General features: G+C 37.5%; 95 protein-coding genes and 1 tRNA gene (1 of these 96 only partly in view). 77 read left to right on the forward strand and 19 right to left on the reverse strand.

Annotation, left to right across the window (positions count from 1 at the left end; genetic code table 11):
* Nucleotides 1-233 precede the first annotated feature (233 nt).
* The 8 genes from B3I52_RS08470 (at nt 234) to B3I52_RS08505 (ending at nt 16,299) form a co-directional block, all read left to right on the forward strand.
* On the forward strand, nt 234-3,650 hold the full coding sequence (locus B3I52_RS08470) for a SusC/RagA family TonB-linked outer membrane protein (RefSeq protein WP_293300349.1): 3,417 nt from the start codon (nt 234-236) through the stop codon (nt 3,648-3,650).
* An 18-nt stretch (nt 3,651-3,668) separates the two neighbouring features.
* Complete coding sequence (locus tag B3I52_RS08475) at nt 3,669-5,477, forward strand: RagB/SusD family nutrient uptake outer membrane protein (protein WP_293300351.1); 1,809 nt, start codon at nt 3,669-3,671, stop codon at nt 5,475-5,477.
* 51 nt (nt 5,478-5,528) lie between these two features.
* Entirely contained in the window at nt 5,529-7,013 is a 1,485-nt protein-coding gene (locus tag B3I52_RS08480; RefSeq protein WP_293300353.1) for a DUF4623 domain-containing protein, read from the forward strand.
* A gap of 172 nt (nt 7,014-7,185) precedes the next feature.
* Nucleotides 7,186-8,652 carry a glycoside hydrolase family 10 protein gene (locus B3I52_RS08485; protein ID WP_293300355.1) on the forward strand — a complete coding sequence of 489 codons (1,467 nt, stop codon included), beginning with the start codon at nt 7,186-7,188 and terminating at the stop codon, nt 8,650-8,652.
* Nucleotides 8,653-8,921: 269 nt separating this feature from the next.
* Nucleotides 8,922-12,074 (forward strand): SusC/RagA family TonB-linked outer membrane protein, encoded by a 3,153-nt coding sequence (locus B3I52_RS08490; RefSeq protein ID WP_293300357.1) that lies wholly within the window; start codon nt 8,922-8,924, stop codon nt 12,072-12,074.
* A 12-nt stretch (nt 12,075-12,086) separates the two neighbouring features.
* Complete coding sequence (locus tag B3I52_RS08495) at nt 12,087-14,087, forward strand: SusD/RagB family nutrient-binding outer membrane lipoprotein (protein WP_293300359.1); 2,001 nt, start codon at nt 12,087-12,089, stop codon at nt 14,085-14,087.
* Between the two features lie 97 nt (nt 14,088-14,184).
* Complete coding sequence (locus tag B3I52_RS08500) at nt 14,185-14,400, forward strand: hypothetical protein (RefSeq protein ID WP_293300361.1); 216 nt, start codon at nt 14,185-14,187, stop codon at nt 14,398-14,400.
* A 204-nt stretch (nt 14,401-14,604) separates the two neighbouring features.
* Nucleotides 14,605-16,299, forward strand: a complete 1,695-nt coding sequence (locus tag B3I52_RS08505; protein ID WP_293300363.1) for a S41 family peptidase — start codon at nt 14,605-14,607, stop codon at nt 16,297-16,299.
* 73 nt (nt 16,300-16,372) lie between these two features.
* Here the strand turns inward: B3I52_RS08505 and B3I52_RS08510 are convergent, their stop codons facing one another.
* A complete protein-coding gene (locus B3I52_RS08510) occupies nt 16,373-16,699 on the reverse strand; it encodes a 2Fe-2S iron-sulfur cluster-binding protein (protein WP_293300364.1) in 327 nt (108 codons plus the stop codon).
* Between the two features lie 35 nt (nt 16,700-16,734).
* Nucleotides 16,735-17,745, reverse strand: a complete 1,011-nt coding sequence (locus B3I52_RS08515) for an NAD(P)/FAD-dependent oxidoreductase (RefSeq protein WP_293300365.1) — start codon at nt 17,743-17,745, stop codon at nt 16,735-16,737.
* 229 nt (nt 17,746-17,974) lie between these two features.
* Here B3I52_RS08515 and B3I52_RS08520 point away from each other — a divergent pair, with 229 nt between their 5' ends.
* The 8 genes from B3I52_RS08520 to B3I52_RS08555 all read left to right on the forward strand — a co-directional run bounded on the left by B3I52_RS08520 (nt 17,975) and on the right by B3I52_RS08555 (nt 23,765).
* Nucleotides 17,975-18,745 carry a UDP-2,3-diacylglucosamine diphosphatase gene (locus tag B3I52_RS08520; protein WP_293300367.1) on the forward strand — a complete coding sequence of 257 codons (771 nt, stop codon included), beginning with the start codon at nt 17,975-17,977 and terminating at the stop codon, nt 18,743-18,745.
* Nucleotides 18,746-18,801: 56 nt separating this feature from the next.
* Nucleotides 18,802-19,566: a hypothetical protein gene (locus tag B3I52_RS08525; RefSeq protein ID WP_293300368.1), complete on the forward strand. Its 765-nt coding sequence runs from the start codon at nt 18,802-18,804 to the stop codon at nt 19,564-19,566.
* Nucleotides 19,567-19,736: 170 nt separating this feature from the next.
* A complete protein-coding gene (prfA, locus tag B3I52_RS08530) occupies nt 19,737-20,810 on the forward strand; it encodes a peptide chain release factor 1 (RefSeq protein WP_293300370.1) in 1,074 nt (357 codons plus the stop codon).
* A gap of 140 nt (nt 20,811-20,950) precedes the next feature.
* Nucleotides 20,951-21,024, forward strand: a tRNA-Asp gene (locus B3I52_RS08535).
* Between the two features lie 767 nt (nt 21,025-21,791).
* Complete coding sequence (locus B3I52_RS08540; RefSeq protein ID WP_293300372.1) at nt 21,792-22,106, forward strand: hypothetical protein; 315 nt, start codon at nt 21,792-21,794, stop codon at nt 22,104-22,106.
* Nucleotides 22,099-22,668, forward strand: a complete 570-nt coding sequence (locus B3I52_RS08545) for a hypothetical protein (protein WP_293300373.1) — start codon at nt 22,099-22,101, stop codon at nt 22,666-22,668. The genes B3I52_RS08540 and B3I52_RS08545 overlap by 8 nt, the downstream gene beginning before the upstream one ends.
* 32 nt (nt 22,669-22,700) lie before the next feature.
* Nucleotides 22,701-23,063 (forward strand): KTSC domain-containing protein, encoded by a 363-nt coding sequence (locus B3I52_RS08550; RefSeq protein WP_293300374.1) that lies wholly within the window; start codon nt 22,701-22,703, stop codon nt 23,061-23,063.
* A 3-nt stretch (nt 23,064-23,066) separates the two neighbouring features.
* Nucleotides 23,067-23,765: a hypothetical protein gene (locus B3I52_RS08555; RefSeq protein ID WP_293300376.1), complete on the forward strand. Its 699-nt coding sequence runs from the start codon at nt 23,067-23,069 to the stop codon at nt 23,763-23,765.
* Between the two features lie 328 nt (nt 23,766-24,093).
* On the opposite strand, the gene B3I52_RS08560 is transcribed toward B3I52_RS08555, so the two are convergent.
* Nucleotides 24,094-24,333: a hypothetical protein gene (locus tag B3I52_RS08560; protein ID WP_293300378.1), complete on the reverse strand. Its 240-nt coding sequence runs from the start codon at nt 24,331-24,333 to the stop codon at nt 24,094-24,096.
* A gap of 58 nt (nt 24,334-24,391) precedes the next feature.
* On the opposite strand from B3I52_RS08560, the gene B3I52_RS08565 reads away from it, so the two are divergent.
* From B3I52_RS08565 to cls, 12 genes are all read left to right on the forward strand, one after another.
* Nucleotides 24,392-25,402 carry a LacI family DNA-binding transcriptional regulator gene (locus B3I52_RS08565; RefSeq protein WP_293300380.1) on the forward strand — a complete coding sequence of 337 codons (1,011 nt, stop codon included), beginning with the start codon at nt 24,392-24,394 and terminating at the stop codon, nt 25,400-25,402.
* Nucleotides 25,403-25,852: 450 nt separating this feature from the next.
* On the forward strand, nt 25,853-28,837 hold the full coding sequence (locus B3I52_RS08570; RefSeq protein ID WP_293300382.1) for a SusC/RagA family TonB-linked outer membrane protein: 2,985 nt from the start codon (nt 25,853-25,855) through the stop codon (nt 28,835-28,837).
* A gap of 16 nt (nt 28,838-28,853) precedes the next feature.
* Nucleotides 28,854-30,458, forward strand: a complete 1,605-nt coding sequence (locus B3I52_RS08575) for a RagB/SusD family nutrient uptake outer membrane protein (RefSeq protein ID WP_293300384.1) — start codon at nt 28,854-28,856, stop codon at nt 30,456-30,458.
* Between the two features lie 19 nt (nt 30,459-30,477).
* Complete coding sequence (locus B3I52_RS08580) at nt 30,478-31,524, forward strand: SusE domain-containing protein (protein ID WP_293300386.1); 1,047 nt, start codon at nt 30,478-30,480, stop codon at nt 31,522-31,524.
* 85 nt (nt 31,525-31,609) lie between these two features.
* Nucleotides 31,610-34,057, forward strand: coding sequence for a TIM-barrel domain-containing protein (locus tag B3I52_RS08585; RefSeq protein ID WP_293300387.1), 2,448 nt, complete (start codon nt 31,610-31,612; stop codon nt 34,055-34,057).
* Between the two features lie 2 nt (nt 34,058-34,059).
* Complete coding sequence (locus B3I52_RS08590; RefSeq protein ID WP_293300389.1) at nt 34,060-35,907, forward strand: glycoside hydrolase family 13 protein; 1,848 nt, start codon at nt 34,060-34,062, stop codon at nt 35,905-35,907.
* A 16-nt stretch (nt 35,908-35,923) separates the two neighbouring features.
* Nucleotides 35,924-36,616 (forward strand): beta-phosphoglucomutase, encoded by a 693-nt coding sequence (gene pgmB, locus B3I52_RS08595; protein ID WP_293300391.1) that lies wholly within the window; start codon nt 35,924-35,926, stop codon nt 36,614-36,616.
* A 25-nt stretch (nt 36,617-36,641) separates the two neighbouring features.
* Nucleotides 36,642-38,960, forward strand: a complete 2,319-nt coding sequence (locus B3I52_RS08600) for a family 65 glycosyl hydrolase domain-containing protein (RefSeq protein WP_293300393.1) — start codon at nt 36,642-36,644, stop codon at nt 38,958-38,960.
* Between the two features lie 132 nt (nt 38,961-39,092).
* Nucleotides 39,093-40,769, forward strand: coding sequence for an alpha-amylase family glycosyl hydrolase (locus B3I52_RS08605; protein ID WP_293300395.1), 1,677 nt, complete (start codon nt 39,093-39,095; stop codon nt 40,767-40,769).
* Between the two features lie 15 nt (nt 40,770-40,784).
* Nucleotides 40,785-42,119, forward strand: coding sequence for an MFS transporter (locus B3I52_RS08610; RefSeq protein WP_293300397.1), 1,335 nt, complete (start codon nt 40,785-40,787; stop codon nt 42,117-42,119).
* Nucleotides 42,120-42,168: 49 nt separating this feature from the next.
* Complete coding sequence (locus tag B3I52_RS08615) at nt 42,169-44,055, forward strand: alpha-amylase family glycosyl hydrolase (RefSeq protein ID WP_293300398.1); 1,887 nt, start codon at nt 42,169-42,171, stop codon at nt 44,053-44,055.
* Nucleotides 44,056-44,776: 721 nt separating this feature from the next.
* Nucleotides 44,777-46,249 carry a cardiolipin synthase gene (cls, locus tag B3I52_RS08620; RefSeq protein WP_293300400.1) on the forward strand — a complete coding sequence of 491 codons (1,473 nt, stop codon included), beginning with the start codon at nt 44,777-44,779 and terminating at the stop codon, nt 46,247-46,249.
* Between the two features lie 43 nt (nt 46,250-46,292).
* Here cls and B3I52_RS08625 read toward each other — a convergent pair whose 3' ends face one another.
* On the reverse strand, nt 46,293-47,351 hold the full coding sequence (locus B3I52_RS08625) for an MBL fold metallo-hydrolase (protein WP_349678676.1): 1,059 nt from the start codon (nt 47,349-47,351) through the stop codon (nt 46,293-46,295).
* A gap of 273 nt (nt 47,352-47,624) precedes the next feature.
* On the opposite strand from B3I52_RS08625, the gene B3I52_RS08630 reads away from it, so the two are divergent.
* The 12 genes from B3I52_RS08630 to B3I52_RS08685 all read left to right on the forward strand — a co-directional run bounded on the left by B3I52_RS08630 (nt 47,625) and on the right by B3I52_RS08685 (nt 68,127).
* On the forward strand, nt 47,625-48,164 hold the full coding sequence (locus tag B3I52_RS08630; protein WP_293300404.1) for an RNA polymerase sigma factor: 540 nt from the start codon (nt 47,625-47,627) through the stop codon (nt 48,162-48,164).
* A gap of 60 nt (nt 48,165-48,224) precedes the next feature.
* Nucleotides 48,225-49,364 carry a FecR family protein gene (locus B3I52_RS08635; protein ID WP_293300406.1) on the forward strand — a complete coding sequence of 380 codons (1,140 nt, stop codon included), beginning with the start codon at nt 48,225-48,227 and terminating at the stop codon, nt 49,362-49,364.
* A 340-nt stretch (nt 49,365-49,704) separates the two neighbouring features.
* Nucleotides 49,705-53,247, forward strand: coding sequence for a SusC/RagA family TonB-linked outer membrane protein (locus tag B3I52_RS08640; RefSeq protein WP_293300408.1), 3,543 nt, complete (start codon nt 49,705-49,707; stop codon nt 53,245-53,247).
* An 11-nt stretch (nt 53,248-53,258) separates the two neighbouring features.
* Nucleotides 53,259-54,686, forward strand: a complete 1,428-nt coding sequence (locus B3I52_RS08645) for a RagB/SusD family nutrient uptake outer membrane protein (protein WP_293300410.1) — start codon at nt 53,259-53,261, stop codon at nt 54,684-54,686.
* 27 nt (nt 54,687-54,713) lie between these two features.
* A complete protein-coding gene (locus tag B3I52_RS08650) occupies nt 54,714-55,550 on the forward strand; it encodes a substrate import-associated zinc metallohydrolase lipoprotein (RefSeq protein WP_293300412.1) in 837 nt (278 codons plus the stop codon).
* A 1-nt stretch (nt 55,551) separates the two neighbouring features.
* A complete protein-coding gene (locus tag B3I52_RS08655; RefSeq protein WP_293300414.1) occupies nt 55,552-57,009 on the forward strand; it encodes a DUF4302 domain-containing protein in 1,458 nt (485 codons plus the stop codon).
* Between the two features lie 8 nt (nt 57,010-57,017).
* Nucleotides 57,018-58,364, forward strand: coding sequence for a DUF4302 domain-containing protein (locus B3I52_RS08660; RefSeq protein WP_293300415.1), 1,347 nt, complete (start codon nt 57,018-57,020; stop codon nt 58,362-58,364).
* 83 nt (nt 58,365-58,447) lie between these two features.
* Entirely contained in the window at nt 58,448-60,520 is a 2,073-nt protein-coding gene (locus B3I52_RS08665) for a S9 family peptidase (protein ID WP_293300417.1), read from the forward strand.
* A 1-nt stretch (nt 60,521) separates the two neighbouring features.
* Nucleotides 60,522-61,856 (forward strand): D-alanyl-D-alanine carboxypeptidase, encoded by a 1,335-nt coding sequence (locus B3I52_RS08670; protein WP_293300419.1) that lies wholly within the window; start codon nt 60,522-60,524, stop codon nt 61,854-61,856.
* A gap of 12 nt (nt 61,857-61,868) precedes the next feature.
* Nucleotides 61,869-62,942: an alpha/beta hydrolase family protein gene (locus B3I52_RS08675; RefSeq protein ID WP_293300421.1), complete on the forward strand. Its 1,074-nt coding sequence runs from the start codon at nt 61,869-61,871 to the stop codon at nt 62,940-62,942.
* Nucleotides 62,943-63,009: 67 nt separating this feature from the next.
* Nucleotides 63,010-65,274: a T9SS type A sorting domain-containing protein gene (locus tag B3I52_RS08680; protein ID WP_293300423.1), complete on the forward strand. Its 2,265-nt coding sequence runs from the start codon at nt 63,010-63,012 to the stop codon at nt 65,272-65,274.
* Nucleotides 65,275-65,427: 153 nt separating this feature from the next.
* Nucleotides 65,428-68,127: a T9SS type A sorting domain-containing protein gene (locus tag B3I52_RS08685; protein ID WP_293300424.1), complete on the forward strand. Its 2,700-nt coding sequence runs from the start codon at nt 65,428-65,430 to the stop codon at nt 68,125-68,127.
* 81 nt (nt 68,128-68,208) lie between these two features.
* On the opposite strand, the gene B3I52_RS08690 is transcribed toward B3I52_RS08685, so the two are convergent.
* Nucleotides 68,209-68,622, reverse strand: coding sequence for a hypothetical protein (locus B3I52_RS08690; protein ID WP_293300425.1), 414 nt, complete (start codon nt 68,620-68,622; stop codon nt 68,209-68,211).
* A gap of 317 nt (nt 68,623-68,939) precedes the next feature.
* On the opposite strand from B3I52_RS08690, the gene B3I52_RS08695 reads away from it, so the two are divergent.
* Nucleotides 68,940-70,286, forward strand: coding sequence for a Gfo/Idh/MocA family protein (locus B3I52_RS08695; protein ID WP_293300426.1), 1,347 nt, complete (start codon nt 68,940-68,942; stop codon nt 70,284-70,286).
* A 36-nt stretch (nt 70,287-70,322) separates the two neighbouring features.
* On the opposite strand, the gene B3I52_RS08700 is transcribed toward B3I52_RS08695, so the two are convergent.
* A complete protein-coding gene (locus tag B3I52_RS08700) occupies nt 70,323-71,348 on the reverse strand; it encodes a LacI family DNA-binding transcriptional regulator (RefSeq protein WP_293300427.1) in 1,026 nt (341 codons plus the stop codon).
* Nucleotides 71,349-71,419: 71 nt separating this feature from the next.
* On the reverse strand, nt 71,420-71,767 hold the full coding sequence (locus B3I52_RS08705) for a hypothetical protein (RefSeq protein ID WP_293300428.1): 348 nt from the start codon (nt 71,765-71,767) through the stop codon (nt 71,420-71,422).
* Nucleotides 71,768-72,014: 247 nt separating this feature from the next.
* Between B3I52_RS08705 and B3I52_RS08710 the strand changes: the two genes are divergently transcribed.
* Together B3I52_RS08710 and B3I52_RS08715 are read left to right on the forward strand one after the other, a co-directional pair.
* The gene (locus B3I52_RS08710; protein ID WP_293300429.1) at nt 72,015-72,545 is read left to right on the forward strand and encodes a superoxide dismutase family protein; all 531 of its coding nucleotides are present in this window, start codon (nt 72,015-72,017) and stop codon (nt 72,543-72,545) included.
* 85 nt (nt 72,546-72,630) lie between these two features.
* The gene (locus tag B3I52_RS08715; protein WP_293300430.1) at nt 72,631-73,167 is read left to right on the forward strand and encodes an ExbD/TolR family protein; all 537 of its coding nucleotides are present in this window, start codon (nt 72,631-72,633) and stop codon (nt 73,165-73,167) included.
* A 107-nt stretch (nt 73,168-73,274) separates the two neighbouring features.
* Here the strand turns inward: B3I52_RS08715 and metK are convergent, their stop codons facing one another.
* Nucleotides 73,275-74,525, reverse strand: coding sequence for a methionine adenosyltransferase (gene metK / locus B3I52_RS08720; RefSeq protein ID WP_293300431.1), 1,251 nt, complete (start codon nt 74,523-74,525; stop codon nt 73,275-73,277).
* A gap of 222 nt (nt 74,526-74,747) precedes the next feature.
* On the opposite strand from metK, the gene B3I52_RS08725 reads away from it, so the two are divergent.
* The 9 genes from B3I52_RS08725 to B3I52_RS08765 all read left to right on the forward strand — a co-directional run bounded on the left by B3I52_RS08725 (nt 74,748) and on the right by B3I52_RS08765 (nt 83,926).
* A complete protein-coding gene (locus tag B3I52_RS08725; protein ID WP_293300432.1) occupies nt 74,748-75,632 on the forward strand; it encodes a diacylglycerol/lipid kinase family protein in 885 nt (294 codons plus the stop codon).
* Between the two features lie 42 nt (nt 75,633-75,674).
* On the forward strand, nt 75,675-76,031 hold the full coding sequence (locus tag B3I52_RS08730) for a translation initiation factor (protein ID WP_293300433.1): 357 nt from the start codon (nt 75,675-75,677) through the stop codon (nt 76,029-76,031).
* Nucleotides 76,032-76,166: 135 nt separating this feature from the next.
* Nucleotides 76,167-77,771: a phosphoenolpyruvate carboxykinase (ATP) gene (gene pckA / locus B3I52_RS08735; RefSeq protein WP_293300434.1), complete on the forward strand. Its 1,605-nt coding sequence runs from the start codon at nt 76,167-76,169 to the stop codon at nt 77,769-77,771.
* A gap of 264 nt (nt 77,772-78,035) precedes the next feature.
* Nucleotides 78,036-78,866 carry a MotA/TolQ/ExbB proton channel family protein gene (locus tag B3I52_RS08740; RefSeq protein WP_293300435.1) on the forward strand — a complete coding sequence of 277 codons (831 nt, stop codon included), beginning with the start codon at nt 78,036-78,038 and terminating at the stop codon, nt 78,864-78,866.
* Nucleotides 78,867-78,950: 84 nt separating this feature from the next.
* On the forward strand, nt 78,951-79,568 hold the full coding sequence (locus tag B3I52_RS08745; protein ID WP_293300436.1) for an ExbD/TolR family protein: 618 nt from the start codon (nt 78,951-78,953) through the stop codon (nt 79,566-79,568).
* 8 nt (nt 79,569-79,576) lie between these two features.
* Entirely contained in the window at nt 79,577-80,122 is a 546-nt protein-coding gene (locus B3I52_RS08750) for an ExbD/TolR family protein (RefSeq protein ID WP_293300437.1), read from the forward strand.
* Between the two features lie 28 nt (nt 80,123-80,150).
* On the forward strand, nt 80,151-80,966 hold the full coding sequence (locus B3I52_RS08755) for an energy transducer TonB (protein WP_293300438.1): 816 nt from the start codon (nt 80,151-80,153) through the stop codon (nt 80,964-80,966).
* A 242-nt stretch (nt 80,967-81,208) separates the two neighbouring features.
* Entirely contained in the window at nt 81,209-82,132 is a 924-nt protein-coding gene (locus B3I52_RS08760) for a PstS family phosphate ABC transporter substrate-binding protein (protein ID WP_293300439.1), read from the forward strand.
* 72 nt (nt 82,133-82,204) lie between these two features.
* Nucleotides 82,205-83,926: a tetratricopeptide repeat protein gene (locus B3I52_RS08765; protein ID WP_293300440.1), complete on the forward strand. Its 1,722-nt coding sequence runs from the start codon at nt 82,205-82,207 to the stop codon at nt 83,924-83,926.
* Nucleotides 83,927-84,076: 150 nt separating this feature from the next.
* On the opposite strand, the gene B3I52_RS08770 is transcribed toward B3I52_RS08765, so the two are convergent.
* On the reverse strand, nt 84,077-84,520 hold the full coding sequence (locus B3I52_RS08770; protein WP_293300441.1) for a helix-turn-helix domain-containing protein: 444 nt from the start codon (nt 84,518-84,520) through the stop codon (nt 84,077-84,079).
* A gap of 209 nt (nt 84,521-84,729) precedes the next feature.
* Between B3I52_RS08770 and B3I52_RS08775 the strand changes: the two genes are divergently transcribed.
* The 22 genes from B3I52_RS08775 (at nt 84,730) to B3I52_RS08880 (ending at nt 103,218) form a co-directional block, all read left to right on the forward strand.
* Nucleotides 84,730-84,972 (forward strand): hypothetical protein, encoded by a 243-nt coding sequence (locus tag B3I52_RS08775; RefSeq protein WP_293300442.1) that lies wholly within the window; start codon nt 84,730-84,732, stop codon nt 84,970-84,972.
* A 72-nt stretch (nt 84,973-85,044) separates the two neighbouring features.
* Complete coding sequence (locus B3I52_RS08780; RefSeq protein WP_293300443.1) at nt 85,045-85,416, forward strand: NADH-quinone oxidoreductase subunit A; 372 nt, start codon at nt 85,045-85,047, stop codon at nt 85,414-85,416.
* Nucleotides 85,417-85,539: 123 nt separating this feature from the next.
* The gene (locus tag B3I52_RS08785) at nt 85,540-86,082 is read left to right on the forward strand and encodes an NADH-quinone oxidoreductase subunit B (protein WP_293300444.1); all 543 of its coding nucleotides are present in this window, start codon (nt 85,540-85,542) and stop codon (nt 86,080-86,082) included.
* Nucleotides 86,082-86,582 carry an NADH-quinone oxidoreductase subunit C gene (locus B3I52_RS08790; RefSeq protein ID WP_293300445.1) on the forward strand — a complete coding sequence of 167 codons (501 nt, stop codon included), beginning with the start codon at nt 86,082-86,084 and terminating at the stop codon, nt 86,580-86,582. Before B3I52_RS08785 ends, B3I52_RS08790 begins: the two co-directional genes overlap by 1 nt.
* Nucleotides 86,583-86,677: 95 nt before the next feature.
* Complete coding sequence (locus B3I52_RS08795) at nt 86,678-87,892, forward strand: NADH-quinone oxidoreductase subunit D (RefSeq protein WP_293300446.1); 1,215 nt, start codon at nt 86,678-86,680, stop codon at nt 87,890-87,892.
* Complete coding sequence (nuoE, locus tag B3I52_RS08800; RefSeq protein WP_293300447.1) at nt 87,885-88,409, forward strand: complex I 24 kDa subunit family protein; 525 nt, start codon at nt 87,885-87,887, stop codon at nt 88,407-88,409. The genes B3I52_RS08795 and nuoE overlap by 8 nt, the downstream gene beginning before the upstream one ends.
* A 64-nt stretch (nt 88,410-88,473) precedes the next feature.
* Nucleotides 88,474-89,847, forward strand: a complete 1,374-nt coding sequence (nuoF, locus tag B3I52_RS08805; protein ID WP_293300448.1) for an NADH-quinone oxidoreductase subunit NuoF — start codon at nt 88,474-88,476, stop codon at nt 89,845-89,847.
* 10 nt (nt 89,848-89,857) lie between these two features.
* The gene (locus B3I52_RS08810) at nt 89,858-90,223 is read left to right on the forward strand and encodes a four helix bundle protein (RefSeq protein WP_293300449.1); all 366 of its coding nucleotides are present in this window, start codon (nt 89,858-89,860) and stop codon (nt 90,221-90,223) included.
* A gap of 53 nt (nt 90,224-90,276) precedes the next feature.
* The gene (locus B3I52_RS08815) at nt 90,277-91,287 is read left to right on the forward strand and encodes a 2Fe-2S iron-sulfur cluster-binding protein (protein WP_293300450.1); all 1,011 of its coding nucleotides are present in this window, start codon (nt 90,277-90,279) and stop codon (nt 91,285-91,287) included.
* Nucleotides 91,287-92,324 carry an NADH-quinone oxidoreductase subunit NuoH gene (nuoH, locus tag B3I52_RS08820; RefSeq protein ID WP_293300451.1) on the forward strand — a complete coding sequence of 346 codons (1,038 nt, stop codon included), beginning with the start codon at nt 91,287-91,289 and terminating at the stop codon, nt 92,322-92,324. Before B3I52_RS08815 ends, nuoH begins: the two co-directional genes overlap by 1 nt.
* A gap of 5 nt (nt 92,325-92,329) precedes the next feature.
* Entirely contained in the window at nt 92,330-92,827 is a 498-nt protein-coding gene (locus tag B3I52_RS08825) for a NuoI/complex I 23 kDa subunit family protein (RefSeq protein ID WP_293300452.1), read from the forward strand.
* Between the two features lie 78 nt (nt 92,828-92,905).
* Nucleotides 92,906-93,412: an NADH-quinone oxidoreductase subunit J gene (locus tag B3I52_RS08830; protein WP_293300454.1), complete on the forward strand. Its 507-nt coding sequence runs from the start codon at nt 92,906-92,908 to the stop codon at nt 93,410-93,412.
* Nucleotides 93,405-93,734, forward strand: a complete 330-nt coding sequence (gene nuoK / locus B3I52_RS08835; RefSeq protein WP_293300456.1) for an NADH-quinone oxidoreductase subunit NuoK — start codon at nt 93,405-93,407, stop codon at nt 93,732-93,734. Before B3I52_RS08830 ends, nuoK begins: the two co-directional genes overlap by 8 nt.
* A gap of 18 nt (nt 93,735-93,752) precedes the next feature.
* The gene (nuoL, locus tag B3I52_RS08840; RefSeq protein ID WP_293300531.1) at nt 93,753-95,651 is read left to right on the forward strand and encodes an NADH-quinone oxidoreductase subunit L; all 1,899 of its coding nucleotides are present in this window, start codon (nt 93,753-93,755) and stop codon (nt 95,649-95,651) included.
* Between the two features lie 19 nt (nt 95,652-95,670).
* A complete protein-coding gene (locus tag B3I52_RS08845; protein ID WP_293300457.1) occupies nt 95,671-97,137 on the forward strand; it encodes a complex I subunit 4 family protein in 1,467 nt (488 codons plus the stop codon).
* A 2-nt stretch (nt 97,138-97,139) separates the two neighbouring features.
* Nucleotides 97,140-98,513, forward strand: coding sequence for an NADH-quinone oxidoreductase subunit N (locus tag B3I52_RS08850; RefSeq protein ID WP_293300458.1), 1,374 nt, complete (start codon nt 97,140-97,142; stop codon nt 98,511-98,513).
* A gap of 47 nt (nt 98,514-98,560) precedes the next feature.
* The gene (locus B3I52_RS08855) at nt 98,561-99,229 is read left to right on the forward strand and encodes a DedA family protein (RefSeq protein ID WP_293300460.1); all 669 of its coding nucleotides are present in this window, start codon (nt 98,561-98,563) and stop codon (nt 99,227-99,229) included.
* On the forward strand, nt 99,222-99,764 hold the full coding sequence (locus B3I52_RS08860) for an inorganic diphosphatase (RefSeq protein WP_293300462.1): 543 nt from the start codon (nt 99,222-99,224) through the stop codon (nt 99,762-99,764). Before B3I52_RS08855 ends, B3I52_RS08860 begins: the two co-directional genes overlap by 8 nt.
* A gap of 108 nt (nt 99,765-99,872) precedes the next feature.
* Nucleotides 99,873-101,186 (forward strand): hemolysin family protein, encoded by a 1,314-nt coding sequence (locus B3I52_RS08865; protein ID WP_414691874.1) that lies wholly within the window; start codon nt 99,873-99,875, stop codon nt 101,184-101,186.
* Between the two features lie 94 nt (nt 101,187-101,280).
* Complete coding sequence (locus B3I52_RS08870; RefSeq protein ID WP_293300466.1) at nt 101,281-101,988, forward strand: 16S rRNA (uracil(1498)-N(3))-methyltransferase; 708 nt, start codon at nt 101,281-101,283, stop codon at nt 101,986-101,988.
* A 140-nt stretch (nt 101,989-102,128) separates the two neighbouring features.
* A complete protein-coding gene (locus tag B3I52_RS08875; RefSeq protein WP_293300468.1) occupies nt 102,129-102,713 on the forward strand; it encodes a DUF4159 domain-containing protein in 585 nt (194 codons plus the stop codon).
* 4 nt (nt 102,714-102,717) lie between these two features.
* The gene (locus tag B3I52_RS08880) at nt 102,718-103,218 is read left to right on the forward strand and encodes an acetyl-CoA carboxylase biotin carboxyl carrier protein subunit (protein ID WP_293300469.1); all 501 of its coding nucleotides are present in this window, start codon (nt 102,718-102,720) and stop codon (nt 103,216-103,218) included.
* Nucleotides 103,219-103,291: 73 nt separating this feature from the next.
* Here B3I52_RS08880 and B3I52_RS08885 read toward each other — a convergent pair whose 3' ends face one another.
* Complete coding sequence (locus B3I52_RS08885; RefSeq protein WP_293300471.1) at nt 103,292-104,890, reverse strand: SUMF1/EgtB/PvdO family nonheme iron enzyme; 1,599 nt, start codon at nt 104,888-104,890, stop codon at nt 103,292-103,294.
* 480 nt (nt 104,891-105,370) lie between these two features.
* On the opposite strand from B3I52_RS08885, the gene porV reads away from it, so the two are divergent.
* Both porV and ispF read left to right on the forward strand, forming a co-directional pair.
* A complete protein-coding gene (porV, locus tag B3I52_RS08890; RefSeq protein WP_293300473.1) occupies nt 105,371-106,537 on the forward strand; it encodes a type IX secretion system outer membrane channel protein PorV in 1,167 nt (388 codons plus the stop codon).
* On the forward strand, nt 106,537-107,019 hold the full coding sequence (gene ispF, locus B3I52_RS08895; protein ID WP_293300475.1) for a 2-C-methyl-D-erythritol 2,4-cyclodiphosphate synthase: 483 nt from the start codon (nt 106,537-106,539) through the stop codon (nt 107,017-107,019). The genes porV and ispF overlap by 1 nt, the downstream gene beginning before the upstream one ends.
* Nucleotides 107,020-107,080: 61 nt before the next feature.
* Here the strand turns inward: ispF and B3I52_RS08900 are convergent, their stop codons facing one another.
* From B3I52_RS08900 to B3I52_RS08940, 9 genes are all read right to left on the reverse strand, one after another.
* Entirely contained in the window at nt 107,081-107,953 is an 873-nt protein-coding gene (locus B3I52_RS08900; protein WP_293300477.1) for a pirin family protein, read from the reverse strand.
* Between the two features lie 19 nt (nt 107,954-107,972).
* Nucleotides 107,973-108,503: a YceI family protein gene (locus B3I52_RS08905; RefSeq protein ID WP_293300478.1), complete on the reverse strand. Its 531-nt coding sequence runs from the start codon at nt 108,501-108,503 to the stop codon at nt 107,973-107,975.
* Nucleotides 108,504-108,644: 141 nt separating this feature from the next.
* Nucleotides 108,645-109,232 (reverse strand): Crp/Fnr family transcriptional regulator, encoded by a 588-nt coding sequence (locus B3I52_RS08910; RefSeq protein ID WP_293300479.1) that lies wholly within the window; start codon nt 109,230-109,232, stop codon nt 108,645-108,647.
* A 3-nt stretch (nt 109,233-109,235) separates the two neighbouring features.
* Nucleotides 109,236-109,376 carry a FeoB-associated Cys-rich membrane protein gene (locus tag B3I52_RS08915; RefSeq protein ID WP_293300480.1) on the reverse strand — a complete coding sequence of 47 codons (141 nt, stop codon included), beginning with the start codon at nt 109,374-109,376 and terminating at the stop codon, nt 109,236-109,238.
* 132 nt (nt 109,377-109,508) lie between these two features.
* Nucleotides 109,509-110,735, reverse strand: coding sequence for a hypothetical protein (locus B3I52_RS08920; protein ID WP_293300482.1), 1,227 nt, complete (start codon nt 110,733-110,735; stop codon nt 109,509-109,511).
* Nucleotides 110,736-110,748: 13 nt separating this feature from the next.
* Entirely contained in the window at nt 110,749-111,576 is an 828-nt protein-coding gene (locus B3I52_RS08925) for a type 1 glutamine amidotransferase (protein WP_293300483.1), read from the reverse strand.
* A gap of 3 nt (nt 111,577-111,579) precedes the next feature.
* Entirely contained in the window at nt 111,580-112,677 is a 1,098-nt protein-coding gene (locus tag B3I52_RS08930) for a carboxylate-amine ligase (RefSeq protein WP_293300485.1), read from the reverse strand.
* A gap of 8 nt (nt 112,678-112,685) precedes the next feature.
* Nucleotides 112,686-113,717, reverse strand: coding sequence for an ATP-grasp domain-containing protein (locus B3I52_RS08935; RefSeq protein WP_293300487.1), 1,032 nt, complete (start codon nt 113,715-113,717; stop codon nt 112,686-112,688).
* A gap of 28 nt (nt 113,718-113,745) precedes the next feature.
* Nucleotides 113,746-114,450, reverse strand: a complete 705-nt coding sequence (locus tag B3I52_RS08940) for an esterase family protein (protein WP_293300489.1) — start codon at nt 114,448-114,450, stop codon at nt 113,746-113,748.
* 132 nt (nt 114,451-114,582) lie between these two features.
* On the opposite strand from B3I52_RS08940, the gene B3I52_RS08945 reads away from it, so the two are divergent.
* Nucleotides 114,583-115,343: the 5' portion of an alpha/beta hydrolase gene (locus tag B3I52_RS08945; RefSeq protein WP_293300490.1), read on the forward strand. Its footprint extends 67 nt past the window's final position; 761 of the gene's 828 nt are visible here — the first part of the coding sequence; the start codon lies at nt 114,583-114,585; its stop codon lies off the right edge, out of view.

Genomic DNA, 115,343 nt, shown 5'->3' on the forward strand with positions numbered 1-115,343 from the left:
ATTTATTCTTATTGAAATTTAAACAATTTCTAAGTTAAAAAGCAAAATAACATGCGGTCTTTTGCAGGGTTTGTCGAGAAAATTATTATTTGTTTGTTAAAGTTTTGTTAAAATTTCTTTTTTTAGTGAAAAACATTTGTGATATTTACAGGAAGTTTAGGTGTTGTGCGTGTATTTGCGTTTTTGCAGTTTCGGTCACAAAACAAAATAATTACTAACCAGATAATGAATTTATGAAAAAAAAATTACTCGCACTTTTTCTTGGAGTATTTTTGACATGTATGCATGTTTTTGCACAACAGGTTACAGTCACGGGAAAAGTTACTTCTTCAGATGGCCCTATACCGGGCGTTTCTATTAAGGTAAAGGGAACAACTGTAGTGAGCCAAACCAATGGCGACGGAACCTATACCATTAAAGCTGCGGCAAAAGACATTTTAGTTTTTAGTTACATTGGCTACACCTCTGTAGAGCGGAGTATTGGCGGTAACACCACCATTAACGTAACTCTTACTGAAGATTCGGAAGGACTAAATGAAGTGGTGGTAGTGGGCTTTGGTGCGCAGAAGAAAGAAAGTTTAACCGGGGCAATTACCTCTGTAAATGTAGAGAAAGTTTTCGGCAACCGCCCAATTCCCGATTTGGGTAGAGGCTTGCAAGGTGCAGTGCCCGGGCTTTCGGTAGTGGTGCCCAGTGGCGAAGTTGGTTCAACCCCCATCATTAAAATACGTGGGCAAGTAGGCTCGCTTAATGGCTCTAGTAATCCTTTAATATTGGTTGACAACGTAGAAGTGCCAAGCATACAATACATAAACCCAAATGATATTGAAAACATTACGGTACTTAAGGATGCAGCTTCGAGTGCTATTTATGGTGCTAAAGCTGCCTTTGGGGTAATATTAATTACCACCAAAAACGGAGCTAATGTTAGTGGCAACAAATTTACCTACTCTAACAATATTATAGCACAAACCCCATTTAAGGCTATTGATATTGCCGGTATAGACGGTCTGGAATATACACTAGACGCATACGAAAACATGAAAGGAACTGGCCCTGCCGGTGGTTTTTGGCGTATAGATAGAACCAGTTTCGAGAAAATTAAAGAATGGCAGGTCAAATATGGCAGCACCGTAGGTAATAACGATCCCGTGGTTTACAAACGAGATTGGGAGATGATTGGTGGCCAAAAATTTGGTTACAGGATCTACGACCCCGTAGAAGCAATGGTGAAAGATTATGGCCTATCGCAAATGCACAATTTGGGCGTAACCGGCAACAGCGGCAATACCAACTATAATTTAAGCATAGGGTATTTGGGGCAAAACGGGATGATGAAACCCGCCAAACATGACGATTACAGAAGATTAAACCCATCGCTGACTCTATCTACCAAAGCAACAGATTACTTAACGCTACGCGGTGGTGTGCGCTATGCCGAAGGAACCAAGCGTAACCCTATGTCGATAGGTACATCAGGTTTTGGCGGCGACCCTTGGTTATATCTCTATCGTTGGAGCCGATTGTTCCCAATTGGCGTGCAAGAACTGGGCGAAGATCTTTGGGATTCGGTTACTGCTACCCAAAGATCGAACGACCAAATCCGTAACGAAAAATATTTAAACTTAAACCTGGGTGCTACACTTAACATTACCAAAGCTTGGGACATTACGGCTGATTATGCGTATAGCACCGAAAATGATTTAGCTACCGCTTCTGTTCCCTTTGTACAAATGCGTTCGTTTTGGAATACTAACACCACCGCTTATTTAGATGCCAACGGCGCACAGGTATATGTTGACGACGAAGGCAACCCGGTTACTACAGGGGGTGTGCCGGCATATCGTGCGATGTATCAGGTGAATAGTTTGGCCGCCACACCAGACAAAACTTTTTTTTCTCAAGATATTTATAGAGCAAAAAGAAACACTTTTAACTTATTAAGTAACTATAAATTAGATTTAAAAACACATCAACTTAAGTTTTTGGTGGGTAGCAATATAGTTGGTTACGATTGGGCTACTCAATACTCTAAACGAGGCAATTTGTTGAATTACGACAATCCGCAGTATAACTTTGCTGTGGGTACAGAAAACACTGGCGGCTCGGCCAATTGGGATTCGCAAGTGGGTTTTTTTGGTAGGGTAAATTATGCCTATAAAGATAAATACCTTTTAGAGGCCAGCGTTCGTAGAGATGCCACTTCTAAATTCCCTACCCATTTACGGTGGAGAACCTATCCCTCGGTTTCGGGTGGTTGGGTAATTTCTAACGAAAGTTTTATGGACAAAACAAAACGGATATTAAGTTTTGCTAAACTTCGGGCATCTTACGGTCTTATCGGTGACCAATCGGTACCTAATTCTCTATATGTTCCACAAATGGGTATCACCAAAAGTGCGTGGTTAGGTGCGGATGGTACGCCTTTCTATCAGTTAGGTACTCCGTCTGCTGTTTCGGGTAATATAGGATGGCAGGATATAGAACACCTTAATTTAGGAGCCGATTTGCGCTTTTTTAATGGTAAATTAGGGCTTACTGCCGAGGTGTATCAGCGTTATACCCGCAATATGATTATCCCTGGCGATGCCCTGCCAGCAACTTTTGGGACTTCTGCTCCACAAGGTAACTATGGCGATTTGCGTACCCGTGGTTGGGAATTGAATTTAGATTTTAGCCATCAACTAAGCAACGGACTTAAATTAAGTTTCGATGCCAACATTGCCGATGCTGTAACCTTTATTACCAAAGGGGCTGATTTTCAGACGCCTTGGGAGAACAGATCTCTTTCAAGTGCTTTTTCAACAGGCCGCCGCTATGGCGATGTATATGGTTTTGTTACCGATAGGCTATACCAAAAAGATGATTTTGTTTATGATAGCAATGGCAATTTTGTACAAACCAATGTGGTGTGGCGTGGCACCAGCAAAAAAACAAACGTGCAAGCAGGCAGCAACCCGGTTTACCAAACCTATTTTGAAGATGGTAACCAAACTATGCTAATGAGCCCCGGCGATGTAAAATTTGTAGATGTAAACGGCGATGGCTACATTGATGCCGGCGATGGCACCAATGGCAACCCTGGCGATAAGGTAGTGGTAGGTAATAGCACGCCAAGGTATCAATATGGTTTTCGTTTGGGTGCCGATTATAAAGGATTTGGTCTTTCTGTTTTCTTCCAAGGTGTAGGCAAAAGAAAAATTTGGGGCAATGGTCAATTGGCCTTAGCGGGCTATTCTTCCAAAGAGGGGGCTATGCCGCAAGCCATTGCCGAAAACTATTGGAAACCCGACCGCACCGATGCCTTTTACCCAAGAGCATGGGACGCCGGCGGTGGTAGTGACGAATTTTATGTAATGAGGACGCAAAGCAGGTATATGCTAAACATGGCCTATTTAAAAATAAAAAACATTACCCTAAGCTATAACCTCCCTGCTGCTTTGCTAAAAAGAGTAAAAATATCCAATGCAAGGGTATATGTGTCGTTAGAAAACTTTATCACCTTTGATAAGTTAAGGGGCTTACCTATCGATCCGGAAACTATTACGGGCTATTCGATGCTTACCGATGGTACTTACAACCAAGGCCGTACAGGTACTTCAAATCCTACATTCAAATCGGCCTCGGCAGGTCTTCAAATTGGGTTTTAATTTAAAGGAAGAAAGAAAATGAAAAGAATAGTTAATAAAATAGCATTTGTTTTTATAGTAATTGCTTTTGCAGGCTGTAAAAAATATTTAGACCGTCCGCCGCTAACCACCGAAACTGACGAAACCGCCTGGACAAGCGAAGAAAAATTGCGCTTATACGCCAATAAATACTACGCCGAGTTTTTTCCGGGTTATACCGGTAGTGGCGCACCGCTAATCAGCAATACCAATAACGATGACATGGTAACCCTGGGCAACCAGATTAATTTTACACGTACCGTACCCAATAGCGGTATTTGGGATTATAGCACTATCCGTTCGCTCAACATTATGCTCGATAGGATAGAAACCAAAATGTCGGATGTATTATCGGCTAGTGCAAAAGCGCATTGGTTAGGCGTTGGCCGTTTTTTTAGGGCTTTTGCGTATGCAAAACTAGTGCAAAGCTATGGCGATGTGCCTTACTATACCAACGTGGTATTAGAGACCGATTTTGATGAGCTGTATAAACCACGTACGCCACGCAACGAAGTGATGGATGCCGTTTATGACGATTTACAGTTTGCCATACAAAACGTTAGAACAAGCGATGGCGACCAATACGTAAACCGTTATGTGGTGGCAGGCATTGTTTCTAGATTAGCTTTGGTAGAGGGCACTTGGCAAAAATATTATTACCATAACAATGCACAGGCCGAAAAATTTTTAAAATTGGCTATTGATGCTGCCGACATCGTAATAACAAGCGGCAAGTACGATATTGTTACCGATTATAGATCGCTTTTTACCTCTAAAAAGTTGGCAGGTAATAAAGATTGCATTTTATACAGAAGCTATGACCTTGCTAATGGTACAACCCACGGAGTTGCAACCATGAGCAATTTAACCCAATCTGTATTAATTGGCCCCTCTACCGATTTGCTAAAAGCCTATATTCTTACCAATGGGCGGGTGTGGCAAAACCCGGATGCCTTAAGCGGTTCTTTTGCCTTAGATAACATGATTGTAAGCCGCGACTCGAGGTTCGAAGCTACTTTTTACAATAAACCCTACCAGCTTAATAAAGCCTCTTACTTTTATGTTAACAAATTTTTTCCGAGAGATGTAGAAAAAGTAACCCGGCCAGATTTAATAAAACCAGATCCAATGCCCGGAGAATATACGCTATCTAACAACGAAACCGATGCGCCCGTACTACGTTATGCCGAAGTACTGCTCAACTGGATAGAAGCTAAAGCCGAGTTCGCCGAATTGGGCGGCCCTGCGGTTACACCGGGCGATATAACCAAATCTATCAATAAAATTAGGCTTAGACCTTTAGCTAAGGAAGCCGAGGATAGAGGCGTAACACAAACCGCTCCGCTTAATATGTCCGACCTACCAAACGACCCAGATAGAGACCCTTCAGTATCGGCTTTGCTATGGGAAATAAGAAGAGAACGCCGCATGGAGTTTGCTTTCGAATCTTTCCGTCTGGCCGACTTAAAAAGATGGAGTAAATTGGAATATATGGATAACAACCTTAATGATGATACAATGTCTGGAGGTTGGGTTAATTTCCAAACCTTTACACCCGACCAACTAACGGACACCAACATTGGTAAGCTAACTGTGGTAAGTACCACAGGGGTAGAAACCGTGTACAATGGCAGTAATAAAGCAGCTATGATAGGCTTTTTTAAAGATGCCGAGAGCCAAGGTCGTCAGCCATTTTTAAACCAAGCTAATATTAACCCCTACCTAACACCAATTGGTTTGGTGCAAATGGATGCTTATAAAATCAGAGGTTATCAATTGAAGCAAACACAAGGCTGGCCACAGCACTAAGAAATTATAGTTTTATAAATAAACACTAATTAAAAACAAGATTGTAAACGTATGAAACTAATATATAAAACACAAAAAATTAGGCTGTTGGCAGCCTTTATAAGCTTGCTAGCCATTGCTGCTTGTAAAGACAATTTACCCGAACCAATGGATACAAGCGCAAATGTAACCGTTTTAAACAGCATTAAAATTATAAACACGGGTGCAAATGGTGATGTGGTATTAAACGGTATTGTTGATGAGGATGCTAAAACTGTTTCGTTTCCTCGTATAGATACCCTTACCAAAGACCCAATTACCGGGGTGTATAACCTTAAAATTGAGGCCCAAGTATCAAATGGAGCTGTTTTAGAAAAAGAATTCTACCCAATTACTTTTGAGCAAGGCGAATCTGAAAAAATCGTTGTAGCAAAAGTAATGAACTCGCCACGTTTTCGTGAGTATTTGCTAAAATTAAGGCTAAAGGTACCTGTATATGGTGCCGATTTTGATACCTATGCTACTTACGATTTTTCAAACAATCCGCTAGGCCAACCAACCTATAGCGCTTTTGGGGGCACTTTGACTAGAGGAAGTGGATTTGATGGACAGCACGTGTTAGTGATTCAGAGGCTAACGGTATCGACACAAAGCCCGCATCTTCTAAGCGTAGATGAGTTGAAAAATGGTGTGATCAACAAAATCATGTTAAACACTACCGGCATTACAGGGGGAACTTATGCTGTGAATATGGGGGCGCAAGTAAATGGCCATACCTATATTGCAAATCTTTCTAGTAATGCGCCAACTAATCCAGTTAAAATTTACCATTGGACAAACCCAAACGTTGCACCACAGTTGATTGCGAGCATAGATATTTCTGGTTTGGCCGGAGCGGGTATAAGGCATGGGGATAATTTTTCGGCCAGTTTAGATGATCAAGGTAATGGATTTTTCTTTTTTGGCGACAACGCTGGAGCTAAAATTTTAAGATTTAATGTAGCTAATTATACTACAGTGACTAACCCAACCGTATTTGGAATGCCATTAACTGGCGCTGGCGCTTGGTCTAGCTATAATCGAATTGGCAATACCAGCGAGTATTTGTTTACCGGACACCCGATACAACTTGTTTTGGCGAACGATGGAGGTGCAGCCATCTATACTACAAGCAAAATGACCACTTTAGCAAAGGGTACTAGTTTCCCACTAACAAGTTCTGATGTACGTATCGTTAACTTTAATGGAGAGCGTTATTTAATTACGGTTACAGCACCTATTGGTACTGGTTCATTTGCCAACCTTAGAGTTTACAATATTACTAAAGGTAAAACGGTAAAAGATGCATTAGCCAATTTAGAAAACCTGCCTGCCATTTCCCCAATATTCGATTATCCGTTAATGGGGCCAACAGTTAACGCTGCTGCTGCTGCTCAAACAGGTTTTTATGTGAAGAAAGACGGCCTAGGTAAAGATGAAAAGTTGATGCTTTATGCTGCCTCAACCGATGGAGGTTTCGCATTTTTTGAATTTGGTAAAAAAGTAGCAACAGATTAAGTTCTTTCCGTCATTCCGACGACCTTAGGAGGAGGAATCTGCAACATTGAGCACTGCCTAATTTAGGCAACAGCTAATAAAGATTTCTCCTCGTACCTCGTCGAAATGACGCTCCTATTTTCATCATTGCGAAGGAAGAAGCAATCTTATTAGATATAAATAAAAACAACAAATGAAAAAATATCCATTATACTTGGTGCTGGCATTAGCCCTTATACTCAACGCCTGTAAAAAATCTGGTAGTGGTGGCGGTGGCACAACGCCGCCTGTAACAAATCCACCAACAACCCCAACAGGTCTTACTTATCCTAAAAAAGAAGCAAGAGCAGTTTGGATTACCACGGTGTGGGGTTTAGATTGGCCCGGAACTGTTTATGGTGAGGCTGCCCAAAAGCAACAATATATCAACTATCTTAATAAGTTTAAGGAGTTAAATATCAATGTGATATATTTTCAGGTAAAGGGGATGAGCGATGCTTTTTATGACTCGCCTTACGAGCCTTGGAGTAAATTTATTACTGGCGTACGAGGGCAAAAGCCTAGCTACGATGTGCTTAAATTTTTAATTGACGAAGCCCATGCCCGCGATATTGAATTTCACGCCTGGATGAACCCCTATCGTGTAGCTACAGACTTTTCTCAGACGCTTCCCAACGGTGTTGATGCAAGTTGGTTGTTAGATTACCCCTCAATACCAATACGCATTTACAACCCTGCCCAGCCCAGAGTGAGAGAACGCTTGGCCAATATTGTAAAAGACCTCATTACCAAATACGATGTGGACGGCATACACTTTGACGATTATTTTTATCCCTCATCTACAACGCACCCCGATGCCGCCGACTATGCCACTTATGGAGCAGGACAAACCTCCATACAAAATTTTAGGCGTGATAATGTAAACAAAGCTATAAAAGCCGTACACGATGTAATAGTGGCCACCAAGCCCGAAATAGTGTTTTCTGTTTCGCCTGCGCCAAATAAGGATTATAACTATAACACTTTATTTGCCGATATAGTAACTTGGTGTAGAGAGGGCTGGGTAGATGTAATTATCCCCCAATTGTATCAAGAAACTACAAATACTGGTTCTAATGCATTTATATCAAATCTTAACTTTTGGTCAGCTAATAGTTACAAAGCAGCCTTAATGGTTGGCCATGCCTTATATAAATTTGGCGATCCCGAGCAATATGGGACTGGAAGTACTGCAGTAGCAGCCTTTAGCTCAACAAACGAGTTGCAACTTCAATTCGACCTAACCAAGGCAAACGCAAAGGTGGTGGGCAATGTGCAATACAGAGCCCTGTCTATTACCAGCAACAAAATAGGTATTACCGATAAGTTAAAATCAATTTACAGCAATTTGGCCGTAATGCCATTTGTTGGGCGTGCCGTAGCTCCCGCTCCAGCGGTGGCAACCAATGTTAGGTTCGAGGGTGGCGAACTGAAATGGAATACATCGGGCGATGTAAAATCGGTGGTATATTATTTTTCTGATTTAAAAAAAGAAGGAAAAGTACATGCTATTATTAAGGGAAATACCATCTCTACAAATACCAAAGGCTACTACGTTGTTTCAACATTAAATGTCGATAATCAAGAGAGTAAACCCACTGATATGGTGGAGAAAAAATAAATAATCTGTTTAACAGATTTCAGACGTTTCACTATACAAAAAAAGCAGCCAAAAGTTTGGCTGCTTTTTTTGCTTTAAATAGTCGCGTTATGAGTTGTGCCGTTTTTTTCGGAATTGTGCAACAATAATTTTGGTATAGATTGAAATATAGTTGAAAATTTTCTTCTTTTAGTGAAAAACATTTTTTTATATTTACTTAAGCAAAAGCGCTGCGCATATGTGCGGTTTGTTTGGCGAATAACAAAATAAATGAAACTAAAATAATTTTTATGAAAAAAAAATTACTCATGCTATTCTTGAGTTCTTTTCTGTTGGTTATACAAGTGATGGCTCAGCAGAAAACAATTACAGGGAAAGTAACCTCAGTAGAAGATGGTCAGCCCATACCTGGGGCAACGATTAAAATCAAAGGTTCAAACGCCGGTGTTCAAACTGCAACGAATGGAACATATTCAATATCGGCTAAGCCAGGAGATGTGCTTCAGTTTATCTTTCTTGGAATGGCGACTCAGGAGAGGGCAGTTGGTGCTGCGCAAGTAATCAATATAGCCTTAAATTCAGATACTAAGGCTTTAGGAGAAGTGGTGGTTACAGCATTAGGTATTAAAAAAGAGAAAAGAGCAGTTGGATATGCTGTATCTGATTTAAAAGCGGAAGAACTGATGAAAAACAAAAATACTAACGTGGTCAATTCATTGGTTGGGAAAATACCGGGTGTTAATGTAACGCAATTTGGCGGGTCGGCAGGAGCAGGAGCTTCCATTACTATCAGAGGAGGTAATTCTTCGTCTGAAGGAAGACAGAATCAGCCTTTATTTGTTGTAGATGGTATTATTTATGATAACAGCACCTCAAGTACAGGTAACACCGGAACTGATGGATTATCTCGCAGTAACACCACTTATTCTAATAGGGTAATGGATATTAACCCTGAAGATATAGAAAACTTGTCAGTGTTAAAAGGGGCAGCAGCAGCGGCTTTATATGGTTCAAGGGCAGCTGACGGAGTAATCATCATTACCACAAAAAGAGGTGCTGAGGGATCTACAAGTGTTAACTACGCTACTAGACTAAGTACTTCTTGGGCAAATAAATTGCCAGAAGTTCAAAAAGAATTTGGTGTAGGTTCTTATGCTGTAAATGGCACTTTTGATGATTTGGAGTCGTATAGTTCATGGGGCAAAAAATTAACTTCTGCGAATACTACTTATGACAATATTGGAACTTTCTTCCAAAATGCAGGTGTTTTTGATAATAACATCAATGTTTCGGGAGGTTCGAAAAATGGAACCTTCTTTTTATCGGCATCTAATTTTGATCAGTCTGGCATTGTGCCTAATACGGATTACAACAAAACGACTTTTCGTTTAAATGGTCAACAGAAATACGGCAAATTGACACTTGATGCGAATGTTGCTTATTCTATTGCTGATATGAACAGAACCTTAACTACTGCGGGATTGTATGATGGCGGAGGTATTGGAAGTATGGGTTCTTTATATAGTTGGCCAACCGTTTTTGATATTAGAAATTATATCAATTTAGACGGTAGTCAACGTCGTGAATATCCGACATTAGAATTAGAAAATGACAGAGATAATCCGTATTGGATCATCAATCAAAATAAATTAACTTCGAAAACCAAGCGTATTACGGGCGGTATTAATGCTAATTATAACATCGCAAAATGGTGGGATTTAACTGCTCGTTTAGGTTATGATCAACACACAACTGATGATTATACTTACATTGCGCCAGGATCGGCTGTTCGACCTGCTTATCAAAACGGTCGTTTAAGTAAAAATGATGTAGATTATTCGTTTTTGACAACTACGTTAATGAGTAATTTTCATAAAACATTTGGCGATTTTGAAACTCACGTGATGCTAGGAGCCACTAGTGAAGATATTGAAACACTAAGCCAAAACCACTGGGGATATAATTTTATTACTGCGGGAACGATTAGTTTAAATAATATTGAAGTTACAAATAAATTCTTTTCTGATAGGACAGTTAAAAGGCGTTTATTTGGTGCCTATGGAGAAGCAGGGGTTTCTTATAAAAGTATCGCTTATTTAACTATTACAGGACGTAATGATTGGTCATCGACATTGCCAATCGAAAACAGATCTTATTTTTATCCTTCTGTGAGTGGGTCGTTAGTATTTACAGAATTGATTCCGAAAAACAATATTCTTTCTTATGGTAAGCTTAGAGCAAGTTGGGCACAAGTGGGTAAAGATGCCAATGCTTACGCTACATTAACTTATGTTAATGCTCCTTATACTATAGGTTCTTATACAGCGGTTGGAAATCAGTGGGGTGCAGGGAATCCGATACTTAAGCCAGAAATTCAAAGTTCTTGGGAAGTAGGTGGAGAATTTAGGTTTCTAAAGGGGAGAATTGGCCTTGATTATACTTATTACCATAGTCAAACTAAAAATCAAATCGCACAACCACGTTTGTCAAATGCTGGAGGCTTTATTTTTAGTTCACTAAATACGGGTTCTGTAATTAACAAAGGTATGGAAGTTGCCTTAAGTGGTAGGCCCATCGAGCAAAAGGACTTTTCTTGGGATGTAATGTTGAATTTTTCTTATAATAAAGGAAGATTAGGGGAGTTTTTACAAGGGGTGTCTTACTTTTATCCAACAGATGCGCAATTTGGAACAGTAAAAGCGGCATCTATTCCTAATGGTGGTTTTTTCCTTGGAATGACTGGACAGTCTTATTATCGTGAATTGGACGGTAATGGGAAAGAAATTACTAATGGTCGTTACCAAGTTGATCCAACTACCGGATTGTATAAAGTAAATGCTAATAGTCCAATAGTGGGTAATCGAGAACCAAGCTTTATTGGAGGTATTAATAACACTTTCCGTTATAAAAAATTATCATTAGCTGTATTGTTAGATGTTAGAAAAGGCGGAGCAATATTTAATGGTACTGAGTATGCATTAGTTTCAAACGGGTTAAGTAAAAGAACGTTGCTTAATGACAGGCAGTCGGTAACGGTAAAAGGTGTAAATAGTACAACTGGAGCAGATTTTACACAGACTTACGAAGCGGATAAAACCTATCCTATCGGGGCTACTACTGTTGCTGGAACAGCAATGATTCAGCGCTATTGGGCAAATTATGCTGCTAATTCCTATAATTTTATCACCGATGTTAATTGGTTAAAATTAAGGTCTGTAACATTGTCTTATGATTTTGGCAGCTTAGTTAAGCAAGTTAAATTTATCAAAGGTTTGTCTGCTACTGCGGTGGGCACCAACTTGTTAACTTGGACAAACTATAAAGGCATGGATCCAGAGGTAAGTGCTGCAGGTGGAACTGGTGGCGCGGGCTCAACAGGTATAGATTATCTTGGGGTCCCGGCCGTAGCCACTTTTACATTTGGATTAAATGTTAGATTTTAATTAAGACAGCTCATGAAAAAGAATATAAATATTAGAAACATTATATTGGCCTTTGCGCTAATATTGGGTTTAACATCTTGTAAAAAATGGTTAGATGTTAACGTTGATAAAGATAATCCAAATAACAAAAGCGTATTATTGGAGAATAGGTTGCCTTGGATACAGCACTTTTACATGTACTCTGCTGGTGTCAGTAATTTTCGTGCTGCTGCTCAAGCAGGGGTATATTACAGTAACAGTGGCAACACAAATTCCGTAACAACTACTTGGAAGCCAGTAGCAGCTCTTACCACCACGCCTTACCAAACGTTTTTTGTAGCTACTTCGTCAAACATAACCGATATGTATGATTTGGCTAAGAGTAAAGGTGCATATCATTATATGGCTGCAGCTAATGTGTTTCATGCATTAGGTTTTATGCAAATGTTAGATCTTTATGGCGAAATGCCTTATACTGACGCCACCTATGGTAATCCAAGTCCTAAATATGACAAAGGTAGGGCTATTTATAATGGATGTATGGCCAAGTTAAATGAAGCCATCAGCTTATTTAGCAAAACACAAGAAACAGGGGCCCCAGCGCTAACTCCTGGCGATATGATGCATAAAGGAAGCGTAGATAAATGGATTAAGTTGTGTTGGGGATTGAAAGCTAGATACATGCTTAAATTGTCGAAAAAATCAGATTTATATAATGCTGATTCGGTTTTGTACTGCTTGTCAAAAGGCCCACAATCTAACGCTGATAATGCTATTTTACCAGGTTTGAACAACAGTATGGTAGTTGATTATTTAATTGGCGATCCCATAGTTACTAATGGTAATTTTAATTACGCTGCTTATGGAAGTAATCAACGTATTTCACAATTCCACTATAACTTATTGACAAATATGCGTGGTTCGGCTGTAGTAGATCCTAGAATGAGCAAAATTGTGCCGGCAATGATGACAAACGTAAAATTAGGTAGTGATGGTAAAGTTCAAAGCTATGACTGGACTCGTTCTATTGGTGTTGATTCTTATGGCCCAGCTACGAGATTATTAAAATCTACGGCAACGTCAATTGCTTTACCTGTTTATGCTACCGCAAATACTAATATTACCTATGCGATTGCCAATGCTACCGATAGGGCAACGTTTATTGCGGATCTTACTGCTAAGGGAAAAACCTTTACAACTTCTGGAAATAACGTTACAGTGACCTATCGAGCGGGATCAATGTATATCAACAGTACAAACTACGTATTGGCAGGAGACACTGCTTATGTAAATCTGCGAAGTAATGCGATTGCCACATCAGGTAATCCAGCGCAACCTCAGAATGATGTAAATTGGTATTCGAGCGTGCCAGCCTACACTGCCGGTGTAGTTGGTTCAACAGGGTCATTTCAAACGCGTCCAGTTTCTGATTTTGAAGTTTTGACATATCATGAGATGTGTTTTATTGAAGCAGAAGTACAAATGCGTAAAGGGGCTACAGGTGCTGCTTATACTGCTTACAGAAAAGGAGTTGAAGCTCATATCAATATGATGCAAACCAAATTGACGGAATGGCAAGGTGTGTACGGAACTACTAATCCTGATATGAAACCAATGAACCCAACTGATATTACGCTCTATCTTGCTAGTGCAGCGGTGGCTCAAAATTCAGGAGAACTATCTATGCGTGATATTATGTTGCAAAAATATGTTGCTATGGGATGTAGTATTGAAAATTGGAACGATATGCGTCGTTTTAATTATAGTGCTGGCAATATCGGGAGTTTTGGTGTGGTATATCCTGGATATGACAGAGGTCCTCTATTTACAGGTAACGCGGAGTTAATTGGAACTTCAAAAACAGATCCTAAGTATTGGATGCGTCGTTGGAGATTGCCAGCTACTTTAGAGTTGCAGTATAACACAACAAATGTGCTTGCTGTAAATCCACATGCAAATCAGCTTTATATATGGTCTATGCCAGTTTGGTGGGATTGCGCTACAGATCAAGAGTATGAAAGCTATCTAAAATAATTTATAAACTAAAAAAATCCGCTGAGCATCTCAGCGGATTTTTTTATTCCCAATCCTCAACAAAATTCCTAACTTTGCGGTAAACCTTTTTACACCAATGGCAAATTTTACCCTTACACCTGAAACTTGGCAAAAAGTTAAAACAAAATTTTTGAGAAAATATCGTGAGCTAGCCGCCATAGAAATCTCTTTTACGCCAGGACAGGAAGACCAGTTGGTGCAGCAATTAGCCAAATTGGTAAACAGAGATAATACTTACATAGAGTTTACCATTCGCAAGGCCTTGGCCGACCCCGACGGGAACAGGCTTTAACATTCCTTGTTCTCTGCACTTTATTTCTATTCTTTTTTCATCTGTATAATTTTGTTTTTATTTGTGATGAAGCGAGCTGATTTTTCGATTAATTGACCACCGAAAGTGATTGCGTTTGAAAAATCAACTGGTTTAGTTAAATTTACTTTCTCTTGCTGCTAGCTTTTGCTAGGTAGCCCGCTTAGGCGTTTAATTGCCACAAATATGAAGAAAGTAAAAATTGTACTTTTAGGAGCTGTCTTAGCTGCCACATCACTTACCTTAGCTTTTAAGGAAGATCTATTTCAGGTGTCAAAAAACCTCGATGTATTTGCCTCTTTGTACAAGGAAATTAACATCAACTATGTTGACGAAACCAACCCTGCTGACTTAATGAAGCAGGGCATTGATGCGATGTTAGGCAGTTTGGACCCTTACACAGAATATGTACCCGAATCGGAAATTGAAGACTACAAGCTTAAATATATTAGCACGCAATATGGGGGCATAGGTGCAGGCACCTTAACGATTAACGGCAAGTTGTTTGTCAACGAGGTAAGCGAGGGTCATCCTTCTCAAAAAAACGATATCCGCCCAGGCGACCAAATTGTAAAAATTAATGGAGTAGCGATAACAGGTAAGGACCGGTCACAAATTAGCCAATTGTTACGCGGCCCTAAAGGCACGCCAGTAAACCTACTGCTGCTAAGGGAAGGTACGTTAATTAATAAAACCATTACCAGAGAAGAAATTAAACAACCAAATGTTTCTTATTCGGGCATGTTGGATGAACAGATTGGTTACATTCGCCTAGATAAGTTTTTAGAGAATTCGGGACAGGAAGTAAAAGCGGCTTTAGAGCAAATCAATAAACAAAAGCCCAAAGGCTTAATTTTAGATTTAAGGAATAATGGAGGGGGTATTTTACAGGAAGCGGTTAAAATAGTGAACCTTTTTATAGAGAAAAATGTGTTGGTAGTAACCCAAAAGGGCCGTAATCCAGAAAAAAGCGTTGCCTACAAAACTATGGCTAATGCTGTTGCCCCTAACCTGCCAATTGTGGTCTTAATTAACGGGGCTTCGGCTTCGGCATCAGAAATTGTGGCCGGCGCACTGCAAGACTTAGATAGAGGCATTGTGCTTGGGCAACGTAGCTACGGCAAGGGTTTGGTGCAACAAACATTTAACTTGCCTTACAACAGCTTAGTAAAGGTTACTGTGGCAAAGTATTACACGCCATCTGGCCGATGTATCCAAGCCTTAGATTATGCGCATAGAAAGCAAGATGGTTCTGCAGAAAAATTTGCCGACAGTACCTTGAAAGCGTACGGTACCAAGGTGGGTAGAACGGTTTACGATGGTAATGGCGTTTTCCCCGATGTGGAAGTGGAGCCAACAAAGTACAGCCCAATTACCCTATCGTTATTAACCAAGAATTTGTTTTTTGAGTACGCCAATACCTTTAAAAAAGAACATAAAACGGTAGCATCTGCCAAAGACTTCCAAATTAGCGACGCCAATTATACAGCTTTTTTGGCTTCTTTAGCTAACAAAGACTACAACTATACATCGAGATCGGAACGTTTGTTAAACGAATTAAAAAACGAAGCAGAAAAGGAAAATAAAGCCGCTACCGTTAAAGCTGATTTAGAAGCATTGAAAGCCAAAATGATGGCAGCCAAGAAAGATGACCTTAATGCACATAAAGCGGAAATTAAACGTGCTTTAGAAACACAAATTATAAGCCGTTATTTCCACGAGAAAGGTAGGATAGAACAATCTTTCCAGTACGATAAAGAAATAGCTAAGGCCAAACAGTTGTTTAACAACCAAAATCAAATGCTAGCCATTTTAAAAGGCGATGGCACTTATAAAACTATCGGTAGCCCAATTTTAAAAGTTAACCAGGCAGAAAACTAAAAAAGTCCCGGCATTAATTGTCGGGACTTTTTTTATGTCGATATAAGACTTCCTTTTTGAGGAACTTGATTAGTTAATAATCCATGGCGTGTAGCCTAACCTTTAAGCCTTCCATAGCCGGGCTTAATTGTATTTGGCATGCCAAACGTGTATTTGGTAATAAATCTGGTAAAGTATCTAACATGGCATACTCGTCGTCGCTCATTTCATTCAGCTTTTCTTCGCCTTCAAGTACATCTACACTACAGGTTGCGCATAAGGCCATTCCGCCACAGGTGGCCAACACATCGTATTCGCTAGCTTTTAAAAACTCCATTAAGCTAAGGCCCATATCTGTTGGTGCTGCCAGTTCGGCAACATTTCCTGCTCTGTCTTCAACTGTTATATTGATATCACTCATTATAAATATTTTATTTCCCTTTAGGGGCTAGTGGTTTAAAATTCGCTTACACCGTTTACGGTAGTATATTTCATGGTGTATTTTACGCCAGGGTTCATGTACTGGTAAGCACTGTGGCTCATTAACGCAGCTTCGTGGAAACCGCATAAAATTAGCTTTAACTTATTGGTGTAAGTATTAATATCGCCAATGGCATAAACGCCAGGTACGTTGGTAGAATAATCATCTACATTTACTTCTATGGCACTTTTGTGAATGTTTAGCCCCCATTGCTCTATAGGGCCCAATTTAGGACTTAAACCAAACAAAGGAATTAGATGGTCTGCTGCTACAGACATGGTTTCCATGGTTTTGTTATGGATAATTTCAACTGCTTCTAGTTTTCCTTCGCCGCTTACGGCGTTTAGATTGCTGTTGAGCACCAAGTTAATTTTTCCTTTTTCGGCCAGTTCCATTACTTTGGCAACCGAGTCTGGCGCTCCTCTAAAGGCTTCGCTACGGTGTACTAAGGTAAGTTCGCTACAAACATCTGCTAAGAAGATAGTCCAATCTAGGGCCGAGTCGCCACCGCCTGCTATTACCATTTTTTGGTCGCGATATTTCTCTGGATCTAAAATCATGTAGTTTACGCCACGGCCGTTCTCAAACTTTTCTAGGCCAGTAACGGCTGGTTTACGCGGCTCAAAGCAACCTAAGCCTCCAGCAATTACCACTACTTTAGCTTCAATTACGGTTCCCATGTTGGTGGTTAGTACAAAATCTGCCTCACCTCTTTTTTCTAAGCCTTCAATTCTTTCGCCCAAGGTAAAACCAGGGTGGAAGGGTTTGGCCTGTTCCATCAGGTTATCAATAAGTTCTTGTGCCAATACCGAAGGGAAGCCAGGGATATCGTAAATTGGTTTTTTAGGGTATATTTCTGATAGCTGGCCGCCTACCTGTGGCAAATAATCAATTAAATGACAGCGCATTTTTAACAAACCCGCTTCAAAAATTGCAAATAAACCAACTGGCCCAGCGCCTATAATAGCTATATCAGTAGAGATCATAATGATTAAAATTTGTGCAAAAGTACAAAATTAAGTTCTAAAATAAGGAAGCTATTTAGATGAATTCTAGATAGAAGGTGTAAAATCTATTAAACCTATGGATTAAGTTAATTTAAGGCGTTTTAATTTATAAATGTGGGTATGTTTTATTTTTGTTGCGGTTATATTAGCAACGGGTTATAGCTTATAATTTAAACAACTTATTCAAATCTACGTTATCTTTGGGCAAATGACTGAGAACATATATTTCGCTTCAGATTTTCATTTGGGCTCTCCTAACTATACCGAAAGTAGGCGACGTGAAGATCGTATTGTGCAGTGGCTAAACTTTATTACGCCAACTTGTAGCGAATTGTTTCTAATGGGCGATGTGTTCGATTTTTGGTTCGAATATAAGTACGTAGTGCCGAAAGGCTTTGTGCGGTTACAAGGTAAATTGGCCGAAATGTCTGATAAAGGCATAAAAATCTATTTTTTTAAAGGTAACCACGATATGTGGGTAAAAGACTATTTTATTAAAGAACTGGGTGTGCAAATTGTAAGTGATGAGCTTACTATTGAACGAAATGGCAAGCAATTTTATTTGCATCACGGCGATGGTTTAGGCCCTGGGGATAGGAAATATAAATTTTTAAGGAAGATTTTTAGAAACCCTATTTGCCAGTGGTTGTTTGGCATAGTGCCGCCCCGAATAGGTATGGGCATTGCCAATGGCTGGTCGGCGCATAGTAGGGCGGCCAGTAAAACAGAAGAGGTGTTTTTAGGAGAAGACAAGGAGTGGTTGGCCATTTATGCAAAGGAGCAGTTGGCAAAACGCCATTTCGATTATTTTGTGTTTGGGCATAGGCATTTGCCAATAACCATGAAACTGAACGACCAAAGTACCTATATTAATATAGGCGAGTGGTTAAACTATAATTCTTACGGTGTGTTTGATGGTGAGGAGTTAAGGCTAGAGTATTTTACCCCTAACCACCCGAATATTCGGGACAAGCACTAAAGGGAATTGATATGATGAAAAGGTTAATTGTTCTATTGCTAAATTGTTTAATTGTTATGCTGCTTGATTGTGGCATAGCCCATGCGCAATTGAAACAAGTGGCCAAAATAGATACTGCCGCTAAGGCTGTTTATGTAGATAATTTGGATAACATTTATCTTTTATCGGCCAGAGAAGAACTGTTGAAATACGATGCAAAAGGGAAATTGAAGTGGCGCTATAGCAATAGTAGGTTTGGTAAGTTGCACAGTGTGGATGTTTCTGATCCGTTACGGGTAGTGCTTTTTTATGCTGATTTTCAGCAGGTGGTGGTGCTCAACAATAATTTAAACGAGATTACCAGTTATTCGTTTGCCAAGAATGGGAACTTGTTGGTTTCGGCGGTTGCATCGGGCAATAATAGCAGTTTATGGATTTTCGATAGAGCGAGTAATGCATTGATTAAGTTAAGTAGTAGCTTTACTGAAGACGTTCGCTCTGCTAATCTGTTCCAGATTTTTGATGAAGTGGTTGATGCTAATAAAATGGCCGCTTCTGACCAGTACGTTTTTCTGCAACGCAAGCACGAAGGTGTGCTACAGTTTGATAGATTTGGTGGCTATGTGCGAGAACTACCTATAGATAGCCTTTCGGATTTTAATATTACCAGTAATGTGATTGCTTATTTGAACGGTAGCGATTTGATAAAATATCATCCAACTACTTTTGAGCGTTCTAAACAGCAGCTGCCTGTGTCTCTTCCAATTAGCCAGGCGGCTGTGGGCAATAAAATAATTGCGGTGTTAACCGAAAAAGCCGTATTTTTGCTGTCCGATAATTAAAGCGTGTTGCTTTTTGCACAGTTTTAGTGCAATAAACCCGATTGAAGTGTAAATACTTTTTTGTTGCAGATCCTTTGACAGGCTCAGGATGGCAGGGCACAAAAAAGATTGAAACGCAAAGCGGGACTTGCTTTAATTGGAACAGTTATATTGATTTTCTTATAAAAAATATGTTAGATAAATTAGAAGCCATTAAGTTGCGTTGGGAGGATGTAGAGGAACAATTGAGTAATCCGGATGTGATACAGGATATGAAGCGTTTTGCTGCCCTGAACAAGGAGTATAAGGACTTGACCAAGATTGTGGAGGAGTACAAGGTGTACAAAAACGTGATGAGCAATATTGAGGCGAACAAAGATATTTTGAGCAACGAGAAAGATCCTGAAATGCGAGAGATGGCGAAAGAGGAACAAGATATGCTGTTGGTGCAGCAGGAGGAAATGGAAGAGCGCATTAGGTTGATGCTGATTCCGAAAGATCCGGAAGATGCTAAAAATGCGGTGTTTGAAATTCGTGGTGGTACAGGAGGTGATGAAGCGGCGCTTTTTGCTGGCGATTTGTATCGTATGTACACACGTTATTTCGATACTAAAGGCTGGAAAGTAGAGGTAATGGATGTAACCGAAGGTACTGCTGGCGGTTATAAAGAGGTGGTGCTTAAAGTTAGTGGCGATGATGTTTACGGTACTTTAAAATACGAAAGTGGCGTACATCGCGTACAACGTGTACCAGATACAGAAACGCAGGGAAGGGTACATACATCGGCAGCATCGGTGGCAGTTTTGCCAGAGGCCGAAGAAGTAGATGTGTACATTAATCCGGCTGATGTTGATTTGCAGACTTCTCGTTCGGGTGGTGCTGGTGGACAGAACGTAAATAAGGTGGAAACCAAGGTGCAGTTAACGCATAGGCCTTCTGGAATTGTGGTGGTTTGTCAGGTAGAACGTTCGCAATTGGCTAACCGCGAGTTGGCCATGGAAATGTTGCGTTCTAAATTGTACGATTTAGAGGTGCAGAAAAAACATGGCGATATTGCCGCAAAGCGTAAAACAATGGTTTCTACAGGCGATAGATCTGCGAAGATTAGAACTTACAATTATCCGCAAGGGCGTGTTACCGACCATCGTATTGGTTTAACCTTGTATAACTTGCCTTCTATTATGGATGGTGATATCCAGGAATTGATTGATAAGCTTCAGTTTGCAGAGAATGCGGAGAAGATGAAAGAGGGAGCAGTAAATTAGGAACAAGGAGGTTGAAAACTTAATTTTTCTTGCTGAGAAACAACTTATTATATTTATTTGAAAAAAAATATTGCAAAATAAATTAAAGAAGCTATATTTGCAGACCCAAACGGAAAGAGGTTCTCTTGAAGTTAGGAAACGGTTCGGTAGTTCAGCTGGTTAGAATGCCGCCCTGTCACGGCGGAGGTCGCGGGTTCGAGTCCCGTCCGGACCGCAGAGAAATCTGCTAAACCCTTGTAACTTAAGTAGTTGCGAGGGTTTTTTGTTTTGGTCTACTCGGTTTTGCACTCGGTTTATTTCTACGTTTGACAATGCATTTAGATTAACTCTATTCCAACGCAGTTTCTATCTAGTATGAAATCATATAAAATCATACTGTTAAAAATTGCTTAAAGCCCTGAATTAAAGTTTTTTAAGTGCTTTTACAGGTGTTTTGTTTGAAGGTGTTTAATCTATGGCATTGTAATCTGCTTTACTTCAATCATCAATTAAGTACATCAAAAAGACTGTAAGCCATCAAATTACCCTTTGCGTAAATTTGTGGGTTTCAACTGTCTGCTACGTAAGGTTACACCAAAAATTTATGGCGGGTGGGGTGAGGCGGTACGGCTTGCCCATTGCCCTAATGGCTCTTTATATCTAGGGTATTGTTCAAGACGAAATCACATACCCTATTTTTATAGTGATTAATTTTTTATAAAAAATGAAAATGAAATGTTAAGTTTGAATAATTAATAATAGCGGCTCGTATAGCTACCAAACCGACCAAAAACAATTAGTTATACACGAGTAAGAGTTTGCCTGCGCCATGGCGTGGGTGTCTTTGTTTGTGTATGCGCTCTTGGTCGGGCGTGGTAGCTGATGAAGCCCCACGCTATTCTTTTTTTAGGCAGTACGGGAAACCGTAATTTTAAATAAAGGTAATATTCTAATTTTGCATGTATGTCAATTTATAGATTCAATTGGTTAAGGATATTACTATTGAGACTTTCTTTAATTTTATTATTTGCATTGTTCGCCTATTATTATCATTCTGAAAAAAGCAGATATATCTTAATAGAAGAAAGTAAGTTACAATATGGTATGGAGCGTCAGGCTTCTGACTTCAATTTAATGAATAAGCGATTAAGCCTTGAGTATTATGAGTTAAATAAATTTGACGACCGACTTTATGCGGGTGCTGTTAATATAAAATACGATATGTATTATGACAAGAAATCTTTAACAGTTTGTTTAGTCGCTACATTTTTATTCGCATTATTCATTGCTCTTATTAAAATCGATAGATATGTGTAATAGCCCATTTAGATATGCTATAATTATTATTTCAGCAATTCAAATGTTACTTTTTGGCTGTTCTAACAATAGTAATCAGTCAGAAGAATCGCAAGCAAAAATTGATTCTGTTGAACAACAGAATAGGTTAGCTAAAAGAGATAAATTGTTAAACTCAGAAGATGCTGTAGATCTTGATGAGATAAATTATAAATTTTCTTATCAATGGAATGATTCTTTAACTGGTAAGAAAATACTTATTACTAACGCAGAAATCCTTGATATTGCTAGAAAAGATTCGGTTTATTTATTGACTGTTAGTCCGATAATTAGTATACCTGATTATTTAATTAAGTTAAGGTGTTCTATGACAAACTTTAGTTCGTTTAAAGATTTTCTAAAAGGTGAGGATTTAGATAGTGGCGTGGGGATTATTTTTTTACTACAATCCGCAAATAAGATACCATTATCTTTTGAGGCGACCAGTTCCGATGGCGAGCCAGCTGAATTGTCAAGATTAGGACAAGAATGTTTTATTTTAAATGGTTCTTTTGTTAAAATAATTAAAGATGATAGTATTTGAAAATTTTAAATAAAGTTTAAAAGTCGTATTATATGAAGTTAATGCTCCTAATCATAGTTTTTAGTTTAACACTATATTCATTAAATGCGCAAAATTGCAAAGATATTCCACAAGCCTTTAGCAATTACAGGAGTGCTTCCGCAACTATACAGACAGCAAAGTTTTTATTTTTAGATAACATCAACACACCTAAAAGTTCTTGGATAAAATCAGCATCGTTTAAAAGTTGTGATAGAAAAAAAGGCTATTTAATTATCTATCTGAAAAACAACAATACGTACATTCATCAAAACCTTCCTACTAATATTTGGAATAATTTTAAAAAAGCTAATTCTAAAGGAAGTTATTACACAAAGAATATTAAAAAAAGATATAAACTTAGAATAAATAATTAAAAAATGAGAGTAAAGTTATATAGATCAGTTATCTCAATATTTATATTTTTAAATTTAATGAGTTGTATTGATAATCGTGAAAGTAAAATAAAAGACCTCCTAAATAGTTCACTTGAAAGTTTTGACAAATCAAAATTTGACCTAGTATCAGTCGTTGTGATTGATACAATTTCTTATGCAAAATTATACTTAATTAATAGTTTCAATAAATATAACCCTAATGAAGACCAACAGCTATACTTAGAACCAGAAACTACTATTGTTGCCGATACTGTCATTAGTGACACTGTTGTTACTGATGATATCCAGACAACGCTTGATTGGAATTACGAATCTTATACTTCTGCTTTACATAAACATATACGGTATGACTACAATAATTCAAATTACACGAAAGGAGAACAAGAAACACCTAATATTTTCCTAAATCAAATTGTTAAGATGCCTATTAAACAGTTTCGTCATAAGATTTTGAACGACAAAAATTTTAGAAGTGATTTTGGAAATGAAATTAAGAACTACAAACATTTTAATGGGGTTTTTTCTGCCGATTCTCTTAACAAATTTTTGAATATTGAGATAGAGAAAGATAGGGAGTTTTTTTGTTACATTACTTCAGTTAAATTTCGAAACGATGGAAAGCTAAAATCTATATATATCCTATTTGATGAGCAAGACAATATTATTGGTTATAAAGAATAACAAATAAATTAATGATTGTGAACATTTTTGCGGTTATTACGGACTAAAGCTAAAATTATGGTAAAATTTTTAAAAAGATCTAGGAAAAGAGATTTGCTTTTTAAAGCATTATTTATGGTATTCTATTTCGGGATTATAGCTTATTACATCCCTGTAGTGTTATCGAGTTTTATAACATATTATTATATGGGGTTAGCTTTTGCTTTAGTTTATAATTTCCCTGATTGGATAATAGGTAATAAGAATATTTCAATTTAAGTCTTGAATTTAACCGCAAAATCGCAAATTCAGGTGCGCACCACTTTTTGCTCTTTTGCGTTTTTTGATATTATTTTTTTGTTTTAAACCAGTATCTTATTGTGGTTTCTCCGAAACCAAGTTCCTCTCCTATTTTCTCATACGTCAATCCCTCATTTCTTAAACGTTTTGCTTCATTAAACAAATCTTCTTTTGACCTTTGGCGTTCATAGTTTAATTGATTGTACTCACTATCATATTCTACAAATTCAAACTGTAAGAAATAGTTATGTTCGCCTTTGCTTAACCTGCAATTCCAAATCTTTATCATTCTAAAAATCTCTTTAGGTTTGTTGCTAGAAATCTATCTTTGTTTTACAGAACTACAAATGGATCGCATAAACATTAAAAAATTAGCAGAAGAGTTAAATCTTTCTAAATCTACGGTCTCTAGAGCTTTTAGGGATAATGACGATATTAAGGCAGATACCAAGGCTCGTATTTTAGCTAAAGCAAAAGAATTAAATTATCAGCCTAATCACTATGCGAGTAATTTACGTGAGCAAAAAAGCCGTACCATTGCCATTATAGTTCCAGAGCTTGCTAATAATTACTTTTCTCAGGCAATTCACGGAATTGAAAGAATAGCTCGTGAACACAACTATCATATACTTATTTATGTTACCGATGATGATTACCAAAAGGAAGTAGATTTTATAAGGCACTTACATAATGGCAGGGCCGACGGTATTATTATGTCTGCTTCTGGCGAAGCCAATAACCATAGTTATTTAAATAAATTAGGAGGAAAGCGTTTGCCTTTGGTGTTTTTTGATAGGGTGTATGAGGATATTGATGTACCTAGGGTAGTCACAAACGATTACGATAGTAGTTTTAAAGCAACAGAGCATCTTATTCTGCAAGGATGTGAAAAAATAGCATACTTAGTAGTTAACAAGAGTTTAAGTATTGGCAAAACACGTATGCAAGGATATATAGATGCATTAGAAAAGTATCGAATTAAGTTTGATGACCGTTATATCGTAGATTGTAGCAATAGCTACGAAGAAAATGATGTAATTGTTAAAGAAGTACTAAAGGATTTAAAACCCGATGGTATTTTTGCTTCTGTAGAGCGTTTGGCATTTGCAACCTATTATGCTTGCTACGATTTGAAATTGGAAATACCAAAAGACCTTAAGGTAATAAGTTTTTCAAGCTTAGAGATAGCTCCTTTACTAAATCCTTCGTTAACCACTATTACCCAACCAGCTACAGATATAGGTGGTCAGGCTGCGCAACTTTTGTTTAATCTATTAGAAGGAGAACAGGTGGTTTCGACCATTCAGGAAGTAGTATTGAAGTCTAAATTATTTATCAGAAATTCCACAAATAAATGATAGATTTTTGATGCAGTTTTGCGTCGATTTTTTGCGCCTAAATTCTGTCAGTTTTTTTCAACTTTTTTACAAGCTTAGTGTATTTTAGGAAGAATTTGTTTGATTTTTCGGGAACGTTCCCGAAAAATCATTAGAAAATACATGTGTATTTTCGGGAACGTTCCCGTTGGTTAGTGTACATGAAAGCTTAGTGTTGTTTTTACACTTTTAAACTGTTTTTTGTTTTCTTATCATTCATTAAATCAATTGTTTATGTTGTTTTTTAGTCCGCTTTTTAGACTTGTTTGTACAGGGGGTAAGTGTTTTATTTTTCAATAATATTTTTGCCGAATATTTGCTTGAAAATAAATTTTAAATAAATTTTGATTTTAATATTGAGCTTGTAAATTAGTTCTTCGTGTATTTTAACTGAAATTCTAACCAAATTTATTAATCAAATTTACTCCAAGTATGAAAGTATTTTACCTGTTAAAACAGGGCCTTTTAGTACTCTTGCTTTTTGCAGTATTAAAAGTTCAAGCGCAAACCGGCACATTGTCTGGAAAAGTGTTAGATGAAACTGGTCAACCCTTGCCAGGAGCCTCTGTAGCAATTAAAGGGACAACCAAAATAGTAGGAACATTAGCCGATGGTTCATTTCAATTTGTTGGTATAAGTGGCACTGTTGTTTTAGTAACAAATTTTATTGGTTATCAATCACAAGAACAAAGTATTACTGTAAATGGCAATACTACTTTGAATTTTAAGATGGTTCCTGATAATCAAAATCTAAACGAGGTAGTTGTTATCGGTTACGGAGCTGTACAAAAGAAAGATTTAACTGGATCTGTTAGTACCGTGAGTGCTAAAGATTTCCAAAAAGGAACAGTTACTACCCCCGATCAACTTATCCAAGGTAAGGTACCAGGTGTAAGTATTACGCCAAATGGTGGACAACCGGGGGGAAGTGCACAAATTAGAATTAGGGGAGGTGCATCATTGAATGCAAGTAACGATCCTTTAATTGTAATTGATGGTGTACCCTTTAGCGGAAATACTATTGGTAATGCACCCAGTCCATTATCATTAATCAATCCGAATGATATAGAAACATTTACTGTGCTAAAAGATGCGAACGCAACGGCAATTTATGGTTCTAGAGCGTCGAATGGGGTTATTTTAATCACTACTAAAAAAGGAACTAGTGGTCAGCCATCTATCAATTTCAGTACAAATAATTCATTAGCTACTTTGATAAAAAAGGTTGATGTGCTAACCGCTGATGAAATTCGCGAATATGTGAATGCGAATGGTACGAGCGCACAGAAATTATTGTTAGGTAATGCAAATACCGATTGGCAACATGAAATATATCGCAATGCGTATACTACCGATAATAACATTTCAATATCAGGTACTGCAAAAGGATTGAATATGCCGTATCGTATTTCTGGAGGCTACCTAAATCAAAACGGATTGTTGTTGTCAGACCAATTGAAACGTGGTACTGCAGCTATAAATCTTTCTCCTAAATTTTTTGATAACCATTTAAAAGTTGATTTGAACATTAAGGGAGCAATTACTAAATCTTACTTTGGTAATCAGGGTGCTATTGGTGCGGCTATCCAATATGATCCAACACAACCTGTTTATGATAGCAATAGTATTTTTGGAGGTTACAAAGAATGGCAAACTGGTTCAGGCTCATCTGCAGTGCCAAACACAAATGCGCCAAATAATCCGGTTGGTTTAATTAAAGAACGAACTGATGTTGGTGATGCAAAACGTAGCTTCGGTAATTTAACCTTAGATTATACTTTCCACTTCTTGCCAGAACTAAGAGCAAATTTAAATTTAGGCTACGATGTATCTAAAGGAACTGGACATACTTTTGTACCTGACTATGCAGCTCAAAGCTATGCAACTCGTGGTTTTTTCCAAGATCGTAAAAACACTTCTAATGATTATACATCAGAGTTTTACTTAAATTATGCTAAAACCTTAGAAAGTATTAAAAGTAGAGTTGATGTAACAGCAGGTTATGGTTACTACGATATAAAACAAACCAACTATAATTTTACTTCTTACAGAGCAGATAAAACTACACAAATTACTGCTCCAGCATATCCGTTTGAAGTACAGCAAAATAAGTTGCTTTCTTACTATGGTCGTTTAATATATACTTTTGCCGATAACTACATACTTTCTAGTACTATGCGTGCCGATGCTTCTTCAAAATTTGCAGAAGACAACAGATGGGGATATTTTCCATCGGTTGGTTTTACGTGGAGAGTTATTAATGAAAGTTTCTTAAAAAACAGTAATGTATTTTCTGACTTAAAATTAAGATTAAGTTATGGTAGAACAGGAAATAAAGACGGTATTGGAAACTATGAATATTTAGCCAGATATTATCCAAATTCTACCACCGGTCAATACCAAATTGGCGATACATATTACAATTATTATAGTCCTGCCGGATACGACAAAGATTTAAGATGGGAAACTACTGATACTTACAATGCTGGTATAGATTACGGATTTTTGAAAGGCAAAATTTATGGTAGCATAGATGTGTATTCTAAAAAAACCAAAGATTTATTGAGTTTAGTAAATATTCCACTAGGAGTAAACTTTACCAACGTTTTAACTACTAATGTAGGTAGCATGGAAGTTAAGGGTATAGAAGGTAATATCAATTTTAATATTATTGATAGAACCGATGTGAATTGGACAGTTGGTTTTAATGCATCGTACAATAAAAGAAAAATTACCAATTTAACACTGATAGATGATAATTCTGCCGCTATAGATGCTGGAGATATTACTGGCGGAACTGGTATACATTTGAAATATAATGCTGTAAACCAAAAGCCAGGTGCATTCTTAGTAAAAAAACAGGTTTACGATGCAGCAGGGAAACCTATATACAATTTATATGAAGATTTAAATGGTGATGGACAAGTAACGGAAGCAGATAAATATTATTACCATTCGCCAGATCCAAGTGTAACTATGGGCTTTAGCACTTCGTTTAGCTATAAAAAATGGACATTAAGTACTGTTTTGCGTGCTAATTTAGGTAACTACATTTACGATAACGTTTCGTCTAATTTTGGTGTTAACTACAACTTGTTAAGTGTTCAAGGCAATATCAATAATGCGGCTAGAGATTTCTTATACACTGGTTTTAGTGGAAATTCTGGTTATCAATACTTAAGTGATTACTATATCAAAAACGCATCTTTTGTAAAAATGGATAATCTAGGTATAGGCTACGATTTTGGTAAAATCACTAAATCTGGTAAGCTAAATCTACGTGTATCTGCCAATGTGCAAAACGTATTTACAATTACAAAATACGATGGAATTGATCCAGAGTCTGTTTCAGGAATTGACAACAATTTATACCCAAGACCAAGAACATACACATTAGGATTAAATATTGGACTTTAATTAGGGGAAATTAGTAATGAAAAAGATATTATATAAATTTTTAATAGCGCCATTATTTTTAGGGATATTATTTACTGCTTGTAAAAAAGATGCACTTAATCTGAAACCTACTAATGACGTTACTGCCGATGAAGTATATGCCACGGCAGCAGGATATAAAAATGAATTAGTAAAGTTATACGCCACGTATGCATTAACTAGTTCTCAAGGATCTGATGCAAGTGACGTAGGTGGTTTAAATGCTGGCTTTGCAGATTTTCTACGTTTATTTTGGACTTCGCAAGAATTAACGACAGATGAGGCAATTTGCGCATGGGGTGATACAGGTATTCCAGAGTTAAACCAATCAACTTGGACAACAGATAATCAATTTTTAAGAGGTTTATACTCGAGATCTATTTTACACATTACCGTATGTAACGAGTTTTTAAGAGAGAGTACGCCAGAGAAATTAGCAGCCAGAAACATTACTGGAAACGACGCAACTAATATTGTGCGTTATCGTGCAGAGGCTCGTTTTTTACGTGCCTTCCAGTACTGGGTTTTAATGGATGGCTTTGGAAATCCACCTTTTGTAACAGAAACTGATGATATTGGTAAGGGGTTGCCAAAACAAATTAAAAGAGCTGAATTATTCAATTACATCGAATCGGAACTTAAAGCAATTGAGGGTGATTTAGCGGACGCTCGTACAAATGAATACGGAAGAGCCGATAAAGGTGCTGCGTGGGCACTTTTAGCCAGAATGTATTTAAATGCGCAAGTGTATACCGGTACTGCAAAATATACTGATGCAATTACATACTCATCTAAAGTAATCAATGCAACAACTGGCGGAGGTTATGCTTTAAAATCTAAGTATATGCACCTGTTTCGTACTGATAATGATAGAAATAATCCAGAGGTTATTTTAAGTATTAACTACGATGGGGTAAAAAGTACAAATTGGGGTGGTACAACTTATTTGATTAACGCCTCTGTAAATGCAGATATGAATCCAGCATCTTTTGGAATACCGAATGGTGGTTGGACTGGAAATCGTACTCGACAAAATTTAACTGCGTTGTTTTCGGATGTTACCGGAGCTACTGATAAACGAGGAGAATTTTTTGGTACGAAAGCCATTGTTGATGAAATGGGAGTTTTTACTGACGGGCTTAGAATTACCAAATTTAAAAATGTAAGCTCAACAGGTGCAGCAGGCGCTACGTTAAATGGCGAATTTAGCTCGCTAGACTTTCCATTATTCCGCTTAGCAGAACAATATCTAATTTATGGTGAGGCAGTAGCCAGAGGTGGTGCAGGTGGTACCGTAGCACAAGCCCTAATTTATATAAATAACTTGCGTGCCCGTGCTTATGAAAATGCAACTGGTGCGGTTTCGTTGAGTAACCTTACTACTGATTTCTATTTAGACGAACGCGGAAGAGAATTGTATTGGGAAGGTCATCGTCGTACGGATTTAGTGCGCTATGGAAAATTTGCTGGTAACACATATTTATGGCCTTTTAAAGGCGGAACAAAAGCTGGAACAAATGTCCCTGCGCATCGTAATATTTATCCTATACCAGCTACAGATATTGGTAACAACACCAATTTGACACAAAATCTGGGTTATTAATCATTAACTGAATTAAAAAATGAAAATATTTAAAATAATGATCTTGGCCTTAATTGTAACTGGGCTGTGGTCGTGCGAAAAAGATGGTACTAAAACTGTTGTTAAAACTGAGGGGGCAACCTCAAATTTTTCTGCTTCGGTTAGTACAATTGTTGTAGATAAAACTATGTTAACAACCGATGTAATTAGTTTCAATTTTAAACAACCAGATTTTGGTTATCAAGCAGGAGTTACAAATGTAATTCAACTATCTACAAAGGCTAATAATTTTGCAGCTGGTACATACAAAGAATATACGGTAGAACCTAATGCAACACAAAAGAAATACAATGGTTTAGATTTTAATACCATGCTTTTGGCATTAAACATTTCATCTTCTCAAAACACAGATATTGTAGCAAGACTAAAATCAACCATTTCTGAGACTATTGCTCCTGTGTATAGCAATGTTATTACGATTAGTGCAAAGCCATTTCCGCTTACTGCTTGGGTTTATGTACCGGGTGGTTATCAAGGTTGGGATCCTAGTACTGCAGATAGTTTAGTTTCGGCAACAGGCAATGGTATTTATACTGGTGTTATCACTTTTACAGCTGCCAATCAAGGATTTAAAATTACGCCTAAAAAGAATTGGGACAATGATTATGGCAGTGCAGGTGCTGGAAAATTGGTGGCCAAAGGAGGTGATTTAACCGCTGCTACTCCAGGACAAAAATTAGTTACTGTTAATTTAAATGATATGACCTATGCCATTGAAGACAATAAAGTTTGGTCTATTATAGGTAACGCTACCCCTGGAGATTGGAGCAATGATACCAATATGATAACCAAAAATGATGGCAAAAATGTTTGGACATTAACTACTAATTTAATTGGTGGTAACGACTTAAAGTTTCGCTATAATCATGATTGGGGAACTAACTTGGGTGGATCACTAGCCGCACTAACAACAGGCGGAGATAACATTAGAATTGCAACTTCTGGTAATTATACCATTACACTTACAGTTGTATATGATAATGCTGGAAATGTTACTGGAGGTAATGCAGTGCTAGTTAAGAACTAATTTAAACGAACCAATCAGCTTTTAAACTTGGCATCCAAAATTTAACACATTTTTTGGATGCCAATTTATTTAACTAAATCATACCATGTCCAAATCTGTATCTATTTTATTTTTTTATTTTCTATTTACCGCTGTAAGTTTAAAAGCACAGACTAGTCCTGTTTTATCAGTTGGGAACATCAAAAATGTAAACATCGATAAACAGAAAATAACCTTCAACTCAGAAAATGCATACGGTGAAATAACTATTTATTCTCCCAGTATAATTCGGGTAAGAATAGACAAAAAAGTATTAGCTAAAGATTTTTCTTATGCGGTAGTTAAACAGCCTGAAGTTACCAAAGTTAATTTTACACAAAGTGATAGTGAAATCTTAATTCAAACAGACTCATTAAAAGCAATTGTATCTAAAAGACCTTTTGCAGTGGCTTTTTATACCTTAGATGGAAAAATTATTAACGAAGACGAAAAAGGTTTGCAAAATGCTTGGGTTGCCGAAGAAGTTACCGCTTACAAGCACATGCAAGATGGAGAGCGCTTTGTTGGTTTAGGCGAAAAAACAGGAAATCTCGACAGAAAAGGAAATGGCTATACCAACTGGAATTACGACGCTTTTGGCTATTCAACTGGACAAGATCCGCTTTATTCTTCAATTCCATTTTACATAGGGATACACAGCGGATTAAATTACGGCATTTTCTTGGACAATACCTATCAAACAGATTTTAACTTCGGAGCAAGTAATAACCGTTTTTCATCTTTTTCTGCACAAGGTGGAGAGTTGAATTATTATTTCATCTATCACAAGAAACTGGCAGATATTATTACTTCATACACCGCTTTAACTGGTCGTATGAAAATGCCTCCACTTTGGAGTTTGGGGTATCAACAAAATAGATATAGTTATTATCCAGAAACTGAAGTAATGCGTATTGCGCAAACTTTGAGAGAAAAGAAAATCCCAGCCGATGGTATTACCTTGGATATTCATTATATGGACCAGTACAAGTTGTTTACTTGGGACAAATCGAGATTTGGTGATCCATTGGCAATGAATAAAAAACTTAAGGATTTAGGTTTTAGAACTACTGTAATTGTAGATCCGGGTATTAAAGTAGAAAAAGATTACGATGCTTATGAAGACGGCGTTAAAAAAGGAATTTTTGTAAAATATCCAGACAGTACCAATTTTACAGCGCAAGTTTGGCCGGGATGGTGCCATTTTCCAGATTTTACTTCAATCGCAGGTAGAGAATGGTGGAAAGAAAAAATCAAGTTCTTCGCAAACACAGGTGTGGATGGCATTTGGAACGACATGAACGAAATTGCGAGTTGGGGACAAAAAATGCCTTCTAATATTACGTTTAATTATGATGGAGCCTTAGCTAGCCATAAGCAAGCGCATAATGTTTATGGTATGCAAATGGCTAGATCAAGTTTCGAAGGTGCAATAGCTGCAACCAACAAACGTCCGTTTAATTTAACACGTGCTGGTTACGCAGGTTTACAACGTTATACTGCAATTTGGACAGGTGATAATAGATCAGAAGAAGATCACATGTTGTTGGGTGTACGCTTAATGAACAGTTTGGGATTAAGTGGTGTAGCTTTTACAGGAATGGATATTGGTGGTTTTACTGGTAATCCATCAGTAAGTTTGTATGCACGTTGGATACAAATTGGCGCATTTAACCCTTATTTCCGTAATCATACGGCGGTTAATACCAAATCATCAGAGCCGTGGAGCTATGGTGAAGAAGTGACTGAAATTTCTAGAAATTACATTAATCTACGTTATCGTTTACTCCCGTATTTATATTCAACATTTAATCAGGCGGTAAATACTGGTATGCCGGTAGTACGTAGTTTAGCAATAGACAATACTTTCGAACCAAAAGTGTACGATACGCAGTTTCAAAATCAATTTTTATTTGGAAATGCATTTTTAGTAGCGCCTTTTGAAAGTACTAAAAACTATGGTAACGTGTTCTTTCCTAAAGGCAAATGGTATAACTTGTATAATGGCGAGGCTATAGAAGGAAATTCGGAAAAAGTTGTTGCACTAAGTATTCAGAAACTTCCGGTTTTTGTGAAAGAAAGCAGTATTGTACCCATGCAATCGTTAGTGCAAACTACTGCCGAAAAGCCAACCGATACTTTGGTAATTCATATTTACAAAGGCGCCACCAATAACAGCTTTACTTATTACGAAGATGATGGAGAAAGCTATAATTATGAAAAGGGCGAGTTTTACAAAAGAAATATCAGTTATGATGCGGTTAAAAAGAGTATTGTTTTTAACAAAGTAGAAGGCAGCTATCAATCTAAATTTTCGAAGTTAAAACTTGTTTTTCATGGTTTTGCGACTACTGATAGAATTGTTGCAGGCAAAGCTTTACAAGATGATTTTGTTTCTTTTTTAACGCCTATTTCCAGGTTTGATCCTCAAGGTACAGCAAACCCTATAGAAGGTTATAACGTAAAAAGCGTAACACTAAATAACACCAATAACCAATTTGAAATTAAGTACTAATCATGAAGAAATTATATATCATTGTATTTGCTCTATTATTTAGTGTTACCGTGGTTGCGCAATTACCAAAACTAGAAAGGGTAGAACCTGCTTTTTGGTGGGCTGGTATGCAAAATCCAAAATTACAACTGCTTGTACACGGAAAAGATATTGGTAAAAAATCGGTAACCATTAAATACGATGGTGTAACACTTACTAAGGTTCATCAGGTAGAAAATCCCAATTATCTGTTTTTAGATTTAGAGTTGGCTAATAATGTAAAAGCAGGCAAGTTTCCAATCATTTTTAGTTTAAATGGCAAAAAGCAAACAGAATTTGTTTACGAACTTAAGCAAAGAACTACGGGCGAAAATTTACATCAAGGAGTAAATACGAAAGATTTTATCTACTTAATTATGCCCGATCGGTTTTCTAACGGAGATAAAACTAACGATGTAGTGAAAGGTATGAATGAAACTGCACTGAACAGAGATAGTATGTTTTATCGTCACGGTGGTGATATACAGGGGATCATTAATCATTTAGATTATTTGCAAGAATTGGGTGTAACTACATTGTGGCTAAATCCAGTATTAGAAAACGACCAACCAAAAACTTCTTATCATGGTTATGCCAATACAGAAAACTACAAAATAGACAGAAGGTTTGGGAGCAATGAATTGTACAAAAAACTAGTAGACGAATGCCACAAGCGTGGAATGAAGATGATTAAGGATTTGGTGCACAACCATTTCGGTACAGAACATTTTACCATCAAAGATTTGCCCATGAAAAACTGGGTTCACCAATGGCCAGAATACACCAAAACAACTTATAGAGAACAGGTGCATTTTGATCCCTACGTATCTAAAAGAGATAAAGATTTGATGGAGAAAGGCTGGTTTGATAAACACATGGCCGATTTGGATCAGACAAATCTTTTTGTGCAGAACTATCTTACCCAAAGTCACATTTGGTGGATTGAATATGCAGGTTTGGATGGTTTTAGATTAGATACCTATGCCTATAACAACTTAGAATTTATGGCCGATTGGGCCAATAAGATTATTGCTGAATACCCAAATTTTACATTTTTTGGCGAAACATGGGTTCATGGCGTACCTAATCAGGCATACTTTACCGAAGGCAACAAAATTAATCAAGGTATTGATACCAAGTTGCAAGGCGTGACCGATTTTCAGGCACTTTGGGGCATTAACGAAGCTCTAAACGGAAAGTTTGGTTGGATGGATGGCTTAGTAAGGCTTTACAATGTTTTTGCAAACGATTATATGTATCAAGACCCCACACGTAATGTAGTTTTCTTAGATAATCACGATATCAGTAGGTTTTATTCTGTAGTGGGCGAAGATTTTAATAAATATAAATCGGGCATTGCTTGGTTGCTAACCACACGAGGTATTCCACAATTTTACTATGGCACCGAAATTTTGATGAAGAACTATGCCAATCCAGATGGTTTGGTACGCGATGATTTTCCGGGAGGATGGCAAGGCGATAAAACCAATAAATTTATTGCTGGTGGCAGAACAGAAAAGGAAAATGAAGCTTTCAATTATGTAAAAAAGCTGGCTAATTATCGTAAAAATAACGAAGTGTTACAAACTGGAAAGATGATGCAGTTTATTCCAGAAGAAGGCATCTATGTTTATTTCAGGTACAACGCTGATAAGACCATAATGATTATAATGAACAGTAACACAGAAGAAAAATCAGTGCCAACAGCACGTTTTGCGGAAAGAATTTTGTCTGCTACAACTGCAAAAAATGTTGTTACTGAAGAAACGCTAAATACGCTCGCAACTATAAAAATACCAGCTACAACAACACTAGTATTAGAATTAAAATAACATACAGTCAATATAAATGACATTAGAGCATTATTCAGAAAAACCAATACCTATGGAGATAAAAGCATGCCTGTTCGATTTGGATGGGGTTTTGGTAGATACCGCAGTATATCATTTTAAAGCATGGCGAAAACTTGCCAATCATTTAGGTTTCGATTTTACCGAAGCGCAAAATGAACAATTGAAAGGAATTAGCAGGGTAGAAAGTTTAAATAAAATATTGGCTTGGGGAAATGTTGAGAAAACCGAAGAAGAAAAACAACAACTGGCCACAGAAAAGAATGAATGGTATGTAGCCATGATTTCGAAAATGACACCTGCAGAAGTTTTACCAGGCACCGTAGATTTTTTAACAGCAATTAAAAAAGCAGGTTATAAAATAGCTTTAGGCTCGGCTAGTAAAAATTCTGCTTTAATATTAGAGAGAACTCAAATTGCTCATTTTTTTGAAGAAATAGTTGATGGTAATTTGGTGAGCAAATCAAAGCCAGATCCAGAAGTTTTTTTTAAAGGAGCAACACTTTTGGAGGTGCAACCAAGCGAGTGTGTAGTTTTTGAAGATGCTGTGGCCGGCGTAGAAGCAGCTAAGCGTGCTGGTATGAAAGCAATAGGTATTGGTAGCGCAGAAGTATTAACCCAGGCAGATTTGGTGGTGCAAAACTTAGGACAGTTAACCATTGGCCACTTACAACAATTGAGCGAATTATAAAATAAACAGGAAAGATAGCATATAGATGAAGAATTATATAAAAGCACACGAATGGAATATAATTGAGGAAGGTTTTGATCCTCATTTAAATAAAATATCTGAAAGCATTTTTAGTTTGGGCAATGGCAGAATGGGGCAACGTGCCAATTTTGAAGAAACTTACACTGGCGAAACTTTGCAGGGAAATTATGTTGCTGGTGTCTACTATCCAGATAAAACACGTGTGGGTTGGTGGAAAAACGGCTATCCAGAGTATTTTGCTAAAGTACTAAATGCAGCAAGTTGGATTGACTTGCATATTAATATAGAAGGTGAGGAACTTGATTTGGCAAATGCCAAGGTTGATGATTTTTCTCGCTTGCTGAACATGAAAGAAGGCTATTTGCAGCGTCAATTTAAAGCTACTTTACCAAGTGGTAAACAAGTACAGGTTTTAGCTAAACGCTTTTATAGCATAGCAAACGACGAGATTGGAGCACTTGAATACACCATTAAAGCACTAAATTTTGGTGGAACTTTAACCATTACTTCTTTTATAGATGGTAATGTTAAAAATCAGGATAGTAACTATGACGAGAAATTTTGGGATTTCGTAGCAGATGAGGTACAAGATAACCAACTGTTTTTAACCTTGAGGACCAAAAAGACAGCATTTGAAGTTTGCACTGCCACAGCCACAAGCGTATATCAAAACAACGAGAAATTGCCTCTCGATTTAAAACTGGTCAAGAGTGAAAAGTATGTTGGTCAGCAGTTTACTGTTGTAGTTAAAGCTAACGAAGAGGTAAGTATTGTTAAAATAGCTGCAAATCTAACTTCCGAAAATCATGATAAAGCAAATTTGCTAAACCAAACAAAAGCTGTATTGGCACAAGCTGTGCAGAAAGGCTTTAATGCACTACTTGAAGAACAAAAGCAAGCCTGGCATAACAAATGGCAAGAAAGTGATATCGTAATAGAAGGAGATATTGCTGCACAGCAAGCCATCAGATTTAATATCTATCAACTTTTTCAAACTTATACTGGTAAAGACGATCGCTTAAATATTGGCCCTAAAGGATTTACCGGAGAGAAATATGGAGGTTCTACTTATTGGGATACAGAAGCTTATTGTGTGCCTTTTTATTTGGCAACTGCTCCACAAGAAGTAAGCAAAAACCTGTTGATTTATCGTTATAAACAATTAGACAAAGCTATAGAGAACGCTCAAAAATTGGGATTTAAAGATGGTGCAGCATTATACCCAATGGTAACCATAAATGGCGAAGAATGCCATAACGAATGGGAAATTACATTTGAAGAAATTCATCGTAATGGCGCTATTGCTTATGCTATTTTCAATTACATCCGTTACACGGGCGACGAAGATTATTTGCAGCAATATGGTTTGGAAGTTTTGGTGGGGATTGCCCGTTTCTGGAAACAGCGTGTTAATTGGAGCAGTGATAAAAAGCAATATGTAATGTTGGGTGTTACTGGTCCAAACGAATACGAAAACAACATTAATAACAATTGGTATACAAATTACTTGGCAGTTTGGTGCCTAAAATACGCAAAAGAAGCAGCTCAACTAGTAGCAAATAACAATCCAGCACGATATCAAGCGTTGGTTGCAAAGTTATCTTTAAAAGAAACAGAATATGCAGATTGGCAACACATTGTAGAGAATATGTATTATCCTTATCACCAAGAATTGGGAGTGTATCTACAACAAGATGGCTACATGGATAAAGAACAGATTTTGGTGAAAGATTTGCCAGCATCAGACAGGCCATTAAACCAAAAATGGAGCTGGGATAGAATTTTACGTTCGTGCTTTATTAAACAGGCCGATGTGCTGCAAGGATTGTATTTCTTTGAAGATGATTTTGATTTTGATACCCACAAGCGCAATTTCGATTTTTACGAACCTCGTACCGTACATGAAAGTTCATTATCGCCCTGCGTACATAGTATTTTAGCTGCCAAATTAAACGATGAGGCCAGAGCTTACGAGTTTTACCTACGCACTTCGCGTTTAGATTTGGATGATTATAACAACGATACCGAAGACGGCTTACATATTACTTCTATGGCAGGAACTTGGATGAGTGTAGTAGAAGGGTTTGCAGGCATGAGAGTTCGTAACGGTAAGTTGGTTTTTAATCCTTTTTTACCAGGAAAATGGAAATCTTTCTCGTTTACAGTTGGATTTAGAGGTGCTAATATTAAGGTAAATATCAATGCATCAGAAATTAACATCGTTAATACTACCGATCAGTCAATAAGTTTGGTAATCCATCAAAACAACTATCAACTTAACGGAAATTCTGAGCTTAAAGTTGCCAGCTCATTATTGGTTTAAAAATTTGTAAATATGGAGATGAAGCAGCGCAATTATTTTATAAAGATCTATAGCAAAGTCATAGCAATTATCACAGTGCTAATAGCTACTATTCTGCTTTTTTCTTGTAAAACCACAGAAAATCAGCAAAAAATGAAGAAAGATAACCTTGTTGTTTATCAGCTTTTACCTCGTTTATTTGGCAATACAGTTACGGCAAACATTCCGTATGGAACAATAGCGCAAAATGGCAGCGGTAAGTTTAATGATATCACCGATAAAGCTTTAGATGGTTTGAAGGAGTTACAGGTAGATTACGTATGGTATACAGGAATAATTGCACATGCAAGCTTAACCGATTATAGTAACTATGGAATTGCTACAGGCGATGCCGATGTGGTGAAAGGAAGAGCAGGTTCTCCGTATGCCATCAGAGATTATTACGATGTAGATCCAGATTTGGCAGTTGATGTGAACCGTAGAATGGAAGAGTTTGAAGCTTTGATAAAGCGAACACATCAGAAGGAGATGAAAGTTATCATTGATTTTGTGCCTAACCATGTAGCCAGAAATTACCAGTCAAAAGCCAAACCAGCAGGTGTAGTAGATTTTGGCGAAAACGATAATAAAACGGTGGTTTTTGATACTAAAAACGATTTTTATTATATACCTGATCAAGCTTTTCAAGTTCCTGTATCCAATAGACCAAAGAATATACTTTCTGCTTTACAAGATGGTAAATACATAGAAAATCCGGCAAGGGCCACAGGTAATAACGTTTTTAAGGCGCAGCCTTCGGCAGATGATTGGTACGAAACCATAAAATTGAATTATGGTGTAGAGTATCTGGATGGGAAAGAAATAAAACATTTTGAACCAATACCATCAGTATGGATTAAAATGAGAGATATTTTAGTGTACTGGGCAAACAAAGGGGTAGATGGTTTTCGTTGCGATGTAGCCGAAATGGTGCCAGTAGAATTTTGGAGCTGGGTAATCCCGGAAGTTAAAAAAGTTAATTCGGCATTAATTTTTATTGGGGAGGCTTATAACCCTAAAGTGTATGCACAATACCTTAACCAAGGTAAGTTTGATTATTTGTACGATAAAGTTGGTTTGTACGATGGTTTAAAGAGATTAATTAGAGACGAACCTAATGCGAATGTACAAGATATAAGAAACGTTTGGCAGAAAGAAAGTGCTGGTTTCGATCATAAAATGCTTCGTTTTTTAGAGAACCATGATGAGGAACGCATTGCTTCTAAAGGATTTGCTGGGGACGCGAAGTTGGCATTTCCAGCGATGGTGGTTTCGGCTACCTTAGGCAAAGGGCCGCTAATGTTGTATTTTGGGCAAGAAGTAGGGGAACCTGGCGAAGGTACAGAAGGATTTGGTGGCGATGATAACCGTACTACTATTTTCGACTACTGGGGAGTTCCAAATCATCAACGTTGGGTTAATAATGGTCATTTTGATGGTGCCAAACTAAATGTAGAAGAAGCAGAAACACGACGTTTTTATAAAAAGTTAATGCAAATAAGAGCAGTAAGCGAAGCAATAACCGATGGTGAAATATTAGAAATCCCATTAGGTACAACAAAAAAAGTTTATGCTTTTGTAAGATATTCTGCAAATCAAAGACTGTTGGTGTTAGCCAATTTCGATAGAGAGAAAGTATTTAATCAAAGTGTAGAGCTTCCAACTACTTTAATAAAAAACAAGCCCCTAAATAAAGCTGTAGATCTTTTAAGCGACACATCTGTCGAAATTAAAGAAGGAAAAATCAATATACAATTGTTGCCAGTTTCGGCACAAATTATTCAGTTTTAAGAAAAGATAAAGATAATGAGCCAAAAAGCAATACAAAAACCAATGTTAAACCTATCGCAAATTATCAATATGAGCGTAGGCTTTTTTGGTATCCAGTTTGGCTGGGATTTGCAACGTGCCAACATGGGCCGTATTTACGAAAATTTAGGTGCCAATCCAGATCAGGTACCGTTATTGTTTTTGGCAGCACCACTAACGGGGTTGATTGTTCAGCCTATAATTGGTTATTTAAGCGATAGAACTTGGCATCCAACGTGGGGTAGAAGAAGACCCTATTTTTTCATCGGGGCATTAATTGCGTCTATTGCATTAATTTTTATGCCACACAGTAGCGAACTATGGATGGCCGCCAGCTTACTTTGGATTTTAGACGTATTTGGTAATGTCGCGATGGAACCATTTAGGGCTTTTGTTGCCGATAAATTGCCAGATAGTCAAGTAAATCGTGGTTTTATCATGCAAAGTATGATGATTGGTTTAGGTGGAAGTATTGCATCGGCTTTGCCATGGATTTTCAATAATATTTTCAATGTAAGTAACGTAGCTGCATTTGGCGATATTCCACAAAACGTAAAGTACTCGTTTTATTTGGGTGCTTTTTTCTTTTTTGCTGCGGTGTTGTATACCGTTTTAACCACAAAAGAGTATCCGCCAACAGATGAAGAAATTGCCGAGAATGCTAAAAGTAAAGGTTTTTTGCATGGTATTAACGAGATGCTTAGTGCGCTTAAAAATATGCCTAAACAGATGAAGGTAATTTCGTTGGTGCAGTTTTTTACTTGGCCAGGCTTATTTTTAATGTGGTTTTATTATACTACAGCAGTGGCTGTAAATGTTTTCGGTGGTAAAGATGCCAGCGATCCGGTTTATGCTGCTGGTGCAGATTTTGGTAGCTTAACTTTAGCTTACTATAGTGTTGTAACCTTCTTGTTTGCCTTGGTGCTTCCTAAAATAGCCGATACTTTAGGTAGAAAAACAACCCATTCTTTGTGTTTGTTGTGTGGTGCTATCGGTTTAATTAGCGTGGCTTGGGTACATGATAAAAATATGTTGTATTTGTGTATGACAGGGGTAGGTATTGCTTGGGCAAGTATTCTTTCCATGCCTTATGCCATGTTGAGTGGTCACCTACCAAAAGCTAAAATAGGTATATACATGGGTATTTTTAACTTCTTTATCGTAATGCCAGAAATTATAGCGTCGCTAGGTTTTGGTTGGTTAATGCGTAACGTACTTAATAATGATCGTTTATTTGCGGTGCAATTGGGCGGTGCATTAATGATTTTGGCGGCTTTAATTTGCTATTTCATGATTAAAGAAAGCAAGAATGAAGCGACGTTAGCACAATAATAGTTGCAATCTGAAGAGAATAAATGTAGGGTAATTAATTTAAAAGCGTATGAAAAAGCAGTTTCACTTTCTTGCAATTAGCTTGTTGTTTATCACCGTAGTTACAAGTTGTAAAAAAAATAATGGTTCAGATCCAGAAGAAGTTAAACCAGTAGTAGTGCTTCCAGATGGAGCAAAAGAAGGGGTAGTGTTTTCTAATAATGGTACTTCTGCAACCTTTACTTTATACGCACCAGGTAAAAATGCTGTAGCCTTAATTGGTGATTTTAACGATTGGTCGGTAAATGCCGTAAAAATGAACAAAACAAGCGATGGCAATTACTTTTGGGTTAAAATAGATAACCTAAACCCAGATACAGAATATGCCTATCAGTTTTTAGTTAATGATCATTTGAAAGTAGCGGATCCGTACTGCGAAAAAATACTAGATCCCGTTAACGATGTTTATATAAACCAAGCTACCTATCCTAATTTAAAAGCTTATCCAACTGGCAAAACAACGGGTATTGTAAGTGTAATGCAAGCTAATCAAGCAGTATATAATTGGAAAAATAGCTCATTTACTCGCCCAGCAAAAAATAATTTGGTTATTTACGAGCTTTTGGTTAGAGATTTTACAACCGAACACACCTATAATTCTACCCTGCAAAAATTGGATTATTTAGTGTCGTTAGGAGTAAATGCCATAGAACTGATGCCAGTGAACGAGTTTGAGGGTAACTCGAGTTGGGGTTACAATCCTTCGTTTTATTTTGCTCCTGATAAATATTATGGTACAAAAAATGATTTAAAGAAATTTATAGACGAATGTCATGGACGAGGTATTGCAGTAATTTTAGATGTTGTTTTAAACCATTCTTTTAGCCAATCTCCTATGGTACAGTTGTATTACGATGGGAGTAAACCTACATCAAATAGTCCGTGGTATAATACCGATGCTAAACATCCTCACAACGTTGGGTTCGATTTTAATCACGAAAGTGCCGCAACAAAACTTTTTTCTAAAAATGTAATAAAGTTTTGGATGCAGGAGTACAAAGTAGATGGTTTTCGTTTTGATTTATCTAAGGGATTTACCCAAAAACAAAGTACAGACGATAGCGGGTTTTCTGCTTATGACGCTTCAAGAGTAAATATCTGGAAAGATTATAACAATTATATCAAAAGTATCGACGGCAATAATTTTTACGTGATTTTAGAGCATTTTGCAGATGCTGCAGAAGAAAAAGCATTGGCTGATGAAGGAATGATGTTGTGGAATAATCTTAACTATAACATGAATGAAGCCACAATGGGCTGGCTGACCAACTCTAATTTCCAATGGGGTTTTTATGCCAATCATAATTTTGCAAAATCCGAAAATTTGGTAAACTATATTGAGAGCCACGACGAAGAACGATTGAATTATAAAAACATCAATTTTGGAAACGTTGTAACAGGCTACTCGGTGAAAGATTTAACAACTGCGTTGAAACGTCAACAAATGGCTGCGGCATTTATGTTTGCTATTCCTGGCCCTAAAATGATTTGGCAATTTGGCGAATTAGGCTACGATGTAAGTATAGATTTTAACGGTAGAACTGGAGAAAAACCAATTAGATGGAACTATTATGATGATACAAATAGAAAAGAATTATACAATATTTATGCTAAGTTAGCAAAGTTGAAAAAGCTAAATAGTATCTTTAATGCTACTACGAATAGTCATAGTTTAGCCGGTGGTATTAAATACATTAAGCTTACTGAAGGTACGAATACTGTTGTTGTTGTTGGTAATTTTGATGTTGTTTCTCAATCTGCAAATATAGATTTTGGGAGTTCTGGTACATGGTACGATGCTTTAGGTGGTAGCATCACGTTATCGTCTAACTCTTATAATCAAAGTTTAGCCCCAGGCGAATACCACATTTATAGTAAGCAGGTTTTGATCCCATAGTAAACTGGAATGGCTCAAGCAAAAATATGGGCTAAACCATTTCGCTATAAACCTAAATTGAAATTCTACTGATACATTAGGTAGCTTTTTTCCATTTATAGCCTTTTGCTTTAAAATCTATTTTTTCTAATGTTGATTAAGGTATTTCCTTAGTACTAATTATAGGTATTTCCTTGAAATATTTGTTGATGGAAATATCTATTTGAAATATCACCTCTGAAATCCTGTAGGAGCCACTCGGAAGTGCCTGCTTTTTTCATGCGTACCTTACGAATGGAATTGCAATAGAAAAGTAGAGACATTTTTTATTTTGGTTGGCGTTATCACCAGAAATCCTTAATACGGTCTCTAGTCACATTTGAGAAATTCGCTGAACCGTACCAGATATAAAAACTTAATATATCTCCTAATTATAAATTTAGTTTCTGTTTTGTTACGATTGTTTAGTAGGCTTGATGTAATTCATATACAGTTAATTAGTTGTAGTTTTTGGGTGAGCATCTGGTGAGCATCCCAAGAAAAATGATATTTAAATAGGTTGGAGGGGTATTTTCAATGTCCCGTGCGGATCGCAAAAAACCCACTTATAGATAATCTGAGTGGGTTTTTGCTTTTTAGCACATTTCCTGTTTTTTGGTTGATTCTGTTTAGTCACAGCTATGCTTTTAAAGATATTTGCTTGGCAAATTGTTTATTCTATCTTTGGTTAAACAAGTTTTTTATGTTGCAAGAACAAACCGTATGGATCATTGTTGTCGAAATTCTCTATTTGCTCCTTTTAGGCTTTACTTGTTTACGCATTGTTTTTGATACCAGATCGGTAAGTAAAACCTTGGCTTACTTGTTGTTTGCCGTTTTTGTGCCCATTGTAGGTGTGGTGTTCTATTTTTCGTTTGGTATCAATTACCGAAAAAGAAAGATTTACGATAAAAAATTAAATGTTGATGAAAACTTTAAGAAAGAGATTAATGAATTGCTAAAGGCGCACGATCTCGAAGAAGCTATCCATAACGATACGGTTTTAGTTAGGTTTGAACGTTTAATAAAGCTGTTGGCAAACAAAAAATCTGGTGGCGCTTTCTTGTTGCCAAATAGCAATATACGTTTACTGTTTAATGGAGAAAATAAGTTTTCTGAGCTAATTAAAGATTTACAGCAGGCCAAGCATCATATCCATATAGAATATTACATTTACGAGAACGACCGCATTGGCAATACTATAAAAGAAATTTTAAAAGCTAAAGCAAAAGAAGGCGTTAAGGTACGAGTAATATATGATGATTTTGGGAGTAAGGGAATTAGGCGGAATATAGCGAGAGAACTGAATGAGAGTGGGGTAGAAGCTTTTCCTTTTAATAAAATTAAACTATTGTTATTGGCCAACAGGTTAAATTACCGCAACCACCGCAAAATTGTAATTGTTGATGGCATAATAGCTTTTACCGGCGGAATAAATATTAGCGATAAATACATTAATGATGAAAGTCAGACCATATTTTGGAGAGATACGCACGTAAGAATTAACGGAGCGGGCGTTTTTGCATTGCAGCAAATTTTTATTTCGGATTGGAACTTTTGTAGCGGACAAAGGTTACGGGTTGCCGGTAATAATTATTTTCCCTTTAAAAATATGGAAACTTACGGCAATGCTAAATTGCAAGTGGTTTCTAGTGGCCCAGATTCTGATAGACCAAATATATTATTTGCTATTTTGAAAGCCATACAAACGGCTAAATCGGAGATATTGTTAACTACACCTTACTATATCCCCGATGAAAGTTTGCAGCAAACCTTAGTAATGACTGCATTGAGTGGGGTAGAAGTAAAATTGCTGGTGCCTAAAGAAGGTGATTCGAAACTGGTAGATAGTGTTTCGAGGATTTATTTTGAAGAATTGCTGCAAGCAGGCGTAAAAATTTATCTTTATGAAAAGGGGTTTATCCACGCCAAAACACTTGTTATTGATGGCATGTTGGCCTCGGTAGGTACCGCCAATTTTGATTTGAGGAGCTTTGACCTAAACTTTGAAGTAGCTGCCTTAATTTATGATAAAGAAATTGCCGAGCAATTGAAAAATGCCTTTTATGATGATTTAAAACAAACGAAACAGCTCTTTTATACGAGTTGGGTAAAGCGATCGTTAGGGCGGAAGTTTTTAGAGCAGGTTTTACGGTTAATATCGCCTTTTATGTAGCTTAAAAATTAACGTTAGTGCTTACCTTAAGTTTTAGGGGCAGTTATTTTACGCCTTTCCACCATTGCTTAAACACCTGCTGTTCGTTGTCTAAATTTACCACTTCGCCAATCATTGGAGTTACCATCGGAATTTCGTTTTTGTTTAATCTAGCTACTTCATTTAGAGGTTCGTCCCATTGGTGCATGGCCAACATAAATTTAGAAGAATGTACCGGGAAAAAACGCTTTGCTTTTAAATCTTTAGTTGCTTTAATTACCTCTTCGGGCAAAGTGTGTATGGCTTGCCAGGCTACATTATACTGTCCGTTTTCTAAAATAGCCAAATCAAAAGGTCCAAATTTTTCACCAATTTTCGCAAAATGGGAGCCGTAGCCGCTATCGCCACCAATAAATATTTTTTGATGAGGTGTTTGTAAAACATAGGCCAACCAAAGTGTATTGTTGCGTGTAAATCCCCTGCCCGAGAAGTGTCTTCCAGGAACGGTATGTAAAGTAATATCGTTATCAAGAGCAATCTCCTCATTCCAGTCTTTTTCTATCAACTGCTCAGGTGCAAAACCCCAAACTTCAAAATGCTCACCAACACCTAGCCCACAAATTACTTTACCTACTTTGGCTTTTAGTCCCATAATAGTTTCATAATCCAAATGATCATAATGGTCGTGGCTAATTACCAAATAATCAATATTGGGCAAATCGGCTACGTTATAAATATCAGCACCTTTAAAAGATTTATTGGTGTTAGGCAAAGGCGATGCATTGCCACTAAGCACAGGGTCTATCAAGAACCGCTTACCCGCTATTTGCATATAATAAGACGAATGCCCAAACCATACCAACAGGTTAGAATCTATAGGCAGGCTCAGTAAGTCTGTTTTAACAGAAGGCAAACTATCTGTGGGTTTCCTACGAGGATGGTTTTTAAACAGCATATCGAACATAATTCCTACCATCGAATAGCCCTTTGTAAGGTTTGGGGTGTACGCTAAATTTTGAAATTTGCCATCCTTATAATTGGGCGATCGCTGTATGCGCTCTAATCGCTCGCCACTTGGTGCTTTGCCAAATTTGGGATGGCGCATATATAAATAGGATCCCATAATAATTAGTAACGATAGGGATAGGATGATGATCATTGTTTTTTTAAAAAAATTAAGTGTTTTTTTCATCTTGAAGGCAGAAAGCTAAATAAAAATAAGAAATAGTTTTGTCTTAAATCCCAAATTTTATTGCGCTAAAGGCTAAATACCTTGAAACATAAAAAGATTATTTTAAGAATGGCTTCGCATATCACAATGTTTTTCTAATTTCATCTTTCATAAGAATTAGCGTTCCTTAACCTAGCACTATATTTAGGCCGAGGCACATTTAAAATGATAACCCACAACAATGAAAAGGATTTATGGATAAAAGTAAGCCAAGGGGATGTTAACGCCTTTAATTTAGTTTTCGAATATCACTATAAATCATTATGTATAAGTGCATTGCTGTTGGTTAAGGATGAAAAAACAGCTGAAGATGTAGTGCAGGACGTTTTCTTGAAAATATGGAGTAAACGGATGGAGTTGGGGCAAGTGGGTAATATGGCTTCCTATTTATATATTTCGGTCAAAAATTCTTGTTTAGATCAGTTGAGAAAGACAAGAATTACGGATGATATTAATGAAGTAGAAATAAGCGATGGTGCGTTAGACCCTTTCCACTCGGTAAGAATAAAAGAACTTAGCAAGCAGTTAGAAGAAGCAAAAGCAAGTTTGCCCTTGCAGTGTAAAGTAATTTTTGAAATGGTGTATATAGAAGGTAAGAAATATCAAGAAGTGGCAGATGAGTTGGGCTTAAGTATAAATACCATAAAAACTCAATTAAAACGGGCTTTAGCTAAAATGAGGGCGATTATGGAAAAATTTAGATAATGTTGTCACCCTAAAAAGAATAACTATCGTCATACTGAAACATAAGAAAAGTTGAAACCTTTGCGTGAACATATAGATGAGCTAATTGCTGATAAAATCAGTGGTCAGATTAGTGCGGAGGACGATGCGCTTTTAACAAAATATATTGGTACAGACGAATCTGTTCGTTTACAATGGGAACAATCATTAGCCGCTGTTGCTCTTTATAAAGCCACTCAGCAGGGTTCAAATATAAACGAAAAAGCAGCATGGAATAAGTTAGTTGAGAAGTTAGGGGCCGAGCCACCAACGGTAAAATTAAAAACTCAAAAATTTAGGTGGCTGGTAGCCGCTAGTATTTTGGTGCCTTTATTGTTGGTAAGCTTACTATGGTTTAGCTTGTCTAACAGCGATATGCAGTTTGCACAAAAAAAAGCGAGTAAAACCGATCCTATTAAAGTAATGCTTAGCGACGGTACAACATATACTATTGAAAATGATAAAGGTGTAACCGCAGGGGAAATTCATTTTGGTGCAAAATCAGCGAGTAGGGCCGACCAAAGAAAAGGAACTGCATTAGCAAACGAGGTTATCACTTTAGCTATTCCGAAAGGTAAAACCTATGCAATAGTACTTGCCGATGGCACTTCGGTGAAGATAAATAGTGCATCTGTATTGAAATTTCCGCTGGTATTTAGCGGAAAAACAAGAGAAGTGGAATTAGATGGCGAAGCTTATTTAGAAGTTGCTAAAAATGCTAAGCCTTTTATAGTGAAAACCCCAGAAATGGATGTTAAAGTGCTAGGGACAAAGTTTAATGTAAACACTTATCCTGGTAATGATGCGCAAACATCTTTAATTGAAGGAAGTGTAGCCATCTCAAATAATGATCATACTAAAGAGTTTCTTATTAAACCGGGACAAGCAGCCGTAAAGCGAGCCAATAATTTAATTGCTATAGAAAATTTTTCTACAGATAAAGTGCTTTCATGGTTGGGCGGAACCTACTATTTTAGCAATATGCCATTGCGTGAAATCGTAAATATTACCAACCGAGTTACAGGAGAAGATTTATATATCACCGATTCTAAAATTGCTAACTACAGATTTTCGGGTGCTTTAGAAATAGATAAGCCGATTAAAGTGCTTTTAGAGAACATAAAAGCATCATCTTCTCAAATTCAATATACGATAAAAGACGGGAGAATAGAACTCTATTAACTTACGCTAAGCTTTATAAAGCATTTGTTTTTAAAATTGGTTTATAATTTAATACGCTAGAAGCTTGTTGCTCTTAAAAGTACATGGTTGTGAGCTTAACGTTTCTTAAGCTTTAGGATGAGGTTTGGCATGCCTTAAAAAAAGCACTTTTGAGATTATTTATAAACAAAATCAAAAAAAATATAAAATTCCGTCACCCTTTTTAGGCATTGCCACGTCTTTAGCCTAAACAACCAATAACCTAAATATGTTGAACTCTAAGATTGACACATTAAGGGCTACGAGATTTCGTGTCTTTAATGTGGGTGTAAGGCAATTTTATTGTCTTAGTTTATTTTTTGTGCTGCTTAGCATTAAAAGTATCGCTTTTCAAACCAAAACCTTTTCTTTTTCGGGCAAAGATGTTGCGTTGCTTACCATTTTCGAAGAAATTAAGAAACAAACTGGAGCCATTGTTTTCTATAGCAATGAATTGTTAAATGACAAAGAAAAAGTAACAGTAGATTTTAAAAATGCTTCGCTTAGTCAGGTAATGACAGGTTTATTGAAGAATAAACAATTAATCTACCAATTTTCAGACGATTATATTCTGATTAAAAAACGTCCGGTAAATAAAACTACCACTGCTAAACCTATTGTAGCAGCACAAGACACCATAGTTACTTTGGTTGGAAAAGTAATGAATAATAGTACAATGCAAGGTATTGCGGGGGTGTCTGTGGTAAATACTTCTAGAAACTTAACTGTTATTACAGATGCAATAGGTGTTTTTAGGATTAAAGGTAAAGAAGGAGATTCGGTTAGGTTTAACTACATTGGTATGTTACCTGTAAAATTGCCTTTTCAAAAGGAAGAACTGCAAATGGTGATGTTGGCCAGTAGCGTAGAGACCATGAAAGAAGTGGTGGTAACAGGTTATCAGGTTATTGATAAAAGAACTTTTACTGGTTCGGTGGGTAAAATAGATCCAAAAACTTTGGCAACTGCCGGTACTTCAGATGTGGGTAAATCTTTACAAGGTGCGGTAGCTGGTGTAGCTGTAGAAAACTCTAGCGGTACGTTTGGTACAAAAGCAAAAATTAGAATTAGAGGTAACTCGTCTATTAGCGGCAACCAAGAGCCACTTTGGGTAGTAGATGGTATTGTTTTAGATGATCCTGTCAACGTTAACCCCAATCAGTTATATTCTGGCGATGCTGCAACTATGTTAAGCTCTGCAATTAGTGGTATCAATCCTGATGATATTGAAGACATTCAGATTTTAAAAGATGCTTCCGCAACTGCAATGTATGGTACACAAGCAGTAAATGGTGTAATTGTAGTTACTACTAAAAGAGGTAAGGTAGGTAGCCCCACGGTGAGTTATAAAAATACATTTTCGGTAGGAATAAAGCCCAGTATTACCCAGTTTAATGTAATGAATTCTAAGCAACGAATGGAATTTTCAGAAGAAATGTATGAGAAAAACCTTCTTGATTTTACCAACTTAAACCAAACTTACGGTGCTTATGGTAAATTATTAAATCAATTATCTAAGAAAGAAATTGATTGGAATGGTTTTTACGATGGCATACAGCGAGCTAAAACTTACAATACAGACTGGTTTGATGTGCTTTTTAAAAATGCTTTGAACCAAGAGCACAGCGTAAGCATTAGTTCTGGAACGGACAAAGCACAATACTACATGTCTGCCAGTTATTTTAAAGACGATGGACAAACCAAGGGACAGTACACCGATCGTTATACGGCCAATTTAAGGGGTAATTATAACCTTTCAGAAAAGTTTATGTTAACAGCTTCGTTGTACGCGTCAATTAGAAATCAACGTATGTTTGGTGCTTATAACTCTACCGAAACAGTTACTGGTATTGTTGATCGAGAATTTGATATTAATCCGTATAACTATGCCAGAACAACAAGTAGGGCCATGCGACCTTATGGTGATGACGGCTCGTTAGAATTTTACCAAACCAATTATGCGCCTTTCAACATCATCCACGAGCTAGAAAATAACTTTATCGACATTAAAGCTCGTGAGGTGAAATTTCAATTGGATGGAAAATGGAATATTGCCAAAAAACTTACTTATTTAGGCATTGTTTCGGGGCGTATGTCATCAGCTTATAGCGAGCACATTGCTACCGAAAAATCTAACGTTGCCGAAAGTTATAGGGCCATGCAAAGTTTGTCTATTCGTTCGGCAAATGGATTATTGTATAATGATCCTTATGACGATAGTGAATATCCAATATCGGTTTTACCAAGAGGTGGTATTGTAATTACTGATAATACATTGGCCGATTTTTATACCGTTAGAAACTCCTTAAACTGGAAACCTGTGATTGCACAAAAACACAGTTTCGATGTTCTTGGTGGTACTGAAATAAGACATAGAAAATATTATACTGATTATTACAAAGGTTACGGTTTCGATTATGGTAGGGGAATGACCTCTAGTCCAGATTATCGTGCCATACAAAGAGATTTGTTATCTATCGGTGGATCTCCATATTACCGTAAAGGACAAAATATTTACAACGAGGCTTCATTTTTTGCAAACCTGGCTTACACCTATAACCAAAAGTACAATGCCACTTTATCTGTAAGGGCCGATGGGTCTAACAGGTTGGGGGCATCAGAACGTTTTAGGTTTTTGCCAATTTGGGTAGCTGGTGCCAGTTGGAACGCAGTTGATGAAGATTTTTTGAAAGATATTTCTTGGTTAAACAACCTAAAATTGAGAGGCTCTTATGGGATGCGTGGTAATATTAGCGGTTTGGGTAGTCCAGAAATGTTGGCTTATTACGGCACTAATGTAAGGTTTGATCCGAATGATGTAGAAAACTCTATTACTATTTCTGCTCCAGATAATCCAACCATGCAATGGGAAAAAGAAAAAATGTCTAACATAGCTTTAGAAATTGGGGTATTTGATAGGTTTAGCGCCACTTTAGAATATTATGCCAGAAAAAACTACGACTTAATAGGAAACTTGGAAGTGTCTAGAATAAGTGGTTTTCAACGTAAAACCATGAACTGGGCAGATATGAAAAACCAAGGTTTTGAGCTTACACTTACCACTCAAAACATCAAAAACAAAGATTTTGAATGGAATACTATTTTAACCTTCGGATATAACAAAAATACGGTAACCAGAATGTCAACTTCTGGTACAACGGTTTTACAGGCCACTTCGTCAAACGGTAGTGCGGCGGTAGGTTATCCAGTAAATGGTTTATATTCTTTCCGCTTTGCGGGATTAAATGACGAAGGTTTGCCGTTGTTTTATAACTACAATAACCTACCAACTTATCAAATTACAAAGTATTACAGAACCTTAAGTATTTTAGACTATGAAGGCAGCAGAGATCCATTAGGCTCTGGTGGTTTTACCAATAGTTTCAAGTATAAAAATGTTTCCTTGTCATTTCTATTTACTTACTCTTATGGCAATAAAATTAGGTTAAATCCATTTTTTCAACGGTACTACAGTGATGTTGCCGCTTTAGATGCTACACTTGCAAATCGCTGGACAGCACCAGGACACGAGCTCTATACCAATGTGCCACGTATCATAGAAGCCGAAACCAGGAGCCGATTGTTACAGGCAAATGCCGATCCTTTTACATTTTACAACAGGAGCAACATTAGGGTAGCAAATGGGTCGTTTATACGTTTAAAAAATGTGATGTTAAGCTATAGCGTGCCAACCGAAATCAGTAAAAAAATTGGGCTTAAATCTCTGCAAATTAACGGTCAAGCGCAAAATCTCATTTTATGGGCCGATCCAAAGTTAAACGGACAAGACCCTGAAGCCTTTGTGTCTGGGGTTTCTATACCTGCAGCAACAACATATACTTTGGGGTTAGGTGTTAATTTTTAATTCGTAAAAACATGAAAACAACTTCACAAAAAAATATCATAAGAATTTTAGTTACTTGTTTTATACTGATTACTTTTTCGAGCTGTAAAAAATTCTTAGCCGTTAATCCAGATAATAGAATAAGACCACAATCAGTTGAAGATTATCAAGCCATTTTAACAGGTGCGCTACCACAAGCATTTCATCTTTTTACCGAGCTGTACACCGATAATTATCGTTATTACGATTATACCGATTTTAACAATGCCAATATCCAGTCGTGGTTAAAACCAATTTATTTATGGTCTGATGAGTATATTTCTAACAGTGGCATTACGCCAGAGGGCGGATGGCGCAAATACTATAACTCCATTTATGTTGCCAACGTAGTTTTAGAAGGTTTAGCCACAGCATCGGGAAGCGAAAAGCATAAGTCGTCTTTACGAGGCGAAGCCTTACTAGTTCGTGCCTATTGTCATTTTATGTTGGTTAATATTTTTGCTAAACATTATAACGAAGCAACAGCAGCTACAGATTTAGGTATTCCCTATGCTTTAGCCACAGAAAAAGTATCTAATACGCATTATAAACGCGATGCTGTAAAAGTAGTTTACAATTTAATAGAGAAAGATGCTTTAGAGGGTTTAAGCTTAATTAAAGATGAGCTATTTGATAAACCAAAATTCCACTTTTCAACCACATCTGCAAATGCCTTTTTAAGTAGGTTTTATTTGTTTAAAGGTGATTATAAAACCAGTTTAGAGTACAGTGAACGTGTTTTTACAAAAAATTCGACCGTTAGAGATTTATTTAAAGATTACGATACCTACATGGCAACTGGCTTATATACAGAGTTTGCCATGAGATACACCACGGTAGAGCAGAGTAATATTTTATTAATGAACCATACCCTAGAATGGAACTCTTTTGGCAGAAGCGGAATGTACGCCAACGAGTATAGAAGTACATTTTCTAGTGCCGATTTAAGGGGTAGGCTTTATACGTTTACCAGTAACCAAACACCTAATTACATTGTCCGTAAATTTCGTTCCCAAACACCTTCAGATGGGCAGCAGTATTCTAATGTTAGTTTGTTTGTGGTAGAAGAGGTAATGTACAACGCTGCAGAAGCTGCCGTTAGAAAAGAAAATCCAGATATGGCCTACGCTATTGATAAGCTAAATGCCATTTTAATTAAAAGGCTAAGACCATACACCGCCCTTAAAGTTGCCGATTTTGCAACGCCAGAAGCTTTATTAACAAAAATTATTGACGAAAAAAATCGCGAATTATGTTACGAAGGTTATAGATGGTTTGATATTAAACGATTTAATATTCCCGTAAGCCATTGGACAGAAAATGGGGTGAAAACTTTAGCACCTAACGATTTAAGAAGGGTTTTTCAAATTCCAGTACCAGAACTAACAGCAAACCCGTTAATGGAACCCAACCCGAGATAAAAAATACTAAAACTAAACAAAATAAAGATGTTAAGTATCAGAAAATTCATAGCTCCTTTAATGCTCGCGGTAGTTGCAGTTTTTGCAGGCTGCACTAAGGAAAAAGCTATCCCCTTTGAACCACATGTAGCGCAGCAGGCAGCAAATAATCCAACAGATTTAACCATTCAAGATATCCTAAACAGCTACCAAACTAAGATTATCTACAAATGGGACCGAAGGTATATCAGTGCAGATGCTACTGCTACGCCGCCGCAATTTGAACTTATTAAACCTTATATCGACAATGTATTGAGGAAGCTTTTTATTGCCGCATACGATCGTCAGAAAAGCGATTTTATGGTAAAGCACATGCCCATTGAAATGATTTTTATTGGAAGCTCCATTAACTACGATGCAGGTGATGAGCGTAATTTCAGCGCCAGCGGTATGGCACAATCATTCAGTAGAATACTAATAACTGGAATAAACAGATACGATTTAACAAATCCAAATTGGTTACGTGGGCAGTACGCCACATTACACCATGAATTTGCCCACGTATTAGATAAAATTTATGGTCGTCCAACAGGCTTTGATGATGTTTCTAAAGGTAAATATGCTGGCTCTACAAGTTTTGCAGTGTTTAGCCAAGCAGAAGCAAGAAGCAGAGGTTTTTGGAAAAATTATGGCATGACCAGCGAAGGCGAAGATTTTGCAACCTGGGTTGACGGCATTGTAACTACACCTAAAGCAGATGTTTTAACCATTGCAGAATCAAACGATCTATTAAATAGAAAATACAAGATGGTATACAACTTTTACCTCGATAAAGGAATAGATCTACATGTATTATACGATTATTTACAAACCATTCTTAACTAATATGAAAGCATTTCAAAAATATTTAAATGGTTTTGTTTTAGCAACGCTGATTTTCTTTACTGCCTGCAAAAAGGAAGTAACAGTACTTCCAGCAAAAGAAGTAAAACAACCATTAACAGCAATTCAGGCATCTTATAAAAAACTGTTAGTTGCAGAAACTGCGGGTTGGTATATTTCTTATAAACCAGCCGATGATGTAGATGAAATTTCAGTTTGGATGAAATTTTTAGAAACAGATTCGCTAACACTTTTAGCAGGTTATTCAGAGTTTCATGTAACACAAAACAAAGGTTCATACAGCTTTGGTGGGCAGGTAACCACCGAACTTGTTTTTTCTAACAACACTTTATGGAAACAGTTAGAGTTAGACCATAACGGTGCAGTAAAATTTAAAATTACCCTACAAGAAAACGGTACATTTAAGCTGCGCAGGGCAGATGGTTTTGATGACAAAGAGTTTATTCTTAAAAAAGCTACGTCACAAGATTTAACTGTTTTGCAAAATCAAATAGAGGTGGTTTTAATCAAAATAGAAGCAGAACGCGAGCTACAAAGACAGCGAGCAGTTGCTGGCTTTAGGCTAGCTACCTTAGGTGCCGATAATCCAGGTTTTTACTTTCAAAATTTAACTGTTGACAATTTTTCTGCCTATTGGAGCGAGCTAGATACGGTAGCTAAGAAGTTCACATTAAAATGGAAAGAGGGCATCTTAGAAAAGCAAGGTGTTTTCGAATACAGTCTTATCCCCAAAGGCATAGCTTTAAAACCTGCACTTGTTTCGGGTGGTATCACCATAGATAACATCATTTTTAAAGATTATACTAATCATGCTATTGAAATAGAATCGGCTGGTAATGCAGGTGCGGGCTCTTGGGGGCATAAACATATTCCTGCTTACCCATACCAAAACGCAATAGCGGGGGCTCCAATTGCAAATTACACTACTGTAGATTTTTTTCTAAGGGGCGAATTACCTAGATATTTAGGTTATACATTAGAAGATGTAAATTTTTATTATAGTCCAGCATTACAAGTTCACAGAGAAAAACTAAAGCAAATTATTGGTGCTACCCATGACGTGAGTACAGTTTTTCGACTTCAATTCTATAATTATAACATGAATGCCAACGGAACCACAGCTGAAAATGTGCTTAATTCTCTGCAAATTTTAACCAAAAATACAGCTGGTGCAAATGTCTTTCTTGCCTATTACTATAATGTAGAAAAGAAAGATGCCAATCATGTAGTGTTGACTTTTAATGGAGGTACCAGTACAGTAAGTGCGCCATTTAAAACAGCGGTAGAAGAATTTATGGAAATTTTAATGCCAGCCGAAGGGGTAACGGTAGTACCTACAAGAAGAACCGGAAATAACCAATTTATGCGCTTAGTAAGCAGAAAAGACAGTAGAATTTGGGTAGAGTTACTTTCTACACCAACAGGAATTTACTTTAATTAAGGATGACAATGAAACGTTTATTTACGATGATATTTTTGCTAAGCATAGGCTTAATGGCATGCGAAAAGCAAATTGAAAACATTATTCCTGTAGAAGTAGGAGGTTTACCAGAGCTTCAGGCAAAATATAAGCAACAGTTGGTAGCATCTACCGATGGTTGGGTGATAGATTATGTACCTGTGGCAGGGCAAGGGAGTATAGCTATTTGGCTTAAGTTTAATGCAGACGGTACAGCCAATATTATTACAGATTACAACGGCTTTACCAGCGAGCAAACTAACATAAGATATAGGCTTGGCGGTGTATATGCTCCAGAATTAATTTTTGAAACCTATAGCGCTTGGCATGCCATTGCCGAAAATATGGGTGGTGCTTTTGAGTTTACAATTAGTTTTAATACAGATGGTTCGGCTAGTTTAAAAACCATAAATGGCACGGTAAAACATACTTTAAAGAAAGCAACGGCGGCAAGTAAAGCAGATGTTATTGCTAAAATAGCAGTGGTTAACCTAATTGAGAATTTTAATAAAAATGCATCAGGATATTTTAAAAATTTGATGCTAACTAATATCTCTGCATTTTTTGAGCTTAACCCAAGTGCCAGAACTATCAAATTAACTTGGCTAGATGCTGGCGGAAACACTGTTTCAGAACAATTTACGTATTCTAATGTAGCCAACGGTATTGCCTTAAATAAACCTTGGAAACCCTTAAACTTGCAAGTAGATGTCATTAAATTCGGACAAGCCTCTACCAACGAAATGACGATTACTGAGGCCGGTAATGCTGGAACTGGAAAAATTGCAGTAGATCACGTGCCTGCATTTCCGTATCATGGTACTGCCGATTACTTTATACAACAAAATGGCGCTGTAAGGTTTTATGCTTACACTTTAGCCACAGGTTCTGATTATTATAGCCCTGCTTTAGAGGTAGAATTTCAAAAATTGAAAAGCAAATTTAGTGGAGCTACCACCTTTCTTAGTCAGCTATACAATCACAACGGAACCGCTCCAAATTTCACAAACTCCATACAGTTTCGTTATGTAATGCCAGCGGGTAGTACCCTGCACGATGGTTCTTCCTCTGGTTGGATTCCTTATTACTACAACCTAACAAAGCTTGATGAAAGTCATGTAGTTGTAACGCCAACAGGTACTACAAACAACCTTGGTACGCCTTTCCTCGCTGATGTAAATGCCTTTTTATCTTACATTTTCCCTCCTGAGGGGGTTACAATAGTTCCCTACGGAAGAGCCGGAGCCTTACAACGTATTAGATTAGTGAGTAGAAAAGACAGTAAGTATTACATGATGGTTACGGTGAGTACCCCGGCCGGTGTCTATATAGATTAAATTAGTAACGTTAAAAAAATATTGGTCCCTATATCAAATATATAGGTCTAATTAAATTAGACCTTAACCAAATAATATTAAAAATGATAAAAAACCCTCCCTTACGTTTAGCTTTAGTTTTTTTATTTTTATTCTGCTCAAAATTAAACACGTATGCTCAAAGCTTAACACTAGAGCAGTTACTTAGCACACCTTTTATTGCCGATTTGGTAGCCGATTCTAAAACCGGTAATCTGTTATTAAGTGTGAATAATAAAGGAGCTAGAAACATTTATTTAGCCGCTGCACCAACTTATCAGCTAAAACAGTTAACGCAATTTAATACAGACGAAGGACAGGAAATTACCAGTTTACAGATAAGTAATGATGGAGAGTGGGCGGTTTTTGTAAAGGGCGGAGATCATGGAGGAAACAGCACCGCTAGGCCAATTAACCCAAATTCGTCTGTAAACACACCAAAATTGGCTGTTTATAGTATAAACCTAAAAACAGCTGCGGTAAAATTAATAGGCGAGGGTAATTACCCAAGCATACACCCCAATTCAAAACAACTTACTTTTATTAACGAAGCACAAATTCAAATAGCTGCCATAGATGGTTCGGTAAAACCAAAACAGCTATTCTTTGATAGAGGACTGCCACGGATATTTAGGTGGTCGCCAGATGGCAAACGTTTAGCATTTGGATCGAGAAGAACCACCCATTCATTTATTGGGATATACGAAGAAGGAAAATCGCAAATTAAATGGGTGGCACCATCATATCACAAAGACGATTATCCTACTTGGTCGCCAGATGGTAAGCAACTGGCGTTTATAAGACAAGAGGGCGAAAGCATGGGCAAAGATTCTGCAAGTGTAAAAGCAACTAGTAAATGGCAGGCATACGTTTACGATTTGGCCACAAGCGCTACCACAGAAATTTATAAATCTTCAACATCAGCCAGGGTAGTAGCGCCTAGGAACCTTAACTGGAGCAATGCACAAAACATTACCTTCTCTAGTTACGAAGACGGGTGGCCTCATTTATACGCTATTGATCCTCATAGCAAAAAGGTAAAACAATTAACCAAAGGTAATTTTGCAACAGAAAATTATGCCTATAGTGCAAATGGTAACTTTATTGCTTTTTGCGCTAATTATGCCAAAAAAGACGAAGATGTAGATCGTAAACAATTAGGAATAGTTGACTTGGTTAAAGGCGATTTTAAGTTTCTCACTAGTGGCGACAACATTTTTTCTACACCTAGTTTTATTAATGGAGACAAGTCAATAGTGGCACTAAGTTCAACTGCTAAAAGACCGGTATTGCCAGCCATTGTAGAGTTAAACGGTAAAGCAACGCCTAAAATTATAGGAAACGCTTTGTTGGGCAATGTAAAATACGAAGACTTAGTAGTTCCTGAGCATGTACGCTACACCTCGCCAGACGGCCTGCAGGTTTACGGACAGTTGTTTAAGCCAAAAAATATAAAAGATAAAGCTCCAGCTATTGTTTATATACACGGCGGCCCTCGTAGGCAAATGTATTTGGGCTGGCATCACCTAGATTATTATTTCTATAACTATGCCATGAACCAATATTTGGCTAGTCAGGGCTATGTGGTGTTATCGGTTAATTACCGTTCGGGAACGGGTTATGGCTATGCCTTTCAAAACGCTGCTAGAGCAGGTAGAAATGGTGCCTCAGAGTATCAAGATATTCTAGCAGCAGGCAACTGGTTGGCACAACAAGACTTTGTAAATGCAGATAAAATTGGTGTTTACGGAGGTTCGCATGGTGGTTTTTTAACGGCAATGGCCTTGGCTAAAAATTCTGATGTATTTAAAGTCGGTGTAGATATTCACGGTGTGCACATGCGATTAAAAGCCCCTGGAAATCCAGCTTCTTTAAATAAAAATGATTTGGCGGCATTGCATTCATCGCCTTCTTATTGGGTTGATGGTTGGAAATCTCCTGCTTTGATTATTCATGGCGACGACGACCAAAATGTAAATTTTCAGCACAGCATAGATCTTTATAATAGGCTTAAAAATAGAAACGTTGATATAGAGCTGCTCATAATACCAGACGAAACACACCATTGGATGGTATTTAAAAACCTATTAGAAGTAAATAAAGCCACTTTTAACTTTTTGCATAAGTATTTGAAATAGCATGAATATAAAAAAAATAATTATTGTAATAAGCTGTTTATTTATGGCTGCATGTGCTGTTAAAAAACCAGCTATCGATGGGCCTAAGCAATTAAGCAATATTGAAAAATTTGCCCAAGACACTTTGTTTACAACCGCTCACGTTGGCTTTATTTTGATCAATGAAAAATCGGGTAAGGTTGAAGAAGAGCTCAATGCCAATAAATATTTTGTACCAGCAAGCAATACCAAGCTATTTACTGCTTATGCCACATTAAAGTATTTAAAAGACAGCCTGCCAGGGTTTTTTATTAGAGAAACGGCAGATACTTTATATTTTAAGCCTAATGCCGATCCAACTTTTTTACATAGTGGTTTTAAATCGCAAAAGCTATTCGATAAGTTGAGATCAACTAAAAAAGTATTAGTGGTAGAAAAGGCTAATGATGCTCGTTTAGGTGTTTATGGTAGTGGTTGGAGCTGGGCAAACTTTCAAATTGCATCGTACCCAGAGCGTACAGTAATGCCTATTTACGAAAATTTAGTTCGATTTAAAGTTAATGCTACTGGTGGTGTAGATGTTTCGCCAACATACTTTAAAGATAGCATTACAATTAATGGAGATATAGTGGGTAAAAGAATTAATGTTGCTAAAAATATGGATAAAAATACATTTGTTGTAAAGCCTGCAAATGTAAATTCAACCACTAGGGCTTTTACTACCAAAGGGAATGCCGATTTGCCGTACATGCTATTGCAAGACACACTAAAATCCTTAAAAAAAGAATTAATCATTATCGATCAGCAGAAACGAGATAGAACATTTTGGAAACCATTCTATACGCAAAAAACTGCGGATGTGGTTCGTATAATGATGCATAACAGCGACAACTTCTTAGCAGAACAGTTGCTGGCTATGGTTGGGACCGCACTTAACAGTTATCCAAACGACCAATTTGCTATCTCGAGAGTTAAAGCTGATAATTTTAAAGAAATGTCTAATCCGTTCTATTGGGCTGATGGTAGCGGGTTAAGTAGGTCTAATCAAATTACGCCTCGTGCAATTACTGATTTATTGGTACAAATGAAGAAGGAATTGGGTTGGCAAAAAGTTGTCGATGTGCTACAAAAAGGAAATCAAGGTACGGTGAAAGGCCTATACCAAGGTTACGAAAATAACATCTACACTAAAACAGGCACATTAGGCAACAACGTAGTAAGTTTAAGTGGTTACCTCATTACTAAAAAAGGCAACAAGCATGTGTTTGCACTAATCGTTAATAATCATTTTAAACCAGCCACGCCTACACGTAAAGCATTCGAAAAATTTTTGATAAACATCATCGAGAACTATTAACAACTAACAACCATGAAACTTAGATTATTAGCCGTAGCATTATTGTTCGTAGGAGTTGTTAAAGCGCAACAAACCGATATCGAAAATAAAGTAAACGCTTTAAAACAGCAAATAGAGAACCTAAGCTATTCGTTCGATCAATTAACAAAAGGTATTGAAGATGTTTCTTGGGAACAAAAAATGGATGATATTGCCTTTGTAGATAAAGTGCGTTTTTCTAGTCTGCCTTCCTCACAAGCTAAAAGTAAAACTTCAAAAGGTTATAACAATCCGCTAACCATATATTCTTATGTATTTATTCCTAAAAGTCTAGATCAGAATAAAAAATACCCGTTAATGGTTTTGGTACATGGTGGGGTGCATGGCAATTTTGGTTTGTCTAATATTCACATTGTTAAAGAATTGGTGGCACAAGGTTATGTAGTAGCCGCTCCAGAGTACAGAGGTAGCACAGGTTACGGTCGTAAATTTCAACGAGAAATAGATTATGGCGGCCGCGAGATAGACGACACCAAGCACACCAGAGATTACATGGTGAAAAACTACGATTTTGTAGATAAAAACAGAGTAGGTGTAATGGGCTGGAGCCATGGCGGTATGCATGCCCTGATGAACCTGTTTCAATTTCCAGAAAGTTATGCGGTAGGTTTTGCAGGTGTGCCTGTAAGCGATTTAATTATGCGATTAGGATATATGGATGATGCCTATAGAAAATTATTTTCTGCTGATTACCATATTGGAAAAGAAGTGCACCAAAACGTAAAAGAATACCGTAAACGCTCACCAGCTTTTAATGCCGATAAACTTAAATCGCCATTGTTGATACATGCCAATACTAACGATGATGATGTATTGATAGAAGAAGTAGAACACTTAATTAGTGCATTAAAGGCGAACAATAAAAAATTCGATTATAAAATTTATCAGGATGCCCCTGGCGGCCATCATTTTGATAGGATAGATAATTACGAATCTAAAGAAGCACGTTTAGTAGTCTATAAATTCTTAGAAAAATACTTAAAACCTAGCGCTCCTTTTGCGTCGGTAGAAGCGATGACCAAAGCAGCTTATTATCCAGTTAAATAAACCAACCAATGGCTTAAGGAGTAGGGCTAGTTTAATAAAATCTGCTCCATTACCTAAAACAAATACAATGATGAAAATTTTTACAAAACTTTTAACATTAATAGCGCTAAGCCTACTAACTACAGAAGCTATGGCACAAATTTTTGTAGATGCCAGTAAAACCAGTGGAGGTAATAATGGAACATCTTGGACTGATGCCTACACAGATTTACAGTTAGCTTTAGATGACCCAAACCTCATCACTATCGGCCAAATTTGGGTGGCTAAGGGAATTTACAAACCATCTAAAACTTTTGGAGGGGCGGTAGAAAGTCCCGTTTCTAGAGACGCTACGTTTGTACTTCCACAAGGGGTAAGAATTTACGGTGGTTTTGCTGGAACCGAAGGTTTTCTTTCACAAAGAGATGCTCTTAAGGTACATACGGATAATAAAACAACGCTAAGTGGAGATTTTAATGAGGATGATGGGGTATCTACAGATGCAAAGGGTATAGTTACAGGCATTACAAATAATGGAGAAAACGCTTATCACGTAGTAGTTTCGTACAATAATACCGCTACTACAGTTTTAGACGGTTTTACTATTAGTGGAGGTAATGCAGATGGTGCGGGGAGCATCACACCCGAAAGTGGTTACGCAGTTCCTAAAAACCAAGGTGGGGGTATTTTCCTTCGTAAGAGTAGCCCTGTGTTAAACAATCTAATTGTTAAAAATAATAATGCTACAGCGGCTCAAGCCGGCTCTGGAATGTATATTCATGGAGGAAAACAAAACTTAAATCCTATTTCAACAGATTTAATTTCTATTACGCAAACTACGTTTTTAAATAACCATGCTCCAAATGCTGTGCATGCAAACACCTATAATCATGGAGCAGGAGCTGGTGTTTTCATCGCTGCTGAGAGCGCAACTTATATTGCTAATGTTGCTATTTCAGATTGTACATTTTCAGGAAATTTTTCAAAAGGTATTGGAGCATTAAGACCTGGTGGAAATGTTAATCTAACTGTTAGTGGTTCCACATTTTATCGAAATAGAGCTACTTATGGAGGTGCTGTTTACTTACAAAGTAATCAAACTACACCAATAAAAATTAAAAACTGTTCTTTCATCGAAAATGAAGGAACAAGCCAAGGAGGCGCAATTAATTCAAATACGAATGGTAATTTAGAGGTATATAACTCTAAGTTTATCCGTAACGAAAGCACTTCCGGAGGAGGTATTTTTACTACAGGTAGTTTTCAGACTTTAGCAGTAAGTACCTTGTTTTATAAGAACGTAAGTACAGGAACAGGAGGAGGAATTACCATTTCAGGTGCCTCAGGTAGAGTTGTAAATTGTGTTTTTTTTGAAAATGAATCAGCTACAAACGGAGGGGCCCTACGACTTGCAACTAGCGGTACGTTGACAGTTCAAAATACAATTATCTTAGGTAATACTTCTACAGCTGGAGCTATAGATATATCAAGAAGCGGTACCGCCGTAATTAACGTATCTAACTCTTTTGCTCAAGCAGCAGCAGAAACGGGTATTACCTACAACGCTGGAGTTAGAACAGATGTAGTTGCTAATGATATCTTCGTTAATACTACAAATGCTAATCATGATGACTTTTTAAAACTAATAGAGATTAATACAAATCCCGCAATTGATGCTGGTCTTGATGCAGACTATGATGAAGTTACTTTGGGCGATAAAGATATAAGAGGTTACAATCGTAAATATAATTTTAAAGGTAACTCTGTAAACCAAATTGATTTAGGTGTTTACGAGATTATTCCCTTAGCCGTAGTGTTGCCAGTTAAATTATCTGCTGCCTTGTCTGCAAAATCAAACGGCAGTTCAATAATCGTAACTTGGGTTACCGAAACAGAAACCAACAACAGCCACTTCGTATTAGAGAAAAGTACCGATGGTGTAACCTTTGTAACCATCGCTACACCTGTATCCAAAGGCAATGGCGCCAATTATAGCCATACCGATTATAGTCCGTTAGCTGGAACAAGTTATTACCGACTTAGCCAAGTAGATAAAGATGGCACCAAGGTAACTTTCGATCCGGTGGTAGTAAACTTTTCTTTACAAGATAAGGCTTCGGTAAATGTTTATCCAAACCCCGCGGTTGGCGGTAAAATAACCATCAACTTGGCAGGAAATAAATTTACCAAATTGCAGTTGGTTAACCTACAGGGACAAAGTTTGCAATCATTAAAAATTGCTGCAAACGAAACCGAGAAAACAGTAGATATTTCAAATTACCCTAGTGGAACTTATTTTATTGTACTTAGCAACGGTGCAGAGAAGACCATTAAAAAAATATTGAAACCATAAACAATGGTTTTTAAAATTTCATTGCAAACTTATTATTGTTTTTCGTGGCAGCATGGCTTTCTATGCTGCTATAGAAAAGCAATAGTAAATTAAACTAATTCTGGTCAAGAGTTATTCTTGATAAATAATTGATCATCAACTAAAACCAAAACTATGATGAAAATTTTTACTAAACTTTTAATGTTATGCGCTTTTTGTTTGTTTGCTAACAGCGCAAAAGCTCAAATCTATGTTGACGCAAGCAAAACCAGCGGCGCCAACAATGGTACTTCTTGGACCAACGCCTATGTTAATTTGCAGGATGCTTTAAATGCGGCGACTACTGGCGATCAAATTTGGGTAGCAAAAGGAACTTACTATCCCACTGCAAAATTAGACCCTGCAGGAACCGACAGGGATAAAACCTTTATCCTTAAAGAAGGAGTGAAAGTTTATGGCGGTTTTACAGGCGCTGGCACAGAAACCTCTGTTAATGATAGAGTTAACATTAGTACTACTAATGAAACCATTTTAAGTGGCGATTTTAATAATGATGATGTAACAACTTTAGATCCCAACGGAACTATTGAAAGCATTACTGGCAACACTGAAAACGCCCACCACGTAGTAATTTCTTATAATCATAGCACAGCTACTGTTTTAGATGGTTTTACCATTAAAGGCGGTAATGCAGATGGAACAGGTAACATTACTGTTGATGCCGATTACGATTTTGCAAGAAATTCTGGAGGGGGAGTTTATGCTAGATATAGCAGCCCTATATTGAATAATTTGGTTATAAAGAACAATCATGCTCTACTAAATGGAGCAGGTATTTATATCAGTAGTGCTAGAAAAATTGAGAGTCCTAAATCAGGCGAAGACTTAGTGATTAGTAATAGCTTGCTTGAATACAACTGGGGCTCTAATGTAGGCACTTCTTTTACTGGAAGTGCGGGGGCAGGTATAGCGGTTACCGGTACATCTGGCTATATATATAAAGCTAGCTTCTCTAATCTTATTTTTAATGGCAACTGGGGTGGTGGCATGGCAGGAGCTTTGCGTGTATTTGCTAATCTTAATGCAGAAGTTTCTAATTGCACATTTACTAAGAATAAATCAAGACACGGAGGGGCAGTTTACGTGCAGTCTAATCCCTTAACCCCACTAAAAATTATAGGTTGCACCTTCACTAAAAATTTTGGGTCTAACGGAGGAGCAATAGAGGGAAATAACTCAACAAATTTAGTTCTTGAGAATACCGTTTTCAATGAAAACAATGCTACCAATGGAGGTGGGATATATATATTGGGTGGTGATGGTGCTAGATCTGTCCTTAATGTTACTGGAGGAGAGTTTAATGAGAATATTGCTACAACTGGAGGTGGAATAAGAGTTAGCCAATCTGTAGAGTTAAACATTGATGGTACAAATTTTATAAAAAATACCGGAGGGGCTATTAACCTTTTAGGAGTTGCAGACTTACCATCTAATGCAATCATAAGTAATGCTAGTTTTATTGAAAATAGTTTTACAGAAGGTGGTGCAATTAGAACAAGTACCAACTCTACATTAAATTTGGTAAACTCTAACTTTAAAAAAAACACAGCCACTGTAAACGGTGGCGCTATTTTTATGACAGGTCTGGCGGCTCCAAATATTAGTGTTGTAAATATTAGTGGAGGTGTTTTTGAAGAAAACTATACAGATGGAATGGGCGGAGCTTTATATAGGGCAACCAACAGCAAACTTAGTATAAATAATGCTCAGTTTCTTCGTAATGCACCAAAAGGTAGCGGAGCCGCTATCTATGTGAGTGGTGATAATGGGGCTGAAGATTCATATAATAACATTTTGTTTTATCAGAACAATTCAACTACCAGTTCTGGCGGAGGAATAACCATAGCAGGAGCTGCTAAGGCTAAGTTAGTTGGTGCCACTTTTTATGGAAATGGAGGCACTGTCGGGGGAGCAATCAGAATGACAAGTACAAGTGGTAGTCTTAAATTGTATAATTCTATCATATATAATAATACAGCAAGAACCGATAATACTCATGACATTTCCGATGCAGGAGCTACTGTAGATATTAAGAACACCTTGACCCAAGTTTATGGTAATGATGGGATTAACGGGGTTAAAGTAGGAGCAACACCATTGTTTATGAGTACAACTTATGGAGAGCCGCTTTTCTTGAGACCATCAGCGGGAGTGTCAAATCCAATTCTTGATGCCGGAGATAATTTACTGATACCAGCAAGTATTTCAATAGATTTAGCGGGTCTTAACCGTATTGGTGGTAGCGGAACGGTAGATATGGGTGCTTATGAGTATCATACCGTACTACCTATAAAACTATTAGATTTTTCAACTAAAGCCAATAACAATTCGATAGTGATAAATTGGACTACAGCTTCAGAGACTAATAACAGTCATTTTGTATTAGAGAGAAGTGCTGATGGGGTAAACTTTGTAACCATCACTACACCTATATCCAAAGGTAATGGCGCCAATTATAGCCATACAGATTTTTCACCGGTCAGCGGCAATAATTACTATAAGCTAACACAGGTAGATAATGATGGTACTAAAGTAACTTACGAAACAATAGTAGTTAACTTCTCGTTAAAAGCAAATGAGGTAAATGTTTATCCAAACCCCGCGGTTGGCGGTAAAATAACCATCAACTTGGCAGGAAATAAATTTACCAAATTGCAGTTGGTTAACCTACAGGGACAAAGTTTGCAATCATTAAAAATTGCTGCAAACGAAACCGAGAAAACAGTAGATATTTCAAATTACCCTAGTGGAACTTATTTTATTTTCCTGTCCGACGGAACAAATATCACTACTAAAAAAGTAATTAAACCTTAAAACATTAAAAAACCAATAAACTATTTCATGAGAGGGTCAGCTAAAATTTAGCTGGCCTTTTTTGTGCATTAAGGTGGCTGGTCAAGAATTTTTTCTAAAAAATAACCCACCAATAATATTCCAAAACCACCTATTTGTATCGGTTTTAGCCTCACCACAATCTATTATCCCACTTCTAAAAGCCACAAAATTGGCCATTCTTTCTATAAAAGAGAACTTGACATTTCTTTTTGTCCAAAGCGCAATACGATAAGCCACTAAATGCCCCCAAATTTCTGCAACGAACGACGCATTATTGATAGCTAAAGCTTGTTGATAGTACTTTTGATAATCGGTTTTGATAAGATTAACCAAATGGCTACAATTTTTATAAATTTCTTTGATACCTTTATTAGAAGTATATGCAGTAAGGTCGATACTCACTAAAGTTAACCTAAAATTTACTTTTATTGACTTTTGGCAAATGAGGTAAGTGTTTGTAATTAGCGTATCCATTTAATGTTAAAATAGAAAAATCATACCGGTTATCAAACGTTTGCACACATATTTGTTTAGTAAGCCGTTATAATAAGGCATTTGCATGTATTTTAAGAAGAATACAATATAATGCTCTTGCCCTACATTTATAAAATTAAAATAGCTGAAGGCATATCATATCGGTAATTCTAAAATTATATAAATTGTTAAGCATGGGCTAGTATTAGCAAACGTTTGCGCTATTAAAAGGAGTGTTATAATTGCTAACTAAGTTATCTTTTTAATTAATTTAACCTCAATTACAAAAAAAACACACAACCTGATCATAAAATTATATGGAAAGAAGAGATTTTATAAAAAATGGAGCGATGGCTGCGGCCGGAATTACTATTTTGCCAACTGGATCTTTATTCGCGAAAGATACTAAAAAGGTACGGTTAGGGTACATTGGAGTTGGTGCACGCGGCATGAACCACATTAGAGAAGGGCTTTTAAGAGACGATGTAGAAATCGTAGCTTTTTGCGATACTCAAGAATGGGCATTAAGCAATTGTAGAAAAGCAATCGCAAAAGCGGGCAAACCCACTGCCAAAGAGTACACCGGATCTTTAGATGCCTACAAAGCAATGGTCGATAGAAAAGATATTGATGCAATTATTATTTCTACGCCTTGGCAATTTCACCACGAGCAGGCCATTTACGCGATGACTGCAGGAAAATATGTGGGCTGTGAAGTAATTGCTGGCTTAACGGTTAAAGAACATTGGGACATTGTACGCACCTCTGAAAAAACGGGAATGCCATACATGACCTTAGAGAATGTATGCTACCGTAGAGATGTAATGGCAGCCCTAAACATGGTAAGACAAGGTTTATTTGGTGAGTTGTTACACTTAGAAGGTGGCTACCAGCACGATTTAAGAGAAGTGCTATTTAATGATGGAAAAAGATATTATGGCGGAGGGGTAGAATTTGGCCCCAAAGCAATGAGCGAAGCACAGTGGCGTACGCAATTTAATATTGATGTCGATGGTGATTTATATCCTACCCATGGTGCAGGCCCAATTATGCAGTACATTGATATCAATAGAGGCAACCGCTTTACCAATTTAGTTTCTTTTAGCTCTAAAGCTAGAGGACTGGCCGATTACGTAGAAAAAAAATCTCCAGGACATCCAAATGCAAAAATTAATTATAAAAATGGCGATATCACTACCACTTTATTAAACTGTGCAAATGGCGAAACAGTAATGTTAACACACGATACGCATTTACCTCGCCCCTATTCATTAGGCTTTAGGGTGCAAGGAACCGATGGTTTGTGGATGGATGTGAACAAGTCTGTGCACATTGAGGGTGTTTCTAAGCCACATGCTTGGGATAAGGCCGAAGAGTGGTTTAAAAAATATGACCATCCGCTATGGAAAAAATATGAAGCTACTGCTGCCGGTGCGGGTCATGGGGGTATGGATTGGTTTGTTTTTAACGCTTTTATTCTTGCAGTAAAAGATAAAAAGCAAACGCCAATAGACGTTTACGATTCGGTAACCATGAGCGTAATCACACCGTTATCTACCAAATCGCTTAAAGAAGGAAATAAACCTCAGGAATTTCCAGATTTTACCCAAGGAAAATGGAAAACCAAGAAAAACACATTTGCGCTAGACGATAGCGGATACTAAACTAACAAAAGTGCCATCGTAAAGATGGCATTTTTGTTAACTCAGTGTTTTTACATTCTCCATCAGCTCCGATTCGATCACTATTTTGTAGAAGGCCTGTTCTTCGCCATTATCATCGTTTTTAATGATGTCTAAGAGCGTATCAATAGCTTTTTGGCCTTGTATGGCGGGGAACTGTTCTACCGAAGCTAGCGGCGGAAATTCCATGTATTCTGTAATGGGAGAATTTGCGAAACTTACAAACTCTATTTCTTCATTTATTTTAATGCCCATTTTTAAGGCATGCTTAATTGCAAAGGCCGATACATAATCATTAAAAGATACAATTGCAGTTAGTTTACGCTTATGTTTAAGCAGTGTTTCTAAGGCAGCGTTACTTCCCTCTTTGGTTAAATCGCAATTAACAATAAAAGATGGGTCATATTTCAGTCGGTTTCTTTGAAGCGCTTTAATATAGCCTTCCTTTCTTTGTCCGCTGGCAATTAAAGAAGTAGGGCCATTTATTAATCCAATGTTTCTATGCCCGCGTTTTAGCAAATAATGTACTGCCGCTATACTGCCAGTTTCTATGTTACACGCCACATAGTGGATATTTTTGAGCGGCGGAATTCTATCAAAGAAAACGATAGGTATGCCATATTTTTTTAATTGCTCAAAGTGCTCGAAATTAGACGTGTCTTTGGCTACCGATACTAATAATCCATCAATTCGGTGAGCTTTTAATTTCTCTACCAACAGTTTTTCACGTTCTTCATCATCATGAGATTGCGCTAACAAAACCGTATAGTTTCTCTTATAGGCAATATCTTCGATCGCACTAATGGCAGCAGCAAAAAAGGCCTCGGCCAATTCTGGTAAAATAACGCCAATGGTAAAAGTTTTGCCCTTTTGAAAAAAAATGGCAGTTTGGTTGGGCTCATAGCCCATTTGGTCGGCGGTTTGCTTTACCCTTTGCTGGGTTAATAAGCTAATACTGGGGTGTCCGTGTAAAGCCCTCGAAACCGTCGAAAAAGATAAATCAAGCTTTTTTGCAATTTCTTTAATGGTTACGGGTTTTTTCATAGCTTTTACAGTATGTACAAAGATATGGTTTTACCCGATAAGTTGTTGTTCAGCGTTTTGAGCAGGAAACCCTAATGAAATATTTCCTGTTCATCTCTATCTACTGTATTTATCTTTTTCAAGAAATCTGCAAAGGCAGCACCGTCATTATCAGAATAGGCGCCATAGGCATCTAAAATATATCCAATATTTTTATCTGTATCTTCTACCATATATAGCACCGAGCTGTCTGCCGGATCAGACATGCCTTCGAACCTGTAAGTTTTAATAATGTCTAGGTCTTCTGGTGTGTAAATCCTATTCAGTTCTTTTGATTGCATTTTACCATGATCGGTCATTTTTAACTCGTTATCTATTCCCTTCAATCTTAATTTTTCTAAAATCTGGCTTAGGGTGTTCATTTCAATTGGATGTTCCATAATTTCTAAGTTTACCTATCTTTAAACAGCCCTGCTGGCTAAAGGTTTTATAAAACCAAACTAATCTCTTAAACTAACACAGAATCAAGTTAATTTAAAGTTGGCAACCACAACCAATAAATAGGGTTGTTTATAGGTTGTATTCCTATTTCAATCACTATAAAACCAAAAGCGCTAAACTTTGTTTTACTATCGTCTAATTAAATAATGGTTCTTTAAAAATCTTAATCAACTTAATTCATGAATTATGAAACACTACATGTTATACCTGGCACTAGGCCTAGCAACTATTTTTGCTTCGTGTACAGCTAAAAAAGAAAAAGAAGTGGCTATGGCTACTTTAAATTCAACCGCTAACAGCCAGTCTATTGGCTTAGCCAAGTTTTACCAATTGGCAAATGGCGAAATAAAGATGAATTTGGAGATAACTATGCCAGAGCGAGCAGATAGTACGGTAGCAGTTCATTTTCACGAACACGGCGATTGTGGCAACATGGGTGAAAATACACATGGCCACTGGAATCCAACGAATGAACCTCACGGAAAATGGGATTCGGATGCCTATCACTCTGGTGATATTGGCAACATTGCATTAGATAACAAGGGCTATGCAAAAATTTCGGTAAGCACTTTACGCTGGACAGCGGGAGATGGTGATGTTAAAGATATTATTGGCAGAGGAATAATTGTACATGGCGGAACCGATGATTACCAAACACAGCCAACCGGTAATTCTGGGCCAAGAATAGGCTGTGGGGTAATTACAGCAGTGAAGTAGGATTTAAAAGGCAGTTAAAGTTTTAATTGCCTTTTTATGGAAATCTTAGTTGGGCCATCATCTTGTTAAAAACTAAATTAAAGATATGGCCACACTAAACATTCCTCAAAGCGGCAAGGCCGTAAGAGGAAGCGCACGAAAACCTATACCTGGAGTGGATTTAACCGCCATGGTAGATTTGGCATTTTTGCTGATCACGTTCTTTATGCTCACTACCTCGTTAACCAAAATGAGCGCAATGGATATTGCAAAACCTGTACCAGTTGATGATGTAACTCAACTACAACCTTACCCTGCCTCAAAAACCATGACCATTTTGTTGGGCAAAAACCATAAAGTAGCTTACTTTTTGGGCGAGGCCGAGATAGGCAAGATGCAGCTAGTTAATCTTGAAGAAATTAGGAAGGTAATATTAGACAGCAAAAAGATGGTCGCTAAAACCCATTCGTCTTTTGATGATAGAGAGATGTATATCATTGTTAAGCCTACTAATACTGCTGTATTTAAAGATTTTGTAGATGTTATTGACGAAATTCGAATTAACAAGGTAAATGTCTATGCCGTAGATGATAAATACCTATTGGATGAGGAAATTAGCTTTATGAAAAATAAAGGAATATAGAGTTCCTTAGGTTTTTACACTAAAAAGCCACAGCTACACAAAATGTTTTAAGTCATTTATGTAGCTGTGGCTAAAGATAACCCGCTATGTAATAGGGTTGTAAAATGCTATAAACCGAAAGCGGCTTTAACTTGAGCTACAAAATCTAGTTTTTCCCAAGTAAACAGTTCTACTGTTACTGTTTTCTCCTCACCATTTGGAGATTTAAAGGTTTTGGTCACCGTTTCGGGTTTACGGCCCATGTGCCCGTAAGCTGCAGTTTCGCTATAAATTGGGTTTCTTAATTTTAAGCGTTGCTCAATAAAGTAAGGGCGCATATCAAAAATACCCTCTACAATTTTAGCAATCTCGCCATCCGTTTTATCAACTTTGCTAGTGCCATAAGTATTAATGTAAATACCCATTGGTTTTGCTACGCCAATGGCGTAAGAAACTTGAACTAAAATTTCGTCGGCTATGCCTGCAGCAACCAAGTTTTTAGCGATATGGCGTGTAGCATAAGCCGCACTTCTATCTACCTTACTTGGGTCTTTTCCAGAGAAAGCACCACCACCATGTGCTCCTTTGCCGCCGTAAGTATCTACAATGATTTTTCTTCCTGTTAAACCAGTATCGCCATGTGGGCCACCAATTACGAATTTACCGGTTGGGTTAATATGGTATTGAATTTTATCGTTAAACAAGTGCGCATATTGCGGATTGTTCTTGATAATCCTAGGAATAAGAATTTTTACCAAGTCTTCCTTAATTTTAGCCAACATTGTTGCTTCTTCAGCAAAATCATCATGTTGGGTAGAAATTACAATGGCATCAATACGAACTGGTTTATTGTTGTTGTCATATTCTAAAGTTACTTGAGATTTTGCGTCGGGACGTAAATAAGTAATCTCTTTGTTTTCTCGTCTAAGTACAGCTAATTCTTGTAATAGCTTATGAGAAAGATTCAAGGCCAAAGGCATATAATCCTCGGTTTCGCTAGTCGCATAACCAAACATCATTCCTTGGTCGCCAGCACCTTGCTCTTCTTTATTGCTTCGATCTACACCTTGGTTAATATCTTGAGATTGCTCGTGTATTGCCGAAAGTACGCCGCAAGAATTGGCCTCGAACATATATTCGCTTTTGGTATAGCCAATTTTTTTGATAACGTCTCTGGTAATTTGCTGAACGTCTAAGTAAGTTTTAGACTTTACTTCTCCCGCTAAAATAACCTGACCAGTGGTCACCAATGTTTCGCAAGCTACCTTAGATTCTGCATCGAAAGCTAAGAAATTGTCAATTAAAGCATCCGAAATTTGGTCTGCAATTTTATCTGGATGACCTTCAGATACAGATTCTGATGTAAATAAATACGACATTTAAATTTTTTGTTAAAATTTGAAACAATAAAAGTTAAAATGGAAAAGCCTTTTTACAGGTTGTAAATAGAAGTGTAGAAATACATTAGCACTTTTTTTTACGTGGTTGCAATCAGTCCCAATTAATCGGTATTAGCAAATCAGTCCACTCTAACGCTGCAAAATTACTACAATAAATTTTAATACTCAAAAATTATCGATTATTTTGTGTACTAAATATTTATGTCGATAAATAAATCTAATATCCTTTTTATTATTAACCCAATTTCTGGCGGAAAAAAGAAATCGAGTTTACCTGCGCTGATAGATGAACATCTTGATAAGGAGAAGTTTGTTCCGGTCTATACCTTTACCGAATATATTGGCCATGCCTCGGAATTAGCCGAAGAAGCCGAAAAAAAAGATTACGATATTATTGTTGCAGTAGGTGGCGATGGAACCATTAACGAAGTAGCCAGTAAGCTAGTGCATAGCGATAAGATTCTGGCCGTTATCCCTTTTGGCTCTGGCAACGGATTGGCAAGGTTCTTAAATGTTCCGCTGAATGCAAAAAAGGCAATAGCTTTAATAAATACAGCAACATACCAAGTAATAGACACGGCCGAGTTAAATGGTAAAAAATTCTTTAATATGGCAGGGATGGGCTTTGATGCCCATTTAAGCGCTGTGTTTGCCGGAAACAAAAAACGTGGACTAAGAAGTTATGTAGAATTGGGTTTTAAGGAAATTACAACTTACAAAGCACAGGGCTACCAGATAGAGATTGATGGCGAAAGTTATGATGGAGATGCTTTTGCAATTAGTATTGCCAACTCATCGCAATATGGCAACAACGTTTATATCTCTCCAAAATCTTCTTTAACAGATGGCTATTTAGATGTTTGTATTATACATCCTATTTCTTTGGTAAAGTTACCCGTATTGGCCTTTCAAATGATTATGGCAAAAACACATCGATCTAGTTTGGTGAAAATTATTAGAGGAAAACACATCAAGATTACAAGAAATGCCCCAGGTGCGGTACATTTAGATGGCGAACCTTTACAGTTGGCCGAGCAATTAGAAATAAAAATCATTCCGGCATCGTTAAAAATATTAAGTAACTAAGGCTGTAACCTACCCAACTACTTTTCGTAAATCCTTATAGAAATGAGCAAGCAAAAGAAAAACGTATTTAATGATTTTAGTGGAATCATGTTTTCTACTGACCCTGAGTTTGTTTATGAAAGTGCTGAGGCAGAAGAACAAGAAACCTTGCCCAATGAAAAGCAAGATTTAAGAGTAATGCTAGACCGAAAAAATAGAGGTGGAAAAACGGTAACACTAATAACAGGGTTTATAGGAAAGGAGACCGATTTGGAACTGCTTGCCAAAACTTTGAAGACAAAGTGTGGCGTTGGGGGGGCGGCAAAAGGCGGCGAAATTATTCTTCAGGGAGATTTTAAAGAAAAAGTGTTTTTATTTCTGCAAAAAGAGCACTATAAAGTGAAGAAGTCTGGAGGTTGAGTTTTTGTTTTTAATTGCCTGTTTTGCAGTTAATTATATCTTAGTGTAGTTGGCACAATAAGTGAAATTTTATTTAAAATCGGCCATTTTTGGATAAATAACTCCTTAGCTTTGGGGCGTATTTAAACCGAAAATATGACCAAATATAGTACTCAAAAACCTCAGTTAGATTATCTGGGTTTGGCTTCGCTGCAGTTTAAATATCAGCTTAGCATACCCGAATTAGTTGAAGAAGCCTTAAAAAACGGCGAGGGAACCTTGGCCGATTCTGGAGCACTGGCTATAGATACAGGGAAATTTAAAGGGCGATCGCCCAAAGATAGATTTGTGGTAGCTGATAATGTTACCAACGAAACCGTTTGGTGGGGCGATATTAATATTAAACTAAGTACAGCACATTTTGATTCTATTTATCAGAAAATGTTGGCTTATTTAAAAGATAAACACGCCTATGTAAGAGATGCCTATGCTTGTGCCGATAAAAATTACCGTACTTCTATTAGGGTAATAACAGAGCATGCTTTTCAAAATATATTTGCCAATAACCTTTTCCTAAGATACGATAATGAAGAATTGCCGCAGCAACCAGAATGGACAATTATTGCCATTCCTTCATTTTTGGCCAACCCACAAACCGATGGTACAAGACAGGAAAACTTCTCTATCTTAAATTTTTCGAAAAAAATTATCTTAATAGGTGGCACAGCTTACACTGGCGAAATAAAAAAAGGTATTTTCTCTGTACTTAATTTTGTGTTGCCTAAAGAGCGTAATACCTTGTCTATGCACTGCTCTGCAAATGTGGGCAAAGATGGCGATACGGCCGTGTTCTTTGGCTTGTCGGGCACGGGTAAAACCACGCTTTCTGCCGATCCGGAAAGAGCATTAGTAGGTGATGATGAGCATGGTTGGGGCGAGGATAATGTTTTTAACTTTGAGGGAGGCTGCTATGCCAAATGCGTAGATTTAACCGCAGAGAAAGAGCCCCAGATATTTAATGCTATAAAATTTGGAGCTTTATTAGAGAACATTAATTATTTCCCGAACACTAGAGCGGTAGATTTTGCTAATATAGAAAAAACCGAAAATACCCGGGTAGCTTACCCATTACACCATATTAGTAATGCTGTAGAGCCTTCGGTAGCACCAGTGCCCAAAAATATTTTCTTTTTAACTGCCGATGCCTTTGGCGTACTTCCGCCAATATCAAAGTTAACGCCAGGTCAAGCAATGTTTCATTTTATTTCTGGCTATACCGCAAAGGTTGCCGGTACCGAAACGGGCATAACCGAGCCACAGCTAACTTTTTCGGCCTGTTTTGGGAAAGCTTTCTTACCTCTGCACCCTACATCCTATGCCAAATTATTGGGCGAAAAAATGAAAAAGCACCAAGTAAATGTGTGGTTGGTTAATACCGGATGGAGCGGCGGACCTTATGGCGTTGGTAATAGAATGAAATTAAACTATACCAGGGCAATGATTACAGCAGCGCTTAACGGAGAATTAGAAAATGCCAATTTTAAAGAACATGCCATCTTCGGATTAGCCATGCCTACCACCTGTAGCCAAGTGCCATCAGAAATTTTAGACCCTCGAAACACCTGGGAAAACCCCGAAGTATATGACCTTAAGGCGAACGAATTGGCGAAAGCTTTTTTAGCTAATTTTAAAGAGTTCGAAGCGTTTGCCGACGATGAATTGAAAAAAGGTATGCCTAAAATGAATGAAATTGCGGTTTAATGCATTTTTTCGATCAAAAATTTGCTTTTGATTAAATTTTTAGTTTTAATTGCGGAAAGATTGCCTCCCAAGGCAATCTTTTTTAGTTAAGAGCACTTTCGGCTTAAGTAACGAATTAATTGTGTATCGAATATTTAATTTGTAATTTAAATCAAAATTATAAATTTGCTTCCGCAACAATTCAGACTAAGGTCACGTTGTGTGTATTAACTTATATTTAAGAAATTTTAAAAAACAAGTACTAAACTAAAAAATTCAAAAAAAATGGCAAACGCACCAAAACCTACAGCAGCTAAAAACGAGGGAAGCTCGTCGGCATCAAACTTATTTGCAACATTGGTTATCCCTATCTGTATTATTATAGGTATTTCAATTTTTAAATTTGTGTTAGGTGACGCAAACAACTTTATCGACAACAACGTTGAAAACTTACCTAAACAAGGAAACTATGCAGGTATGGCATACAAGGGAGGTCCAATTGTGGCAATCTTAATTGGTTTGTTACTAATGGTAATCGTTTTCTCAGTAGAGCGTATGATTGTGATTGGAAAAGCAACAGGTAAAGGAAGCTTACAATCTTTCGTTACTAAAATTCAAGGTTTCTTGAAATCGAACAATATTTCTGCTGCTATTGCAGAGTGTGATAAACAACAAGGTTCAGTAGCTAACGTAATCAAGTCTGGCTTGAAAAAATATAGCGAAGTAGAAACCGACTCAAGATTAGATGTAGAACAATCTGTATTGGCTATCCAAAAAGATATCGAAGAAGCAACTACATTAGAAATGCCAATGTTAGAGCAAAACTTAACTGTAATTGCAACCTTAGTATCAATTGGTACATTAACAGGTTTATTAGGTACAGTAACAGGTATGATCAAGGCCTTCGCCGGTTTGGCAAACTCTGGTGCACCAGATCAAGCAGCATTAGCGGTAGGTATTTCTGAGGCCTTAATGTGTACAGCTACAGGTATCGGTACTTCTACTATTGCAATTATCATGTATAACATCTTAACTTCTAAAATTGATAAATTAACTTATGCAATTGACGAAGCTGGATTTAGCATTGTTCAAACTTACGCAAGTACCCATAAATAAGAATTATTAAAAATCTTTTGCCGGCTTTATGGAAAACCGGTACAATTAACATCATTAATAAAAAGATTGAAATAATTTATAATTATGGCTAAAGCAAAAGTAAAAAGAAGCAGTACTTCGATCGATATGACCGCCATGTGCGATGTGTCGTTCTTATTACTTACCTTCTTTATTTTAACGGCCACGGCTCGTCAGCCAGACCCGTTAGAGATTGCCACGCCTTCATCTACGGTACAATATAAATTGCCAGATAAAGGAGTGGTAGTAGTGAGCATAGGTAAAGGAAGAGTGTTCCTAGACATTGTTGGTCAAGACGTAAAAAAGGCAACTTTACAACGTATGGGCTCGGTTTACGGCGTAACCTTTACAGATGAGGAAGTTAAGCGTTTTCAAGTTGTACAAGCATTTGGTGTGCCTTTTGGCAGCTTAAAGCAGTTTTTGGCAATGGACGCAACACAACGTGAAAAATCAGGTATTCAATCAGGTATTCCGTTAGATTCTACCAAAAACAACGAGTTGTATAACTGGTTAAAAGAAGCTCGCCAAGCTAACGCAGAGATTTACGGTATCGATTTGAATGCTGCTATTAAAGGTGATTCGAAAACAGAATACCCTGCAATTCGTAAGGTTATCGATGTTTTTCAAAGCCAAAAAATTAACAAATTTAGTTTAATTACATCGTCGGAAGGCGTAGAAAAATAAGATAAGCTATGGCAGAATTAGACACCTCCTCCGGCGGAGGTAAAAAAGGCGGCAAAGTAAGAACCAAGAAACAAGCCACCAAAGTAGATTTAACTGCGATGGTTGATTTAGCCTTCTTACTAATTACCTTCTTCATGTTAACCACATCTTTATCTAAGCCAGCAGCTATGGAAATAGCAAAGCCTGATAAAGATGCTAAAGATGAGAACAGACTGGAGTTGAGAGAATCGCAAACAATGACTATTTTACTTGGAAAAAATGATAAAATAGCATGGTACATGGGCCAGGCTGGAAAAACTGCTCCAACCATTGAAGGATTTGACGACATTACGTCAACACTGTTGGCCAACAAAAAGAAAGTTAAAGAATCCACAGGACGTGATATTGTAATTATTGTGAAACCTACCGATGGATCTACATACAAAAACTTTGTAGATATCATGGATGAGATTGCAATCACAAAAACTAATATTAATGCACCTGCAGTAGATGATGATCCTAATCATATCTTAGATAGCGAGAAAGAGTTCATGAAATCTAAAGGGATTTTTTAAGAAGTGATCATAAATAAAAAATTGAACAATGTCTAAAATAGATTTATTTAATAAGAAGTGGATCGATGTTGTGTTCGAAGACAAGAACAAAAGTTACGGGGCTTACCAGCTGCGTCAACAAAATTCTTGGAATACTACTAAATCATTACTTCTTGCTGGTTCGGTTTTCGTTTTCCTTTTCTTTGTACCGAAAATTTATTCGATGATAAAAGGAATGGCGCCACAAGAAGCAGAAGAGACAGTAACCGAGGTGATTATGCAACCACCTCCGCCAATTAACCCAGAGGTTAAAACACCTCCTCCGGTAGAGCCACCTCCACCAAAGCAGGATCAGGTGAAATTTCCTCCGCCAATTGTAAAACCAGATAACGAAGTGCGTGACGAGAAACCACCAACCGTGGAAGACTTGAAAAAAGCTGATCCGGGACAAAAAACAATGGAAGGTGACCCAACTGCAGACGTAGTTGCCATCGGACCTGTAGGTGAAGGACCTAAGCAAGCAGTGGTTGTAGAAGACAACACGGTTTACAGCTTTGTAAGTATGGAAAATCCTCCTGCTTATCCGGGCGGTATAGAGAAGTTCTACAAGTTTTTGGGAGATAACATTAAATACCCACCAATGGCTGCAGAAAACAACATACAAGGTAATGTGTTCGTGTCATTTACTGTAGAAAAAGACGGAGCTTTAACCGATATTAAAATCGACAGAAAGCTAGGCTACGGCACCGACGAAGAAGCAGTACGTGTTTTGAAACTGAGCAAACGTTGGAACCCAGGTATGCAAAACGGGAAACCTGTACGTGTGAAGTATAACATCCCAATTAAATTTAGCTTACAACAATAGTTAAGCATGTTTAATTTGAATTTTTTCAAACAGAAATCGCCTCAACAGCGATTTCTGTTTATTTTAGGACTTGCCATGATGATTATCTATCTTGGCATAAGCGTAGTGATTATTTTCTTTCACGAGCTATTAAGATTAGACCCTAATAAGTTTCCGAGAAATTACCAAATAGCCTTTGCAGTAGTTTTAATAATCTATGCATTCATCAGGTTTTTTAGGATCTTAAGAGATAACAAAGTAGAATGAGAAACGTACCGATTTTAACGCTTATCACGATGCTAATGTTCATCTGTTTTTCATGTAATAGAAAGACAAATGAAGAGCATGTTGGAGAGAAGCGGACTTCTGGAACTACAACCATATTGGTTGATGAAACCTACGCTAATATCTTAGATCAGCAAATAGAAGTATTTGAGGCCGATTATACTGCGGCCAAGGTAAAAACGGTAATAGGTAACGAAAGTGAAATTATGCCCAAGTTTAGAAATGGCGACGTAAAAATGCTAGTCGTTTCTAGAATGTTAAAACCAACTGACGAGAAATTTTATAAAGAGCGCAAAAGCCCAATTTATGTAGATAGATTTGCCATAGACGGCTTGGCCCTTATTGTAAATAAAGCAAATACAGACAGTACCATTACGGTAACAGCAGCGTTTGATATCATGAGGGGAACAGCTAAGAGCGGTAAAAAATTGGTTTTTGATAATGCTTACTCTAGTACTATCAGGTATTTTATAGATTCGGCCGGAATTAAAGAATTACCTAAGCAAGGTGTTTATACCTTAAAAACAACTAACGACGTTATTAAATATGTAGCAGAAAATAACGACTATATTGGTGTTATTGGCGTTAATTGGTTGTTAAAAAATGTTAAAGAATCTTCAACATACCTTTCTAAAATTAAAACCTTGGGTGTTAAAGATACGCGTAAAAAAGACGGCGGAGAAGCCTACTACAAGCCAACACAAGAGAATTTGATCAATGGGAAATATCCTTTTTTGCGAAATGTTTACATTATTAACGCAGAAGGGACTAATGGTTTAGGCACGGGATTTGCAAATTGGTTAACCAGCCCTAGGGGGCAGCTAATAGTACTAAAATCCGGGTTAGGTCCGCACGAAGTAGCAGAAAGACAATTTAATTTAAAAACTAATAATAAAAACTAATTATTCAACTTAGAGAAATATTCAGTACTGTACATACAGTGATAAGTTATTTCAAATTTACAAATAGAGACAATGAAAATGATTAAGAAGAACATAGCCTTGGCCACAGGTTTATTATTGATGGGTAGCACTGCCTCATTTGCGCAAAGTTTAGCTGATGCTAAGAAAGCGATTGATGCTGAACAATATCAAAAAGCAACATCGATGCTAAAAACATTGGTGGCAAACCAACCTAAAGTAGGAGATAACTATTTTAATTTAGGTAAAGTTTATTTATTAACAGATGATATCGACTCTGCAAGAGCAGCTTTTACCAACGGAACTACTGCCGAGCCTAAAAATGCTTTGAACTATGTAGGTTTAGGCCAAGCAGATTTAATTGATAATAATGCAACCAATGCTAAAACAAATTTTGATAAAGCGATTAGCTTTAAAGCAAAAGATTATGCAACTTATTTAGCCATTGGTAGAGCTTATATAGATCAAAAAAATGTTGATTATGCACAAGCATTGCCAAATTTACAAAAGGCAGACGAGTTAGATTCTAAAGATAAAGATCCTGAAACTTTCTTGGCCTTGGCAGATTTTTATGCCATGCAAAGAAAAAATACAGAGGCGTATCCTATGTACCTGAGAGCTTTAGATATTAACCCTAATTTATATAGAGCTAACGTACAAATTGGCAAGATGTATAAAGACGCTTTTGCTTTTCCAGAGGCAGAAGCTGAAATTAAGAAAGTAATTGCTGCAGACCCGAATTACGGCCCTGCTTACAGAGAGTTGGCAGAAACTCAAATGCAGTGGTCTTTTGCCGATCCTAAAAATGGTGAGGCTAAAAGAACCGAAGCTTTAGAGAACATGAGAAAATATCTAGACTTAACCGATAAGTCTTTTGACTCTCGTTTACGTTACGCCCAGTTTTTGGTATATGCCAGTGATTTTGCAACTTTAGAGAAAGAAGTTGCTACCTTAAATGCACCAGATGCCAATAATCCTAAAACCTTTGTGGTAATTAGAATGAGAGGTTATTCTGCCGTTGAGAACAAAAACTACGAGCAAGGTATCAAATACATGAACGAGCTATTTGGTAGAACTCAAGATGCTGCTCGTATCATCGGTTCAGATTACTTGTACTTGGGTAGAGCGCAGCAAAATTTAGGGCAAGATAGCTTAGCGTTTATTAATATAGCTAAAGCAGTTAAATTAGATTCTACTAAAGTAGATGCACTTGCCGAAATAGGAAAGAAATTTTATGAAGCAAAGAACTTTCCTAAATCTGCGGAGGTTTATAGCAAAGTAGTAAATGCTAACTCTAAAGATCCTAATATTGCAATGAACTACTATTATTTAGGTGCATCTCACTATTTTGCTTATGCTTTTGATGTTAGGGATAATAAAAATCCGACTAAAGATGCATTAGTAAAAGCAGATACAGCATTCTCAAATTTAATTAGATTAGCTCCAGACTATGAGACAGCTCATTTATTTAGAGCACGCATAAACAAAAATTTAGACAATGCTGAGACACCAATAGGACTAGCAGTGCCATTTTACAGTAAATACATCGAGTTGGTTACAGTATCTAAGCCAGAAAAAGCTGCAGCAAGCAAAACAGGTCTGGTAGAAGCTTATAATTATTTAGGAGCATTTTATGCAAATACAGATAAAGAAAAAGCAAAAGAGTTTTTTAATAAAACTTTAGCACTTGATCCTCAAAACGCATTAGCGTTAGATAACTTAAAATATCTAGCAGGCCCGGCCACGCCAGCAAAGAAAACACCTATTAAGAAGTAATTTTTATAAGTAATTAAAGAGGCTGTCCAAAAAGTTCGGACAGCCTCTAATTTATACAGGGTGCCTAATGGAGAAAATTTTCATACATCCGACTATGGAATAGACTTTCCTTTTTTGGACAGTCTCCTTTATATAGAAATAAATTGTTCTTTAATGCAGCTTACCGGATAGAAGTTTTTTTAATTCTTCAATTTTCTTGTTTTTTCTGCAAATTTTTTCTTCGAGTTCAGTAATTCTGTGTTCTTGTTGTTGTAAAATCGTTTGTATTAAATCATACTCACTTTGAGCAATGCTAATAGTTTTATAATGGGTGCTACTATTTGAATTATTGAAAAAAACATCAATTGGTTTTTTTAAAATAGAGGCAATTTGCTTTAAGCGGTCTATAGAAACTTTGACAGTTCCGTTTTCAATTTTATGATAAGCACTTTGACCAATGCCCAATTGGTTAGCCATGTACTCTTGAGTTAAGCATTTTTCATCGCGATATCTTCTTATATCCTCTAATGAAAAGTTATTGTTTCCACCCCAAATCTTTTTTAATTGTTCTCGGGATACAGGTTCCGCATTTACAATGATTTTTTTTAACTCCATTTGATTTTGCTTTATCACCTTAAAGTTAGATAAGATATATTAAAACTGTAGGAATGAATTTATTCCTGTGGCTACTTAATTCATTACAGTATAATTTTCTATCAAATGTTTTTTCGAATACATTTGAATATGTCAGTCTATATGACATCGCCAAAGCAGTCAAGCGTGATTGAATGTATAGAGTTTATTAACTATTCAAAATGTTTAAAATGAGAAAACTAACATTAAACAAGATTAACTTTTCGGGAGCCACAGAACTGACTCGCGAGCAATTGAAAAAGGTTATGGGTGGCTACACAATGATTGGTGCTGGAGGATGTAGTAGTGATAGTGACTGTGCAACTGGTCAATCATGTTGTCCTGATAATCAAGGTGGAGGTTATATTTGCCAGTATTCAGGTATTGTTGAATTACCAAGTGGAGGCTCAGCTGTTTTGCCTTGTCAGAATTAGTTGCATAATTAGCAAAGGCAGGATTTGTAATCCTGCCTTTTTATTTTAATTTTGCCACAAATCATTACAGTTATGCAAGCACAAAGTACAGCGCAAGATTTTATTCCTATTATATTTCAGGTTATTGTAGCGCTAGGTTTCGTAGTCGTTACATTGCTAGCTACTCACCTTTTAGGGCCAAAGCGAAAAACAAAAGATAAATTAACCACTTTCGAGTCGGGGGTTAAGGTAATAGGTAATGCCCGTCAGCCATTTTCTATCAAGTATTTTTTGGTGGCCATATTATTTGTGCTTTTTGATATAGAAGTGATCTTTATGTACCCTTGGGCGGTCAATTTTAGAGAGCTAGGCTGGAATGGGATTATAGAGATGTTTATCTTCATGGGAACGCTTTTATTAGGTTTCATTTACGTGCTAAAAAAGAAAGCATTAGACTGGAATTAACAGGTTTGAAGCGCTTTATTTAGATTGTTTCTAAATGATGATGATAGCCTCCAATTCCTGCTAAATATTGTAAATTTGCTGCTTGTCCTAAGTATATTCGGGCAAGCATTTTTGTTTATAAGCATGAGTGATATCAAAATAGTTGAAGCGCCTCCAGGCATAGAAGGAAATGGTTTTTTTGCTACTTCCTTAGATAAAGCAATTGGCTTGGCACGTTCACATTCATTATGGCCATTGCCATTTGCCACTTCTTGTTGTGGTATAGAGTTTATGGCTACCATGGGGTCTCATTATGATTTTGGGCGTTTCGGTTCAGAAAGATTGAGTTTCTCGCCCCGACAAGCAGATGTATTGATGGTGATGGGAACTATTGCTAAAAAAATGGGGCCGGTATTAAAACAAGTTTACCTGCAAATGGCCGAACCACGTTGGGTAATGGCAGTAGGTGCTTGTGCATCTAGCGGTGGTATTTTCGATACTTATTCGGTATTGCAAGGTATAGACGAGATTATTCCTGTAGATGTTTATGTGCCAGGTTGTCCGCCAAGACCCGAGGCTATTTTAGATGGCTTTCAGCGCATACAAGATTTAGTGAAAAACGAATCGGGTAGAAAAAGACATTCTCCAGAATATAAAGAACTGTTGGCGAGTTACGGAATACAATAATGGCTAAAGCAACAAATACAGAGTTAATTGAGCTGCTGGGCGAAAAATTCGGTGAGCAGCTTTTTGATGTGACAGAGCCATATGGCTTTTTAACTTTCTCTACTCATAAAGATAAAGTAATAGAGGTGTTATCTTTCCTTAAAGATAATGGGAAAATCAACTTTAATTTCCTTACTGATATTACAGCGGTGCACTATCCAGAAAAAGGACAAATAGCGGTTGTATATCACCTACATAGCATGGTAAGCGGTATTAGAGCAAGGTTAAAAGTTTTTTTACACGAGAACGATCCAAGAATTGCTTCGGCAACTGTTTTGTGGAACGGTGCAAACTGGATGGAAAGAGAAACCTACGATTTCTTTGGGGTTAAGTTCGAAGGACATCCAGATTTGAGAAGGATATTGAATATGGACGACCTAGGTGTTCATCCAATGCTAAAACAATACCCGTTAGAAGACCCTAACAGAGTAGATAAAAAAGACGAATATTTTGGTAGATAAACCCCCTTACCCCCTAAAGGGGGAGTTGGGCATAACATATAGAGTAATATAATTTAAAAATATGAAAGGAAGTCCCCTTTAGGGGAGTTAGGGGTATGAGTAACAATCAACCAGTATATACAGATAACGATCCGCAAGATGGCTTGGTAACCTTAAACTTAGGGCCAACGCACCCTGCAACACACGGGGTGTTTCAAAACATCTTACAAATGGATGGCGAACGAATTGTAAGTGGCGTATCTACCATCGGATATATCCATAGGGCTTTCGAAAAAATTGCCGAACATCGTCCATTCTATCAAATTACGCCATTAACAGATCGCTTAAACTACTGTTCGTCGCCTATTAATAATATGGGCTGGCACATGACGGTAGAAAAACTTTTAAATATTCAAATCCCTAAAAGGGTAGATTATTTAAGGGTCATCATTATGGAGCTTTCTCGTATTGCCGATCATATTATCTGTAATACCATTATTGCCCAGGATACAGGTGCAACAACCACTTTCCTTTACCTTTTTCAGTACAGAGAGCATATTTACGAGATTTTTGAAGAAATCTGCGGTGCTCGTTTAACCACTAACATTGGCCGTATTGGCGGTTTAGAAAGAGATTTTAATGAGGTAGCTTTTGCTAAAATCAATAAATTCTTAAAGGAATTTCCAGTTGCGCTAAAAGAGTTTGAAAGCTTGTTGAACCGTAACCGTATTTTTATAGACCGTACCAAAGGCGTTGCCGAAGTAACCGCAGAAAATGCATTGAGCTACAGTTGGACGGGCCCATTGTTGCGTGCTACAGGAATTGATTACGATGTTCGTGTAAGCGAGCCTTATTCTTCATATCAAGATTTTGATTTTGAAATTCCGGTAGGTACCACAGGCGATGTTTTTGATAGGTACTTGGTGCGTAATGAGGAGATGTGGCAAAGTGTTCGTATTATCGAGCAAGCTTTAGAAAAGCTAAAATCAGAGCCAAAAGGAATATTCCATGCAGACGTTCCAGATTTTTATTTACCAGGAAAAGAGCAGGTTTATAATAACATGGAAGCATTAATCTATCACTTTAAGATTGTGATGGGCGAAATTGATGCGCCAAAAGCAGAAGTTTACCATGCTGTAGAAGGTGGTAATGGTGAACTTGGGTTCTATTTAATTAATGATGGGGGCAGAAGTCCTTATCGTTTACATTTTAGAAGACCTAGTTTTATTAACTATCAAATGTATGCTAAAATGAGCGAAGGCATGTTGTTGTCCGACGCCATTATCAACATGAGTAGTTTGAACATTATTGCAGGAGAATTAGATGCTTAAAGTAGAAGAAACACAACCTGTAGAATTTTCATCAGCTTTGCTAGCTAAGTTTGATGAAGTGGTAAAACGCTATCCAGAAGGAAAGCAAAAATCGGCTTTGCTACCCTTATTACACTTGGTGCAAGCAGAATTTGGTTGGACAAGCGTGCCTGCAATGGATAAAGTTGCCGAGTACCTAAAAATTCAGCCAATTGAAGTATATGAGGTAGCAAGTTTTTACACCATGTATTTTTTACAGCCCAAAGGAAAATATGTTTTGGAGGTTTGCCGTACTGGGCCTTGTTGCTTAGTGGGTGCCGAAAAAATAATGGATCATATAGCGCAAAAGCTAGGCGTTAAGGAAGGCGAAGTTACGGCTGATGGTTTATTTAGCTGGAGAGGTGTAGAGTGCTTGGCAGCTTGTGGTTTTGGCCCGGTTTTACAAATTGGCCCAGAATATACTTTCTACGAAAATTTAACCGAGCAATCGGTAGATCAATTAATTGACGATTTAAAAAATAAAGATTTGCGACAATAGATTTGAGTATTGAGATTGAACTTTTAGTTTCATATCTCACATCTCACATCTCATATCTAACAAAATGGGACGTAAACTATTATTAGAACATATCAATGTGCCGGGCATCAATACGCTAGCGGTTTATCGCGAAAAGGGCGGTTACCGTGCGGTTGAGAAGGCATTGAAGACCCTGACTCCAGAAGATATCGTTGAAGAGGTAAAGAAATCAGGGTTAAGAGGTCGCGGTGGTGCTGGTTTTCCTACTGGGATGAAATGGAGCTTTTTGGCTAAGCCCGAAGGAGTACCACGTTATTTAGTATGTAACGGTGACGAGTCTGAACCGGGTACGTTTAAAGATAGATTCTTAATGACACACATTCCTCATGCTTTAATTGAAGGAATGATTGTTTCGAGCTATGCCTTGGGTGCAAACACCTCTTATATTTATGTAAGGGGCGAAATGATGCCTCAAATTAGAATACTAGAAAAAGCAATTGAAGAAGCTAAAGCTGCTGGGTTTTTAGGTAAAAATATTTTAGGAACGGGATACGATCTGGAACTTTATGTTCAACCTGGAGGAGGAGCCTACATTTGTGGTGAAGAGACGGCACTTTTAGAATCATTAGAAGGCAAAAGAGGTAATCCGCGTATTAAACCTCCATTTCCTGCTATTGCTGGTTTGTATGGCTGCCCAACGGTGGTTAACAACGTAGAATCTATTGCAGCTGTAGTGCCAATTGTAAATGATGGCGGCGATGAATATGCTAAAATCGGTATTGGCAGAAGTACAGGAACAAAATTAATATCAGCTTCTGGAAATTTAGTAAAACCAGGAGTTTACGAAATAGAATTAGGCTTACCAGTAGAAGAATTTATCTATTCTGATGAATATTGCGGTGGTATTGCTAATGGTAAAAGACTAAAGGCAACAGTTGCGGGAGGTTCTTCGGTGCCTATTTTGCCTGCTAACCTAACCTTAAAATTAGCCAATGGCGAGCCTCGTTTAATGAGTTACGAGTCGTTGTCGGAAGGTGGTTTTGCAACGGGAACCATGTTGGGATCGGGTGGTTTCATCGCTTTTGATGAAGACCAATGTATTGTTCGCAATACATGGAACTTTTCTAGTTTCTATCATCACGAAAGTTGCGGACAATGTTCGCCTTGTAGAGAAGGAACGGGATGGATGGAGAAAATTCTTCATAAAATTGAACACGGACACGGAACTATGGAAGACATCGATCTTTTATGGGATGTACAGCGTAAAATAGAAGGTAACACCATCTGTCCGTTGGGCGATGCAGCAGCTTGGCCGGTGGCCGCAGCTATTCGTCATTTTAGAGACGAGTTTGAGTGGCACGTGAAAGAGCCTATGAAGAGCCAAAGCACCAATTATGGTTTAGCGAACTATGCTAATCCGATTGAAAAGGCTCCGGAAGAAGTAAAAAGTCAAAATTAAAAAGTAAAAAATGTCTGAAGAAAAGGCATATGATATTAAAATAAGGGCTTACCATTTTTCGAAAGCCATTATCAATCTAATATCTAAAACCAAAATTGAAAGACTATACTTTTCAATTGTTGATCAGTTAATAAGAAGTGCAACTTCAATAGGTGCCAATGTAGTGGAAGCTAAGGCGGGAAGTTCGAGAAAAGATTTTAGGAATTTTTATACTATAGCCCTAAAATCTGCAAACGAAACTAAATATTGGCTCTGCTTAATTAGAGATACAGAGGTAGTTGGAGTTGACAAAGAGATAATAAAAGAATTATTAAAAGAAGTTGATGAAATATCAAAAATAATCGCTTCGATAATAATCAATATAAATAAAGAATAGGTTAAAAGCTAGTGATTGTTTTTAATTTTTAATTTTCACTTTTGACTTGAAGAATGAGTGATTTAGTTAAAGTAACCATAGACGGAATAACAGTAGAGGTAGAAAATGGTACCACCATTTTAAACGCTGCCCGCCAAATTGGGGGAGACATTGTGCCTCCTGCAATGTGCTATTATTCTAAATTGAAAGGTAGTGGAGGTAAATGTCGTACCTGCATTGTGAAAGTGAGCAAAGGTTCTGAAAAAGATCCTAGACCAATGCCAAAATTAGTAGCGTCTTGCCGCACTACGGTAATGGATGGCATGGAAGTGCTAAACATTACTTCGCCTGAGGTATTAGAAGCCCGTGCAGGTGTGGTAGAAATCTTGTTGATTAACCACCCATTAGATTGCCCTGTTTGCGACCAAGCTGGTGAGTGCGATTTGCAGAATTTAAGCTACGAGCACGGTTTACAGAAAACAAGATATGAGTTTGATCGCCGTACGTTCGATAGGATAGATATTGGTGACAAGATTCAATTACACATGAACCGTTGCATTTTATGTTACCGTTGCGTGTTTACTGCCGATCAAATCACCAACAAACGTGTTCATGGTATTTTAAATCGTGGAGATCAATCAGAAATTTCAACTTACATACAAACAGCTGTTGATAATGATTTCTCTGGAAACGTAATTGATGTTTGCCCAGTTGGAGCTTTAACCGATAAAACTTTCCGTTTTAAAAACCGTGTTTGGTTTACAAAGCCGGTTGATGCACATAGAAACTGTAGCCATGAGAAATGCAATGGTAAAGTAACCTTATGGTACAAAGGCGAAGATGTTTTACGTGTTACCGCCAGAAAAGACCAGTTTGGAGAAGTAGAAGAGTTTATCTGTAACGAATGTCGTTTCGATAAAAAGAAAACTACCGATTGGACTTTAGAACAGCCAGCAGTTATTTCTGATACTTCGGTAATCTCGTCAAACCACTACCAGACCTTTAAGCCGCTTCCGGTAATTAAGGAAAACTTGGCACTACAAGAAGCTAATAAACGCGAACTAGAAAAAACCTTTAAAATCTAATGGAAATCGATTTCGTTATAGAGAAATTTATATTGGTTACAGCAATATTTGCGATTAGTTTGCTAATAGCCATGTATTCTACCTACGCCGAGCGTAAGGTTGCCGCTTTTTTACAAGATAGGCTTGGTCCAGATAGAGCTGGCCCCTTTGGTATTTTACAACCTTTGGCCGATGGTGTAAAGATGTTCATGAAAGAGGAGATTATTCCTGCCAATGCCAATAAATGGTTATTCATGATTGGTCCTGGTTTAGCTATGCTTTGTGCTTGTATTGGTACGGCAGTTATTCCGTGGGGTCAAGATATGATGGTTGGAGATAGGTTAGTAAAATTACAAGTAGCCGATGTTAACGTTGGTTTACTGTATATTTTTGGTGTAATCTCTTTGGGTGTTTATGGCGTAATGATTGGCGGTTGGGCATCTAACAATAAATATTCATTACTAAGCTCTATCCGTGCTGCTTCGCAAAATATCAGCTACGAAATTGCGATGGGCCTTTCCATCATCGCTTTGTTATTGGTAACCAACTCGCTTAGTTTAAGAGAAATTGTAGCACAACAGCATGGCTGGCAATGGAATGTGCTTTATCAGCCTTTAGGTTTTATCATTTTTATGGTATGTGCCTTTGCCGAAACTAATCGTGCACCTTTCGATTTACCAGAGTGTGAGGCCGAGCTAAATGGAGGATATACCATTGAGTACTCATCAATGAAATTAGGCTTCTATTTATTTGCAGAATACATCAACATGTTTGTGTCTTCAACCATAATGGCCGCACTATACTTTGGGGGTTACAACTATCCAGGAATGGATTACATGGCTACTTTATTGGGACCAACTTGGGGACCGCTATTTGGCACTTTTATCTTTTTCCTAAAAATATTTGCGTTTATCTTCTTCTTCATGTGGGTACGGTGGACCATCCCTCGTTTCCGCTACGATCAGTTGATGAACTTGGGATGGAAAGGTTTAATTCCTTTAGCTATCGCGAATATCATTGTTACGGGTATTGTTATAGCTATTGTAAATAAATTTTAATAGACATGGAATCATTAAGCAATAAGAAAAAAGTATTGGTTTCAAAGCCACTTAATTTTGCCGAGAGAATGTATCTTCCGGCTATTGCGAGTGGTATGGCTACTACTATTGGTCACTTTTTTAAAAAGCCAGCTACAATAAAATATCCAGAGCAGGTACGAGAGTTTTCTATCAACTGGAGGGGAATGCACTCTTTAAAGAGAGACGAGGAAGGCAGAGAACGCTGTACGGCTTGCGGTTTGTGTGCTTTGTCTTGTCCGGCAGAGGCAATTACCATGATTGCAGCCGAACGCAAGAACGATGAGAAACACTTGTACCGTGAAGAGAAATACGCATCTGTTTACGAAATTAATATGTTACGTTGCATTTTCTGCGGTTTATGTGAAGAGGCTTGCCCTAAAGAGGCCATATACCTAGACGGACCAATTGTACCAGCAGACTATTTGCGTAAAGACTTTATTTATGGCAAAGATAAATTGGTAGAAGCTCCATTAGAGAAATAATTTAGCCACAGATGCACAGATACTATTATTTATAATTTGTGCATCTGTGGCCAACAAATAACAACTAAATAAAAATTAATGGGTACATCGGTATTCTATTTTGTAGCAACATTAAGCATTATATCTGCACTGATGGTGGTTTTTGCAAAAAACCCAATTCATAGTGTGCTATACTTAATTCTAACGTTTTTTACGTTTACAATTCATTATGTGCTATTAAACGCACAATTCTTAGCGGTAGTTAACTTCATTGTGTATATGGGTGCCATTATGGTACTTTTCCTATTTGTACTGATGTTGCTTAATCTCAATAAAGAAAATGAGCCCAACAAATCCGTTTTGCTAAGAATAATTGGTGTAATTGCTGGTGGATGCTTGGTAGTAACCTTAATTGGTTCGCTAAAATCGGCAGTAATAAATACCCCTTTAGAATTGAAAGACCAGAATTTAGGTTTGGTAGAGAACTTAGGCAAAGAGTTATTTGGGCAATTTATGTTACCATTCGAATTATCGTCGTTGCTATTGTTAAGTGCAATGGTAGGGGCCATACTTTTAACCAAAAAGGAGGAAAAAACTAATGGGTAGTTTGTTCGAAAATATGCAGGCAGTGCCGTTAAGCCATTACATTTGGTTTTGTGCCATTATCTTCACTATTGGTGTAGTTGGCGTATTGGTACGCAGAAATGCCATTATCATTTTTATGTCGGTAGAATTAATGTTAAATGCGGTAAACCTGCTTTTAGCCGCATTCTCGGTACATCATAACGATCCATCGGGACAAGTTTTTGTGTTCTTTATTATGGCACTAGCCGCGGCAGAAGTTGCCGTTGGCTTAAGTATCATCGTAATGGTTTACCGTAACACACAATCAATAGATATTAATGTATTAAATCGCCTTAAGTGGTAATTCTAATAAAATAAGATGATTACAAGTTTACTTTGGTTAATTCCAGTTCTTCCGCTTTTAGGCTTCTTGATTAATGGTTTAGGCCGTAATACATTGAGCAAAGGTGCTGTTGGCCTTATTGGCAGCGGAGTGGTTTTAACTTCATTTATTCTTAGCGTTTGCTTTTTCTTCGAGCTAAGTGCTAGCACAGATAAGCAATTTTACGTTAATTATTTCGATTGGATTAGTGTTGGAGATTTGAAAATTCCTTTGTCGTTTTTGTACGACCCATTAAGTGCAATTATGCTCTTAGTGATTACAGGAATTGGCTTTTTAATCCATATCTATTCTACAGCTTACATGCACGAAGATGCCGGCTTTAGTAAATTCTTCGCCTATTTAAACCTATTTATCTTCTTCATGTTGATTTTGGTTTTAGGTTCAAATTACATCGTGATGTTTATTGGCTGGGAAGGTGTAGGCTTATGTTCATACCTATTAATTGGCTTTTGGTTTACCAACAACAGCTATGCAAGTGCGGCTAAAAAAGCATTTGTTATTAACCGCATTGGCGATTTAGGTTTCCTTTTAGGAGCATTCTTAATGTTCCAGTTTTTCGGAAGCCTAGAGTTTGCAAAAGTATTTCCTCAGGCTGCTAATATGTTGCCAGGAAACGAAACCATTACCATTATCGCTATATTGTTATTTATTGGTGCCTGTGGTAAATCGGCACAGTTACCACTATTTACATGGTTGCCAGATGCGATGGCGGGACCAACTCCGGTTTCTGCATTAATCCACGCAGCAACGATGGTAACTGCAGGTATTTATATGATTGCTCGTTCAAGCGTGGTATTCGACTTGGCGCCAATTGCACAAAATATCATTGCTATTGTCGGTGCAGCGACTGCTTTAGTTGCCGCTTTAATTGCCTTGACACAAACAGACATCAAAAAAGTATTGGCTTATTCAACCGTATCTCAATTGGGATATATGTTCTTAGGCTTAGGCGTTGGTGCTTATACCGGTTCTTTCTTCCACGTATTAACCCACGCTTTCTTTAAAGCATTGTTGTTCTTAGGTGCTGGTGCGGTAATTCATTCTTTACACCACGAGCAAGATATGCGCCACATGGGTGGATTGAAAGCTAAATTGAAAACTACTTTCGCTACCATGATGGTGGGCACCATTGCAATTGCTGGTTTACCTCCTTTTTCGGGTTTCTTTTCGAAGGATGAAATTTTAGCACATGCTTACCAATTTAGTCCGGTACTTTGGGGAGTAGGTGTGTTGACAGCATTTTTAACTGCATTTTATATGTTCCGTATGATGTTCTTAACCTTTTACGGTAAATTCAGAGGTACGCATCATACCGAAGAGCATATTCACGAATCGCCAAAAGCGATGACTATCCCTTTGGTGGTTTTAGCAATTTTGGCAATAATTGGTGGTGCAATTAACTTCCCTCATATTTTTGGTGGTAATGCTTGGTTATCGCAGTGGTTAACTGGCGCAAAGGTTACTCAAAACCATTTAGAATTAAGCCATAGCACAGAGTTTATGCTAATGGGAATTTCGGTATTGGCGGCAGTGGTAGCTATACTGTTTGCTTATAGCAAATACGTTAAAAAAGCAGAAGTACCTGTGTCAGACGAAGCACCTAGAACTGCATTAGAAAAATTATCGTACAATAAATTCTACTTAGATGAAATTTACGATGCCATCATTAGAAAACCTTTGGATACATTCTCTAACTTCTTCTATAAAATTATCGATAATAAAGTAATTGATGGTTTGGTGAACGGCCTAGGCTGGACAGCAAACGAAGGAAGTAAGAACTTACGATTGTTACAATCGGGTAATGTGGGTTATTATATCATTATGATGGTTGTTGGTATTGTGGCATTATTGCTCTATACTTATTTGTTTATTGCTTAAAGTTAGTTCAAAATTATAAATGGAACTTTTAATACTCATATTTCTACCTTTAGTTGGCGCAATTGCCACGGCTTTATTTGTTAAGCAAACCACAGCTAAGGTAGTAGCATTTGCTTTTTCAATATTATCAATGGTTGTAGCGGTTACACTGTTAAGCAAGTTTACACCCGATGCAAGCACCCAGTTTATAGTTAATTTCCCGTGGATACAACAATTAGGAATTAACTTCCATGCTGGTATAGATGGTATTAGCATGATCACGGTTTTGTTAACTAATGTTTTAACACCGTTGATTATACTAGCTAGTTTTAAACACGAATATAAAAACGCCAATGCTTTTTATGCTTTAGTATTATTCATGCAAACAGGTTTATTGTTAGTGTTTACCGCTTTAGATGCTTTCTTGTTTTACATTGGATGGGAAGCCGCTTTAATCCCGATTTACTTTATCTGCGCTAATTGGGGAGGTAAAGACCGCATTAAGGTAAACATGAAATTCTTCGTTTACACCATTGCAGGTTCTTTATTTATGCTTTTGGGTATTATTTATTTGTACCTACAAAACCCGGCTAATAACTTCGAGCTAGCTCAATTTTATAAATTACAATTAGACGCTTCTCAGCAGGGCTGGATTTTTTGGGCGTTCTTTATTGCTTTTGCTATTAAAATGCCAATTTTTCCTTTTCACACTTGGCAACCAGACACCTATACCACAGCACCAGCTCCAGGCACCATGTTGTTGGCAGGAATTATGCTAAAAATGGGTATTTATGGTGTTATTAAATGGTTATTGCCAATTGTACCACACGGTGTTCAAGATTGGAGCGCTGTAGTAATGGGATTAGCAATTGTTGGTGTAGTTTACGCGGCAATTATTGCATTCATGCAGAAAGATGCCAAACGTTTAATAGCTTATTCTTCCATTAGTCACGTGGGTTTAATAGCTGCTGGTATTTTCACTTTAAGTCACCAAGGTTTACAAGGCAGCATGATCCAAATGTTAAGTCATGGTATCAATGTAATAGGTTTGTTTTTTGTCTTGGATATTATAAATTCGCGTTTAGCAACCAACAAATTTGATGAATTAGGTGGATTAGCGAAAGTGGCGCCACAGTTAGCAATTACTTTCTTAATTATCCTTTTAGGAACAATAGCCTTACCTGGAACTAATGGATTTATTGGTGAGTTTTTATTGCTGATGAGCGTTTATAACTATAATGCGTGGTTAGGAGCAATTGCGGGTTTAACAATTATCTTCGGGGCGGTTTATATGTTCAGAAGTTATCAGAAAATTATGCTAGGCGAAACTAATGCGCTTACCGCTAGCTTTAAAGATATTAACGGAACGGAAAAAGTAGTATTGTACACCATTTGTGCCTTGGTTATTGTAATTGGCGTTTATCCAAAACCATTATTGCAAATATCAGAGGCATCAGTACAACATTTATTAGAACAGATTAATCATAAATTAACAGGGATTAACTAAGCATGAATATTATTATAACCATTGCCGTAACGGCTTTAGTAGTTCTTTATACAGGTTTATTTAAAGCCAAGAAAGCTTTATTACCTATCACTTTGCTTGGTCTTGTAGTTGCTTTGGGTTTTACCATCTGTTCTTGGAACCAACCAACGGTACATTTTGGAATGATGCAAATTGATAATTTTGCATTGGCTTTTGCCGCAATTTCAATTATAGGAACACTATTGATTTTCTTGTTAACGCAACGTTACTTTGCCGAAAACAGTCCGAACATAGCCGAATATTTTACCTTGATACTTTTTGCTTTGTGCGGAATTATCATCATGGTTTCTTATAAAAACCTGTCAATGTTGTTTATCGGGGTAGAAATAATGTCGGTCTGTTTGTATATTTTAGCAGGCATCAGAAAGCAAAACTTTGCTTCAAACGAAGCTTCGCTGAAGTACTTTTTAATGGGTGCTTTCTCTACAGGTTTCTTGTTGTTTGGTATTGCCTTAATTTACGGCGCTACAGGCTCATTTGATATCGATGCTATTCAAGCTAATTTGGTAAACAACGTTACTCATGTGTCGCCTTTATTTTATCCAGGCATTATTTTAGTGATGGTAGGCTTGTGTTTTAAAGTGGGTGCCGCACCTTTCCATTTCTGGACCCCAGATGTGTACGAAGGCGCTCCGTCTTTAATTACAACCTTTATGGCTACCGTAGTTAAAACTGGAGGCTTTGCAGCTTTCTTAAGATTGTTTGCCGGCGCTTTTGAACCTCTGCACGATTTTTGGATGCCAGCCCTAATGGCCATCGTCATCATCACCTTGTGTTTGGGAAATATTACCGCTTTATACCAAAAGAACTTTAAGCGTATGTTGGCTTACTCAAGTATCTCTCATGCAGGTTATTTATTGTTCTCTTTAATTGTTTTAACAGCTAATTCGGCAAGCAATGTGCTGGTTTATGCGGCAGCCTATACTTTTGCTACTATTGTTGCCTTTGCAGTAATGATTAATGTAAAGCAAAAAACAGGTAGCGATGATATAGAAAGTTTCAATGGCTTGGCAAAGCGTAATCCTATGGCGGCATTGGCCTTAACTATTTCCATGTTGTCATTGGCTGGTATTCCGTTAACGGCTGGTTTTATCGGTAAATATGTAATGTTCTTAAATGTTTTAGAAAATTACCAGATCATTTTAGTAGTTATTGCTATTTTAAATGCCTTAGTAGGTTTCTATTATTATTTCAGGGTAATTATTGCAGTTTATTTTAAAGAAGGAAAAGAAATAGAATTAGATACCCCAATGCAGTACAAAGTAGTACTGGTTGTTTCAACAATAGTAATCTTAGTTTTAGGGATTTATCCTTCGCTTATTTTAAACCTGATATAGCATAACGATTTAGAGTTTTATTTGTAGTTTTACGAATAATCGCAATTATGCAACAATTCTGGACTTACCTACAGCATCTTATAGATCCTGAGAAACTTTTACATCAAGGAGGTTTCTATTTAGTTGTATTTGTTATTTTCGCCGAAACGGGATTGTTTTTTGGTTTCTTTTTGCCAGGAGATTACCTTTTGTTTTTAGCGGGCATGTTTGTAGCTACAGGTAAATTAGATGTCAATATATATACCTTGGTACTTGCATTAATGGCAGCCGCTATTTCCGGAAATTTTGTGGGCTATTGGTTCGGTAAAAAAACAGGGCCAGTATTGCATACCAGAAAAGACACCTTTTTCTTTAAAAAGAAGTTTCTTAAAACAGCCGAAGAATATTATCGTAAACAAGGCGCTTTTGCGTTAATTATGGGCAGGTTTGTGCCAATAGTTAGAACATTTGCCCCAATAGTGGCAGGCCTCATTAAAATGGATTTTAGAAAATTTGTGGTCTATAATGTAGCCGGTGCATTATTATGGATTTGTTCCTTAACTTTGTTGGGTTATTTTTTAGGTAAAAGCTTTGCAAAACAAATAGAAGAATATCTAGCTTATATCATTTTTGGGTTTATTTTAATTACAACAATCCCTTTAGTGATTACCTTTGTGAAAAATAAAATACAGAATACTAATTTAGAAGATAGAGAGATTAAACAAGAAGATGATTAAAGACAACAGCCATCCATGGCACAGCGTATCTCCGGGCGAAAATTTGCCTGAAACAGTAAATGCAATTATAGAAATTCCTAAAGGATCAAAAGCAAAATACGAAATAGACAAAGACTCTAATTTAATTAAGTTAGACCGCGTACTGTTTTCATCAGTAATGTACCCCGCTAATTATGGTTTTATTCCGCAAACTTATTGCGATGATAAAGATCCATTAGATATTTTGGTTTTATGTTCGGTAGATGTTTACCCCATGACCATTATTGAGGCTAAAGTAATTGGTGTAATGCACATGATTGATAATGGCGAACAAGACGATAAAATTATTGCCGTGGCTAAAAACGATCCATCGGTAAATTATATTAACGATTTGGGAGAATTGCCTCCGCATACCATGAAAGAAATAGTGAAGTTCTTTCAAGATTACAAAGCGTTAGAAAACAAACAAGTAACTATCGAGCATCTTTTAGGTGTAAGGTATGCCCATAAGGTAATCAACGAGAGCATTGAGCTCTATAATAGTACATTTAGGTAATTTTTAATGATTTTTCCCGTCAGTACCACATTGCTAGCATTTTTTAATGCATTTATCCCAACGCCGGTTTTAGCTGTAGCTATAACGCCAGAAACAGAGGGTAGTTCTATAGGTTGGCGCCTATTATTTGCGTTGTTTTTGGTTTTTTTAAACGGTTTCTTTGTGGCCGCCGAGTTTGCAATCGTTAAAGTTCGAGCTTCGCAAATAGAAATCAAGGCAAAAACAGGAAGCAGAGTTGGTAAAATGGCTAAAAATATTCTTCATCATTTAGATGGATATTTGGCAGCCACGCAATTGGGTATTACTTTAGCGTCTCTTGGTCTAGGTGTGGTAGGAGAGCGAGTAATGCACGAGATTATCCACGATTCGTTGGCTAGTTTTGGTGTTGGCGAAGCATTAATAACAACAATATCTACAATAGTAGCGTTTTCAATCATCACCATTATGCACATTGTTTTTGGCGAACTGGCTCCAAAATCATTGGCAATTCAGCGTCCGGTTGCAACAACACTATTTGTAGCTATACCACTTCAAGCTTTTTATATTTTGTTTAGGCCGGCTATTTGGTTATTAAATGGTTTTGCTACCATTATTTTAAAACCATTTGGCATTGATACAAGTGCTGGCCACGAAGCATTGCATAGTAACGAAGAATTACAGTACCTGTTAGATCAAGGTAAAGAAAGTGGCGCCCTAGAAGATAGCGAACACGAGCTCATTAAGAACGTATTTGATTTTAATGAGCGTGTGGTTAAAAACATCATGGTGCCGCGTACCAAAATTTCTGGTGTAGAGTTAACAGCTACCAACGAAGAAGTGGTAGAAATGATTATTAAAGAAGGGTATTCTAGGTTGCCAGTTTACGATGATATCATCGATAAAATTATTGGAATTATACACGCAAAGGATGTGTTGCCCTTACTAGCAAGTCAAAAAGAGTGGTCGCTAAAAGACATTATAAGAAAACCTTATTTTGTTCCCGAAACCAAGAAAATTAATGATCTATTAGGCGAGCTGCAACAAAAGCGTTTGCAAATAGCAATTGTATTAGACGAGTTTGGTGGTACTGCAGGTATGGTAACTTTAGAAGACATTGTAGAGGAGATTGTGGGCGAAATACAAGATGAATACGATGAAGAAAAGCCAATGGTAGAAAAAGTTACGGATACCGAATTTATAGTAAATGCCTACGCAACGGTATATGACGTTAACGAATACCTACCTCACGATTTGCCAGAAGACGAAGATTTTGATACTGTTGGAGGCTTAGTTTCGCATGCTTTTGGAAAAATTCCGGAAGTGGGCGATAGCGAAGAATGTTACGGCTACCTATTTACCATCCTTAAAAAAACCGAGCAAAATATTGAAACTGTAAAACTAGAGGCTGTTATTAACAAGAGCAATATGGTAGATTTGCATTAAATTAAGCTTAAAATCGTTTAAATGGGTAGTTTAATGCTGTTGGTTTCTGTTTAATGCTTTTCTGCTTTTTCAATTTTGACCTTTAACTTTAAAGATGCACTTATTCTACACTCCTGATATTAACGCTAATACCTATACCCTAAACGAGGAAGAAAGTAACCACTGTAATAAAGTGTTGCGCCTAAAGCAGGGAGATAAGGTTTGTTTAATTGATGGTGTAGGAGGGCTATATACAGCCGAAATTGCCGAAGCAACAAAAAAGGCAGTGCACCTGCATATTCTACATAAACAAATCGAATTTGGAAAGCGTAATCATTACCTCCATATCGCCATTGCACCTACCAAAAATATCGACAGGCTAGAATGGTTTTTAGAAAAGGCTACCGAAATTGGTATTGATGAAATTACGCCTCTTATTTGTGATCGCTCTGAACGAAAAGTGGTGAAAGAAGAACGCTTAGAAAAAGTAATTACTTCGGCAGTTAAACAATCGCTTACGGCGTATCATCCTGTACTAAACACTGCAATAACTTTTAAAGATTTTATTAAGCAATACAAAGCCGACACCAAACTAATAGCTCACTGTATTAATGACGACGATAAGACGGTAATTTCTTCCATCGTTAAGCCACATCAAAATTACCTAATTTTAATTGGTCCAGAAGGAGATTTTACCCCCGCAGAAATTGAACTGGCTTTGCAAAACAAATATAAACCAGTAACTTTAGGTAATACCCGCCTTCGCACAGAAACTGCTGGCTTGGCGGCTTGCTTTGAAGTCAATTTTTTAAATAGGGAGTAATGAAGCGGGTTACGAATTTAGATTTACGATTTACGATTTCCCAAAGGGCAAAATACTTAAAAGCTTACACGCTTCGCTTTCTACTTTTTACTTTTACCTTTTTACTTTTTACAGCTTTTACCATTCCCCCAACCTACAAAATGGGCAAATTAAAGTATGCAGGTGGTGGCGACTGGTATGCCAATAGAACCGCTTTGCCAAATTTGATTGCTTTTTGCAACAAGAATATTGCCACCAATTTTGTAGCAGATGAAGGGATTGTAGAAGTAGGGAGTGCCGAGTTGTTTGATTATCCTTTTGTGTACATGACCGGGCATGGAAACGTTACTTTTAACGCCCAAGAAGCATTTAATTTGCGTAAATATCTTATTGGTGGTGGTTTTTTACACATAGACGATAATTATGGCCTAGATAAATTTATTCGTCCGCAAATGAAAAAGGTTTTTCCGGAACTTGATTTTGTGGAGTTGCCAGCTAACCATAAAATATACCACCAAAAATTTAAGTTTACCAACGGCCTACCGAAAATACACGAACACGATAATAAGCGTCCTCAAGGATTTGCGCTTATTTATAAAGGGAGAATAGTATGTTTTTATACCTACGAATGCGATTTAGGTAATGGTTGGGAAGATTTTGGTACTTATCCTTCCGACAGCCAAGAAAGTAGAAATAACGCTCTTAAAATGGGCGCAAACCTAGTGCAATATGCCTTAACCAATTAAGCTTATGAATAAAGTTACGGTGAATAATCGTTATCAGTTTGAAGTGGATGTGCTAAATGGAGCTTTGAAGGTTAACCATCAAGACCTCCATCTTGATGTATTGACCTTGACAGCAGCATCCAGTCATATCATTCATGATAATAAGTCTTACAATATAGAGGTTGTTGACTTTGATAAAGAAGAAAAGCAGGCTAATATTAAAGTTAATGGACACGTTTATAAAGTGCAAATCACTACACAATTAGATATGCTGCTACAACAACTTGGCATGGATAGCTTAGCTAACAACAAAGTATTAGCGTTAAAGGCACCAATGCCCGGCCTGGTGTTAAACGTATTGGTAACAGTTGGAGACGAGGTGAAAAAAGGAGATAACCTGCTGGTGTTGGAGGCCATGAAAATGGAAAATATTATCAAATCTCCAGCCGATGCCGTTATTAAAAAAATAGGGGTAAAACAGGGAGATAAAATTGAAAAGAATACGGTGTTGATAGAATTTGTTTAAGTTGTTCTTTCTCCCCAAAAGTAAAGGCTCTGCAATATTGCAGAGCCTTTACTTTTCTATATTGTTAAGGTTGTTATTTCACCTTAAATGGTTTTGTAGGTTTGTTTCTAAACTGAGGTTTGCCAGCCGATTTAACCTCCGATGCACCTAACATGGTCATTGCACAACGGAAACCTATATCAGCAGCAGATTCGTCTTCTTGCATAAACCTTCTTGCTGCAGGATTTAACCACATAGCCTGATCGTTCCAAGAACCGCCTTTAAAAACTCTAGATTTATCGTTTACTAAAGTTATTACGCCGTATAAGTTCGTTTGTTCGTCTCTATAACCTCTTTGGTCGGCTCTGTAGTTAGAGTCTGGTAACTGACCAGCCTGAAGCTGGGCCCAAGTTTGCTTAACGCCAGTTTTAGCAGCGGTCATTACTGGGGTACCTCTACTGTCTTTTTTCAGCTCACTTGTTTTGGCATCTCTTTCTTTATCTTGATATTCGTTACCTCTAAAAGGGTTTAGTCCTTCTGTAGCTTCAAATGTACTTGGACGGTAAACATCGGCAACCCATTCGCTTACATTTCCAGCCATATTGTATAGGCCAAAATCATTAGGCACAAAACTTTTAACAGACGAAGTGATACTTCCCTTATCATTTAATGAACCACCAACACCCATATAATCGCCTTTTCCACGTTTAAAGTTGGCTAAAATCATTCCCCGTGTAGATTTTCTTGGCGAAGTAATGCCCAGGCCATTCCATGGATAGATTTTCTTTTCGTTAATGTTAGCATATTGCGTATTACCAATTAAGCCCAAAGCAGCATATTCCCATTCTGCCTCTGTTGGTAAGCGGTAAGGCTGTAAAATCTCTCCATCTTCCAATCTTACGTTTCTTTGTGGTGCTTTACCTTTACCTGTTGCTTTTGCACCAGCACTTAGATCAATAGGCGCTTTTTTGCCCAAGTCTTTGTTCTGGCCATTTAAATAAAGTTCGGTATTAAAAGGCGTAGTAGAACCAGCGGCAGCGGTTGTGGTTGTAGTGGTTGCCGCACCTTTGCCCGAAGCAGGCTTGCCTAAATCTCTGAAAGTGGTCATAATGCCTTTTTGCCTCAAGATAAACTCATTCACCCTGTCTGTACGCCATTCGCAATAATCAGCAGCTTGTACCCAACTTACTCCTACAACTGGGTAATCTTGATAAGCCGGGTGTCTCAAATAGTTGTTTACGTAAGGCTCATTATAAGACAAAGGTCTTCTCCAAACCAAAGTATCTGGCAACGAACTGTAATAATACTCTGCATTTTCAGCACTAGCTCCCGTCGGAAAGTTGGTCTTTATCCAGTGCAAGTATTCCAGCCAGTCGGTATTAGAAACCTCTGTTTCGTCCATATAAAATGAACTAACGGTTACTTGTCTTTTGTAATTATAACTGCTTAAATCTTGCCCCGGAGTTTCAACGGCACTACCGCCCATGATAAACTCACCGCCTTCAATTTCTATTAGGCCAGGCCCTGGGCCTCTTTTGAAGTTCTTTTTAACTTCAAAACCGCCGTTTTCTTTCTTGTTATAAGCATAGCCCGTTTTTTCAGAAACAGCGCTTCCTTTTTTAGAACCGCCACAAGAGCTTAATATTCCAATACCAAATACTGCTATTAAGGTATTTAAGTAAAATCTATTCATATTTTGCAAATTGCACTTTGGGTGTTAAAAATACACAAAAAAGTACGAGAAAATAAAAAATCTTATTCATTTGTCATTTTTTTGTTATCTACCATAGTACTTTAGACAATAGAAAAAGCATTGGAAAGTCCTCGTTTTTAGTAGGTAAACGTAAAAAACAGCAACATATTGTTAGTATCTTTTTCTTCTTGTTTAGCTTTGGAAAATTTTTCTCATCATGAGGATTTTTGAGGTCTGTAATAGTGTTGGTATAAAATAAAAGTTGCCATACGTTTGTGCAGATGTACTTATGACAATCTGTGTTGCTTGCGCATTTAAGCCAAATACTATTCGCAATAGCTATTGGTAAAAAACTATATTTATTAGCGGCGCAATAATGAGAAAAGGTTTACGTTCTCAAAGTTCATAACCAAACTCCATAGAGGTCTAAAACTTTGAAATTACCAAACTCTATGTTAAATTGCGCAGATTAACTATTTTATGATGAGATTTTACTATTTGGGCATTGCCTTAATGTTTTTATGGGTGAGCACGGTACAAAAAGTGGTCGCACAGCAAACTACGGGAAGCAATACAAGCCAAACTAACGGTGTGTATCCGGCGGTGCCATTTTTGCTAATTACCCCCGATGCTAGGGCAGGTGCCATGGGCGAAGCTGGTGTAGCAATAACGCCTGATGGAAATGCAATGAGCATAAACCCCGCTAAGCTTGCCTTCTTAGAAAGACCGTATGGCGTAAGTTTATCTTATAGTCCGTGGCTTAAAAGCTTAGTTCCCGATATTAATTTAGCCTATTTAAGTGGGTTTTTTCAGGTAGATGACAAAACTGTTATCGGAGGTTCGTTAAGATATTTTTCGTTGGGTGAGATTGCCTTAACCAATGAGAACGGTGGCCAAGAAGGTATATTTAGCCCTAACGAATTAGCATTTGATGCAACCTATTCTCGCAAATTTGGAGAGAATTTCTCTTTAGGTACATCTGCTAGATTTATTCGCTCTAACCTAACCTCAGGACAAGTGAGTGGTAGCCAACAAAAGGCAGGTAATGCATTAGCGGTAGATGTTTCGGCCTTTTTTAAAAAGCCAACCGTTCTTTTTGGTAAAGACGCTATTCTTTCTGCTGGTTTAAACTTGTCTAACATTGGTACTAAAATGAGCTTTAGCGATACAGGAGAAAAACTTTTTTTGCCTGCCAATATGAAACTGGGCGGCGCATCAACTTTTATTATTGATGATTACAGCCAGTTTGTATTTGCCCTCGATTTTAACAAACTAATGGTGCCAACTCAACCCATTGTAGATGGTAATGGTAAAATTGTTGCCGGAAAAGATCCAAATCGTTCTGTGCCAGCAGGTATTATTGGTTCATTTGGCGATGCTCCGGGAGGTTTTAGCGAAGAATTAAAAGAAGTTGGAATTTCTACAGGTGTAGAGTACATTTATAACCAACAGTTTGCGGTACGTGCGGGTTATTTCTACGAAAGCCCTGAAAAAGGAGACAGAAGATATTTTACCGTTGGCGGAGGCTTAAAGTACAATATGTTTAATTTAGATTTTTCATATCTTATTGCGAATGCGCAAAACAGCCCGTTGGCAAATACCTTGCGATTTAGTTTGGCCTTAAATTTCGATAAAGTTAGTAAGTAATGCGTATTAAAGTAGGTTTTGGTTTCGATGTTCACCAACTCAAAGAAAATCATCCTTTTGTAGTTGGCGGTGTAACTTTGGAGCATCATAAAGGTGCTTTTGGGCATTCTGATGCAGATGTGCTTTTGCACGCTATCTGCGATGCATTATTGGGTGCGGTAAACTTGCGTGATATAGGTTTCCATTTTAAAAATACAGACCCTCAGTGGAAAGGTATCAGCAGCGTTATTTTACTGCAAGAATCGGTGAAGTTGTTAAGAGAGAAAGGCTATGAGGTGGGTAACATTGATGCAATGCTATGTTTAGAAGCACCAAAAATTAATCCTTACATTCCTCAAATGCAAGAAAATATTGCAGCGGCCATAGGAATTTCGGTAGATGATATTTCTATTAAAGCTACCACGGGCGAACAAATGGGTTTTGTTGGCAGAGAAGAAGGTGTGGTTGCCTACGCCGTTTGTTTAATAGAGAAAATTAGCTAGCAATTATAAAGTTGCGAGTTACAGGCTAAAAAGCACCTATAGCTCGCAACTTGTAAGGTGATTATTCTTCCAAATAACCAAATTTTCCAGTGTTATAATCTTCAATTGCTTGTTGTAATTCTTCGGGTTTGTTCATTAAGAACGGCCCATACTGCGCAATTGGTTCATTAATTGGTTCTCCAGAGAGAAACAACACTACCGAATTTTCATTAGTCTCAATTTCAATTTCACTACCCTCATGCGCAAAATGTACCATCTGATTGGTTGCTGCATGCCCTGTTCCGTTTACCGTAATATTACCTTCTATTACAATTAAGGCAGTGTTGTAGTGCGAATTACTACTTAAAGTAGCCTTTGCACCAGCATTTAACCTAAGGTTATACATTTCGATAGGTGTAAAAGTAGAGGCACTACCCTTAACGCCTTTGTAGTTGCCTGCAATTACTTCTATCGTTCCTTTTTGGTCTGGTAGCTCAAAACTCGCAATTTGGCTATGTGCAATGGCCTGGTATTTTGGGGTGCTCATTTTGTACTTAGCCGGTAGGTTTACCCAAAGCTGCACCATTTGAAATGGCCCACCTTTTTTACTGAAATTTTCTTCGTGATATTCTTTGTGCAAAATACCACTTGCGGCGGTCATCCACTGCACATCTCCTGGATATATTACGCCACTATTGCCCGCACTATCGTGGTGCGCTACAGCACCTTGGTAGGCAATGGTTACGGTTTCAAACCCACGATGCGGGTGTACACCAACACCCTTTGGGCTATTTGTTGGAGAAAACTCGATTTTTGCATTATAATCGAGCAAGTAAAACGGATCCATTTTAATTTTGTATCCGCTTGGGAAGAAATTGTGTACCCTAAACCCATCGCCAACCATGTGGGGCGCTGGTGGGTTTAAAATAGCAGCAACTTTTTTTAGCGTATGCATAATTGCTTCCTTTCTAAATTTAAGCTTGTTTAACAAACTGTAGTTCGCCTAATATTTTTACGTCTTCGCTTACCATTACACCACCAGTTTCTAAAGCGGCATTCCAAGTTAAGCCAAACGCTGTACGGTTAATTTTACCGCTTAAAGTAAAACCTGCCTTGGTATTTCCCCAAGGGTCGGTGGCCATACCGCCAAACTCTGCATTTAGTTTTACAGCTTTAGTTACATCTTTAATGGTTAAATCACCTTTAACAAGATAATCGCTGCCGTCTTTTTCTACGCTGGTAGATTTAAAAGAAAGGGTAGGGTATTTCTCTGCATCAAAGAAATCGCCACTTTTTAAGTGCGCATCTCTATCGCCATTGCCTGTATCGATAGAGTTAATGTCGCCAGAAAAAGAAATGTCGGCATTGGTAAAGTCATCGCCTTCCGAAGTTAGTTCAGCACCGAAAGATTTAATGTTTCCGGTTACGGTGGTAATCATTAAATGTTTTACCTTAAACTGTAAGTCACTGTGGGTTGGGTCTAACGCCCATTTAGTTGTTGCCATAATATTTTATTTTTGTGTTCTTTAAATTTGATAACACAAAGTTATGGCGGCAGGTTTAGTTAAACGTTGATGTATGTTAAGTAATTAATTGGTTCATTAGCTCAATAGTTCATTTGCTTATTGCCCAATCAGTTAACATAATTATCTAAAATGCCTTTTAGCGAGGTCTTTACGTACTCGGCTTAACGATTCTGGTGTAATACCCAAGTAAGAAGCAATCATCCATTGGGGCACACGTAAAGTAAGGTTAGGGTATAACTTAATAAAGTCTAGGTAGCGTTCTTCGGCGGTAGCACTAAGGAGCATATTGATGCGTTGTTGCATAAACCTGATAGAGTTATGCAGCATTTTAATGTTAAGCTCTAAAATATGGGGCAGTAGTTTTTGTATATCAGCAAAGAAATGATTAGGCACAATTAGCACTTCGGTATTTTCTATGGTGTCGATATAAAATACAGACGGTTCGTTAAAAACAGCGCTGTTACGATCAGAAATCATCCAGTTTTCTGGTGCAAACTGAATAATATGCTCCTTGCCCTTTTCGTCTATAGAAAAAGAACGTAAAAGCCCTTCGTTAATAAAGTAGTTGTCCGATCTTAAATCGCCGGGGCTAAGTAAAATTGTCCCCTTTTTGAAGGTTTTACTTTTTAAACAGCTAGTAGCTTCTTTGGCTTGCTCATCAGTAATGGCAAGTCTTTCTTTTAAGTAGGATTGGAAATTTTCTAGCATGTATTACGATTTGGTATCGGGTACTTTACTGAAATCTGCACCACACTTGCCACAGCCTGTAGCACATTGCCCTTTCTTGGGCGAAATGTTGCGATAGACGATTCGTGCTACATAAAATAATGCGGCAACGAAAATGACCATCATTAATATAAACTGAATGTCCATGGTTACAAAGATAAGCTAATTGTATAAAGCTAAATTGTTTAATTGTTGGAAGAGTGTAAAAAGCCGCGCTTCTGGAGAGCGACAGTACTAAATGTTACCAAAACACAACTGTTAATAGGGCGAGCCGTTCATCAACCCTACGGTACCGCCCACCCAATCAAAATCTGCGTTGTAGCGCACGCCAATCATTTTACCACGGCTTAAGCGTGCCAAGTTAATGCAGAGCTGTGGTTCTTCATGATCTGGCCAAAGGTACATTAAGCGCAACTCTGCTTTTACGCCGCCACTAGGCGATTCTACAACAGGTTCGTAATTTACTTTACGTTGCAAAATCCAATTTTCTGGATCTTTAATTGAGGTGATGTCGCTTTTTTTTACATCAATAATTACCCCCATGCCAGCAAAAGAAAACAAGGGTTTTAAAACGTAGTTTTCTAAATCTGATGGGATGCTTTTTACCTCGTGTAAAAATTGGGTTTCGGGAACAAACTTGCTTTTTAAAAAGGGCATGGTGTATTTGCTGATACGATAAAACCAATTTGGATGCGTTATCCATTCTAGGTCTAGTTCTTCACGCGGATCGAAACTATTTTCAAAAACAGCAGTGTTGTCTGCAATTTCATCAAAAATTAAACGGTTGTAAATTCTCTTGATTTGAATTTTTTCGCTGCCTTTTAGGTAAAAAAGCTTTTTGCCTTCTCTTTTAATGTCATCTAAAGAAAGCACTTTAATGCCAATTTTATCGGCAGTTATATAGAAATCGATAACCGTTTTTTGATTAGGGGCATCAATGTCCATCAAAACTACTTCATGTGGTTGATGCTTGCCAACAACTACTTTTTTCAGTAAATCGAAATAGGCTTCTTCGGTTAATCCGTTAAAAAAGGGGGTAAGCTGTTGGTTTAAATGGTAGGCAGATTTATAGGTGTTTGCCAAATGAGCTTGAAAACCATATAATGAAGGAAAGCCTTGCATCTCAATGAGCATTGGTGCGATAGTTCCATTATCAGCTTTGCAAAGTGCAAAATCGAAGGTTAAAAAATGTGGATGATCGTTTTCATTTGGCACCATCCATTTTGGTGGGATGGCGCTTTGGGTAAGTTGCTTAAAATTATCTTGCTTAATTAAAGTAATGATTTCGTTGCCGGCGACAATTAGTTGCTGCTTTAATTCTTCGGAGATGAATATAGGCGATTCTGCTACCCTAAAAGTAATTTCGGGATAACCTTGGCCCAGTTGTTTTAGAAAAGATTGATACTTCTCTTCACTGAAGTTGGCATTAAAGGTTTGTCGGTAATTTTTTATCATGGTAGTGCTATCTTTTTCATACTCCGCCATAACGATTAGGTGCCTAAACTGCTTGTAAGGCATGGATAGCCTCGTCCAAGAAATTAGGCAAAATAATACTTTGTGTAATCATAATTCGTTTTGGGTTTTCTAAACTATCAATCATATCGTGGTATTTTTCCTCACCGTAATTTTTGATGATAATGTTCTTTTTTTCTTCTAATGAAAGATACGTTTTCATGCCAACCGGATCGGCCTCTGGATGGAATTGGGTGCCTGCTACATAAGGAGAAAAGCGAATGGCCATCATACATCGTTCTAAATCTACGTGTGGGCGCTCTTTCTCTATGGCTAATAATTTTGCACCCATTTTATCGAAAGCACTTTGGTTTGGCATTATTACTTGCCAATCTCTGCTATCAACAGCAAAAAATGGGTTGGGTAAGTTTCTAAAAATTGGTTCGTTTTCACCCTGTTCGGTTAATGAAATTGGAAAAATACCAAAGGAGTTAGACTTGCGTTGTGTTACCTGCCCCAAATTATATTTTATACAGGCTAACTGAAAAGAATGGCAAATTAAAAACACATACTTTTTGTGATTGTTAACCAAGTTAAAGTCGTCAATGCTATCTAATAGGTTAAAAAAATTACGTTCCCATTGCTGTCCCTCGCTTTCATGAGGGCTACCGGGGCCACCACTTGAAATGTAAATGTGATAACTCAAATCTGGCACTTCGCCTTTCTGCCTAATGTCAAAAATAGTGACGCTTAGGTTAAGTTGGTTATAAGTTTTGTATCGGTGTAAAATTTCTAATATTCCTCTTAATCCCTGGTTAGGGAATCCGTTATTCATGTCTATAACGGCCACCTTAAATGTATTAATATTGTTCATTTCTTACGTGCCGATTAATGTTTGTGAGGTAACGTAGTCCACTACAGACTGGTAACTTTTTGTTTGTTCGTAAATTGCCAGTTGGCGGTCGGCACCTGTGCCATTGGCGAGTATGGTTTGTACGTATTCTATTTCCTTTCTGCTGCCCAGTTCGTCCACTACGTCATCTACAAAATCTAATAATTCGAGCACCAAATTTCGGCAATTTACTTCCATTTCTTTGCCAAAGTCTATCAAATTTCCGTCAATTCCGTAGCGGGCGGCCCGCCATTTGTTTTCGTTAATGAGCGCCCTGCTGTATGAAATAAAGTTTAAGTTTTGTAAACGTAGCTTATACAGTTTAGCGCATAATGCCTGAAATAATGCCGTAAAAGCCATGGTTTCGTCTATAAGCATGGGGCAATCGCATACCCTAAATTCAATGGTTTGAAAGAAAGGGTGTACCCTAATGTCCCACCATATTTTTTTTGCATTATCAATGCAATTAGTTTTAATTAGCAGGTTTACATAATTATCATAATCTTCAATGCTGTTAAAAATATCAGGAATTCCGGTACGGGGAAATTTATCGAAAATTTTTGTGCGATAAGATTTATAGCCTGTGTTTCTTCCTTCCCAAAAAGGAGAATTGGTAGAAAGTGCAAAAACATGCGGTAAAAAATAACGCACTTGGTTAGCAATATGTATGGCCAGTTCCCTAGATTGGAAACCTACATGAACGTGCAAGCCAAAAATTAAGTTAGATCTGGCCGCTTCCTGTAGTTCGTTTATAATTTCGCTATACCTGGGGTGCTCGGTAATTAACTGTTTTTCCCAATGCGAAAAAGGATGTGTACCAGCGGCTCCAATGCGTAAGCCTTGTTCGCCTGCTAATTCTGCTACGGTTCTTCGCAATTGCGATATTTCTTGTCGGGCTTGTTCGGTATTCCTACAAATTCCGGTTCCAACCTCTACTACCGCCTGGTGCATTTCTGCCTTTACTTGGTCTTTGTGTATTTTCTGTGCAGCTTCTACAATTTTCTGCTCGTGAGAGGTAAGTTCCCGGGTTACAGGATCAACAATCATGTATTCTTCTTCTATCCCTAAGGTAAACTCGTTCATAGATGGGTTTATTTGGTTGGTTTTTTAGCAGTGGTTTTTTGTTTGACCGTAGGTTTGGCTTTTGTTGCGGGTTTGGTGGCGCCAGCTACAAGTGCTGTGCCGGTGGCACTGATTTTTATATAGCTGCCCCAAGTTAAATTGTCTTTGCCAAACTCTTGTGCCAATGCTTTCTCGATGGCGTAGTTGGCGGCGGTTTCTATTACCCATTCAAAATTCTCGGCACCTACACTTTCTAAGCTGGCATCTGGTGCCGGATTGCAAAAATCTATGGCTATGGGTACACCGTTGCGCACAGCAAATTCTACAGTATTAAAATCGTAACCTAAATATTGATTTAACTTTAACGTATATTTTTCAATGGTTTTTAATAGTGCTGCACTAGGTTTTGGCCCATCAACTATATAGCGCAGGTGCTGCGGGTTGTGAGGCTCGTATGGCATAATTCGTACATGTTTGCCGCCAATACAATAACATCTAAAGTATTCTTCAAAAACGATTTCTTCTTGCAGCATCATCACCGTTTGTTGGGTTTCGCTGTGTTTTTCGAAAAACTCTTCTTTGCTGCGTAGTTTGTAAACGTCTTTCCAGCCACCTCCATCAAAAGGTTTCATGTAAGCAGGGAAGCCGGTATAGTCAAATATGGCATCCCAGTCAAATGGCATGATTAAATTACTGAATGAATTTTCGTTGGTATCGTTGGGGTGCTCTCTCGACGGAATTAAGGCTGTTTTGGGTACTGGAACACCAATGTTTTCGGCAAGCGCATTATTAAAGAACTTTTCATCAGCACTCCACCAAAAAGGGTTATTAATTACCGCAGTTCCTCCCATAGCTGCATTTTTTAAGTAAGCCCTATAAAAAGGTACATTTTGCGAAATCCGATCAATAATTACCGCATATACTGGGCTTTCTGCTTGAAAAACTTTATCAATTTTTACAAATTCTGCCCTAACTCCTTTTACTGCCTTTTGGTTTACCCTATCTACAAAAGCTTGCGGAAAAGAGCGCTCTTGTCCAAATAAAATCCCTATCTTCTTCATTCAGCTTGCGTGTTTTTTAAGTAAAAAGTTATAGTTGGTAAATGTATTCCGCAAACATATCCCTCCATATTGGCCAATCGTGGTCTGCATTGGCTCTTAGGTCTAACCAATGGTTAATGTTTTTTTGGAGCAAAATTTCAGATAGTCTTTCGTTGTCTGCCCGGCATATATCTCGATCGCCAGTTCCCAAAACTATTTTCAATTGCCAAAGTTCGGGATTAATATTGTTAGGCAGGTAATCTACGGGGTTGTTAAAGTAAACATCGTTGTTATAAAAACCATCTAACCGGTTTTTAATGTCGAAAGCACCACTCATGCTAAATAAATGGCTTACTGCCCATGGGTGGCGAAAGGTAAAGTTTGCTGCATGGTAACCGCCAAAGCTACAGCCTGCCATAATTACTTTAGCTTTTCCGGTTTCTTTTTGGACCAAGGGCAATAGCTCCTCTAACAAAAACTTATCGTAACAAATGTGGTTTTTAACTCTTTCTGCCGGATGAATGTTTTTGTTGTACCAACTCCAAGCATCTATACTATCAGGGCAATAAATCTTTACTTTACCTTCGTTAATAAAATTTTGTGCCGCATCAATAAGTTTAAAATCTTTGTTTTCATAATAACGCCCCATACTTGTGGGAAAAAGGATAATGGGCTGGCCATCATGTCCAAAAACCAGCGTTTCCATATCCCTTCCTAAGGCAGTGCTATGCCATTTTTGTAATTCTTCTTTCATGGGCCAAATACTTAGATGCTTTAAGATAAGTAAATCATTTTCAACCGCAAAAATATCGCTGATTTTTTTTGACGAGCAAATGAAGTTTAATGGTTGTCTATTTTTGAGATAGTGATATCTTTGCCCCGAATTTTGCAACGCAAAAGACTACTTTCCCCATTACTTTTTATCCCTATTGTTATTAGAACTATCCATCAAATAAACTCGAAATCACTTCAGCGTTCGGTTGAGGTAACGCTGTACCTCCCAGAAAATCTGTTGGGCAACCAAACCATACATTTACTTTTGGTAAACGATGGCCAAGATTTAACCCAAATGAATGTGGAGGGGCATCTTTATAACTTTTATGCAAAGCAAAAAGCAACAACAATAATTACCGTTGGTATAAAAGCAGGCGAAGAGCGTTTATTGGAATATGGCGTGGCCAACAGGCCCGATTTTAAAGATAGGGGAAGTAAGGCAAATTTGCATACGGCTTTTGTTTTACAAGAGCTATTGCCTTTTGTAGCACAACATACCGGCTTAAAGATTAACGGTAAAAAAGCTATTGCGGGTTTTTCTTTAGGTGGACTAACGGCTTTTGACATTGCCTGGCACCATAGCCATGTTTTTGATTTGGTGGGTGTTTTTTCGGGTTCATTTTGGTGGCGTAAAAAAGATTTAGCCGATGGTTATAGCGATGATGACCGTATTTTACATGCCATGATAGCCCAAACCGTCGAAAAGCCGAACCTTAAATTTTGGCTGATGACTGGTACTGAAGATGAAAAAGCAGACCGGAACCATAATTTTATCATCGATTCTATTGACGATACCATTGATGTGGTGAAGGAATTGCTGAAGAAAGGCTATAAGCGCCCTGAAGATATTTTCTACTACGAAATGGTTGGCGG

The sequence above is a fragment of the Pedobacter sp. UBA4863 genome, from assembly GCF_002399615.1.
Classification (GTDB): Bacteria; Bacteroidota; Bacteroidia; order Sphingobacteriales; family Sphingobacteriaceae; genus Pedobacter.

Coding starts and splice junctions, on each gene's coding strand:
- B3I52_RS08495 (WP_293300359.1), top strand. CDS start 12,087: ATGAAAAAGAATATAAATATTAGAAACATTATATTGGCCTTTGCGCTA.
- B3I52_RS08785 (WP_293300444.1), top strand. CDS start 85,540: ATGAGTGATATCAAAATAGTTGAAGCGCCTCCAGGCATAGAAGGAAAT.
- B3I52_RS08885 (WP_293300471.1), bottom strand. CDS start 104,890: ATGAATAGATTTTACTTAAATACCTTAATAGCAGTATTTGGTATTGGA.
- B3I52_RS08765 (WP_293300440.1), top strand. CDS start 82,205: ATGAAAATGATTAAGAAGAACATAGCCTTGGCCACAGGTTTATTATTG.
- B3I52_RS08830 (WP_293300454.1), top strand. CDS start 92,906: ATGGGTACATCGGTATTCTATTTTGTAGCAACATTAAGCATTATATCT.
- B3I52_RS08630 (WP_293300404.1), top strand. CDS start 47,625: ATGATAACCCACAACAATGAAAAGGATTTATGGATAAAAGTAAGCCAA.
- B3I52_RS08825 (WP_293300452.1), top strand. CDS start 92,330: ATGGAATCATTAAGCAATAAGAAAAAAGTATTGGTTTCAAAGCCACTT.
- B3I52_RS08670 (WP_293300419.1), top strand. CDS start 60,522: ATGAATATAAAAAAAATAATTATTGTAATAAGCTGTTTATTTATGGCT.
- B3I52_RS08715 (WP_293300430.1), top strand. CDS start 72,631: ATGGCCACACTAAACATTCCTCAAAGCGGCAAGGCCGTAAGAGGAAGC.
- pgmB (WP_293300391.1), top strand. CDS start 35,924: ATGACATTAGAGCATTATTCAGAAAAACCAATACCTATGGAGATAAAA.
- B3I52_RS08695 (WP_293300426.1), top strand. CDS start 68,940: ATGGAAAGAAGAGATTTTATAAAAAATGGAGCGATGGCTGCGGCCGGA.
- B3I52_RS08645 (WP_293300410.1), top strand. CDS start 53,259: ATGAAAACAACTTCACAAAAAAATATCATAAGAATTTTAGTTACTTGT.
- B3I52_RS08870 (WP_293300466.1), top strand. CDS start 101,281: ATGCACTTATTCTACACTCCTGATATTAACGCTAATACCTATACCCTA.
- B3I52_RS08575 (WP_293300384.1), top strand. CDS start 28,854: ATGAAAAAGATATTATATAAATTTTTAATAGCGCCATTATTTTTAGGG.
- B3I52_RS08500 (WP_293300361.1), top strand. CDS start 14,185: ATGGCAAATTTTACCCTTACACCTGAAACTTGGCAAAAAGTTAAAACA.
- cls (WP_293300400.1), top strand. CDS start 44,777: ATGTTGCAAGAACAAACCGTATGGATCATTGTTGTCGAAATTCTCTAT.
- B3I52_RS08560 (WP_293300378.1), bottom strand. CDS start 24,333: ATGATAAAGATTTGGAATTGCAGGTTAAGCAAAGGCGAACATAACTAT.
- B3I52_RS08850 (WP_293300458.1), top strand. CDS start 97,140: ATGAATATTATTATAACCATTGCCGTAACGGCTTTAGTAGTTCTTTAT.
- B3I52_RS08625 (WP_349678676.1), bottom strand. CDS start 47,351: ATGGGATCCTATTTATATATGCGCCATCCCAAATTTGGCAAAGCACCA.
- B3I52_RS08940 (WP_293300489.1), bottom strand. CDS start 114,450: ATGAAAGAAGAATTACAAAAATGGCATAGCACTGCCTTAGGAAGGGAT.
- porV (WP_293300473.1), top strand. CDS start 105,371: ATGATGAGATTTTACTATTTGGGCATTGCCTTAATGTTTTTATGGGTG.
- B3I52_RS08725 (WP_293300432.1), top strand. CDS start 74,748: ATGTCGATAAATAAATCTAATATCCTTTTTATTATTAACCCAATTTCT.
- B3I52_RS08875 (WP_293300468.1), top strand. CDS start 102,129: ATGGGCAAATTAAAGTATGCAGGTGGTGGCGACTGGTATGCCAATAGA.
- B3I52_RS08660 (WP_293300415.1), top strand. CDS start 57,018: ATGAAACGTTTATTTACGATGATATTTTTGCTAAGCATAGGCTTAATG.
- B3I52_RS08855 (WP_293300460.1), top strand. CDS start 98,561: ATGCAACAATTCTGGACTTACCTACAGCATCTTATAGATCCTGAGAAA.
- B3I52_RS08510 (WP_293300364.1), bottom strand. CDS start 16,699: ATGAGTGATATCAATATAACAGTTGAAGACAGAGCAGGAAATGTTGCC.
- metK (WP_293300431.1), bottom strand. CDS start 74,525: ATGTCGTATTTATTTACATCAGAATCTGTATCTGAAGGTCATCCAGAT.
- B3I52_RS08490 (WP_293300357.1), top strand. CDS start 8,922: ATGAAAAAAAAATTACTCATGCTATTCTTGAGTTCTTTTCTGTTGGTT.
- B3I52_RS08730 (WP_293300433.1), top strand. CDS start 75,675: ATGAGCAAGCAAAAGAAAAACGTATTTAATGATTTTAGTGGAATCATG.
- B3I52_RS08475 (WP_293300351.1), top strand. CDS start 3,669: ATGAAAAGAATAGTTAATAAAATAGCATTTGTTTTTATAGTAATTGCT.
- B3I52_RS08590 (WP_293300389.1), top strand. CDS start 34,060: ATGAAGAAATTATATATCATTGTATTTGCTCTATTATTTAGTGTTACC.
- B3I52_RS08910 (WP_293300479.1), bottom strand. CDS start 109,232: ATGCTAGAAAATTTCCAATCCTACTTAAAAGAAAGACTTGCCATTACT.
- B3I52_RS08545 (WP_293300373.1), top strand. CDS start 22,099: ATGTGTAATAGCCCATTTAGATATGCTATAATTATTATTTCAGCAATT.
- B3I52_RS08605 (WP_293300395.1), top strand. CDS start 39,093: ATGAAGAAAGATAACCTTGTTGTTTATCAGCTTTTACCTCGTTTATTT.
- B3I52_RS08665 (WP_293300417.1), top strand. CDS start 58,448: ATGATAAAAAACCCTCCCTTACGTTTAGCTTTAGTTTTTTTATTTTTA.
- B3I52_RS08580 (WP_293300386.1), top strand. CDS start 30,478: ATGAAAATATTTAAAATAATGATCTTGGCCTTAATTGTAACTGGGCTG.
- B3I52_RS08680 (WP_293300423.1), top strand. CDS start 63,010: ATGATGAAAATTTTTACAAAACTTTTAACATTAATAGCGCTAAGCCTA.
- B3I52_RS08565 (WP_293300380.1), top strand. CDS start 24,392: ATGGATCGCATAAACATTAAAAAATTAGCAGAAGAGTTAAATCTTTCT.
- B3I52_RS08770 (WP_293300441.1), bottom strand. CDS start 84,520: ATGGAGTTAAAAAAAATCATTGTAAATGCGGAACCTGTATCCCGAGAA.
- B3I52_RS08790 (WP_293300445.1), top strand. CDS start 86,082: ATGGCTAAAGCAACAAATACAGAGTTAATTGAGCTGCTGGGCGAAAAA.
- B3I52_RS08585 (WP_293300387.1), top strand. CDS start 31,610: ATGTCCAAATCTGTATCTATTTTATTTTTTTATTTTCTATTTACCGCT.
- B3I52_RS08755 (WP_293300438.1), top strand. CDS start 80,151: ATGTCTAAAATAGATTTATTTAATAAGAAGTGGATCGATGTTGTGTTC.
- B3I52_RS08485 (WP_293300355.1), top strand. CDS start 7,186: ATGAAAAAATATCCATTATACTTGGTGCTGGCATTAGCCCTTATACTC.
- B3I52_RS08550 (WP_293300374.1), top strand. CDS start 22,701: ATGAAGTTAATGCTCCTAATCATAGTTTTTAGTTTAACACTATATTCA.
- B3I52_RS08845 (WP_293300457.1), top strand. CDS start 95,671: ATGGAACTTTTAATACTCATATTTCTACCTTTAGTTGGCGCAATTGCC.
- B3I52_RS08750 (WP_293300437.1), top strand. CDS start 79,577: ATGGCAGAATTAGACACCTCCTCCGGCGGAGGTAAAAAAGGCGGCAAA.
- B3I52_RS08920 (WP_293300482.1), bottom strand. CDS start 110,735: ATGGCGGAGTATGAAAAAGATAGCACTACCATGATAAAAAATTACCGA.
- B3I52_RS08515 (WP_293300365.1), bottom strand. CDS start 17,745: ATGATCTCTACTGATATAGCTATTATAGGCGCTGGGCCAGTTGGTTTA.
- B3I52_RS08780 (WP_293300443.1), top strand. CDS start 85,045: ATGCAAGCACAAAGTACAGCGCAAGATTTTATTCCTATTATATTTCAG.
- B3I52_RS08705 (WP_293300428.1), bottom strand. CDS start 71,767: ATGGAACATCCAATTGAAATGAACACCCTAAGCCAGATTTTAGAAAAA.
- B3I52_RS08685 (WP_293300424.1), top strand. CDS start 65,428: ATGATGAAAATTTTTACTAAACTTTTAATGTTATGCGCTTTTTGTTTG.
- B3I52_RS08810 (WP_293300449.1), top strand. CDS start 89,858: ATGTCTGAAGAAAAGGCATATGATATTAAAATAAGGGCTTACCATTTT.
- B3I52_RS08930 (WP_293300485.1), bottom strand. CDS start 112,677: ATGAACGAGTTTACCTTAGGGATAGAAGAAGAATACATGATTGTTGAT.
- ispF (WP_293300475.1), top strand. CDS start 106,537: ATGCGTATTAAAGTAGGTTTTGGTTTCGATGTTCACCAACTCAAAGAA.
- B3I52_RS08860 (WP_293300462.1), top strand. CDS start 99,222: ATGATTAAAGACAACAGCCATCCATGGCACAGCGTATCTCCGGGCGAA.
- B3I52_RS08610 (WP_293300397.1), top strand. CDS start 40,785: ATGAGCCAAAAAGCAATACAAAAACCAATGTTAAACCTATCGCAAATT.
- B3I52_RS08525 (WP_293300368.1), top strand. CDS start 18,802: ATGCTGCTTGATTGTGGCATAGCCCATGCGCAATTGAAACAAGTGGCC.
- B3I52_RS08505 (WP_293300363.1), top strand. CDS start 14,605: ATGAAGAAAGTAAAAATTGTACTTTTAGGAGCTGTCTTAGCTGCCACA.
- B3I52_RS08905 (WP_293300478.1), bottom strand. CDS start 108,503: ATGGCAACAACTAAATGGGCGTTAGACCCAACCCACAGTGACTTACAG.
- nuoK (WP_293300456.1), top strand. CDS start 93,405: ATGGGTAGTTTGTTCGAAAATATGCAGGCAGTGCCGTTAAGCCATTAC.
- B3I52_RS08880 (WP_293300469.1), top strand. CDS start 102,718: ATGAATAAAGTTACGGTGAATAATCGTTATCAGTTTGAAGTGGATGTG.
- B3I52_RS08470 (WP_293300349.1), top strand. CDS start 234: ATGAAAAAAAAATTACTCGCACTTTTTCTTGGAGTATTTTTGACATGT.
- B3I52_RS08740 (WP_293300435.1), top strand. CDS start 78,036: ATGGCAAACGCACCAAAACCTACAGCAGCTAAAAACGAGGGAAGCTCG.
- B3I52_RS08760 (WP_293300439.1), top strand. CDS start 81,209: ATGAGAAACGTACCGATTTTAACGCTTATCACGATGCTAATGTTCATC.
- B3I52_RS08710 (WP_293300429.1), top strand. CDS start 72,015: ATGAAACACTACATGTTATACCTGGCACTAGGCCTAGCAACTATTTTT.
- B3I52_RS08480 (WP_293300353.1), top strand. CDS start 5,529: ATGAAACTAATATATAAAACACAAAAAATTAGGCTGTTGGCAGCCTTT.
- B3I52_RS08775 (WP_293300442.1), top strand. CDS start 84,730: ATGAGAAAACTAACATTAAACAAGATTAACTTTTCGGGAGCCACAGAA.
- B3I52_RS08690 (WP_293300425.1), bottom strand. CDS start 68,622: ATGGATACGCTAATTACAAACACTTACCTCATTTGCCAAAAGTCAATA.
- B3I52_RS08600 (WP_293300393.1), top strand. CDS start 36,642: ATGAAGAATTATATAAAAGCACACGAATGGAATATAATTGAGGAAGGT.
- B3I52_RS08655 (WP_293300414.1), top strand. CDS start 55,552: ATGAAAGCATTTCAAAAATATTTAAATGGTTTTGTTTTAGCAACGCTG.
- B3I52_RS08915 (WP_293300480.1), bottom strand. CDS start 109,376: ATGATGGTCATTTTCGTTGCCGCATTATTTTATGTAGCACGAATCGTC.
- B3I52_RS08615 (WP_293300398.1), top strand. CDS start 42,169: ATGAAAAAGCAGTTTCACTTTCTTGCAATTAGCTTGTTGTTTATCACC.
- B3I52_RS08925 (WP_293300483.1), bottom strand. CDS start 111,576: ATGAACAATATTAATACATTTAAGGTGGCCGTTATAGACATGAATAAC.
- nuoE (WP_293300447.1), top strand. CDS start 87,885: ATGCTTAAAGTAGAAGAAACACAACCTGTAGAATTTTCATCAGCTTTG.
- B3I52_RS08650 (WP_293300412.1), top strand. CDS start 54,714: ATGTTAAGTATCAGAAAATTCATAGCTCCTTTAATGCTCGCGGTAGTT.
- B3I52_RS08900 (WP_293300477.1), bottom strand. CDS start 107,953: ATGCATACGCTAAAAAAAGTTGCTGCTATTTTAAACCCACCAGCGCCC.
- B3I52_RS08815 (WP_293300450.1), top strand. CDS start 90,277: ATGAGTGATTTAGTTAAAGTAACCATAGACGGAATAACAGTAGAGGTA.
- pckA (WP_293300434.1), top strand. CDS start 76,167: ATGACCAAATATAGTACTCAAAAACCTCAGTTAGATTATCTGGGTTTG.
- B3I52_RS08795 (WP_293300446.1), top strand. CDS start 86,678: ATGAGTAACAATCAACCAGTATATACAGATAACGATCCGCAAGATGGC.
- prfA (WP_293300370.1), top strand. CDS start 19,737: ATGTTAGATAAATTAGAAGCCATTAAGTTGCGTTGGGAGGATGTAGAG.
- B3I52_RS08675 (WP_293300421.1), top strand. CDS start 61,869: ATGAAACTTAGATTATTAGCCGTAGCATTATTGTTCGTAGGAGTTGTT.
- B3I52_RS08570 (WP_293300382.1), top strand. CDS start 25,853: ATGAAAGTATTTTACCTGTTAAAACAGGGCCTTTTAGTACTCTTGCTT.
- B3I52_RS08745 (WP_293300436.1), top strand. CDS start 78,951: ATGGCTAAAGCAAAAGTAAAAAGAAGCAGTACTTCGATCGATATGACC.
- B3I52_RS08555 (WP_293300376.1), top strand. CDS start 23,067: ATGAGAGTAAAGTTATATAGATCAGTTATCTCAATATTTATATTTTTA.
- nuoH (WP_293300451.1), top strand. CDS start 91,287: ATGGAAATCGATTTCGTTATAGAGAAATTTATATTGGTTACAGCAATA.
- B3I52_RS08700 (WP_293300427.1), bottom strand. CDS start 71,348: ATGAAAAAACCCGTAACCATTAAAGAAATTGCAAAAAAGCTTGATTTA.
- nuoF (WP_293300448.1), top strand. CDS start 88,474: ATGGGACGTAAACTATTATTAGAACATATCAATGTGCCGGGCATCAAT.
- B3I52_RS08520 (WP_293300367.1), top strand. CDS start 17,975: ATGACTGAGAACATATATTTCGCTTCAGATTTTCATTTGGGCTCTCCT.
- B3I52_RS08935 (WP_293300487.1), bottom strand. CDS start 113,717: ATGAAGAAGATAGGGATTTTATTTGGACAAGAGCGCTCTTTTCCGCAA.